The 114,081-nt window shown below is 74.6% G+C and carries 102 protein-coding genes, 2 tRNA genes and 3 pseudogenes (2 of these 107 running past the window's edge); 62 read left to right on the top strand and 45 right to left on the bottom strand.

The window, feature by feature from the left end:
- Both ACFQ8E_RS08405 and ACFQ8E_RS08400 read right to left on the bottom strand, forming a co-directional pair.
- A protein-coding gene (locus tag ACFQ8E_RS08405) for an ABC transporter permease (protein ID WP_430550116.1) crosses the window boundary here: on the bottom strand, window positions 1–815 show its 5' portion. 13 nt of this gene lie to the left of the window's left edge; 815 of the gene's 828 nt are visible here — the first part of the coding sequence; it begins with the start codon at window positions 813–815; its stop codon lies off the left edge, out of view.
- A complete protein-coding gene (locus ACFQ8E_RS08400; RefSeq protein WP_430550115.1) occupies window positions 812–1,783 on the bottom strand; it encodes an ABC transporter ATP-binding protein in 972 nt (323 codons plus the stop codon). The genes ACFQ8E_RS08405 and ACFQ8E_RS08400 overlap by 4 nt, the downstream gene beginning before the upstream one ends.
- A 113-nt stretch (window positions 1,784–1,896) precedes the next feature.
- Here ACFQ8E_RS08400 and ACFQ8E_RS08395 point away from each other — a divergent pair, with 113 nt between their 5' ends.
- The 3 genes from ACFQ8E_RS08395 to ACFQ8E_RS08385 are packed head-to-tail and all read left to right on the top strand — an operon-like array spanning window position 1,897 to window position 3,961.
- Window positions 1,897–3,027, top strand: a complete 1,131-nt coding sequence (locus tag ACFQ8E_RS08395; protein ID WP_430550114.1) for a sensor histidine kinase — start codon at window positions 1,897–1,899, stop codon at window positions 3,025–3,027.
- Window positions 3,024–3,698, top strand: coding sequence for a response regulator (locus ACFQ8E_RS08390; RefSeq protein WP_430550113.1), 675 nt, complete (start codon window positions 3,024–3,026; stop codon window positions 3,696–3,698). The genes ACFQ8E_RS08395 and ACFQ8E_RS08390 overlap by 4 nt, the downstream gene beginning before the upstream one ends.
- A gap of 41 nt (window positions 3,699–3,739) precedes the next feature.
- Window positions 3,740–3,961 carry an SCO4848 family membrane protein gene (locus ACFQ8E_RS08385; protein ID WP_430550112.1) on the top strand — a complete coding sequence of 74 codons (222 nt, stop codon included), beginning with the start codon at window positions 3,740–3,742 and terminating at the stop codon, window positions 3,959–3,961.
- Window positions 3,962–3,986: 25 nt separating this feature from the next.
- On the opposite strand, the gene ACFQ8E_RS08380 is transcribed toward ACFQ8E_RS08385, so the two are convergent.
- Complete coding sequence (locus ACFQ8E_RS08380) at window positions 3,987–4,376, bottom strand: nuclear transport factor 2 family protein (RefSeq protein ID WP_430550111.1); 390 nt, start codon at window positions 4,374–4,376, stop codon at window positions 3,987–3,989.
- 89 nt (window positions 4,377–4,465) lie between these two features.
- On the opposite strand from ACFQ8E_RS08380, the gene ACFQ8E_RS08375 reads away from it, so the two are divergent.
- Window positions 4,466–5,431, top strand: a complete 966-nt coding sequence (locus ACFQ8E_RS08375) for a Ku protein (RefSeq protein WP_430550110.1) — start codon at window positions 4,466–4,468, stop codon at window positions 5,429–5,431.
- Between the two features lie 10 nt (window positions 5,432–5,441).
- Here ACFQ8E_RS08375 and ACFQ8E_RS08370 read toward each other — a convergent pair whose 3' ends face one another.
- The gene (locus ACFQ8E_RS08370; RefSeq protein ID WP_430550109.1) at window positions 5,442–5,999 is read right to left on the bottom strand and encodes a TetR/AcrR family transcriptional regulator; all 558 of its coding nucleotides are present in this window, start codon (window positions 5,997–5,999) and stop codon (window positions 5,442–5,444) included.
- A gap of 108 nt (window positions 6,000–6,107) precedes the next feature.
- On the opposite strand from ACFQ8E_RS08370, the gene ACFQ8E_RS08365 reads away from it, so the two are divergent.
- From ACFQ8E_RS08365 to ACFQ8E_RS08320, 10 genes are all read left to right on the top strand, one after another.
- Window positions 6,108–7,664: an MFS transporter gene (locus ACFQ8E_RS08365; protein ID WP_430550108.1), complete on the top strand. Its 1,557-nt coding sequence runs from the start codon at window positions 6,108–6,110 to the stop codon at window positions 7,662–7,664.
- 99 nt (window positions 7,665–7,763) lie between these two features.
- Window positions 7,764–9,518: a metallophosphoesterase family protein gene (locus ACFQ8E_RS08360; RefSeq protein ID WP_430550107.1), complete on the top strand. Its 1,755-nt coding sequence runs from the start codon at window positions 7,764–7,766 to the stop codon at window positions 9,516–9,518.
- A 27-nt stretch (window positions 9,519–9,545) separates the two neighbouring features.
- The gene (locus ACFQ8E_RS08355; protein ID WP_430550106.1) at window positions 9,546–10,271 is read left to right on the top strand and encodes a metal-dependent transcriptional regulator; all 726 of its coding nucleotides are present in this window, start codon (window positions 9,546–9,548) and stop codon (window positions 10,269–10,271) included.
- Between the two features lie 112 nt (window positions 10,272–10,383).
- Window positions 10,384–11,601 (top strand): MFS transporter, encoded by a 1,218-nt coding sequence (locus ACFQ8E_RS08350; protein WP_430550105.1) that lies wholly within the window; start codon window positions 10,384–10,386, stop codon window positions 11,599–11,601.
- A 79-nt stretch (window positions 11,602–11,680) separates the two neighbouring features.
- Window positions 11,681–12,346, top strand: coding sequence for a vitamin K epoxide reductase family protein (locus ACFQ8E_RS08345; RefSeq protein ID WP_430550104.1), 666 nt, complete (start codon window positions 11,681–11,683; stop codon window positions 12,344–12,346).
- Window positions 12,347–12,389: 43 nt separating this feature from the next.
- Window positions 12,390–15,338 (top strand): leucine--tRNA ligase, encoded by a 2,949-nt coding sequence (gene leuS, locus ACFQ8E_RS08340; RefSeq protein WP_430550103.1) that lies wholly within the window; start codon window positions 12,390–12,392, stop codon window positions 15,336–15,338.
- Between the two features lies 1 nt (window position 15,339).
- Window positions 15,340–16,902, top strand: coding sequence for a DUF3375 domain-containing protein (locus tag ACFQ8E_RS08335; RefSeq protein WP_430550102.1), 1,563 nt, complete (start codon window positions 15,340–15,342; stop codon window positions 16,900–16,902).
- Complete coding sequence (locus ACFQ8E_RS08330) at window positions 16,899–17,636, top strand: DUF4194 domain-containing protein (protein ID WP_430550101.1); 738 nt, start codon at window positions 16,899–16,901, stop codon at window positions 17,634–17,636. Before ACFQ8E_RS08335 ends, ACFQ8E_RS08330 begins: the two co-directional genes overlap by 4 nt.
- Window positions 17,633–21,058 carry an ATP-binding protein gene (locus ACFQ8E_RS08325; RefSeq protein ID WP_430550100.1) on the top strand — a complete coding sequence of 1,142 codons (3,426 nt, stop codon included), beginning with the start codon at window positions 17,633–17,635 and terminating at the stop codon, window positions 21,056–21,058. Before ACFQ8E_RS08330 ends, ACFQ8E_RS08325 begins: the two co-directional genes overlap by 4 nt.
- A gap of 55 nt (window positions 21,059–21,113) precedes the next feature.
- Window positions 21,114–23,585 carry a glycogen/starch/alpha-glucan phosphorylase gene (locus ACFQ8E_RS08320; RefSeq protein WP_430550099.1) on the top strand — a complete coding sequence of 824 codons (2,472 nt, stop codon included), beginning with the start codon at window positions 21,114–21,116 and terminating at the stop codon, window positions 23,583–23,585.
- A gap of 26 nt (window positions 23,586–23,611) precedes the next feature.
- On the opposite strand, the gene ACFQ8E_RS08315 is transcribed toward ACFQ8E_RS08320, so the two are convergent.
- Complete coding sequence (locus ACFQ8E_RS08315; RefSeq protein ID WP_430550098.1) at window positions 23,612–25,417, bottom strand: helicase HerA-like domain-containing protein; 1,806 nt, start codon at window positions 25,415–25,417, stop codon at window positions 23,612–23,614.
- Window positions 25,418–25,567: 150 nt separating this feature from the next.
- Between ACFQ8E_RS08315 and aztD the strand changes: the two genes are divergently transcribed.
- From aztD to holA, 5 genes are all read left to right on the top strand, one after another.
- Entirely contained in the window at window positions 25,568–26,932 is a 1,365-nt protein-coding gene (gene aztD, locus ACFQ8E_RS08310; protein WP_430550097.1) for a zinc metallochaperone AztD, read from the top strand.
- A 50-nt stretch (window positions 26,933–26,982) separates the two neighbouring features.
- Window positions 26,983–27,861 carry a DegV family protein gene (locus ACFQ8E_RS08305; RefSeq protein ID WP_430550096.1) on the top strand — a complete coding sequence of 293 codons (879 nt, stop codon included), beginning with the start codon at window positions 26,983–26,985 and terminating at the stop codon, window positions 27,859–27,861.
- An 82-nt stretch (window positions 27,862–27,943) separates the two neighbouring features.
- On the top strand, window positions 27,944–29,098 hold the full coding sequence (locus tag ACFQ8E_RS08300) for a ComEA family DNA-binding protein (RefSeq protein ID WP_430550095.1): 1,155 nt from the start codon (window positions 27,944–27,946) through the stop codon (window positions 29,096–29,098).
- 122 nt (window positions 29,099–29,220) lie between these two features.
- Window positions 29,221–31,695, top strand: a complete 2,475-nt coding sequence (locus tag ACFQ8E_RS08295) for a ComEC/Rec2 family competence protein (protein ID WP_430550094.1) — start codon at window positions 29,221–29,223, stop codon at window positions 31,693–31,695.
- A gap of 89 nt (window positions 31,696–31,784) precedes the next feature.
- Window positions 31,785–32,813, top strand: coding sequence for a DNA polymerase III subunit delta (gene holA / locus ACFQ8E_RS08290; protein ID WP_430550093.1), 1,029 nt, complete (start codon window positions 31,785–31,787; stop codon window positions 32,811–32,813).
- A 137-nt stretch (window positions 32,814–32,950) separates the two neighbouring features.
- On the opposite strand, the gene rpsT is transcribed toward holA, so the two are convergent.
- From rpsT to ACFQ8E_RS08265, 5 genes are all read right to left on the bottom strand, one after another.
- A complete protein-coding gene (gene rpsT / locus ACFQ8E_RS08285; protein WP_430550092.1) occupies window positions 32,951–33,211 on the bottom strand; it encodes a 30S ribosomal protein S20 in 261 nt (86 codons plus the stop codon).
- A 253-nt stretch (window positions 33,212–33,464) separates the two neighbouring features.
- Window positions 33,465–34,022, bottom strand: coding sequence for a type II toxin-antitoxin system PemK/MazF family toxin (locus ACFQ8E_RS08280; protein WP_430550091.1), 558 nt, complete (start codon window positions 34,020–34,022; stop codon window positions 33,465–33,467).
- 21 nt (window positions 34,023–34,043) lie between these two features.
- Window positions 34,044–34,883, bottom strand: a complete 840-nt coding sequence (locus ACFQ8E_RS08275) for an alpha/beta fold hydrolase (protein ID WP_430550090.1) — start codon at window positions 34,881–34,883, stop codon at window positions 34,044–34,046.
- Window positions 34,884–34,945: 62 nt separating this feature from the next.
- Window positions 34,946–35,782: a maleylpyruvate isomerase N-terminal domain-containing protein gene (locus ACFQ8E_RS08270; protein ID WP_430550089.1), complete on the bottom strand. Its 837-nt coding sequence runs from the start codon at window positions 35,780–35,782 to the stop codon at window positions 34,946–34,948.
- 45 nt (window positions 35,783–35,827) lie between these two features.
- Window positions 35,828–36,391 carry a type 1 glutamine amidotransferase domain-containing protein gene (locus tag ACFQ8E_RS08265; protein WP_430550088.1) on the bottom strand — a complete coding sequence of 188 codons (564 nt, stop codon included), beginning with the start codon at window positions 36,389–36,391 and terminating at the stop codon, window positions 35,828–35,830.
- 174 nt (window positions 36,392–36,565) lie between these two features.
- Here ACFQ8E_RS08265 and lepA point away from each other — a divergent pair, with 174 nt between their 5' ends.
- The gene (gene lepA / locus ACFQ8E_RS08260) at window positions 36,566–38,440 is read left to right on the top strand and encodes a translation elongation factor 4 (protein WP_430550087.1); all 1,875 of its coding nucleotides are present in this window, start codon (window positions 36,566–36,568) and stop codon (window positions 38,438–38,440) included.
- Entirely contained in the window at window positions 38,440–39,714 is a 1,275-nt protein-coding gene (gene hemW, locus ACFQ8E_RS08255) for a radical SAM family heme chaperone HemW (RefSeq protein WP_430550086.1), read from the top strand. The genes lepA and hemW overlap by 1 nt, the downstream gene beginning before the upstream one ends.
- Window positions 39,715–39,796: 82 nt before the next feature.
- On the opposite strand, the gene ACFQ8E_RS08250 is transcribed toward hemW, so the two are convergent.
- Window positions 39,797–40,294 (bottom strand): DUF4870 domain-containing protein, encoded by a 498-nt coding sequence (locus ACFQ8E_RS08250; protein ID WP_430550085.1) that lies wholly within the window; start codon window positions 40,292–40,294, stop codon window positions 39,797–39,799.
- Window positions 40,295–40,414: 120 nt separating this feature from the next.
- Here ACFQ8E_RS08250 and ACFQ8E_RS08245 point away from each other — a divergent pair, with 120 nt between their 5' ends.
- Window positions 40,415–40,990: a DUF4282 domain-containing protein gene (locus ACFQ8E_RS08245; protein ID WP_430550084.1), complete on the top strand. Its 576-nt coding sequence runs from the start codon at window positions 40,415–40,417 to the stop codon at window positions 40,988–40,990.
- Between the two features lie 33 nt (window positions 40,991–41,023).
- Here ACFQ8E_RS08245 and ACFQ8E_RS08240 read toward each other — a convergent pair whose 3' ends face one another.
- The 4 genes from ACFQ8E_RS08240 to ACFQ8E_RS08225 form a co-directional block, all read right to left on the bottom strand.
- Window positions 41,024–41,905: a DUF3097 domain-containing protein gene (locus ACFQ8E_RS08240; RefSeq protein ID WP_430550083.1), complete on the bottom strand. Its 882-nt coding sequence runs from the start codon at window positions 41,903–41,905 to the stop codon at window positions 41,024–41,026.
- A 133-nt stretch (window positions 41,906–42,038) separates the two neighbouring features.
- Window positions 42,039–42,251 (bottom strand): hypothetical protein, encoded by a 213-nt coding sequence (locus ACFQ8E_RS08235; protein ID WP_430550082.1) that lies wholly within the window; start codon window positions 42,249–42,251, stop codon window positions 42,039–42,041.
- Between the two features lie 101 nt (window positions 42,252–42,352).
- On the bottom strand, window positions 42,353–45,202 hold the full coding sequence (locus ACFQ8E_RS08230; protein WP_430550081.1) for an AAA family ATPase: 2,850 nt from the start codon (window positions 45,200–45,202) through the stop codon (window positions 42,353–42,355).
- 68 nt (window positions 45,203–45,270) lie between these two features.
- Window positions 45,271–45,468, bottom strand: a complete 198-nt coding sequence (locus tag ACFQ8E_RS08225) for a hypothetical protein (protein WP_430550080.1) — start codon at window positions 45,466–45,468, stop codon at window positions 45,271–45,273.
- A gap of 319 nt (window positions 45,469–45,787) precedes the next feature.
- Here ACFQ8E_RS08225 and ACFQ8E_RS08220 point away from each other — a divergent pair, with 319 nt between their 5' ends.
- The 15 genes and pseudogenes from ACFQ8E_RS08220 to ACFQ8E_RS08150 all read left to right on the top strand — a co-directional run bounded on the left by ACFQ8E_RS08220 (window position 45,788) and on the right by ACFQ8E_RS08150 (window position 61,640).
- Window positions 45,788–46,885 (top strand): HrcA family transcriptional regulator, encoded by a 1,098-nt coding sequence (locus ACFQ8E_RS08220; protein WP_430550079.1) that lies wholly within the window; start codon window positions 45,788–45,790, stop codon window positions 46,883–46,885.
- Between the two features lie 73 nt (window positions 46,886–46,958).
- Window positions 46,959–48,083 carry a molecular chaperone DnaJ gene (dnaJ, locus tag ACFQ8E_RS08215; RefSeq protein WP_430550078.1) on the top strand — a complete coding sequence of 375 codons (1,125 nt, stop codon included), beginning with the start codon at window positions 46,959–46,961 and terminating at the stop codon, window positions 48,081–48,083.
- 42 nt (window positions 48,084–48,125) lie between these two features.
- Window positions 48,126–48,914: a 16S rRNA (uracil(1498)-N(3))-methyltransferase gene (locus ACFQ8E_RS08210; protein ID WP_430550077.1), complete on the top strand. Its 789-nt coding sequence runs from the start codon at window positions 48,126–48,128 to the stop codon at window positions 48,912–48,914.
- Between the two features lie 45 nt (window positions 48,915–48,959).
- On the top strand, window positions 48,960–49,313 hold the full coding sequence (locus ACFQ8E_RS08205; protein ID WP_430550076.1) for a histidine triad nucleotide-binding protein: 354 nt from the start codon (window positions 48,960–48,962) through the stop codon (window positions 49,311–49,313).
- A gap of 109 nt (window positions 49,314–49,422) precedes the next feature.
- Window positions 49,423–50,145, top strand: a pseudogene (locus tag ACFQ8E_RS08200) (PhoH family protein); the annotation flags it as partial.
- Window positions 50,134–50,949: pseudogene (locus ACFQ8E_RS08195) on the top strand (LAGLIDADG family homing endonuclease); the annotation flags it as partial. The pseudogenes ACFQ8E_RS08200 and ACFQ8E_RS08195, both read left to right, overlap by 12 nt.
- Window positions 50,950–51,216: 267 nt before the next feature.
- Window positions 51,217–51,579: pseudogene (locus tag ACFQ8E_RS08190) on the top strand (PhoH family protein); the annotation flags it as partial.
- On the top strand, window positions 51,576–52,028 hold the full coding sequence (gene ybeY, locus ACFQ8E_RS08185) for an rRNA maturation RNase YbeY (protein ID WP_429732311.1): 453 nt from the start codon (window positions 51,576–51,578) through the stop codon (window positions 52,026–52,028). The pseudogene ACFQ8E_RS08190 and the gene ybeY, both read left to right, overlap by 4 nt.
- A 28-nt stretch (window positions 52,029–52,056) precedes the next feature.
- Window positions 52,057–53,436: a hemolysin family protein gene (locus ACFQ8E_RS08180; RefSeq protein WP_430550075.1), complete on the top strand. Its 1,380-nt coding sequence runs from the start codon at window positions 52,057–52,059 to the stop codon at window positions 53,434–53,436.
- Window positions 53,433–54,422, top strand: a complete 990-nt coding sequence (gene era / locus ACFQ8E_RS08175) for a GTPase Era (RefSeq protein WP_430550074.1) — start codon at window positions 53,433–53,435, stop codon at window positions 54,420–54,422. The genes ACFQ8E_RS08180 and era overlap by 4 nt, the downstream gene beginning before the upstream one ends.
- 101 nt (window positions 54,423–54,523) lie before the next feature.
- Window positions 54,524–56,092 (top strand): alpha/beta hydrolase family protein, encoded by a 1,569-nt coding sequence (locus tag ACFQ8E_RS08170; RefSeq protein WP_430550073.1) that lies wholly within the window; start codon window positions 54,524–54,526, stop codon window positions 56,090–56,092.
- Window positions 56,093–56,288: 196 nt separating this feature from the next.
- Complete coding sequence (locus tag ACFQ8E_RS08165; protein ID WP_430550072.1) at window positions 56,289–57,980, top strand: hypothetical protein; 1,692 nt, start codon at window positions 56,289–56,291, stop codon at window positions 57,978–57,980.
- Window positions 57,981–58,220: 240 nt separating this feature from the next.
- A complete protein-coding gene (leuA, locus tag ACFQ8E_RS08160; protein WP_430550071.1) occupies window positions 58,221–60,002 on the top strand; it encodes a 2-isopropylmalate synthase in 1,782 nt (593 codons plus the stop codon).
- A 95-nt stretch (window positions 60,003–60,097) separates the two neighbouring features.
- A complete protein-coding gene (gene recO / locus ACFQ8E_RS08155) occupies window positions 60,098–60,829 on the top strand; it encodes a DNA repair protein RecO (protein ID WP_430550070.1) in 732 nt (243 codons plus the stop codon).
- Between the two features lie 16 nt (window positions 60,830–60,845).
- Complete coding sequence (locus tag ACFQ8E_RS08150; protein ID WP_430550069.1) at window positions 60,846–61,640, top strand: isoprenyl transferase; 795 nt, start codon at window positions 60,846–60,848, stop codon at window positions 61,638–61,640.
- A gap of 66 nt (window positions 61,641–61,706) precedes the next feature.
- Here ACFQ8E_RS08150 and ACFQ8E_RS08145 read toward each other — a convergent pair whose 3' ends face one another.
- The 9 genes from ACFQ8E_RS08145 to ACFQ8E_RS08105 all read right to left on the bottom strand — a co-directional run bounded on the left by ACFQ8E_RS08145 (window position 61,707) and on the right by ACFQ8E_RS08105 (window position 69,678).
- On the bottom strand, window positions 61,707–62,762 hold the full coding sequence (locus tag ACFQ8E_RS08145; RefSeq protein ID WP_430550068.1) for an iron-siderophore ABC transporter substrate-binding protein: 1,056 nt from the start codon (window positions 62,760–62,762) through the stop codon (window positions 61,707–61,709).
- Window positions 62,763–62,824: 62 nt separating this feature from the next.
- Entirely contained in the window at window positions 62,825–63,715 is an 891-nt protein-coding gene (locus ACFQ8E_RS08140) for an ABC transporter ATP-binding protein (RefSeq protein ID WP_430550067.1), read from the bottom strand.
- Window positions 63,712–64,785 carry a FecCD family ABC transporter permease gene (locus ACFQ8E_RS08135; RefSeq protein ID WP_430550066.1) on the bottom strand — a complete coding sequence of 358 codons (1,074 nt, stop codon included), beginning with the start codon at window positions 64,783–64,785 and terminating at the stop codon, window positions 63,712–63,714. The genes ACFQ8E_RS08140 and ACFQ8E_RS08135 overlap by 4 nt, the downstream gene beginning before the upstream one ends.
- 1 nt (window position 64,786) lies before the next feature.
- Complete coding sequence (locus tag ACFQ8E_RS08130; protein WP_430550065.1) at window positions 64,787–65,833, bottom strand: FecCD family ABC transporter permease; 1,047 nt, start codon at window positions 65,831–65,833, stop codon at window positions 64,787–64,789.
- On the bottom strand, window positions 65,830–66,408 hold the full coding sequence (locus tag ACFQ8E_RS08125) for a DedA family protein (RefSeq protein WP_430550064.1): 579 nt from the start codon (window positions 66,406–66,408) through the stop codon (window positions 65,830–65,832). The genes ACFQ8E_RS08130 and ACFQ8E_RS08125 overlap by 4 nt, the downstream gene beginning before the upstream one ends.
- A 33-nt stretch (window positions 66,409–66,441) precedes the next feature.
- The gene (locus ACFQ8E_RS08120; RefSeq protein WP_430550378.1) at window positions 66,442–66,834 is read right to left on the bottom strand and encodes a Fur family transcriptional regulator; all 393 of its coding nucleotides are present in this window, start codon (window positions 66,832–66,834) and stop codon (window positions 66,442–66,444) included.
- A 44-nt stretch (window positions 66,835–66,878) separates the two neighbouring features.
- Window positions 66,879–67,802: a metal ABC transporter permease gene (locus tag ACFQ8E_RS08115; protein WP_430550377.1), complete on the bottom strand. Its 924-nt coding sequence runs from the start codon at window positions 67,800–67,802 to the stop codon at window positions 66,879–66,881.
- Window positions 67,803–67,816: 14 nt separating this feature from the next.
- Entirely contained in the window at window positions 67,817–68,692 is an 876-nt protein-coding gene (locus ACFQ8E_RS08110; protein WP_430550063.1) for a metal ABC transporter ATP-binding protein, read from the bottom strand.
- Window positions 68,689–69,678: a metal ABC transporter solute-binding protein, Zn/Mn family gene (locus ACFQ8E_RS08105; RefSeq protein WP_430550062.1), complete on the bottom strand. Its 990-nt coding sequence runs from the start codon at window positions 69,676–69,678 to the stop codon at window positions 68,689–68,691. The genes ACFQ8E_RS08110 and ACFQ8E_RS08105 overlap by 4 nt, the downstream gene beginning before the upstream one ends.
- 147 nt (window positions 69,679–69,825) lie before the next feature.
- On the opposite strand from ACFQ8E_RS08105, the gene ACFQ8E_RS08100 reads away from it, so the two are divergent.
- From ACFQ8E_RS08100 to ACFQ8E_RS08090, 3 genes are all read left to right on the top strand, one after another.
- Window positions 69,826–70,779, top strand: a complete 954-nt coding sequence (locus tag ACFQ8E_RS08100) for an alpha/beta hydrolase (RefSeq protein ID WP_430550061.1) — start codon at window positions 69,826–69,828, stop codon at window positions 70,777–70,779.
- 21 nt (window positions 70,780–70,800) lie between these two features.
- On the top strand, window positions 70,801–71,151 hold the full coding sequence (locus ACFQ8E_RS08095) for a YciI family protein (RefSeq protein WP_430550060.1): 351 nt from the start codon (window positions 70,801–70,803) through the stop codon (window positions 71,149–71,151).
- A 154-nt stretch (window positions 71,152–71,305) separates the two neighbouring features.
- On the top strand, window positions 71,306–72,697 hold the full coding sequence (locus ACFQ8E_RS08090) for a glycine--tRNA ligase (protein ID WP_430550059.1): 1,392 nt from the start codon (window positions 71,306–71,308) through the stop codon (window positions 72,695–72,697).
- 85 nt (window positions 72,698–72,782) lie between these two features.
- Here the strand turns inward: ACFQ8E_RS08090 and ACFQ8E_RS08085 are convergent, their stop codons facing one another.
- Entirely contained in the window at window positions 72,783–72,932 is a 150-nt protein-coding gene (locus tag ACFQ8E_RS08085; protein WP_429764160.1) for a hypothetical protein, read from the bottom strand.
- 105 nt (window positions 72,933–73,037) lie between these two features.
- Complete coding sequence (locus tag ACFQ8E_RS08080) at window positions 73,038–73,988, bottom strand: LysR family transcriptional regulator (protein ID WP_430550058.1); 951 nt, start codon at window positions 73,986–73,988, stop codon at window positions 73,038–73,040.
- A gap of 117 nt (window positions 73,989–74,105) precedes the next feature.
- Here ACFQ8E_RS08080 and ACFQ8E_RS08075 point away from each other — a divergent pair, with 117 nt between their 5' ends.
- From ACFQ8E_RS08075 to dusB, 8 genes are all read left to right on the top strand, one after another.
- Entirely contained in the window at window positions 74,106–75,296 is a 1,191-nt protein-coding gene (locus tag ACFQ8E_RS08075) for an NAD(P)/FAD-dependent oxidoreductase (protein WP_430550057.1), read from the top strand.
- Window positions 75,297–75,313: 17 nt separating this feature from the next.
- A complete protein-coding gene (locus ACFQ8E_RS08070) occupies window positions 75,314–76,681 on the top strand; it encodes a 2-oxoadipate dioxygenase/decarboxylase family protein (RefSeq protein ID WP_430550056.1) in 1,368 nt (455 codons plus the stop codon).
- A complete protein-coding gene (locus ACFQ8E_RS08065) occupies window positions 76,678–78,234 on the top strand; it encodes an aldehyde dehydrogenase family protein (RefSeq protein WP_430550055.1) in 1,557 nt (518 codons plus the stop codon). Before ACFQ8E_RS08070 ends, ACFQ8E_RS08065 begins: the two co-directional genes overlap by 4 nt.
- 94 nt (window positions 78,235–78,328) lie before the next feature.
- Complete coding sequence (locus ACFQ8E_RS08060; protein ID WP_430550054.1) at window positions 78,329–79,306, top strand: ABC transporter ATP-binding protein; 978 nt, start codon at window positions 78,329–78,331, stop codon at window positions 79,304–79,306.
- Window positions 79,303–80,112 (top strand): ABC transporter permease, encoded by an 810-nt coding sequence (locus tag ACFQ8E_RS08055; RefSeq protein WP_430550053.1) that lies wholly within the window; start codon window positions 79,303–79,305, stop codon window positions 80,110–80,112. Before ACFQ8E_RS08060 ends, ACFQ8E_RS08055 begins: the two co-directional genes overlap by 4 nt.
- A gap of 56 nt (window positions 80,113–80,168) precedes the next feature.
- Window positions 80,169–81,419 carry a sensor histidine kinase gene (locus ACFQ8E_RS08050; protein WP_430550052.1) on the top strand — a complete coding sequence of 417 codons (1,251 nt, stop codon included), beginning with the start codon at window positions 80,169–80,171 and terminating at the stop codon, window positions 81,417–81,419.
- Window positions 81,416–82,021, top strand: coding sequence for a response regulator transcription factor (locus tag ACFQ8E_RS08045; RefSeq protein WP_430550051.1), 606 nt, complete (start codon window positions 81,416–81,418; stop codon window positions 82,019–82,021). The genes ACFQ8E_RS08050 and ACFQ8E_RS08045 overlap by 4 nt, the downstream gene beginning before the upstream one ends.
- 76 nt (window positions 82,022–82,097) lie before the next feature.
- On the top strand, window positions 82,098–83,336 hold the full coding sequence (dusB, locus tag ACFQ8E_RS08040; RefSeq protein ID WP_430550050.1) for a tRNA dihydrouridine synthase DusB: 1,239 nt from the start codon (window positions 82,098–82,100) through the stop codon (window positions 83,334–83,336).
- A gap of 121 nt (window positions 83,337–83,457) precedes the next feature.
- Here dusB and ACFQ8E_RS08035 read toward each other — a convergent pair whose 3' ends face one another.
- Window positions 83,458–85,272, bottom strand: a complete 1,815-nt coding sequence (locus ACFQ8E_RS08035; RefSeq protein WP_430550049.1) for a glycoside hydrolase family 13 protein — start codon at window positions 85,270–85,272, stop codon at window positions 83,458–83,460.
- A gap of 119 nt (window positions 85,273–85,391) precedes the next feature.
- Window positions 85,392–86,414 (bottom strand): LacI family DNA-binding transcriptional regulator, encoded by a 1,023-nt coding sequence (locus tag ACFQ8E_RS08030; RefSeq protein ID WP_430550048.1) that lies wholly within the window; start codon window positions 86,412–86,414, stop codon window positions 85,392–85,394.
- 222 nt (window positions 86,415–86,636) lie between these two features.
- Here ACFQ8E_RS08030 and ACFQ8E_RS08025 point away from each other — a divergent pair, with 222 nt between their 5' ends.
- From ACFQ8E_RS08025 to ACFQ8E_RS07995, 7 genes are all read left to right on the top strand, one after another.
- A complete protein-coding gene (locus tag ACFQ8E_RS08025) occupies window positions 86,637–87,872 on the top strand; it encodes an extracellular solute-binding protein (protein WP_430550047.1) in 1,236 nt (411 codons plus the stop codon).
- Entirely contained in the window at window positions 87,872–89,449 is a 1,578-nt protein-coding gene (locus ACFQ8E_RS08020; protein WP_430550046.1) for an ABC transporter permease subunit, read from the top strand. The genes ACFQ8E_RS08025 and ACFQ8E_RS08020 overlap by 1 nt, the downstream gene beginning before the upstream one ends.
- On the top strand, window positions 89,449–90,378 hold the full coding sequence (locus ACFQ8E_RS08015; RefSeq protein ID WP_430550045.1) for a sugar ABC transporter permease: 930 nt from the start codon (window positions 89,449–89,451) through the stop codon (window positions 90,376–90,378). Before ACFQ8E_RS08020 ends, ACFQ8E_RS08015 begins: the two co-directional genes overlap by 1 nt.
- A 104-nt stretch (window positions 90,379–90,482) precedes the next feature.
- Window positions 90,483–91,121 (top strand): hypothetical protein, encoded by a 639-nt coding sequence (locus tag ACFQ8E_RS08010; RefSeq protein WP_430550044.1) that lies wholly within the window; start codon window positions 90,483–90,485, stop codon window positions 91,119–91,121.
- A gap of 52 nt (window positions 91,122–91,173) precedes the next feature.
- Entirely contained in the window at window positions 91,174–93,102 is a 1,929-nt protein-coding gene (locus ACFQ8E_RS08005; RefSeq protein ID WP_430550043.1) for a glycoside hydrolase family 13 protein, read from the top strand.
- A 25-nt stretch (window positions 93,103–93,127) separates the two neighbouring features.
- A complete protein-coding gene (locus ACFQ8E_RS08000; protein ID WP_430550042.1) occupies window positions 93,128–93,886 on the top strand; it encodes a metallophosphoesterase family protein in 759 nt (252 codons plus the stop codon).
- Between the two features lie 76 nt (window positions 93,887–93,962).
- Complete coding sequence (locus tag ACFQ8E_RS07995; RefSeq protein ID WP_430550376.1) at window positions 93,963–95,255, top strand: deoxyguanosinetriphosphate triphosphohydrolase; 1,293 nt, start codon at window positions 93,963–93,965, stop codon at window positions 95,253–95,255.
- 18 nt (window positions 95,256–95,273) lie between these two features.
- On the opposite strand, the gene ACFQ8E_RS07990 is transcribed toward ACFQ8E_RS07995, so the two are convergent.
- Window positions 95,274–95,732 carry a VOC family protein gene (locus tag ACFQ8E_RS07990; RefSeq protein ID WP_430550041.1) on the bottom strand — a complete coding sequence of 153 codons (459 nt, stop codon included), beginning with the start codon at window positions 95,730–95,732 and terminating at the stop codon, window positions 95,274–95,276.
- A gap of 92 nt (window positions 95,733–95,824) precedes the next feature.
- Between ACFQ8E_RS07990 and ACFQ8E_RS07985 the strand changes: the two genes are divergently transcribed.
- Window positions 95,825–96,793, top strand: a complete 969-nt coding sequence (locus ACFQ8E_RS07985) for a helix-turn-helix domain-containing protein (RefSeq protein ID WP_430550040.1) — start codon at window positions 95,825–95,827, stop codon at window positions 96,791–96,793.
- 10 nt (window positions 96,794–96,803) lie between these two features.
- The gene (dnaG, locus tag ACFQ8E_RS07980) at window positions 96,804–98,747 is read left to right on the top strand and encodes a DNA primase (protein WP_430550039.1); all 1,944 of its coding nucleotides are present in this window, start codon (window positions 96,804–96,806) and stop codon (window positions 98,745–98,747) included.
- A gap of 16 nt (window positions 98,748–98,763) precedes the next feature.
- Here dnaG and ACFQ8E_RS07975 read toward each other — a convergent pair whose 3' ends face one another.
- From ACFQ8E_RS07975 to ACFQ8E_RS07965, 3 genes are all read right to left on the bottom strand, one after another.
- Window positions 98,764–99,300 carry a GNAT family N-acetyltransferase gene (locus tag ACFQ8E_RS07975; protein WP_430550038.1) on the bottom strand — a complete coding sequence of 179 codons (537 nt, stop codon included), beginning with the start codon at window positions 99,298–99,300 and terminating at the stop codon, window positions 98,764–98,766.
- Window positions 99,301–99,347: 47 nt separating this feature from the next.
- Window positions 99,348–100,115 (bottom strand): alpha/beta hydrolase, encoded by a 768-nt coding sequence (locus ACFQ8E_RS07970; RefSeq protein WP_430550037.1) that lies wholly within the window; start codon window positions 100,113–100,115, stop codon window positions 99,348–99,350.
- A gap of 188 nt (window positions 100,116–100,303) precedes the next feature.
- The gene (locus ACFQ8E_RS07965) at window positions 100,304–100,939 is read right to left on the bottom strand and encodes a TetR/AcrR family transcriptional regulator (protein WP_430550036.1); all 636 of its coding nucleotides are present in this window, start codon (window positions 100,937–100,939) and stop codon (window positions 100,304–100,306) included.
- Between the two features lie 69 nt (window positions 100,940–101,008).
- Here ACFQ8E_RS07965 and ACFQ8E_RS07960 point away from each other — a divergent pair, with 69 nt between their 5' ends.
- Window positions 101,009–102,193: an FAD-dependent monooxygenase gene (locus ACFQ8E_RS07960; protein WP_430550035.1), complete on the top strand. Its 1,185-nt coding sequence runs from the start codon at window positions 101,009–101,011 to the stop codon at window positions 102,191–102,193.
- Between the two features lie 4 nt (window positions 102,194–102,197).
- Here the strand turns inward: ACFQ8E_RS07960 and ACFQ8E_RS07955 are convergent, their stop codons facing one another.
- Window positions 102,198–103,646, bottom strand: coding sequence for an MDR family MFS transporter (locus ACFQ8E_RS07955; RefSeq protein WP_430550034.1), 1,449 nt, complete (start codon window positions 103,644–103,646; stop codon window positions 102,198–102,200).
- A gap of 122 nt (window positions 103,647–103,768) precedes the next feature.
- Between ACFQ8E_RS07955 and ACFQ8E_RS07950 the strand changes: the two genes are divergently transcribed.
- Window positions 103,769–104,725 carry a nucleoside hydrolase gene (locus tag ACFQ8E_RS07950; RefSeq protein WP_430550033.1) on the top strand — a complete coding sequence of 319 codons (957 nt, stop codon included), beginning with the start codon at window positions 103,769–103,771 and terminating at the stop codon, window positions 104,723–104,725.
- Window positions 104,726–104,780: 55 nt separating this feature from the next.
- On the opposite strand, the gene ACFQ8E_RS07945 is transcribed toward ACFQ8E_RS07950, so the two are convergent.
- The 6 genes from ACFQ8E_RS07945 to ACFQ8E_RS07920 form a co-directional block, all read right to left on the bottom strand.
- A tRNA-Asn gene (locus ACFQ8E_RS07945) sits at window positions 104,781–104,853 on the bottom strand.
- A gap of 52 nt (window positions 104,854–104,905) precedes the next feature.
- Window positions 104,906–105,418, bottom strand: coding sequence for a hypothetical protein (locus ACFQ8E_RS07940; protein ID WP_430550032.1), 513 nt, complete (start codon window positions 105,416–105,418; stop codon window positions 104,906–104,908).
- Between the two features lie 61 nt (window positions 105,419–105,479).
- Window positions 105,480–105,893, bottom strand: a complete 414-nt coding sequence (locus ACFQ8E_RS07935) for a PLD nuclease N-terminal domain-containing protein (protein ID WP_430550031.1) — start codon at window positions 105,891–105,893, stop codon at window positions 105,480–105,482.
- A 51-nt stretch (window positions 105,894–105,944) separates the two neighbouring features.
- Window positions 105,945–106,406: an ATP-binding protein gene (locus tag ACFQ8E_RS07930; protein WP_430550030.1), complete on the bottom strand. Its 462-nt coding sequence runs from the start codon at window positions 106,404–106,406 to the stop codon at window positions 105,945–105,947.
- A 63-nt stretch (window positions 106,407–106,469) separates the two neighbouring features.
- The gene (locus ACFQ8E_RS07925; protein WP_430550029.1) at window positions 106,470–106,802 is read right to left on the bottom strand and encodes an STAS domain-containing protein; all 333 of its coding nucleotides are present in this window, start codon (window positions 106,800–106,802) and stop codon (window positions 106,470–106,472) included.
- A gap of 108 nt (window positions 106,803–106,910) precedes the next feature.
- Window positions 106,911–106,984: transfer RNA gene (locus tag ACFQ8E_RS07920), tRNA-Ile, on the bottom strand.
- A 67-nt stretch (window positions 106,985–107,051) separates the two neighbouring features.
- Between ACFQ8E_RS07920 and ACFQ8E_RS07915 the strand changes: the two genes are divergently transcribed.
- On the top strand, window positions 107,052–107,429 hold the full coding sequence (locus tag ACFQ8E_RS07915) for a DUF488 domain-containing protein (RefSeq protein ID WP_430550028.1): 378 nt from the start codon (window positions 107,052–107,054) through the stop codon (window positions 107,427–107,429).
- On the opposite strand, the gene ACFQ8E_RS07910 is transcribed toward ACFQ8E_RS07915, so the two are convergent.
- Window positions 107,393–108,574, bottom strand: coding sequence for an acyltransferase family protein (locus ACFQ8E_RS07910; RefSeq protein ID WP_430550027.1), 1,182 nt, complete (start codon window positions 108,572–108,574; stop codon window positions 107,393–107,395). The two genes, ACFQ8E_RS07915 and ACFQ8E_RS07910, sit on opposite strands and share 37 nt — an antisense overlap.
- 81 nt (window positions 108,575–108,655) lie before the next feature.
- Between ACFQ8E_RS07910 and def the strand changes: the two genes are divergently transcribed.
- Both def and ACFQ8E_RS07900 read left to right on the top strand, forming a co-directional pair.
- The gene (def, locus tag ACFQ8E_RS07905) at window positions 108,656–109,141 is read left to right on the top strand and encodes a peptide deformylase (RefSeq protein ID WP_430550026.1); all 486 of its coding nucleotides are present in this window, start codon (window positions 108,656–108,658) and stop codon (window positions 109,139–109,141) included.
- A 171-nt stretch (window positions 109,142–109,312) separates the two neighbouring features.
- A complete protein-coding gene (locus ACFQ8E_RS07900) occupies window positions 109,313–109,813 on the top strand; it encodes a DUF3145 domain-containing protein (RefSeq protein ID WP_429732474.1) in 501 nt (166 codons plus the stop codon).
- A 103-nt stretch (window positions 109,814–109,916) separates the two neighbouring features.
- Here ACFQ8E_RS07900 and ACFQ8E_RS07895 read toward each other — a convergent pair whose 3' ends face one another.
- The 5 genes from ACFQ8E_RS07895 to ACFQ8E_RS07875 form a co-directional block, all read right to left on the bottom strand.
- Window positions 109,917–111,170 carry a beta-ketoacyl-[acyl-carrier-protein] synthase family protein gene (locus tag ACFQ8E_RS07895; protein ID WP_430550025.1) on the bottom strand — a complete coding sequence of 418 codons (1,254 nt, stop codon included), beginning with the start codon at window positions 111,168–111,170 and terminating at the stop codon, window positions 109,917–109,919.
- 103 nt (window positions 111,171–111,273) lie between these two features.
- A complete protein-coding gene (locus ACFQ8E_RS07890) occupies window positions 111,274–111,525 on the bottom strand; it encodes an acyl carrier protein (protein WP_079574895.1) in 252 nt (83 codons plus the stop codon).
- 151 nt (window positions 111,526–111,676) lie between these two features.
- Complete coding sequence (locus ACFQ8E_RS07885) at window positions 111,677–112,702, bottom strand: beta-ketoacyl-ACP synthase III (protein WP_430550024.1); 1,026 nt, start codon at window positions 112,700–112,702, stop codon at window positions 111,677–111,679.
- Entirely contained in the window at window positions 112,699–113,679 is a 981-nt protein-coding gene (locus ACFQ8E_RS07880; RefSeq protein WP_430550023.1) for an ACP S-malonyltransferase, read from the bottom strand. Before ACFQ8E_RS07880 ends, ACFQ8E_RS07885 begins: the two co-directional genes overlap by 4 nt.
- A gap of 125 nt (window positions 113,680–113,804) precedes the next feature.
- A protein-coding gene (locus ACFQ8E_RS07875) for a PucR family transcriptional regulator (protein ID WP_430550022.1) crosses the window boundary here: on the bottom strand, window positions 113,805–114,081 show its 3' portion. It continues 956 nt past the right edge of the window; the window shows 277 of its 1,233 coding nt (coding positions 957–1,233); the start codon falls outside the window, past its right edge; the stop codon is at window positions 113,805–113,807.

Raw genomic sequence — 114,081 nt, 5'->3', positions numbered from 1 at the left:
AACCACGCGGCCGCCGCGCCGCCCGCGACGACGGTGGTCGCCCCCAACCCGACGAGGGCGGACCCCGGCAACGCGACGCCGGCCCACGCCGCGCCGAGCGCGTCGACGGAGGCGCCGAAGGGGAGCCAGCCGCCCAGCGTGGCGAGCGCGTCGGGCAGGTTCTCCCGCGACCCGAACATCCCGCCGAGCGCCGCGAGGCCGAAGAACGCGACGAGGCCGATCGCCACCGCGGAACCCGGCGTCGGCGCGACGGCGGCCACGAACATCCCGACCGCGTACATCGCGGCGATCGCCAGCGCCAGCACGCCCGCCGCCACCCACGGGTCGGCCGGCGGCGAGGCGCCCAGCCACACGAACGCGACGCCGAGGGCGATGGCGATGCCCAGCAGGATCTGCACCACCCCGACGAAGGCCTGCGCGCCGAGCACCATCGCCGGGGACGCCGGGGTGACGCCGAGGCGCTTGAGGATCCCGGAGCGGCGGTAGTAGGCGAGGAAGCTCGGCATGTTGATCACGCCGACCGTCGCGACCACCATCGTCAGCGTCAGCGGGATCACGTAGACGTCCAGCGGCGTGCGCCCGCCCGTCCCGGGGACGACCTGGTCCAGGCCCGGCGCCAGCCCGTTCATCACGAGGATGAGCAACGGCATCCCGAGCGGGATCACGAGCCCGGCCGTGTCGCGGGCCACCATCCGAGCCTCGGCGACCGTGAGCGCGAGCCACGCCCCCGCACCGGGCCGCACCGGGCGCGGGGGAGCGCCCGGCTCGGGCAGCTCCAGCACGCGGGGGGTGGTGGGATGGCGGGCGGTGGTCATGATGCCTCCAGGGGGCTTCCGGTGAGGGCGAGGAACGCGTCGTCGAGGGTGGGGCGGCGCAGCTGCGTCTCGGTCGCGACGACGCCCGCGGCGGCGAGCGCTGCGCCCACCGCGTGCAGCAGGTCGCCGCGGGACGGGTCGTCCGCCGCCGTCGTCCCCGCCGCCGCGGCGCCCGCGACGACGAGCCGCGGGCCGGTCGCGTCGACGTGCTCGACGACGGGCAGCCGGGTCAGGAGGTCGGCGGCGCCGGGGTCGTCGGTGCGCAGGGTGACGGTGGGCCGCAGGCCGGCCAGGTCGATCAGCTCGGCGGCGGTGCCGCGCGCGACGACACGGCCGGCGTCGAGGATCGTCACGTGGTCGCACAGCCGCTCCACCTCCTCCATGAGGTGGCTGACGAGCAGGACGGTGACGCCGTCGGCCCGCAGGTCCTCGACCAGCGACCACATGCTGCGCCGCGCCTCGGGGTCCAGGCCGGTGGTGAGCTCGTCGAGGATGACGGCCCGCGGCGCCCCCACGAGGGCCAGTGCGACCGAGACCCGCTGCTGCTGCCCGCCCGACAGCTTCTCGAAGCGGACGTCGCGCGAGGCGCCCAGGCCGACGCGCTCGACGAGCAGGTCGGGGTCCAGGCCGCGCGGGTAGAAGGACCGGTACAGGCGCACGAGCTCGAGGACCGTCAGCGCGCCGTGGAGGTACGCGCCCTGGAGCTGGACGCCGAGCACGCCGCGCACCCGGCCGCGGTCCGTGCGCGGGTCGAGCCCGAGCACCCGCACCCGCCCGGAGTCCGGGGACCGGGCGCCGGCCAGGAGCTCCACGGTGGTGGACTTGCCGGCGCCGTTGCGGCCGAGCACGCCGGCCACCTCGCCCGGTCCCACGGAGAGGCTCACGTCGTCGAGGGCGACCACCGGTGGGCGGCCGCGGCCCCGGGTGCGGTAGGTCTTGCGCAGGTGCTGCGCCACGAGTGCGGTCATGGCGGCGACGCTACGGACGCGGCCGGCGCCGTCGCGCGTGCCGCCGGTCACGACCTGCGCCCATGACTTCCGGCACTCCTCGTCGTCCGGGCTCGCCGGATAGCGTGGGTACCGTGCGCCGGCTGGGACCCGAGGAGACGTCCGGGCTGACGATCCTCGTCGTCTGCCTGGCGGTCGTCGTGCCCGTGCCCTTCGTGGCGGAGCCGGACCGGATGCTCGTGCCGCTCGCCGTCTGGGTGCTGCTGGCGCTCGCGTGGCTCGCCGCGACGGTCGTCGTCGTCCTGCGGCCGCCCCGCACCCGCGCCGCCTACGCCGGTCTCGCGGCCCAGGCGCTGCTGACCGCGGCCCTCGTGATCACGGTGCCCGGGATCGGCTGGCTGCCCATCCTGCTGGTCTTCGGCGCCGCGCTGAGCACGTACGTCGGTCCGACGCGCGTGGTCGTCGCCGTGATCGTGGCGAACACGCTGGCCCTGCTCGTCGCCTTCCTGCTCGCCCCGGGGGACGCGCGGCCCTTCGAGATCGTGCTGTCGCTCGGGCTCTACCTCCTGCTGCAGGTGGCCAGCGCGGCGGTGAGCGTGGCGCTGCAGCGCGAGCAACGGATGCGCACCGAGCTGACCGTCGCCCACGCGGAGCTCGCCGCGGCGGCGGTGCTGGGCGAGGAAGCGACCCGCGCGTCCGAGCGCCTGCGCATCTCCCGCGAGCTGCACGACCTCATCGGGCACCAGCTCACGGTGCTGACGCTGGAGCTCGAGTCCGCGGCGCACCTGCCGCCCGAGCGCGCGGCGGATCACGTGGAGCGGGCCCGCACCGTGGCGCGCGAGCTCCTCGGCGACGTCCGCGCCACGGTGGGCGAGCTGCGCCGCCGCGCGCCGGACCTGCGCGAGGCTCTCGCCGCCGTCGCCTCCGCCGTGCCGTCCCCGCGGGTCGAGGTCGACGTCGCCGAGGACGTCGTCGCGGACGAGGAACAGACGGCGGCCCTGGTCCGCGTCACCCAGGAGGTCGTGACCAACGCCGTGCGGCACGCGGAGATGGCGACGGTGCTGCGGATCGAGGTCGCGGCGGACGACGACGGCGCCCTCACCCTCGTCGCCCGCGACGACGGCCTCGGCTCGGAGCCGGTCCGGATCGGGCACGGGCTCGCGGGCATCGTCGAACGGGCCGAGGCCCTGGGCGGGGGCGCGACGTTCGACGCGTCGGCGGGGTTCACGGTGCGGGCACGCCTCGCCGCGCGGGCGGCGTCGTGACGGCGCGCCCCGCGCCCGGGGGGCCGCGCGACCGCGTGCGCCTCGTGCTCGCCGACGACCAGACGCTCGTGCGGCACGGCATCCGCAGCCTGCTGGAGATCGCGGGCGGCATCGACGTGGTCGCGGAGGCCGAGGACGGCGCGACGGCGGTCGACGCGGTCCGGGAGCACGAGCCCGACGTGCTGCTGCTCGACCTGCGGATGCCCGGCCGCGACGGGATCTGGGCGCTGGAGACGCTGCGCGCCGCCGGGCCGGAGGTCGCGGTCCTCGTCCTGACGACGTTCGACGACGACGCTCTCGTGCTGCGTGCGCTGCAGGCGGGGGCGCGGGGCTACCTGCTCAAGGACGTGACGCTGGAGCAGCTCGCGGACGCGGTGCGGACCCTGGCCGCGGGGGACACCCTGGTGCAGCCCGCGGTGACGGCGCGCCTGCTGCGGGCGGTCCGCTCCGGGCCCGCGCCGGCCGACGTCGCGCAGGCGGAGCTCACCGGGCGGGAGCGGGAGGTGCTGCGCCTCATGGCCCAGGGGTGGTCGAACCGCGAGATCGCGGACGCCCTCTACCTCGCGGAAGGCACCGTGAAGAACCACGTGTCCAACGTGCTGCTCAAGCTCGGCGCCAAGGACCGCACCCGGGCGGTGCTCCTGGCGCTGCAGGGCGGCCTGCTCGCCTGAGGGTTTCCTCGCCGGACGGGTCGTGGCCGATACTCGACACCGTGGAGATCCCCGTCGTCTGGTCCGTCGTCCTGCTCGTCGCCGCCCTGTGGAACCTGGCGGTGTGGCCCTCGTTCTGGCGCCGCGTGACCAAGGACCCCCGCGCCCGCGACGACGCCGGTCGCCCCACCCGGTTCTTCACCGTGCACGCCGTGCTGGTGGGCGTCTCGATGCTGCTCGCCCTGCTGGTGGGCGTCGTGGGCGTGCTCGGCCTCGTCGGCTGACGCCGCGGCAGGTCGGACCGGCCCGTCAGCCGGCGTCGTACCGCTCCACCAGGTGCTCGCGCCCGGCCGGCGGCTCGGACGGCTCGGGCCAGATGTCGGTGACGCGCCGGACCAGGCCGTCGTCGGAGACGTCGAGCCAGACGTTCGCGATCATCCGCTCGTCGCCCACGCGCGCGTCGAGCCACAGGGCGGCCCGGGCGCCGTCCGCGACCACGTGCCGCACGGTCAGGTGCCAGTCGCCGGGGTACTCCTGGTTGAAACGGAGGTACGCGTCGCGGCCGCGGATCCGCTCGCGGCTCTGCGGCATCTCGTAGACGACGTCGGGGTCGAGGAGTGCGCCGAAGGCGGCCCAGTCGCGGCGCTCCAGCGTCGCGGCGTAGGCGTGCGCGACCTCGCGCGTCGTGGCGGTGTCCATGGCGAGACCGTAGGCGCGGCGTCCGACATCCGCCCGGCCGGCGCCGGCGCACGCTGGCGGGGTCCGGCGGCTCGCGTGACGATGGTCGCATGAGGGCGATCTGGAAGGGCGCTGTGACCTTCGGCCTGGTCAACGTGCCGGTCAAGCTGTACAGCGCGACCGAGGACCACGACGTGCCGCTGCACCAGGTGCACGACGAGGACGGAGGGCGCATCCGCTACCGGCGGGTGTGCGAGCTGGACGGCGAGGAGGTGCCGTACCAGCACATCGACCGCGCCTACGACGACGGCGAGCGGACCGTGGTGCTCACGAAGGACGACTTCGCGGCGCTGCCGGCGGAGGCGAACCGGGAGATCGAGGTCGTCGAGTTCGTGCCGAGCGACCAGATCGACCCGATCATGCTCGACCGCACCTACTACCTCGAGCCGGACTCCAAGAGCCCGAAGGCGTACGTGCTGCTGCGCCGGACGCTCGAGGAGACGGACCGCACCGCGATCGTGAAGTTCGCGCTGCGCCAGCGCACCCGGCTGGCGGCGATGCGCGTGCGCGACGAGGTGCTGGTGATGCAGACCCTGCTGTGGGCGGACGAGGTGCGCGAGGCCGCGTTCCCCTCGCTCGACGGGTCCGTGACGGTGTCCGACAAGGAGCTGGCGATGTCCGGCCAGCTCGTCGCGAGCTACGAGGCCGACTTCGCGCCCGAGGAGTACGAGGACGAGTACCAGGTGCAGCTGCGCCAGCTCATCGACGCCAAGATCGAGCAGGGCGACGCGCTCGACACCTCCGAGACGTTCGGCGAGCAGCCCGAGAAGGAGGACGCGGACGTCATCGACCTCATGGAGGCGCTGCGCCGGAGCGTCTCGGGTTCGAAGGGCGGGTCGAAGGGCGGGTCGAAGGGCGGGTCGAAGGGCGAGGCGGAGGAGAAGGCCCCCGCGAAGAAGAAGGCCCCGGCGACGAAGCCTGCGGCGAAGAAGGCGCCCGCGAAGAAGGCGCCGGCCAAGAAGGCGCCTGCGAAGAAGACGCCCACGACGAAGACGGCGGAGCGCAAGACGGGCTGAGCCCGCCCCGTCACGCCGGGGCGCCCCCGGCGGGGGCGCGGGCGGCGGCGATCTCGCGCACGAGCGTCAGCAGCTCGTCGATCTCGTGGTCGTCCGGGCCGGTCGCGCCGACGGAGGCGAGGGTGTAGAGGCCCTCGCCCATGAGGGAGACGGCCCGCGCGAGCACGGGGTCGCCCAGCTCGTCCTGGACGGCGGCCGTCCAGGCGGTCTGCGCGTCGTCGAGGACGGCGCGGGCGCGCGGGGAGGCGCCCTGCGCGACCCGGGACGCGGCGAGGTACACGACCTCGAACTCGCCGCCGATGACGGTCGAGGTGCGCAGCAGGTAGTCGGTCGCGCCCTCGGGGGCGGTGCGCATGGCGTCGACGTCGGCGGCGGTGAGGACGGCCAGGTGGTCGAGCAGCCCTTCGACGAGGGCGTCCTTGGAGGGGAAGTGGTAGAGCAGGCCGCCCTTGGACACGCCGGCCCGCTCGGCCACCGCGTCGAGCGTCGCGGCTCGCTCCCCGGACTCGACGAGGAGCTCGGCGAACGCGCGCAGGACCTTGGCTCGGGCGGCGGGGGCGGGAGGCATGTCGACAGCCTAGTGGCGAGGTGTTACTGTACCGGCTGGACGGTGCGGAAGTTCGGCATCACCATGTCGCCCCGGCCGTCCGCAGCGTGTGAAAGGCACCTCAGGTTCATGGCTCAGACCCAGGTGACGACGCACCCCACTCCCTCGGCCACGAGCCGCCTCGCCCCCGCGCGCCCCGCCGGCGCCGGGCGTCGCTGGGCGGCCCTCGCCGTGCTGATGCTGCCGGTGCTGCTCGTCTCGATCGACAACACGGTCCTCAGCTTCGCCCTGCCGCAGATCTCGGAGGCCCTCGCCCCGGGCGGCACGCAGCTGCTGTGGATCGTCGACGTCTACCCGCTCGTGCTCGCCGGCCTCCTCGTGCCGATGGGCTCCGTCGCCGACCGCGTCGGCCGCCGCCGCCTGCTCCTGATCGGGGCCGTCGGCTTCGCCGTCGTGTCCGCCGTCGCGGCCTTCGCGCCGACCGCGGGCGCGCTGATCGCCGGCCGCGCGGGCCTCGGCTTCTTCGGTGCGATGCTCATGCCGTCCACGCTGTCGCTGCTGCGCAACGTGTTCACCGACCGCGACGAGCGTCGCCTCGCCATCGCGATCTGGGCCGCGGGCTTCGCGGCGGGCTCGGCCGTGGGACCGATCGTCGGCGGCCTGCTGCTCGAGCACTTCTGGTGGGGCTCCGTGTTCCTCCTCGCCGTGCCGGTGCTGGCCCTGCTGCTCGTGCTCGCGCCGGTCTTCGTGCCCGAGTCGCGCGACCCGGCGCCGGGCCCGGTCGACCCGGTCTCGATCGTCCTGGTCATGGCGGCGATGACCCCGGTCGTGTTCGGCATCAAGACGCTCGCCAAGGGCGCGCTGCCCTCCCTGGGCCTCGCGTCGATCGCGGTCGGGCTGCTCATGGGCGTGCTCTTCGTGCGCCGGCAGCTGCGCCGCCGGAACCCGATGCTCGACGTGCGCCTCTTCGCGGTGCCCGCCTTCACCGGCAGCGTGCTGGTGAACCTGCTGTCGGTGTTCTCGCTGGTCGGCTTCCTGTTCTTCGTGTCGCAGGACCTGCAGCTCGTCATCGGACTCTCGCCCGTGCAGGCGGGGCTCGTGCTGCTGCCGGGCACCGTGGCGATGGTCGTCGCGGGCCTCGCCGTGGTGAAGGTCGTGCGCCGCGTGCGACCGTCGCACGTCGTCGCGGCCGGGCTGGCGCTGTCCGCCGTCGGCTACCTCGTCACGGCGCTCGTCGCCGGGCGCGGCGAGGCCGGCTGGCTCGGGCTCGCGTTCGTCGTCCTGGCGATCGGCGTGGGGTCGGCCGAGACCGTCTCCAACGACCTCATCGTCTCGACGGTCCCCGCCGCCAGGGCGGGCGCCGCCTCGGCGATCTCCGAGACCGCGTACGAGGTCGGCGCGGTGCTGGGCACCGCCGTCCTCGGCGGGATCCTCACCGGGTCGTACCACGCGAACGTCGTGGTGCCGTCGGGCGTGCCCGCCGCGGACGCGGCGTCGGCCGCCGAGACGCTCGGCGGCGCGACGAGCGTGGCGGCCGACCTGCCGGCCGGCCAGGCGCAGGCCCTGCTGGACTCCGCGCACGCGGCGTTCGGCAGCGGCGTCGTCGTGACGTCCGCGATCGGCTTCGTCGCGGTGCTCGTCGCCGCGGGGATCGCGCTGACGACGCTGCGCGCCGTGCGCTCCTGACGCCCGACGCCGTCCGTGAGGGCGGTGTCACACCCGCGACGGCGGCGCCACCGGCGAGGACGGTGGCGCCGCCGCCCGCGTTCGGCGAGGGTGGACGCGATGAGCGACCAGCACGACGAGCCGACCTCGGCGGACACCTCGGACGAGCCCTCGGTGGACGCCACCACCGCCGCGGCGGTGGCCACGGACGAGACGCCCCCCGGCGGGCGGGCGAGGCGCGCGCGCCGGACGCCGCCGCGCTGGGTGCGCTGGACCCTCGCCGGGGTGACCGCGGCCGTGGCGTGTCTCGTCTTCGGGGTCAGCACCGCCACCACGGAGCTCGGCTTCGGGCCCCACGAGGCCGTCTACTCGGTGACCAACGACAGCCTCGTCGTGGTCGACCTCGGCCCGCTGGGCACGCTCGAGATCGACTCGCCCCTCCCGCTCGGGCTGGGCGTGGACGTGGTGGTCAAGGAGATCCCCGCCGACCTGACCACGGTGGGTGCGGCCAACACCCTCACCGCACTGAGCCAGGACCTCGAGAGCTACCTGCAGTTCTTCTCCAGCCCGGACGTCGCCGTGCGCAGCGTCGCCCTGGCGCTGGTGGAGAACGCCCTGTGGCGCTCGCTGGGCGCCGCCGCGGTGGTGGTCGCGGTGGGGTTCGCCGTGCGCTGGCTGCTGGGGTCCGGGCGACGACGTGAGCTCGCCGACGCGATGGCCCCCCGGACGGGGGAGATCACCGCGGGGGTGGTGGTCGTGGCCCTCGTCGTGACGACGGTGACGTCCGGCGCCGTCGGCAGCACCGCCCAGGGGGAGCCCGCCTCGCCGGTCTTCGCCGGGACGGCGCTGGAGGGCGCGCGGATCACCGGGCGCCTCGCCGGCGTTATCGACACCTACGGCGGGCAGCTCGTCAAGCTGTACGAGGACAACGAGGAGTTCTACGCGAGCGCGGACGACGACCTGTCGGCCGCGTGGGACGCGCGGCTCGCCTCCGAGGCGGCCGCGTCCGCGACCGCGGCCGGCACCCAGTTCGCGTCCCCGGGTCCCGCCGAGCCCACCGCGCCGGCCGCCCCGCCCCGCGCCCTGCCGAGCGGCGGCCCGGAGGACGAGCCGGTCACCTTCGTCGTCATCTCCGACCTGCACTGCAACACGGGGATGACGCCGCTGATCCGCACGACGATCGAACGCTCCGGAGCCGACGTCGTGCTCAACGCGGGCGACACCACCATGAACGGCACGTCGGTGGAGAAGGTCTGCGTCGACTCGTTCGCCTCGGCCGTCCCGCGCGGGGTGCCGATGGTGGTGTCGGACGGCAACCACGACTCGCAGGTCACGTCCGACCAGGAGGCGGCGCACGGCCAGAAGATCCTCGACGGCCAGGTGGTCGACGTCGAGGGGGTCCGCATCCTCGGGGACCGGGACGCGCTCGAGACGCGCGTCGGCGTCGGCACGAACGTCGCGCGCGAGCGGACGCCGGAGCAGCAGGCGGCGGACCTCGCCGCGACCGCGTGCGAGGACCGCGACGGCGTCGACCTGCTGCTGATCCACACGCCGTCCGTGGGCCTCGACGCCCTCGAGACGGGGTGCGTGCCGTTCCAGGTGTCCGGGCACACGCACAGCAGGTCCGGGCCGGAGCAGGTGGGGCAGGGCGTCCGGTACGTCAACGGCTCCACCGCCGGCGCGGCGCCCAACCAGCCGACCGTCGGGCCGCTGCACGGCACGGCCGAGATGACGGTGCTGCGGTTCGACCCCGCGACGCGGCGGATGCTCGACGTGCAGGTCGTGAGCGTCACGCCCGACGGCGCGGCGACGGTGGGCGAGCGCGAGCCGGTGCCCGACGTCGTGCCGCCGGCCGACGAGGCGTCGGGGCCGTAGGGGCGGTCGCCCGGATAGGCTCGGACCGTGCCCGAACCCACCACGCCAGGCCCCACCACGCCGCCGCAGGCCGTCGACCCGGACGAGCTCACCCCCGTCGCCCAGGACTACCTCAAGGCGGTCTGGTCGGCGCAGGAGTGGTCGGACGAGAAGGTCACGACGGGGCTGCTGGCGGACCGGTTGGGCGTGGGCCCGTCCACCGTCTCCGAGACGGTGCGCCGCCTGACGACGCAGGGTCTGCTGGGCCACGAGCCGTACGGCGGGGTCTGGCTCACGGAGCTGGGCCGGCGCTACGCCCTCGTGATGGTGCGGCGGCACCGGCTGCTGGAGACGTGGTTGGTGCGCGACCTCGGGTACGCGTGGGACGAGGTGCACGACGAGGCCGAGGTGCTGGAGCACGCCGTGTCCGACCGGCTCGTCGAGCGGATCTCCGCGCGGCTCGGCCACCCGGAGCGCGACCCGCACGGCGACCCGATCCCGTTCGCCGACGGGCGGGTGGTGCGCCCCGAGGCGGTGCCGCTGGTGGACCTCGAGGCCGGCGCCGGGGGAGTGGTCGCCCGGATCTCCGACGCCGATCCCGAGGCGCTGCGGTACCTGGCCGACCTCGGCATCGACCTGGACCTGCCGGTGCGGCTGACGTCCCGGCGGGAGTTCGCCGGGACCGTCGGCGTGACGTGGGAGGCGGACGGACGCGAGGTCGGCGTGGATCTCGGGCTGCTGGCGGCCTCGCGCATCTGGGTCGTGCGCGCGTAGGCTGACCCGGTTCCCCGACGACGTGAGCGCTTGGACGGCGCACCGCCGTCGACGCCTCGTCTCGAAACGATTCGAGCATCCCGGTGCGCGATCCGATCCCGAGGAGAGGCGAGTGACCTCGACGACCACGCCCGCGAGCGACGCCACGGCCCGCACCGGCCGCACACCCCGCCCCGAGCACGTCGGGGCCGCGCTGTTCGCGCTCGCCGTCGGCGGGTTCACGATCGGCACCACCGAGTTCGCCACGATGGGCCTGCTGCCGCAGATCGGCGCGGACCTGGGCGTCAGCGACCCGGTGGTGGGCCATGCGATCACCGCGTACGCCGTCGGCGTCGTGGTCGGCGCGCCGCTGCTGACCGTCGCGGCCGCGCGGATGTCCCGCAAGCGGCTGCTGCTGTGCCTCATGGGCTTCTACACGGTGGCGAACGTGCTGTCGGCGGCCGCGCCCGGCATCGAGAGCCTGGTCGTCGGGCGGTTCCTCGCCGGCCTGCCGCACGGCGCCTTCTTCGGTGTCGGGGCCGCGGTCGGCGCCGCGGTGGCGGGGCCGGGCCGGCGCGGCCACGCCGTGTCGATGATGATGACCGGCCTGACGGTCGCGAACGTCGTCGGGGTCCCGCTGTCGACGGCGGTGGGGCAGAACCTCGGCTGGCGCGCCGCGTTCGTCGTCATCGGGGTGCTCGGAGCCGTGACCCTCCTCGGCATCTGGCGCTTCGTGCCCGAGCGGGGACCCGTGGACTCCAGCGTCCGGAAGGAGTTGGGCACGCTGCGCAACGGTCCGCTGTGGATCTCGTTCGCCGCGGGTGCGATCGGCTTCGGCGGTCTGTTCGCCGTCTACACGTACGTCGCACCGACCGTCACCAAGGTCGCGGGGATGTCCGAGAGCGCCGTGCCCTGGGTGCTCGCCGTCTTCGGGGTCGGCATGACCGTCGGCACGCTGCTCGGCGGCAGGCTGGTGGACCGGAACGTGCTGCGCACGGTGGTCGGCGGGTTCGTCGCCACGGCCCTGTCGCTGGTCCTGTTCGCGCTGGTCGGGACGTCGCCCGTGCCCGCCGTCGTCGGGCTCTTCCTGCTGGCCGTCACGTCCCAGACCCTCGGCCTGGCGATGCAGACCCGGCTCATGGACCTGTCGCCGCGCGCGCAGTCCCTCGGTGCGGCCCTGTGCCACTCCGCCCTCAACATCGGCAACGCGAGCGGCGCCTTCTTCGGCGGGCTCGTCATCGCCGCGGGCTACGGGTACCTCGCGCCCGCATGGGTCGGCGTCGCGCTCACTCTCGTGGGCCTGGCGATGGTGCTGGCCTTCGGCCGGCAGCGCGTGGCGCACGCGGGCTGACCTGGCGCCGAGGGTCCCGGCGGGGCTTCGCCGACGTCGTCGGGCCGGGCCCCCAGGAACGTGCGGTACGGTCGCGCCCGTGAGCCCGAGCGTGCGCGACGAGACCCACGACATCCCCGACGACGCGGCGGGGGAGGGCATGCCCGCGACACCCGCGCGCGGCCTGACCGCCCGCGCGTACGGCGTGCTGCTGACCGTGCTGGGCGGGATCGGCTTCGGTGCGGCGTCGTGGCTGGCGATCGAGGAGTACCTCAAGCTGCTCGACCCGAACCGGGTGACGAGCTGCAGCTTCAACGTCTTCCTCGACTGCGGCGTCGCGATGATGTCCTGGCAGGGCACGCTGCTCGGCTTCCCGAACCCCTACATCGGGGTCGCGGCGTTCCCCGTGGTGATCACCACGGGCGTGGTGCTGCTCGCGGGGGCGCGGCTGCCGCGGTGGTACCACCGGTCGCTGCTCGCGGTGACGGTGCTCGCCCAGCTGCTGATCTTCTTCCTCATGTGGTCGAGCTTCTACGCGCTGGTGCGGCTGTGCCCGGCCTGCATGGTGGTGTGGACCATCGTGTGGCCGCTGCTGTGGTTCCAGGTGGTGCACGCCGTGCAGGAGGGCCACCTGCCGGCGAGCGACGGGTTGCGCCGCGCCGTCGTGCGCAACCGCGGCCTGGTCCTGATCATCGGGTACGTCGTCGCGGTCGGCTGGCTGCTGCTGGCCGTCGGTGGGCCGCTGGTCGAGTCCTTCGGGGTGTGAATATCCGGCCGGGTCGTGCGGTCCCGGCCGTTAGACTCGCCGGGTGAGCACGCCCGACACCGCACCCGCCCGATCCGAGGCTCCGACCGCGCCTTCCCAGGAGCCCACCCACCGCTACACGCCCGCCCTCGCCCAGCAGATCGAGGAGCGCTGGCAGGACCTGTGGGAGGAGCGCGGCACCTTCTGGGCGGCGAACCCGAACGGTGCGCTCACGGACGGCGACGGCCGGAACGCCGCAGGCCAGCCGTTCTTCATCATGGACATGTTCCCGTACCCCTCCGGGGCGGGGCTGCACGTCGGGCACCCGCTGGGCTACATCGCCACGGACGTCGTGGGCCGGTTCCGCATGATGTGCGGCGACAACGTGCTGCACGCGCTGGGCTACGACGCGTTCGGCCTGCCCGCCGAGCAGTACGCGGTGCAGACGGGACAGCACCCGCGCACCACCACCGAGCAGAACATCGTCACCATGAAGCGTCAGCTGCGCCGCATGGGCCTGGCGCACGACTCGCGTCGCACGTTCGCCACGATCGACCCCGAGTACGTGCGCTGGACGCAGTGGATCTTCCTGCAGATCTTCGACTCCTGGTACGACGCCGAGGCCGACGGCGGCAAGGGCCGTGCGCGACGCATCTCCGAGCTGGAGGCCGAGTACGCCTCGGGCGAGCGCACGCTGGCCGACGGCAGGTCGTGGGACGCGTTGTCCGACGACGAGCGGCGCGACGTGCTGGACGCGCAGCGGCTGGCCTACGTCGACGAGTCGCCCGTGAACTGGGCGCCCGGCCTGGGCACGGTCCTGGCCAACGAGGAGGTCACGTCCGACGGCCGTTCCGAGCGCGGCAACATGCCCGTCTTCCAGAAGTCCCTGCGGCAGTGGAAGATGCGGATCACGGCCTACGCCGACCGCCTGACCGACGACCTGGAGCTCATCGACTGGCCGGAGAAGGTCAAGTCGATGCAGCGCAACTGGATCGGCCGTTCCACGGGCGCCAACGTCCGGTTCGACGTCGTCGGCACCAGCGACTACGACGCGGCCGGCGCGGGCGCGCAGGTCGAGGTGTTCACCACCCGCCCGGACACGCTGTTCGGCGCGACGTTCATGGTCGTGGCGCCCGAGCACCCGCTGCTGGACGAGGTCCCCGCGTCCTGGCCCGACGGCACGCGCGACGTCTGGACCGGCGGGCACGCGACGCCCGTCGAGGCCGTGGCCGCCTACCGCCGCGAGGCCGCCGCGAAGACCGCCGTCGAGCGGCAGGCCGACGCGGGCAAGAAGACCGGCGTCTTCACCGGCCACCTGGCCGTCAACCCCGTCAACGGCGCGACGGTCCCGGTGTTCACCGCCGACTACGTGCTGATGGGCTACGGCACGGGCGCGATCATGGCGGTGCCCGGCGGCGACCAGCGCGACTTCGACTTCGCGGAGGCGTTCGAGCTGCCCGTGATCCGCACGGTCGAGCCCGCCGGCGGCCTGCCCGAGGACTTCGCCGGCGCGTACACGGGCGACGGCGTCGCGGTGAACTCCTCGAACGACGAGATCAGCCTGGACGGGCTCGGCGTGGCCGAGGCCAAGGAGAAGATCACCGCGTGGCTGAGCGCCCGCGGCGTCGGCGAGGGGACGACCACGTACCGCCTGCGCGACTGGCTGTTCAGCCGGCAGCGCTACTGGGGCGAGCCGTTCCCGATCCTGTGGGACTCCAACGACCGCCCGGTCGCGATCCCGGCCGACATGCTGCCCGTCGACCTGCCCGACGTGCCCGACTACGCGCCGCGCACCTTCGAGCCCGACGACGCGGACTCCTCGCCCGAGGCCCCGTTGGGCCGTAACGACGAGTGGGTGCACGTCACCCTGGACCTGGGCGACGGGCCGAAGACCTACCGCCGCGACACCAACACCATGCCCAACTGGGCCGGGTCGTGCTGGTACTACCTGCGCTACCTGGACCCGACCGACTCGACCGACGGCCCCGCCAAGGGCACCGCCGTCGTCGACCCGGAGCTCGAGTCGTACTGGATGGGCCCGCGCCACAACGCGACGTCCGGCCCGGCCGGCGGCGTCGACCTGTACGTCGGCGGCGTCGAGCACGCGGTGCTGCACCTGCTGTACGCGCGGTTCTGGCACAAGGTGCTGCTGGACCTGGGCTACGTGTCGTCGCTGGAGCCGTTCGGCAAGCTGTTCAACCAGGGGTACATCCAGGCCTACGCCTACACCGACTCCCGCGGCGCCTACGTGCCCGCCGGCGAGGTCGAGGGCGACGAGCAGACCGGCTTCACGTACCGGGGCGAGCCCGTGAACCGTGAGTACGGGAAGATGGGCAAGTCCCTGAAGAACGTCGTCACGCCGGACGAGATGTACGAGCAGTACGGCGCCGACACGTTCCGCGTGTACGAGATGTCGATGGGCCCGCTGGACCTGTCGCGCCCGTGGGAGACGCGCGCCGTCGTCGGGTCGCAGCGCTTCCTGCAGCGGCTGTGGCGCAACGTCGTGGACGAGGAGACGGGCGCGCTCGTCGCGACCGACGACGAGCCCGACACCGCCACGCTGCGGGCGATGCACCGTGCGATCGCGGACGTGCGCGTCGAGATGGAGCACATGCGGCCCAACACGGCGATCGCGAAGCTCATCACGTACAACAACCACCTCACGTCCCTGGAGCAGGTGCCGCGCGCGGCGGTCGAGCCGCTGGTGCTCATGGTCGCGCCGATCGCCCCGCACATCGCGGAGGAGCTGTGGCAGCGGCTCGGGCACGACGGCTCGCTGGCGCGCGAGCCGTTCCCGACCGCCGACGAGCAGTACCTGGTCGAGGACACCGTGACGTGCGTCGTGCAGGTCAAGGGCAAGGTGCGCGGGCGTCTCGAGGTGGCGCCGTCCATCTCGGACGCCGACCTGGAGGCCGCCGCCCTGGCGGAGCCGAACGTGGTCCGCGCCATCGACGGTGCGACGGTGCGCAAGGTGATCGTGCGCGCGCCGAAGCTCGTCAACATCGTCGTCTGAGTTGGCGACCGTCCGCCTCGAGGGCGCCCTGGCACGCAGCCAGGGCGCCTTCGGCACACCCTCCCTCGCCCTCCTGCACCGCAAGGAGGGGCCGCTGGTCGTCGCCCTGCTGTCGCTGATCTTCACACCCGGCCGCGCCACCGTGCCGACCGAGCAGATGCACGTGGAGGTCGAGGACCTGCTCGCCGAGGCGCGCGCCGCCGGCCACGACGTGCCCGACGACGCCGCCCGCGCGCTGTGCTCGCGCTGGGTGGCGGGCCGCTGGCTGGTGCGCGCGCTCGACGACGACGGCGTCGAGCAGTACCAGGTGAGCTCGCACGCGGCGGAGGCGCTCGCGTTCGTCGACCGGACGCAGGGGGCGCGCGCCCTGGTCAGCGAGTCGCGCATCCGCACGCTGCTCGTGGCCCTGGACGGGCTCGCGCGCGATGCCCGACCCGACCGGGAGTCGCAGCAGCGGGCGCTGCGGGAGCAGGTCGCCCGCGCGCGCGACGAGATCGCCGTGGCCGAGGCCGAGCTGGCCCGACTCGACGCCGGCGGGCCCGTCGTGCAGGCGCCCACGGACCGGCTGGTCGAGCAGTTCGACAACGTGGCCGCGCTGGTCCGGGAGCTGCCCGCCGACTTCGCCCGCGTGGCCGAGTCGATCGCGGAGCTGCAGCGCAGCATCGTCACGGGCCTGCGCCAGGACGAGCGCCCGACCGGTGAGGTGCTGGGCGCCTACCTGGAGGCCTCCGACTCGCTCATGCAGCGCACGCCCGAGGGGCGCGCCTTCTCCGGGGCGATGGAGCTGCTGCGCGACCCGCAGCTGCTCGGCCAGGTCGACGAGCGGGTCCGGGCGGTGCTGGCGCACCCGTTCGCCGCGGACCTGCCCGCGGACCGCCGGGAGTCCGTGCGGGCCCTGTACTCCCAGCTGCTCGCCGCCGTCGACGGCGTGCTCGACGCGCAGGCGCGCGCGTCGCGGACCATCACGCAGCAGCTCACCGTGCACAACCCGCTGCGCGACCGCGAGCTGGACGCCGCGCTGCGCGAGGCGACCGCGGCGATGGCGGAGTGGTTCCCGACGTCGGGCCGGGCGGCGCGCGTGGAGCCGCTGCGCTGGCTCGAGCGGGCGCGTCTCGGCCGGTTCCGGGCGCAGCTGCACGACCTGCGCCCCGACACCCCGCCCGACGCGCTGGCCGACCTCGACGACCCCGGCCACGACGCCGCGGGTGCGCCGGGGGAGGTGCTGGGAGGCCTGCGCGGCATGGGCGGCCCGCGCTACGAGGAGACCGTCGCCCATGCGGCGCGGGTGCTGCGCGAGCGCGGCGGGGCCACGGCCGACGAGGTGTTCGCGGCCGGCCCGGCCGAGCTGCGTCGGCCCGTGGAGCTGCTGGGCTACCTCGAGCTGGCAGCGCCGGACGCGCTCGACGAGGCGCTCGGCGGCGACGGCGGCATGGGTGACGTGCCCGCGGCACGGCTGCGCCGCGTGACGGCCGTGCGCGCCGACGGCAGCACGCGCGACCTGGTCGTGCCGCTCGTGGGCCTCACGGCTCCCGGCGACGCGCCCGACGACGAGGAGGACGCATGACCGACACGACGACCGAGCGGGCTCCCGAGCCGGCGACCGAGCCGGTGGTGGGCGGGGCCGCGTTCGTCGAGGTGCCCGCGCTGGCCGACGACGACGCGTCGCTGTTCGCGGGCGACACGGGCGTGCTGCCGTACGAGGCGCGCCGCGCGCTCGCGCTGGTGCTGCAGCGGCGCTACCTGTCCGCGGCGGCGCACCCGGCGGAGTGGAAGGCGCTGCTGGCGCACCAGAACGTGCTCGCCTCGCGCTGCCACGACCTGTTCGTGGAGCTCGTCGTCGACCGCGACTACGAGATCGCCTACAAGCGGCAGGTCCGCGAGGCGGGGCTGAGCATCCCCGTGCTCCTCAAGGACGAGCCGTACAAGCGGGTCGAGACGCTGCTCATGCTGTTCGCGCGCAACCGCTTCCGGCAGGAGCAGGGCGCGGGCGAGCGCGCCGCGCACGTGGACGCCGAGGAGCTCGTGGACTACGCGCTCGGGTTCCTCGCCGCGGACGAGACCAACCTGGCCGCGCGCCGGCGCGAGGTCGACAACGCGGTCGCGACGCTCGTGCGCGAGCACGTGCTGGACGAGGTCGCCGAGGGCCGCTACCGCGTGCAGCCCGTCGTGGAGATCCTGCTCCCCGTGGAGCGGCTGCGGGAGCTGACGTCGTGGCTGCGCGACCCGGCGGTCGAGCCCGTCGAGACCACGGAGGACGAGACCGACGCGGTCGACGAGGACGAGGAGGCCCGCGCGTGACGATCACGAGCGACGCGGCGGAGCAGGTCGCCCCACCCCGGATGCAGCAGTCGCTGTTCGGGCTCATCCCGACGGCGTCGGACGGGCGGCAGTGGACGGCGCGCTCCATGCAGCTGGTGAGCTGGGGCGGCTACCACGGGTACCACGAGGTGCGGTTCGCGGGCACGACGACGCTGCTCACGGGCGCGTCCGGGTCCGGCAAGTCGACCCTGCTCGACGCGTACATCGCCCTGATGATGAGCCACACGACGCCGTTCAACGGCGCGTCGAACACGGCCACGAGCGGGCGCGCGCGCGGGCAGGAGCAGCGCAACGTCGTCTCCTACGCGCGCGGCAAGCTCGACGAGGAGCGCACGGCGGGGTCCGCGCGGGCCAAGGACCGCGTGCTGCGCGGCGAGACGTCGGACACCTGGTCGGCGATCGCCATGACGTGGTCCTCGCAGGCGGGCGAGCGGTTCACGGCGCTGCGGGCCTGGTACGTGCCCCGCGGGGCACAGCGCGCCGACGAGACGGTCGCGGTGCGCGCCGTCGTCGACGCGGACTTCAGCCTGCGGGACCTCGAGCCGCTCGCGGCCCAGCGGTTCGGCAAGGCCGGGCTCACCGCGGCCGGGCTGGCGTCGTTCGACACGGACAAGGCGTTCGCCACCCGCCTGCACGCCGCGCTCGGCATCGGCGCCGCGGGCGACGGCGAGAAGGCCATGCAGCTGCTCGGGCGGATCCAGGCCGGCCAGCAGATCACCACCGTGGACTCGCTCTACAAGGCGATGGTGCTGGAGGAGCCCGAGACGATCCGGGTGGCCGAGCGCGCCGTCGAGCACTTCGACGAGCTCAGCGAGGTGCGCGCCGAGATGGACACGGCGCAGCGGCAGGTGGACGTGCTGCGACCGATGCTGGAGCACCGGGTCGCGATCGACGACGCCGCGGCGCGGCGCGGTCTCGTGGACGCGCTCGGGCCCGACGGCGGCGCCGGTGGAACCGGACCCGGCACCGAGTCGGCCCGTCCCACGCCGTTCACCGCCTGGCGCGACCGCACCCAGCTCGACCTGCTGCGGGCCGGCGAGGCGGAGAACCGGGCCCAGCACAAGGCCGCGGCCGAGCGGGTCGCCGTCGCGGAGGAGCGGCTCACCGCCGCCCAGGGCGAGCTGGAGCAGGTGCGCGCCGACCAGCGCCGCAACGGCGGCGACGCCATCGAGGCCGCGGAGCGCGACGTGCGCACCGCCGAGCAGCGGCTGGCCGAGGCCCGGCGCGCCCGCGCCGAGCTCGAGGGCCACCTGGCACCGCTGGAGCGGGACGCGGGGACGCGGCGCGAGCTCGAGGCCCTGCACGCCGACGCCCGCCGGTACCTGGACGAGCGCGACACCCACACCGACGCGCTGTCCGAGTCCGTCGTCGAGGCCGCCGCGCGCGAGAAGGAGGCGATGCGGTCCCTGGCCGAGCTGGAACGGGAGGAGGCGTCGCTCAAGGCGCGGCGCGGCAACGTGCCGCGCGAGCTGCACGAGGCGCGCGAGGCGCTGGCGCGGGCCGCGGGCCTGCGCCCCGACGACCTGCCGTTCGTGGGCGAGCTGCTCGAGGTGCGCGGCGAGTACGAGCCCTGGCGCGACGCGATCGGGCTCGCCCTCGGGGGCTTCGCCGTCACCGTGCTGGTCGACGAGGCGCGCCTCGACGCGTTCCGGTCCGCGATCGACGCCGTCCGCTCGCCCGTCCGCGTGCGCTTCGAGGGCGTCCCCACCGGGCTCGCGCTGTACGAGGAGGCCGACCGGGCGCTGCTCCCGGGGCGGCTCGAGGTCAAGGCCGGGCCCTTCGGCGGCTGGCTCGCCGGCCGCCTGGCGGAGCGGTTCGCCTACGTCTGCGTGGACGACCCGAGCGAGCTGGCCCGGCACGACCTGGCGCTCTCGCGGTCGGGCCAGACGTCGGAGGGCCGGCGAGGTGCGCACGGCGGACAGGGCCGGGCGTCGGCGCTGGGCTTCAGCAACCACCGGCGGCTCGAGCAGCTCGCCGAGCAGATCGCGGCCGCGCACCAGGACCTGCGGCAGGCCTCCGAGGCGCTCGCGGGCGCCCGGCTGCGGCAGAAGGGCGAGGCCGACCACTTCGTCGCGTACAGCCACGCGCTGCGGGCCACCTGGGACGACGTGGACGTGCGCGGCGCCGAGGAGCGGCTCGCCGAGCGGCGGGACCGGCTCGAGGCGCTCGTCGCCGGCTCGGACGTGCTGCGCGCGCTCAAGGCGGACGAGGACGCCCTGCGCGCCCGCGTCGACGAGCTCTACCGGGAGCGGGCCGCCGCGCAGCAGCGTGTCACCGAGCTCGGCGCCGCGTGGGAGCAGCTCAGCGACCAGGTGGACCAGGTCGCGGACGCGGTCGACCTTGCCGACGAGGAGGGGGTCGAGCTCACCGGCGAGCAGGAGCTCTGGCTTGCCGAGCTCATGGCGCAGGTCGGCTGGTCCGGCGTGGCGGGCGCGTCGGGCAGCGGCCTCGCGGACCTCACCACGGCCGTGGCCGCCGTCGTGCGCGAGCTGCACCACGCGCGGGACGCCGCCGAGGAGGCGGAGCGCGCGGCGCGTGCGGCCCTCGCGGCCCTGTTCGAGCGGTTCAACGACACCTGGCCCGACCCGAACCGCAGCGCCGACCCCGACGGCGCGTACGCCGACTTCCTGCGGATCTACGAGGACCTGGAGTACCAGCAGCTGTACCGGCTGCGCGACCGGTGGTCGGCGCACCTGCGGCAGATGTCGGGCGACCAGCTCACCCGGCTGAACAACGGCATCGCGCAGGCCGTCGCGGAGATCCGCGACCGCATGGAGCCGGTCAACGCGATCCTCGCGACGCTGCCGTTCCGCGACGACGCCCACCGGCTGCGCATCACCGCCACCCCGGTCGAGGCCTCGGACGTCGTCTCGTTCCGGCGCCGGCTGCGCGAGCTCGCCACCACGCCGGCGGGCGACGTCCCGCTCGCCGAGCACGAGCGCCGGTACGAGAGGATGCGCCGGCTGATCGACCGCATCCGTCCGGACAGCCCCGAGCGGCGGCGCCTCGTGGACGTGCGCGACCACGTGCGGGTCAGCGCCGAGTGCGTGGACCTCGAGGGCAACCACGTGAGCGTCTACGACCACATCGCCGGCAAGTCCGGCGGCGAGTCGCAGGAGCTCGTGGCGTTCATCGTCGGCGCGGCCCTGCGCTACCAGCTCGGCGACGCCGGGGCGGAGCGCCCCCGGTACGCACCCGTCTTCCTCGACGAGGCCTTCATCAAGGCCGACGCCCGGTTCGCCGGCCGCGCCGTCGGCGCGTGGCGCGGGCTGGGATTCCAGCTCGTCGTCGGCGCGCCGCTCGACAAGGTCAGCGCGCTGGAGCCGCACGCCGACGTCGTGCTGCAGGCCATCAAGGACGCGACCGGCAGGTCGCGGCTGGTGACGCTCGTGGGGGAATGACCGGCGTTCCGCGCCGGGCCGCGCCGGGGGAGCGACGCGTGTGTACTGTCGTGACGTGACCGAGACCACGCCTCTGATCACCAGCCCGGAACCGACCGTCGAGGGGTTCGTCCGCGAGTACCTGCACGAGCTGAACTTCAGCCAGGGCACGATCCTGGAGCGGGCGACGGACAACGACCGTTACCTCGCGCTCGCGCGCACGGTGCGGCACTACCTGATGTCCCGGTGGATGCAGACCACGGTGAGCCAGTACCGCACGCAGGCGAAGGCGGTGGCCTACCTGTCGGCGGAGTACCTCCTGGGCCGGCAGCTCGACAACGCGCTCATCGCGACGGGGCTGGAGGAGGTCGCCGCGGAGGCGCTCGCCAGCCTGGGGCTCGACCTCGACGAGCTGCGCGAGGTCGAGGTCGAACCGGGGCTCGGCAACGGCGGGCTCGGCCGGCTGGCGGCCTGCTTCGTCGACTCCCTGGCGACGATGAGCGTGCCCGCGATCGGGTACGGCATCCGGTACGAATACGGCATCTTCCGGCAGACGTTCTCGGACGGCCGCCAGGTCGAGGAGCCGGACACCTGGCTCGACAACGGCGACCCGTGGGAGTTCGCGCACCCCGAGCACGAGGTCACCGTCGGCTTCGGCGGGCACACGGAGAAGTTCACGGACGACGACGGCCGCGAGCGCTCACGCTGGGTGCCGGGCTGGCAGGTGCTCGGCGTGCCCTACAACTCGATGGTGCCGGGCTACCGGAACGGGCGGGTCAACACGCTCCGGCTGTGGAGCGCGCGGGCGACGCACGCGTTCGACCTCAAGATCTTCAACTACGGCGACTACGCCGAGGCCGTGCGGTCCCAGACGTTCGCCGAGAACATCTCGAAGGTGCTGTACCCCGAGGACTCCACGCCGCAGGGCAAGGAGCTGCGGCTGCAGCAGCAGTACTTCTTCGTCGCCTGCTCGATCCGCGACTTCCTCGACCAGCTCCTGCCGCCGGGCTTCGACCTGCACGACCTGCCCGACCGCATCGTCTTCCAGCTCAACGACACGCACCCCGTCATCGCGATCCCGGAGCTGATGCGGATCCTCGTGGACGAGCGCGGCTTCGAGTGGGACGACGCGTGGCAGGTGACGCAGCGCTGCTTCGCCTACACGTGCCACACGTTGCTGCCGGAGGCGCTGGAGGTCTGGCCGGTCGAGCTGGTGGGGCGGCTGCTGCCCCGGCACCTGGAGATCATCTACCGCATCAACGACGAGTTCCTCGCCCAGGTGCGCGAGCGCTCGGGCGGGAACGAGCTGCTGGTGCGGCGCATGTCGATCATCGCGGAGCACCCCGAACGGTCGGTGCGGATGGCGTTCCTCGCGACGGTCGGCGGTTCCCGGGTGAACGGCGTCGCGGAGCTGCACTCGCAGCTGCTGCGCGACAAGGTGCTCGCCGACTTCGCCGACTTCTGGCCGGAGAAGTTCACCAACGTCACCAACGGCGTGACCCCGCGCCGGTTCGTGAAGCTGGCGAACCCGGGCCTGTCGGGCCTGATCACGGAGGCGATCGGCGACGGCTGGGTCACCGACCTCGACCGGCTGCGCGAGCTCGAGCCGTACGCCGACGACGCCGAGTTCCGCCGCCGGTTCCGCGAGGTAAAGGCCGCGAACAAGGACCGGCTGGTCTCCTTCCTGGCCGCGCGCGACGGCATCGCGATCGACCCGGCCACGATGCTCGACGTCATGGTCAAGCGCCTGCACGAGTACAAGCGCCAGCTGCTCAAGCTGCTGCACGTCGTGACGCTCTACGACCGCATCACGTCCGGGGAGCTCGCGACCGCCGACGTCACGCCGCGCACCGTCGTCTTCGGCGCGAAGGCCGCCCCCGGGTACGTGATGGCGAAGGAGATCATCGCGCTGATCAACCACGTGGGCGCCGTGGTCGCCGCGCACCCCGACGTGTCCCGGGTGCTGCGGATCGCGTTCCCGGCGAACTACAACGTCACGGTCGCGGAGACGCTGATCCCGGCCGCCGACCTGTCGGAGCAGATCTCCCTGGCGGGCAAGGAGGCGTCCGGCACGGGCAACATGAAGTTCGCGCTCAACGGCGCGCTCACCATCGGCACCGACGACGGCGCGAACGTCGAGATCCGTCGGCTCGTGGGCGACGAGAACTTCTTCCTGTTCGGGCTCACGGAGCCCGAGGCGAGCGCCGTCGCCGAGGCGGGCTACCGGCCCTCGACGTACTACGAGGAGAACCCGTCGCTGCGCCGGGCGCTGGATCTCGTGGCGCGCGGCACGTTCTCCGGCGGTGACGCGTCGGTCTTCGAACCGATCGTGTCCAACCTGCTCACCGAGGACCGCTTCATGGTGCTCGCGGACTACCAGGCGTACCTCGACGCGCAGGATCGGGTGGAGCGCGCCTATGCGGACCCGGACGCCTGGAGCCGGTCGGCCGTGCTCAACGTGGCGCGCTCGGGCTTCTTCTCCTCGGACCGGTCCGTGCGCGACTACCTCGACCGCATCTGGCACGCCGCGCCGCTGACGGCCGACTGACCGGCCTACTGACGTCGCCGCCGCGCTCAGCGGCGGCGACGCGTGCCGAAGACGGTGCGGGTGATCTCCCGGGCCAGGGTCGTGCCGACGGTGGCGAGGATGGCGTCCATCGGGCTGCGGGCTCGCGACGTCGAGCCCGACCGCGAGGCCTTCTGCGCCTTCCGGGCGTCGGCGTCCGCCTCCTTGCGCGCCTGCGCCGCCTCCTTCTCCAGCTCGGCGGCGCGCTCGGTCGCCTCGCGGGTGGCGGCGTCCTGCGCGGCGCGGGCCTGCAGCAGCTCGTACGCGGACTCGCGGTCGACGGCGGCCCCGTAGCGCGCCTGGCCGGGTGATGCCGCGACGGCGGCGTCGAGCACCTGCTGCGGCGCCGGGTCCATGGACGCCTGCGGCGCGCGCACCCGGGTCCAGGCGACCGGGGTGGGCGCGCCCTTCTCATCGAGGAGCGTGACGACGGCCTCGCCGGTGCCGAGCGACTGCAGCAGCCGCTCGAGGTCGTACGGCGAGGTGGGGAAGGTGCGGGCCGCCGCGCGCAGGGCCTTCGCGTCGTCGGGCGTGAAGGCGCGCAGCGCGTGCTGGACGCGGTTGCCGAGCTGGGCGAGGACGTCGGCCGGCACGTCCTTGGGCGACTGGGTGACGAAGAAGACGCCCACGCCCTTGCTGCGGATGAGCCGCACCGTCTGGACGACCTGCTGGAGGAAGTCCTTGGAGGCGCCCGTGAACAGCAGGTGCGCCTCGTCGAAGAAGAACACGAGCCGCGGCTTGTCGGGGTCGCCCACCTCGGGCAGCTCCTGGAACAGCTCCGCGAGCAGCCACATGAGGAACGTCGAGAACAGGGCGGGCCGGTCCTGCACGCCGGGCAGCTCGAGGGCGGAGATCAGACCGCGCCCGTCCGGGGACGTACGCAGCAGGTCGGCGGTCTCGAACGCCGGCTCGCCGAAGAAGACGTCGCCACCCTGCGCCTGCAGGCCCACGATCTCGCGCAGGATGACGCCGGCGGTCGCGGCCGAGACGCCGCCGATGCTCTTGAGCTCCTGCTTGCCCTCGTCGGAGGTGAGGTACGCGATGGTGGCCTGCAGGTCCTTGAGGTCGAGCAGCGCGAGCTGCTGCGTGTCGGCCCAGTGGAAGATCAGCTCCAGGCTGGAGGACTGCGTCGCGTTGAGGCCGAGCACCTTGCTCAGCAGCAGCGGGCCGAAGTCGGTGACGGTCGTGCGGATCGGCACGCCGGTGCCCAGGCCGCCGAGCGAGTAGAACTCGACGGGGTACGACGTCGGCGTCCACTCCTGCCCGATGCTCGCCGCGCGCTCGGCGACCTTCGGGTTGTCCGGGCCCTCGACGGCCAGGCCGGACAGGTCGCCCTTGATGTCGGCGAGGAACACCGGGACGCCCTGGGCCGACAGGCCCTCCGCCATGCCCTGGAGGGTCTTCGTCTTGCCGGTGCCCGTGGCGCCCGCGACGAGCCCGTGGCGGTTCAGCGTCGCGAGCGGGAAGCCGACCTGCACGGTGGCGTCGGGCTCCGGGTCGCCGCCGAGCGGGCCGGACAGCAGAGCTCCGAGCGGCAGCGTCGGGGCGTCGGAGGCGTAGCCCGCGCGCACCTCGTCGGCGTACGACGGCGGTGCGGCCCCGGTGTCCTCCGGCGGCGAGGTCCCGTCGGCAGCGGGCACGACGTCGGGCGGTCCGGCGGCCTGTGGCTCGTCCCTGCTCGCGGCCTCCGCCGCCTCGAGCGCCGCCTGGGCGGCCGCCGCCTTGGCCTCCGCCGCCTCGGCGGCGGCCTGCGCGGCGGCGGCTCGCAGTGCGGCGAGGTCGGCGTCGTCGGTGGGCGGTGTCCCCTCGGCCATGGCCCGCACGCTAGCGCGGTGCGGGGCCGGGTGCGCGACGAGCAGGCGGACGAGGGTTGAGAACCGTTCTCACATCTGTTTCACTACTCGGGCACATGGGAATCGTTCTCATGTGGCTCCTTCGCGATGCCCCGACCTGGAGAGAGACCCATGCCTGCCCTCACCCGCACCACCCGCGCCGGCCGGCGCCGACAGTCCGCCGCGGGCCTCCTCGCCCTCGCGGTACCCCTCGCCCTGGCGGGCTGCGCGTCCGCGGACCCCGCCGACGGCGCCGCGTCGGCGGAGCCCGCCGCCGAGCCCTCCAGCGCGGAGACCGCGCAGGCCACCGAGGCCGCCGCCGCGACCGCCCGCGTCGCGCTCACCTACGACGGCGGCGTCGTCGTCCTCGACGCGCAGACGCTGGAGCAGGTCGCCGACCTGCCGCTCGAGGGCTTCACCCGCCTCAACCCGGCCGGCGACGGCCGCCACCTGCTCGCCTCCACGACCGGCGGGTTCCGCGCCCTGGACCTCGGCGCGTGGGCGGAGGCGCACGGCGACCACCACCACTACTGGACGTCCGAGCCGCGCCTCACGGACGTCACCTACGCGGCCGAGGAGCCCGGCCACGTCGTCGTGCACGGCGGCCGCACCGTGCTGTTCGACGACGGGACGGGCCAGGTCCGCGTGCTCGACTCCGCCCACGTCGCCGAGGGCGAGGCCCCCGCCCGGGAGCTCACGACGCCGTCGGCGCACCACGGCGTCGCGGTCGAGCTCGGGGACGACTCGCTCCTCGTCACCGAGGGCACCGAGGAGTCGCGCTCCGGCGTGCGCGTCCTGGACGCCGACGACAAGGAGATCGCGGCGAGCGACGACTGCCCGGGCGTGCACGGCGAGGCGGTCGCGGCCGACGAGGCCGTCGTCGTGGGCTGCGAGGACGGCGTCCTCGTCTACGCGGACGGCGAGCTGACCAAGGTGCAGGCACCTGACGCCTACGGCCGCATCGGCAACCAGGCCGGCTCCGAGGAGTCGCCCGTCGTGCTCGGCGACTACAAGACGGACCCCGACGCGGAGCTGGAGCGGCCCACGCGCGTCTCGCTCGTCGACACGCGTAGCGGGGACCTGTCGCTGGTCGACCTGCCCTCGAGCTACACGTTCCGTTCCCTGGCCCGCGGCGACGACGGCGAGGCGCTCGTGCTGGGCACCGACGGCTCGCTGCACGTCATCGACCCGGAGAGCGGGAAGCTCATGACCTCGATCCCGGTGATCGACGCCTGGGAGGAGCCTGCCGAGTGGCAGGAGCCGCGCCCCGCGGTGCTCGCCCTCGACGGGTCCGTGTACGTCACCGACCCGGCGACGAAGTCCGTGCACGCGGTGGACGTGGAGTCCGGCGAGGTCTGGAAGTCCGCCCGGCTGGACGTCGCGCCGAACGAGATCTCCGGGGTCTCGGGCGACGCGGAGGCGAGCGCCACCGACGAGCACGACCACGAGGCGCACGACGGTGAGGCGCACGACGGTGAGGCGCACGACCACGAGTGACGACCGATGCCGCCCGGGCGGTCCGGGCGGCGTCGGTAGACTCCCCGCCGATGCCCATGGAATCCCCGGCCGTCCGCGTCGTCACCGACTCGACCGCCTGCCTGCCCGCCGTCGCCGACGGTGCCGTCGCGCCCGTCGTGGTCCCGCTCCGTGTCGTGGCGGGGGAGGAGTCGTGGCGGGAGGGCGTCGACATCACGCCCGAGGAGGTGGCCGCGCGCATCGCGGCGGGCGAACGGCTGAGCACGTCGCAGCCCGCACCGGCCGAGTTCGGCGCCGTCTACCGCGACCTCGCCGCGGCCGGTGCGCGGGCCGTCGTCGGCGTGCACCTGTCGGGGGCTCTGTCCGGCACCGTCGAGGTCGCCGCGAGCGCGGGGCACCGCGCCATGATCCCCGTGCGGGCGGTCGACTCCCGGACCGTCGCGATGGCCCTCGGGTTCGCGGCGCTGGAGGCGGCGCGGTGCGCCGCCGCCGGGGGGGACGCCGCGGCCGTCGCGGCCCGCGCGCGGCAGGTCGCTGAGTCGAGCACGACCGTGTTCCTCGTGGACTCGCTCGACCACCTGCGCCGCGGTGGGCGGCTGTCCGCCCCGGCTGCCGCGCTCGGCACGGCCCTCGGCGTGCGGCCCATCCTCGGCATGCGCGACGGAGCGATCGAGATGACGCAGCGCGTCCGGACGCGTCGGGCGGCGACCGACCGGCTGGTCGAGGTCGCGGTGCGACGTGCCGAGACGTGCGAGCGGCCGGGCGTGGCCGTGCACCACCTCGGCGTGCCCGAGCGGGCCGGCGAGCTCGCGGCCCGGCTCGCCGCGGAGACCGGGGCCGAGCCGTTCGTGACGCCCGTGAGCGCGGTGCTCGGCGCACACGTCGGCCCGGGCGCTCTCGCCGTCGTCGTGGCCGAGCTGGGCGGACGTTCCCGCGACGCCGTGCGCTGAGGAGCCTGCCCCCAGGAGCGCGCCGTCCACAGGTCGCCTCGGGCGGCACCCGTCGAGGGGGCGGCGACCCTAGCGTCGCGGCGTGACCACCACGCTGCCTCCCGACCACGGCGGAGCGGACGCCCCGCCACCGGCCACCTTCCCGCCGTCGGACTCCGGCGTGCCGCCTCGGCCCCGCACGCCGGCGGAGGGCGACGACCGGCCGCGCAGCTTCGGACCGGAGCCGGACCGGGCCCTCGGCGAGGCCGCCGCTCGGTTGCGGGCCTGGCACGCCCTGCGCGAGGACGCAGGTGGCCCGCCGGGTCGTGACCCCGGTCGTGATCCCGGTCGTGACCACCAGGAGCGTCCCGACGGCGGACCCCCGGTCGGCCCGCCGCCGTGGGCCGCGCCGGTCGAGGAGGACGAGCTCGCCGACCGCCTGCGTGCCCGCCGGTCGGCGCAACACGTCGCCGCTGCGTACACGGCGGCGCACGGGCACCCCGTCGACGGGCACGACGACGGCGGCGGCGCGCGACGCTGGTCGATCGGGCTGCGGGCGGCGGTCGTGGCCTCCGTCGCCATCCTGCTCGTGGCCGTCGTCGTCGCGGTGGTCGCGTCCGCACGGCCCGACGACGTCATCACCCTCGCCGACGCGAGCGCGTCGTCCGGGGTCCCCACCGGTCCGTCGTCGCCGTCCGCCGGCCCGTCCACGGCCGCGGACGCGGCAGTCTCGGCCGACAGCGGCGCGGGAGACTCTCCCGCCGGGACGCCCGGGACGCCCGGGGCGACGCCGGCGCCGGGCACCGTGGTGGTGCACGTCGTGGGCGAGGTGCGCGAGCCCGGGCTGGTCACGGTCCCGTCGGGCGCCCGCGTGGCGGACGCCGTGGCCGCGGCCGGCGGCACGACCCGGCGCGCCGACGCCGCGGCCCTCAACCTGGCGCGGGCGGTCGTCGACGGCGAGCAGATCCGTGTGCCGAGGCCGGGGGAGCAGCTCCCGGCGTCCGCCGGTGCGGCGGACGAGAGCGGCGGGGACGGGACGGGAGGCGGGTCGGACGCCGCGGCGGGCGGCGCCGTGAACCTCAACTCCGCGGGAGCGGCGGAGCTCGAGGCGCTGCCCGGCATCGGCCCCGCCCTGGCCGGGCGGATCGTCGCGTGGCGCGACGAGAACGGGCCGTTCACCAGCGTCGACGAGCTCGACGAGGTGTCCGGGATCGGCCCGTCGGTCCTCGGGCAGGTCCGTGACCTGGTCACGCTGTGACGGGCCCGTCCAGGCACCACGGTCCCGATGCCGGCCCGTGGGGGCGGGCGCGATCGGTCGTCGACCCGGGGGACCGACGGACGGTCGCCACGCCGCCGGTCCGGCGCACGGACCTGCGCCTGGTGCCCGCCGGCCTGGTGGCCTGGGTGGCGGCCTGGGCACTCACCGGTCCGGTCCAGGGCTGGGCCGGCGTGGTGGCCGTCGGCGCGGTGCTCGCCTGCGTCGGCGCGGGGACGGCGGCCCTCCTGGTGTCGCAGTGGTCGCGCCGCTCCCGCCCGCGACGCCGCCCGCGGCCGGAGCTGCCGGAGACGGTCCGGGTGGGCGCGGCACGGCCCACGGCCAGGCACGTCGTCGTGGCGCTGGCGTGCCTGGCGGCCGTGGCGCTCGGGGTGCACGCCCAGGCGGCACGGCAGGCGCCCTTGCGGTCGCTGGCCGGACAGGGTGCGCAGGCCGAGCTGGTCGGTCGCGTCGTGTCGGAGCCGCGGCCGGCCGTCTTCGGCGACGGCGAGCGTTGGCAGGTGGCCGCGCGGCAGGTGACGGCGCGCGGTGTCGCGTCGTCCACCGCCGGGCTCGTCGAGGTCACGGCGGCCGGTGCGGCGCCGCGCTACGGGGCGACGGTCTCCGTCTCCGGGGTGCTGCGCCCGGTCGACGCGGGCGACGGCCCGCTGGCCAGGCTGACGGCGGCGGGGCCGGTGGCCGAGCGCGCGCCGCCGACGGCCCTGCTGCGCGCGACGCACACGATGCGGTCGGCGCTGCTCGAGGTCACCGAGCCCCTGGACGCTCAGGCACGCGGGCTGGTGCCGGGCGTCGCCGTCGGCGACACGAGCCGCGTGCCCGAGGCCGTCGACGAAGCGATGCGGGTCACGAGCCTCACCCATGTCACCGCGGTGTCCGGGGGCCACTTCGCGATCGTGGTGGCCGCGCTCACCGCCCTGTGCGCGCTGGCGCGGGCTCCCCGCGCGCTGCGCGTCGGCGTGGTCGCGATCGCCGCGACGGGCTTCGTCCTGCTCGTCCGGCCCGAGCCCAGCGTGCTCCGGGCCGCGTGGACGTGCGCCGCCGCGCTGCTCGCGCTGGCGCTGGGTCGGCCGTCTGCGGGCGCCCCGGCCCTCGCCGCGGCGGCGACCGTGCTGCTCGTCGTCGACCCGTGGCTCGCGCGGTCCTACGGCTTCGTCCTGTCGTGCGCGGCGACCGCGGGCCTCGTGCTCCTGGCGGGCCCGATCGCCCGCCGGCTCGCGCCGTGGACCGGGCGTCCGCTCGCGTTCGCGCTCGCGGTCCCGTGGGCCGCGCAGGCCGCCTGCGGGCCGGCGCTGCTCCTGCTCGACCCGCACGTGCCGCTGATGTCGGTGCCGGCGAACCTGCTCGCGACCCCCGCCCTGGTGCCGGCCACCGTGCTCGGGCTCGTGGCCACGCTGCTCGCCCCGTGGGCGCCGGGAGCGGCCCTGCCCGTCGCGTGGCTGGCGGGTCTCGCGACGGGGTGGATCGCCTCTGTGGCCCAGACCTTCGCCAGCGTGCCGGGCGCCCGCCTGCCCTGGCCCGCCGGGCCGCTCGGGGTGCTGGCGCTGATGTTGCTCACGGTCGCGGTCCTCGCCCTCGTCCTGCGCCGGCCGCCCGGCGAGGGCTGGCGACGGGAGTGGCGCGAAGCCGCACCACGCGCCGTGCGCCGGGTGCGGCGACAGGTCCGGCGGACGACGCTGCGGCACGGCCGCGTGCGGACGGCCACGGTGGCGGGTCTGGCCGGCGTCCTGCTGCTGGCGGTCCTCGTGGTGGCCGTGCCCCGGCTCGCCGGGGCGGGCCACGCGGTCCCGGACGACTGGCAGGTGGCCGCCTGCGACGTCGGGCAGGGCGACTCGCTCGCGGTGCGCACGGGTCCGTCGTCCGCGGTCGTGGTGGACGTCGGCCCCGACGGCGCGGCGGCCGGCCGCTGCCTCGACCGGCTGGGCGTCACGACCGTGGACCTGCTCGTCCTCAGCCACTTCCACGCCGACCACGTGGGCGGGCTCGCCGCCGTGCTGCGGGGGCGCTCGGTCACGGCCGCGCTGGTCTCGCCGCTCGACGAACCGGCGGGCCAGGCGGCGGCCGTGCGGTCCGCGCTCGCGGCGGCGGGGGTGCCCGTCCGTGCGGCGGCCGTCGGGGACGGGGGCACGGCGGGCTCGGCGACCTGGCAGGTGCTGGCGGCCGCGGGCGGGGCGCGCTCCGCCGGGTCGGGCGGCGGGGACGAGGGCGACGGTGCGAACGACGCCAGCGTGGCCCTCGAGCTGCGCACCGCCGCCGGGCTCGACGTCGTCGCGCTCGGCGACCTCGAGGAGCCGGGCCAGGAAGCCCTCGCCGCCGACCTCGCCGCCACAGGGCGGGCGGCCGACGTCGACGTCGTGAAGATGGCCCACCACGGGTCGCGGTCCCAGTCCGCGGCGCTCGCCCGGCACCTCTCGCCCCGCGTCACGCTCGTGAGCGTCGGCGCCGACAACACCTACGGGCACCCGACCGACGACGCGCTCGCCCTCTACGCGTCCGAGGGGTCCGCGCTGGTCCGGACCGACGAGTGCGGCACCGCGGCGCTCGTCGGCCGGGACGACGGGATCGGCCTCGCGTGCGGCTAGCGTGCCCGCCGCGACGGCCCGGTCCGCTCGGGCGCGGGGAGGGAGCACGGGTGGGCGGGAACGTCGGCGGCTCGTGGCAGGCTGGGGGCGTGCCCGCCGCCTCCACGTCCCGACAGCCCCGCCCCGCCCGCAAGGGGAGGTCCTCGGCGAACAGCCGGCCGTGGGACGACCCCACGCTGGCCCCGGTGCTCCTCGTGCGCGGACCGGAGGGGCTGCTCGCCGAGCGGGCCGTGGACGGCATCGTCGGGCTGGCGCGCGAGCGCGACGCCACCACCGAGAAGGCCGAGCTCGACGGCGGCACCTACGCCGCCGGTCAGCTCGTCGTCGCCGCCAGCCCGTCGTTGTTCGGCGAGCCGAGCGTCGTCGTCGTGCGGGGCGCCGAGGCGGCCACGGAGGACCTGGTCGCGGACGTGGTCGCGTACGTCGCGGCGCCCGACCCGGAGACGGTCGTCGTGGTGGTGCACGGCGGTGGGCAGCGGGGCAAGAAGATGCTCGACGCGATCGTCGCCAGCGGTGCCCCCGTGCTCGAGTGCGAGCCGATCTCCAAGGACGCCGACAAGGTGCAGTTCGTGACGGCCGAGTTCCGCGCCGCGCGGCGCCGGGCGGACGCGGCGGCGGTCCGGGCGCTCGTCGACGCCCTGGGTACGGACCTGCGCGAGCTCGCGTCCGCCTGCTCCCAGCTCGTCGCCGACACGACCGGCACCATCAGCGAGACCGTGGTCGACCGGTACTACGGCGGCCGCGTCGAGGCGACGGGGTTCAAGGTCGCGGACGCCGCGGTCGCGGGGGACACGGGGGGTGCGGTCGCGCTCCTGCGCCACGCCCTGGCGACGGGCGCCGACCCGGTGCCGATCGTCGCCGCCCTCGCACTGCGTCTGCGCACCCTCGCGCGGGTCGCGGCGATCCGCGGCGGAGCGGCCACCGCGCGGCAGCTGGGGCTGCAGGACTGGCAGGTCCGCAACGCTCAGCGGGACCTCTCCCGCTGGACCCCGGAGGGCCTCGCGACCGCCATCGGCGCCGTCGCGCAGGCCGACGCCGACGTCAAGGGCGGCGGCCGCGACCCCGTCTACGCCGTCGAGAAGGCCGTGCTGACGATCGCCCGCTCCCGCCGCGGCTGACCCTCACAGCGCCTGCCCTGGCCGGAGACGCGCGAAGGGCGCCGCACCCGGTGGGTGCGGCGCCCTTGCGGAGTCTTGGCCGGTCCGGCCCGACGTGAGAGGCGTCAGGCGGACGGAGCGCGACGACTACAGGCGACTCAGAGCGCCTCGACCTGCTTCGCGATGGCCGACTTGCGGTTCGCGGCCTGGTTGGCGTGGATGACGCCCTTCGAGACGGCCTTGTCGAGCTTGCGGGAAGCGGCCTGCAGCGCGGTGGCAGCGGCCTCCTTGTCGCCCGCGGCGACGGCCTCGCGCACCTTGCGCACGTAGGTCTTCAGCTCAGACTTGACGGCCTTGTTGCGCAGGCGCGCCTTCTCGTTCGTCTTGATGCGCTTGATCTGGGACTTGATGTTTGCCACGTGTGGACTTCCTGGTGTGTTCGCCTGCCGGCGAGCGGATAGGTCGTAGAGGGCGGCCACAGCTCCGGGACTGGGGTGGGGAACCCGTGGAGAGGAACTGCGGCTGTGCCCGCCGACCTGGGCGGACACGCAAACATCAACGATAGCAGAGGGGGCCAACCGGCAGAACCGCGTGCGCGGGGCCGTCCTGTGAGATGCGCCCCGGCGTTCCTGCCCTCGGGTCAGTTCCCGGGTCGCTTCCCGATCCTGATCCTCAGGCCCTCGCCCGACCCATCGCCTCGACCACGGCGTCGAACGTCTTCCGGTCGAGCACCGCGCCCTCGCGCCGGACCTTCCCCGGGTCGACGCGGAGGATCCGGTTGAGGCGCACCTCGCTCGGGCGCTTCCGCGGGTCCCACGCCCCGGCGCCGACGTCCATCCACAACCGGCCGTACCGCGCCTCCTGCGCGGCGTCGCGGTCGTGGTCCTTGCTGGTGAGCTGCAGGGCCAGCAGCCACGGGCCGTCGCGGCCCACGAGCAGCACCGGCCGGTCCTTGCCCTGGCTGTGGTCCTCCTCGTACGGCACCCACGTCCACACGACCTCGCCCGGGTCGGGCTCGCCGTCCAGGCTCGGGGAGTACACCGGGCGCACCGTGCCGGTGTAGTCGCCGGGGTAGCCGGCGTCCCGGGCGGGGGTCGTCGTCCCGCGCCGGTTCGAGGGCCTGGCCGTCGGGGGGCGGGTGGTCGAGGTGGGTCGCGCGGAGCCGCGCGACGACGGGCGGGTCGCCGAGCGCAGCACGTCCACCAGCAGGTTCAGCCATCGGTTCGCCACGGCGGACAGCCTACGTGCGGCTCACTCGAGCACGAACCGCGCCAGCCGGTCGCCCATCGCCTCCGGGTCCCACGAGTGGTCGGCGCCCGCGACGGTCTCGACGGTGCCGTCGGGCACCGCGGACGCGAGGTCCGCCGCGGCCTCCGGCATGCCGGGGAAGGTCCGCGTCCCCGTCATGGCGAGCAGGGGTACCTGGATACGGGAGAGCTCGCCGTCGCGCAACGCCCGCGTCGCCCAGGTCAGCGCCTGGGCGTCGGCCCGCTGCGAGACGACGGACGCTGTGATCGCGGGCCATTCCGGCGACGCCTTGGCCCCGGCGAGCCACTCGGGCGGCATGTCCTTCATGAAGTGCTCGGTGGCGCCCTCGAGGTCGCCGGCGTCGATCCGCCGCTCGATCTCGGCCGCCCAGGCGGCCGTCTCGCTGGCCCCGGACTCCAGCGGGGCCTCCCACAGCGCGAGCCCGAGGACGGGGAGGCCCCGGTCTGCCGCCCGCAGCGAGATCGCGCAGCCCGACGAGTGCCCGCAGAGCACGGCGGGTCCGCCCGCGACGTCGAGCACCGCCGCCACGGCGTCCAGCTCGCGGTCCAGGTCGAGGCGACCGGCGGCGGGGGAGTCGCCCCGGCCGAGCCGGTCGTAGACCACGGTCGTGACGCCTGCCGCCGCCAGGATCTCGGCCGTGCGGGTCGTCACCGGGTCGACGGCGCGGAACGGCCCGGCGCCCGCGACGAAGACGACCGCGGGGCCCGTGCCCCGCAGGTCGTAGGTCACGCGGTCGCCGCGCGCGGTGGTGACGGTCGCGGTGGCGCACGCGGTGGCCGCCGCGCTCGGGGGGCCTGCGGTGCGTGCGGTGTCGTCGCTCATGCCGGGTGGGACCGGGCGACCCGCCGCGACTCATCGGTTCCCCCGGGGCGACCGCCCGGGCCTCAGGGCACGAGCGGCCCGGCGAGCACGCGCCGCGCGGCGTCGAGGTCGCCCTCGACGACGGCGCCGGCCTCCGCGGGCGTGAGCCGCCCCCACAGCAGCAGTTCGAGCCGCTGCGCCGTCGCGGTGAGCGTCGCGTCGGCGTCGGCATCGAGATCGGCATCGTCGGCCGTCGGGGCGCCGAGCGTCCACGACCAGCCGACGTCGGAGGCGACCACCCGGAGCCGGTCGGTGAGCGGCGCCGCCCGGCCGAGCCGCACCTGCCGCGGCTGGAACATCGTCACGACCTCGTCGACGCCGTCGGCCCAGACCTCGGGGGCGAGGGTGACCGTGTCCAGCGCGCTCGGGCCGGATCCCAGCCGCGCGGCGCGCAGGTCGTGCAGGTGCACGAGCGTCTCGTGGGACTGGCGGCGCCACCAGAACGACGCCGGCCCGTCGCCGAGCAGCGTCCGCGCGGCGCCGTCCGGCCCTGCGGCGTCGAGCGTCGCGCGCAGGTCGGCGGCGTGCCGGCGGTAGAGCGCGGCGAGGGCCGCGATCCCGCCGTCGGGACCCGTGGGGTCGGGGGCCGGCAGGTCCTCGTCGCGCGAGGGGTCGCCCAGGGCCATCCCCGCCGCCCAGTGGTGCACGCCCGCGAGGTGCAGCACCAGCTCGGCCGCGCGCCAGTCGCCGCAGGCCGGGACGGGCGCGTCCGGTGCGACGTCGGGCACCGTGGCGGCGAACTCGTCCTGGAGGTGCGCGAGGAGTGCGAGCCGGTCGGGCTCCGGACCGGCGTCGGTGCGCCGCCCCGTGCGCGGGTCGACGACGGGGCGGGGCTGCGGGGCGGCGGGCGACGGCGGCATGACGCCGAGGCTAGCGCCCGGCACGGCCCCGGCCGAGGGCGTTCCTCAGGAGCCGAGCAGGGCGTCGACCTCGCGGAGGAAGTCGTCCAGGTCGTCGGGGGTCCGGGACGTCACGAGGGGGAAGCCCGCGCCGTCGTCGCGCACCACCGACCGGTCCACCCAGCGCCCGCCCGCGTTGCGCACGTCGGTGGCCAGGGACGGGTATGACGTCAAGGTCGCGCCGCCGACGCACCCCGCCTCGACCACCGCCCACGGACCGTGACAGATGGCGGCGACCGGCCTGCCCGAGTGCGCGAACGTCGTGACGAGCCCGATCGCGGCCTCCTGCAGGCGCAGGGTGTCGGCGTTGATCGTGCCGCCCGGCACCAGCAGCAGGTCGACGCCCTCGGGATCGACGGCGTCGTAGGTCGTGTCGGCGGGAACGGGCCGCCCGGGGTCCTTGTCGCCGACGAGCGTGCGCACGTCGCCCGGCTCGTTCGAGGCGACGACCACCTCGGCGCCGGCGGATCGCAGGTGGTCGAGCGGTACCACCAGCTCGTCCTGCTCGACGCCGTAGCTCGTCACGATCGCCAGCACGCGCTTCCCGGTCAGGTCTGCGGTGTCGGTCATGTCGGGGGCTCCTCCCGTCACGTCGGTCGGTGGACCTCGACCGTACGCAGCGGTGCACGACGCACGCACGTGGGACAGGCCCGCGGGACCCCGGGGGACAACCTCATGGGACAATGGCCGGGCCTCGTCACCACCGACGACACTCATCCAGCGACCCTGACGGAGCGAATCGCGTTGCCCATCCCCGGACCCGCGCTGCGTGCGCGCATCGAGCCGAACGCCACGGCGCCCGAGCTCATCCGCAACTTCTGCATCATCGCGCACATCGACCACGGCAAGTCGACGCTCGCCGACCGCATGCTGCAGCTCACCGGCGTCGTCGAGCCGCGGGCCATGCGGGCGCAGTACCTCGACCGGATGGACATCGAGCGCGAGCGCGGCATCACCATCAAGTCGCAGGCCGTGCGCATGCCCTGGCAGGTGGGCGAGGAGGCCCACGCGCTCAACATGATCGACACCCCGGGGCACGTCGACTTCACGTACGAGGTCTCCCGTTCGCTCGCGGCCTGCGAGGGCGCCGTCCTGCTGGTCGACGCGGCGCAGGGCATCGAGGCGCAGACGCTCGCCAACCTGTACCTGGCGATGGAGAACGACCTCGAGATCATCCCGGTCCTCAACAAGATCGACCTGCCGGCCGCGCAGCCGGAGAAGTACGCCGAGGAGATCGCGGGACTGGTCGGAGGCGACCCCGAGGACGTCCTCAAGGTCTCCGGCAAGACCGGCGAGGGCGTCGAGGCGCTCCTGGACCGGATCGTCGAGCGCATCCCGGCCCCCGTCGGCGACGCGGACGCCCCCGCCCGCGCGATGATCTTCGACTCGGTCTACGACACCTACCGCGGCGTGGTCACGTACGTGCGGGTCGTGGACGGCAACCTCAACCCGCGCGAGCGCATCGCGATGATGTCGACGCGCGCCACGCACGAGCTGCTCGAGATCGGCGTCATCTCGCCGGAGCCGATCGTCACGAAGGGGCTCGGCGTCGGCGAGGTCGGCTACCTCATCACGGGCGTGAAGGACGTGCGCCAGTCGAAGGTCGGCGACACCGTCACCAACATGGCCAAGCCCGCCTCGGAGGCGCTCGGCGGGTACAGCGACCCGAAGCCGATGGTGTTCTCCGGCCTCTACCCGGTGGACGGCACCGACTACCCGGCGCTGCGCGACGCCCTCGACAAGCTCAAGCTCAACGACGCCGCGCTCAACTACGAGCCCGAGACGTCGGTGGCGCTCGGCTTCGGCTTCCGCGTCGGCTTCCTCGGCCTGCTGCACCTGGAGATCGTGCGCGAGCGGCTCGAGCGCGAGTTCGACCTCGACCTCATCTCCACCGCCCCGAACGTCGTCTACGACGTCACGCTCGACGACGGCACCGAGGTGAAGGTGACGAACCCGTCGGAGTTCCCGGGCGGCAAGATCAAGGAGGTCCGCGAGCCCGTGGTGCGCGCGACCATCCTCGCGCCGAGCGAGTTCGTGGGCACGGTCATGGGCCTGTGCAACGACCGACGCGGCCAGATGCTCGGCATGGACTACCTGTCGGAGGACCGCGTCGAGCTGCGGTTCACGCTGCCGCTCGCCGAGATCGTGTTCGACTTCTTCGACCACCTCAAGTCCCGCACCCGCGGCTACGCGTCGCTGGACTACGAGCCCTCGGGCGACCAGGCGGCCGACCTCGTGAAGGTCGACATCCTGCTGCAGGGCGAGCAGGTGGACGCGTTCAGCGCCATCGTGCACAAGGACAAGGCGTACGACTACGGCGTCATGATGACGGCGAAGCTCAAGGAGATCATCCCGCGCCAGCAGTTCGAGGTGCCGATCCAGGCCGCCGTCGGCGCCCGCGTCATCGCCCGCGAGACGGTGCGCGCCATGCGCAAGGACGTGCTCGCCAAGTGCTACGGCGGCGACATCAGCCGAAAGCGCAAGCTGCTGGAGAAGCAGAAGGAGGGCAAGAAGCGCATGAAGAACATCGGGTCCGTCGAGGTCCCGAAGGACGCCTTCATCGCCGCGCTCTCCTCGGACGGCGGCGGCGGCAAGGACGCCAAGGACAAGAAGAAGTAGTGCCCGCGCTGCCTGACGGCACGCCCGTGCCCGACGACGGCGCGCTGCCGCAGTGGGTGCGGCCCTCTCTGTCCGCTCCGGACGGCGACGGCCGACCGTTCGGGGTGTACGTGCACGTGCCGTTCTGCTCGGTGCGCTGCGGCTACTGCGACTTCAACACGTACACGGCGTCCGAGCTGGGTGGCGGTGCCAACCAGGCGGCGTACGCGACGACGGCGCTGCGCGAGGTGGACCTCGCCGCGCGGGTGCTCGACGACGCGGGCCTGGGGGCGCGCCCGGTGTCCACGGTCTTCTTCGGCGGCGGCACGCCCACGATGCTGCCCGCCGCGGACCTGGCGCGGATCCTGCGCGGGGTCGACGACGCCTGGGGGCTGGCGGACGGTGCCGAGGTCACCACCGAGGCCAACCCGGACTCGGTGACGCCCGACTCGCTGAGACTGCTCGCGGACGCCGGGTTCACCCGGGTCTCGTTCGGCATGCAGTCGGCGGTGCCGCACGTGCTGGCCACGCTGGAGCGCACCCACGACCCGCGCCGCGTCCCCGACGTCGTCGCCTGGGCCCGCGACGCGGGCCTCGACGTCTCGCTCGACCTCATCTACGGCACGCCGGGGGAGTCGCTGGACGACTGGCGTGCGTCCCTCGACGCCGTGCTGGCCGCCGGCGTGGACCACGTGTCGGCGTACGCGCTCGTCGTCGAGCCGGGCACCAAGATGTACGCCCAGGTGCGCCGCGGGGAGATCGCGCTGCCCGACGAGGACGACCAGGCCGCCAAGTACGAGCTGGCCGACGACCTGCTCACCGAGGCGGGCCTCGGCTGGTACGAGGTGAGCAACTGGGCACGCGGGCCGGAGCACGCCTGCCGGCACAACCTCGCCTACTGGCGCGGCGACGACTGGTGGGGGATCGGTCCCGGCGCGCACTCGTACGTCGCGGCTCCGTCGGCCGAGCCGCGCGAGGGGGAGCACGCCGGCGTGCGCTGGTGGAACGTCAAGCACCCGCGGCGCTACGCCGCGCTCCTGGAGGACGGCGCGTCGCCGGGCGCCGGGCGCGAGCTGCTCACGCCCGCCGAGGCCCAGCTCGAGCGCGTGCTGCTGGGGGTGCGCATGCGCGAGGGGCTGGAGGTCGCGGCGCTCGACCCGTCCCGCCGTGCGGCGGTCGCCGGGCTGGTGGCCCGCGGTCTGCTCGACGGGGTCGCCGCCGTCCGGGGGCGCGTCGTCCTCACCCGGCGGGGCCGCCTCCTCGCGGACTCCGTCGTCCGCGAGCTCACCCCCTGAACCGCGTCGAGCGTGCTGACCTGCTCCTCGAACGGCTCGTTCGAGCAGGTCAGCACGCTCGATTCCCGCGCGGCGGGGTCGGTCAGGAGATCAGGCGGATGTTCAGCGGGTAGCGGTACGCCTCGTGGCGGTTCACGGCGACCGCGGCGAGGATGCCGAAGACGATCGACAGGACCCAGACCGCGAGCAGGATCACGAACCCGACGAGCAGGAACACCGTGATCCAGCCGACGACGTAGCCGATGAGCAGCGTGATCTGGAAGTTCAGCGACTCCTTGGCCTGGTCCCCCACGTACGCGCTGCGGTCGCGCAGGAACAGCCAGATCAGCAGCGGCGTGAGGAACCCGAGAAGCCCGAGACTCAGCAGGGAGAGCACCGGCGGACCCAGGTGGGCGACCAGCGCCCAGGTGCGCTCGTCCGACGGCGAGAGCGGCTGCGGCCCGTAGCCGTACGGAGGCTGACCTGGAGGCTGTCCGCCATAGGGCGGCTGGCCCGGTGGTGGGCCGCCGTAGGGCGGCTGTCCGGGGGGCGGACCCGCCGGCGGCTGCTGCGGCGGCGGTCCGTACGGCGGGGTGCTCATGGGGCCATCCTCGCGCATCTGCGGTGGTCACGTGCGGTGGCGGAGCCGATCGGGTGCGGCCAGAGTGGGCGGAGGCGCCGACCCCGCCGGGTGCGTCGCCCGGACCACTCAGGAGGAACGATGAGCGAGAACACGCCGCAGCAGCCCGGCGACCCGCAGCAGCCGCCGCAGCAGCCGGGACACCAGCCCCCGCCGGGCCAGCCGGCACCGCACGCGCCGTACGGGCAGCAGCCGCCCGCCGGCCCGCCGCCGCACGGCGGCCAGCCGCCCTACGGCGACCAGCCCTACGCCCAGCCGCAGCAGCCGTACGAGGGGCAGATGCCCGACCCGGGCCTGTACCCCGGCTCCGAGTACCCGCCGGACCGGTCGGCGGGGCCGATCACGCCGCACGGCGAGGGCAGCGGCTTCCTCAGCGCGCTGTTCGACTACTCCTTCAGCCGCTACATCACGCCCAGCGTGGTGAAGGTCGTCTACATCATCGTCACGGTGCTGGTCGCGCTGGCGTGGCTCTCCGGCCTCGTCGCCACGTTCTCCCAGTCGATCTGGGGCGGGATCCTGTACCTCGTGTTCGGGTGGATCATCGCGCTCGTGTACCTGGCGCTCGCCCGCATCACCCTGGAGTTCTTCATGGCCGTCATCTCCGTCTCGGAGAAGGTCAACGCCTACGCGCAGCGGGACGGCATCACCACGCGCTGACCCTCCCGGGAGCCGCCGGCGCGGGAGGCGCGGTCAGGCCGTCACGAAGTCGATGAGCTCCTCGACCCGGCCCAGCAGGGCCGGGTCGAGGTCGCGGTAGTCCCGCACGGTCGCGAGGATCCGCTGCCACGCGCGGCCGACGTCCTCGGTGGTCGACGCCGGCCAGCCCAGCTCCCGCAGGATGCCGCGCTTCCACTCCGTGCCCCGCTCGATGGTGGGCCACGACGCCAGCCCGAGCCGTTCCGCCTTCACGGCCTGCCACACGTCGACGTACGGGTGGCCGAGCACGACGACGGTGCCGCGCGGCACCCGCTTCAGGGCGTCGTCGGCGAGGCGCCGCTCCTTCGAGCCGGGCACCAGGTGGTCGACCAGGACGCCGACCCGCCGCTCCGGCGTCGGGGCGAACTCGTCGAGGGCGTCCGCGAGGTTGTCCACGCCGTCGAGCAGCTCGACCACGACGCCCTCGACGCGCAGGTCGTCGCCCCACACCTTCTCGACCAGCTCGGCGTCGTGCTTGCCCTCCACCCAGATGCGCGACCCGCGGGCCACCCGGGCGCGCTGGTCGTGCACCGCCACGGAGCCCGATGCCGTCCGGGTGGGTCGCTCCGGGGCGCGGGTGGTCACCGGGGCCGTCAGCTCCACCGGCTGCCCGTCCACCCAGAAGCCCGGGCCCAGGGGGAACGACCGGGTGCGACCGCGCCGATCCTCCAGCACCACGAGGTGGACGCCGCCCGACTTCTCCACGCGCACGACGGCGCCCACCCAGCCCGTCGTGACCTCCTCGACCACGAGGCCGTGGTCGGCCGCGCGGGGCCGGGACACGGGCCGGCGGCGGTGATGGGCGGAGCCGTCCGGGGCGCCCGGGGCGCGGGAGCCGGAGGAGGACAGGACGTCGGAGCCGTAGCGGTCGTGCACGGCGGTGAGCCTACGGTCGCGACCGCGACGGAAGGGCTCCCGACACGCGCCGCGCGCCGTCCGGTCGGAACCGGACGGCGCGCGGACGGTCGTGCCTGGTGAGCTGCCTGGTGTGATGTCGTGCGCGCTCCGCTCACGCGTGCCGCGGCCGGTGCAGCGGGGCCACCGCGGGGCGGCGCCGGGCCTGCGGCGGTTCGGCCCGCCCCGACGGCTCCAGGCCCGCGACAGCGCCCCGGAGCGCGCGGCGCGAGGCGTGGAGCTCGTGCGCCAGGCGGCGCAGCGCGACCTCGCGCTCGAGCTCCTCCTGACGGCGCTCGAAGAGCATGTCGTACACGTGCGGATCCATGATGTCCTCCAGCCGGGGTGTGGTGTCACGCCTAGGGAGGACGCCAGGGGGCCGTCCGTACACGACTGCTCAGGGCATGTGTACAGGTGCGTCGGGCGACGTCAGGCCGGATCGTCGCGCGCCAGGACCGCCGCCTCCGTGCGGCTGGACACGCCGAGCTTGCGCAGGATGGCGGAGACGTGCACCGACGCCGTCTTGCGGCTGATGAACAGCCGCTCCGCGATCTGCCCGTTCGTCAGACCCTCGGCGACGAGCTCCAGCACCTGACGCTCGCGGTCGGTGAGCGCGCGGTCGGGATGCTGTGCGCGGGTGGTGGCCCGGGCGAGGCCCGCGCCGGTGAGCAGCGCGCGCGCCTGGTCGCGCACGAGGCCGCAGCCGATCGCGTCCGCCGCCTCGACGGCGGCGTCCAGCCGCTCGCGCGCGGTGGCGCGGTCGCCGGCCTCCAGGAGCGACGCCCCGTCGCGGTACAGGGCGTAGGGCCGCAGGTGCGCGGGCCCGTCGGCCGCGACGACCGCCTCCCACGACCCGTCTCCGAGCTCGGCGGCGAACACCGCCGCCCAGGTCGGGTAGGTCGGCCACACGGTGCACGTCGCCAGCGCCGCACGGTACGGCGCGACGTCGACCTGCCGCCCCGCCCGCCGGGCGCGGTCGAGCACGCGCGCGGCGACGGCGAGCGTCGTGAGCCGGTAGAACGGGCCCAGCGCCTCGGGCTCGACGGCGATCCGGACGAGGTCGAGCGCGTCGTCCAGGTCGTCGCGCAGGAGGGCGAGCTCTGCCAGGGTTCCCGACACCCGCGCCCGGATCTGTTCCTCCACCCGGCCGAAGCGCTGCCAGGTCGTGCGGTGCACCCGCGCCCGCGCCTGGGCGGCGTCGACGTCACCGCGCCACATCGTGAGCCACGTCCATCGTTCGCCCAGGTACACGGCGTAGTCGCTGGGGTCGACGAGCGGGACGGAGCGCGCGTACCACGCCTCGGCGTCGGACCACCGGCCGGACCCGATCCACGCCTCCGCCACGTTCCCCTCGAGCATCGCTCGGGTGGCCCAGCCGGCACCGAGCGCGCGCGCGAACTGCGCGCCCGACTCGGCGAGGTGCTCCGCCTCGGCGAACTGGCCGAGCTTGAGGCGGGTGTCGGACGCGTTGGTGTAGTAGTGGCACTGGGCGCGCCAGTCGTCGCCCGCCATCTCGTGGGACCGCTCGAGCTCGTCCAGGGCGTCGAGGTCCCCGCGGTCCAGGCGGCTCATCGCCCGGAGGTTGAGGGCGAGCGAGGCGTTCTGGCGGTCGCCGACCGACGTCGCGGCGGCGAGCGCCTCGCCGGCGGCCGCGATCGCCTCGCCGTGGCGGTGGTCCATCATCGCGTTCCGCGCCTTGAGCCGGAGCAGCGGGGCCCGGCCGGCGGGGTCGTCCGGTGGCAGGAGGGCGAGCGCCTCGTCGAGCATCTGGTCCGAGCCCGGGTCGCCGGCCTTGCCGAGGATGTGGGCGAGGGTCGACAGCGCCTGCGCCCGCCCCGCGGGGTCGTCCGCGGGCCACTCCGCCACCGCCTCTCGGGCCAGCGCCGCCCCCCGGTCGATCTGCGCGGAGTCCTGCAGGGCGACGGACACGTGGCGCAGCAGGGCGGCACGGTGCAGCCCGGCGACCTTCTCGGCGTCGGGCACCAGCTCCCAGAGCTCGAGCGCGCGCTCGCCCGCGGCGGCGACCACGGCGGAGGACGCCTGCCCGTAGGTCTCGGGCACCGCGACGACCTCGACCGCCGAGGCGAGCGCCCGGTCCGGCAGGCGGGCGCGCCACCAGTGGTCGGCCGCGGCCGCGATCCGCGCGAGCGTGCGCTCACCGTCCTCGAGCGCGCTCGCGCACGCCGCGTGCAGCCGGCGCGACTCGCCGGGCAGGAGCTCGGCGTCGACCGACTCCTGGATGAGCGCGTGCCGGAAGCGGTAGCCGTCGGTGTCCGCCACGAGCACGTGCGCGTCGACCGCCTCCCGGGCGGCGGCCTCCGCGTCGTCGAGGCCTCCCGCGCCGAGCATGGCGACGAGCAGCTCGTGCGGGGCCCGCTGACCCGCCGCGGCGACGGTGCGGCAGAAGCGCTGGGCGGCGTCGCTGAGGGACGAGTAGCGCAGGAGCAGCAGCTCGCGCAGCGAGTCGGGCAGCGCGTCACCGGCGAAGTCCGCCAGTTCCTCGGCGTAGAACGGCACACCCTCGCTGCGCTCGACGAGCTCGCCGAGCACCGTGCCGGGCAGGTCGGGGGCGTCGGGGCGCCTCGAGACGAGGGACCAGAAGAGCCGCGTCGCCTCGGCGGCGTCGAGGCGAGGCACGTCGACGCGGGTCGCGAGCCGCGCCCGCTCCAGCTCGGCCAGGGTGGTGCGCAAGGGGTGGCGCCGCCCGACGTCGTCGCTGCGGTAGGTGGCGACGACGAGCAGGGTGGTGGCGGGCGCGGTACGCGCCAGGCGGGCGAGCACGGTGCGGGTGACGTCGTCGGACCAGTGCAGGTCCTCGAGGACGAGGACGACCGGGCGCTCGCCGGCGAGCGCGGTCATGAGGTCGGCGAGCACCTCGGGCAGGCGCCCGGTGTCGACGTCGCGCCGCACGTCGACCAGGCGCGGCGCGAGGAGCCCGAGCGCGTCCGCGGCCGGCCCGGCCGCGGCGAGCGTCGCCTCCGGCCCGATCGTGTCGACGACGTCGGACAGGACCCCGGTGAGCGCGGCGTAGGGGAGGGGGCCCGACCCGGAGTCGGCGCACTGCCCGTGCAGGACGAGCGGCGCGGCGTCGCCGGCCCCGATCTCCGTGCCGACCTCTGCGAGGAACTCCGTCACGAGGCGCGTCTTGCCGATGCCCGCCTCGCCGCCGACGACGACCACGCCGCCGGAGCCGTCGCGGGCGTTCGTGAACGCCTCGCGCAGGGAGGTCAGCTCGGCGGCGCGGCCGACGAGCGGCGAGGGGGCGGCTGGGGTGGGCACGTCGTCATCGTGCCAGGCCGGACGGGGCCCCGCCGCGTCCGTGGGCGCCGCCGCGCCCGAGGTGGCGGTCACTGCGGCCAGGGCCGGACCAGGCCCGCGGGCAGCTCCCAGGAGCGGCGGGTCGCGCGGCGGCGGCGGGCGGTCGCCCGACGGCGGGCGTGACGGGCCTGCCGTGCGGCGCTCCGTGCCGCCGCCTCCTGGCGCACCGCCTGCTCCAGGTCGACCTGGCGGGCGCGGAACTCGTCGTAGTACAGGTACTCGTTCATCACCGGTCTCCTTCTCCGCTCGGCGTCGTCCGGTCCGGACGGCCGCCGGTGGTTCCACCCTCCGTTCCTGAGGTACCGGCGCGGATCGGTCAGGTGCCGGATCTTCGCGGGCCGGGGTACCTCAGACGGTCGCGGGGTACCTCAGCCCGGCGCGCGGGTGCGGGTCGGCGCGGGTTCCGGCCGGGGCCCGGCGTGTCGGGCGCGGGTCCCGCGGACCTCCGGCGAGCCCGCGTAGGATGGCACTCGGGACATGAGAGTGCTAAGGGTGGGCGCTCAGGGCAGGAGGGCCCGCATCACCCCGTCGGACCCGAGGAGGACCGTGAGCGAGGAACGTCGCCTGGCCGTGCTCCGCGCGATCGTGGAGGACTACGTCCACACGCGCGAGCCCGTGGGGTCGCGCGTGCTCACGGAGCGGCACGGTCTCGGGGTCTCGCCCGCCACGATCCGCAACGACATGGCGGCGCTGGAGGAGGCCGGGTACATCGCCCAGCCGCACACGTCCGCCGGCCGGATCCCGACCGACAAGGGGTACCGCCTCTTCGTCGACCGGCTCGCGGAGGTGCGGCCGCTCACCAGCCCGCAGCGACGGGCGATCGAGACGTTCCTGTCCGAGGCGATCGACATGGACGACGTGCTCGGCCGTGCCGGGCGGCTCATCGCCCAGCTCACCGGCCAGGTCGCGGTGGTCCAGTACCCGTCGCTGCGGCTCGCGGGGCTCCGGCACCTCGAGCTCGTCCCCGTCGGCGGCGCGCGGTTGCTGGTCGTGGTGATCAGCGACGCCGGCCGCGTGGAGCAGCGGTTCCTCGACGTCGGCGTCGGGCCGGGGGCGGAGCCCGCGGTCGTCGCCGTGGACGCCCCTGCCGGCCCGGAGCCCGACCCCGGTGCCCTCGACGAGGGCACGCTGAGCGAGCTGCGCGCGCGGCTCAACTCCGCCGCGGCGGGCAAGGGGCTCGCCGACCTGCCCGAGGCCTTCGCGCGCGTCGTGGCCGGGGTGGACGCCACCCTCGCCCCCTTGGCCCGCGGCATCGCCGACCTCGTGGTCGACACGCTCGGCGCGCAGCGCGAGGACCGCATCGTGCTGGCGGGCACCGCCAACCTGGCCCGGGCCGACATGCGGTTCGAGCAGGGCCTGAGCCCCGTGCTCGAGGCGCTCGAGGAGCAGGTCGTGCTGCTCGGGCTCCTCACCGAGCTGGCGGCCGAGCCCGTCGGCCGGGGCGGCGGGGTGGGCGTCCGCATCGGGCACGAGAACCGCCTCGACGGCCTCGCCGAGACCTCCGTCGTCGCCTCCGGCTACGGCGGCGACGGCGACACCGTGGCGATCCTGGGGTCCATCGGCCCCACCCGGATGGACTATCCGGGCACGATCGCCTCCGTGCGGGCCGTCGCCCGCTACCTGTCCCGGGTGCTGCCCGGCTGACCGGGCCGCGGCGGCACCCCCAACCAGCCGACCTGACCGTGCACGTCACCGACACGTCACCGAAGAGAGACCTGTGACCGACTACTACGAGATCCTGGGCGTCCCCCGCGACGCCTCGGCCGAGCAGATCAAGAAGTCGTACCGCAAGCTCGCGCGCGAGCTGCACCCCGACGTCGCCGGCGAGGCCGGCGAGGAACGCTTCAAGGACGTCGCCCGCGCCTACGAGGTGCTGTCCAACCCGGACAAGCGCCAGCAGTACGACATGGGCGTGGACCCGAGCTCGCCGTCCGGCGGCGCGGGCGCCGGCTTCGGCAACGGCTTCGGCTTCCAGGACATCTTCGAGACCTTCTTCGGCGGCGGCGGCCAGCCCGCCGGGCCCGTGCCGCGCGCCCGTCGCGGCCAGGACGCCCTCGTGCGGATGGACATCGACCTGGCGGAGGCGGCGTTCGGCGCCAAGCGCGAGCTCCAGGTCGACACCGCCGTCGTGTGCGGCACCTGCGGCGGCAACGGCTGCCGGCCGGGCACCGACCTCAAGACCTGCGACGTCTGCCACGGCCGCGGCAACGTGCAGCGCGTGGCCCGCTCCTTCCTCGGACAGGTCATGACGACCGCGCCGTGCGCAGCCTGCCAGGGCTTCGGCACGGTCATCCCCGAGCCGTGCGCCGACTGCTCGGGCGAGGGGCGCGTCCGCTCGCGCCGCACGCTGACGGTCAACGTGCCCGCCGGCGTGGACACCGGCACGCGCATCAAGCTCACCTCGCAGGGCGAGGTCGGCCCCGGCGGCGGCCCCGCCGGCGACCTGTACGTCGAGATCCGCGAGAAGCCGCACGACACGTTCGTGCGGCGCGGCGACGACCTGCACTGCACCCTCCAGGTGCCGATGACGGCGGCCGCCCTCGGCACCGTGCTCGACCTGGAGACGCTGGACGGCGAGCAGGAGATCGACCTGCGGCCGGGCACCCAGCCGGGGCAGGTCGTGACGCTCAAGGGCCTGGGCGTCGGGCACCTGCACGCCGGCGGCCGCGGCGACCTCAACGTGCACGTCGAGGTCCAGGTGCCGACAGGCCTGGACGACGAGCAGACCGAGCTGCTGCGCTCGCTGGCCACGCTGCGTGGCGAGGAGCGGCCCGAGCCCCGCCTCTCCGCCGCGCACCCGGGCGTGTTCTCGCGGCTGCGGGACAAGCTGAGCGGTCGCTGACGTGGGCGCGGCACCCGGGGCCTCGCGGGCGGGGCGCACGACGTGAGCGCGCCGGTGTTCCTCGCCGACGGCGGGGCGCTCGGTGCGCTCGGCCCGGGTGACGTCTACGTGCTCGACGGCGCCGAGGGGCGGCACGCGGGCGTCGTGCAGCGCCGGGGCCCGGGCGAGCGGCTGGACGTGGTCGACGGCGCGGGCACGCGGCTGCGGTGCGTGGTCGACGCCGTCGAGGACGGAGAGGTGCGGCTGCGCGTCGACGAGGTGGTGGTCGAGCCGCCCCCCGGCGTCGTGCTGACCCTGGTGCAGGCGCTCGCGAAGGGGGACCGCGACGAGCTGGCCGTCGAGGCCGCCGTCGAGGTGGGCGTCGACGCGGTGGTGCCGTGGCAGGCCGACCGGTCCGTCGTCGTGTGGCGCGGGCAGCGGGCGGCGAAGTCGCGCGCCAAGTGGGTGGCGACCGTGCGCTCGGCCGTGAAGCAGGCGCGGCGCGCCTGCCTCCCGCCCGTGGCGGAACCCGTCACCTCGCGGCAGCTCGCCGTCCGCGTCCGCGACGTCGTCGCCGACGGCGGGGCCGTCGTCGTGCTGCACGAGGACGCCACGACGGCGCTCGCGGACGTCACGCTCCCCGCGCCGTCGTCGGCAGCGCCGGCCACTTCGGCCACGCCGGCGCTGCTCGTCGTCGTCGGGCCGGAGGGCGGGATCTCCGACGCGGAGGTCGCCGCGCTCGAGGAGGCGGGCGCCGTGACCGCGCGGCTCGGGCCGCACGTGCTGCGGACGTCCACGGCCGGGCCGGTCGCCGTCGCGCTGCTCAGCGAGCGCCTCGGGCGCTGGGCCTGAGCGGACCGACGGCACGCCGTCGCGGCGCGCGGTAACGTCCGGGTCATGACGAGCGCGCCCAGCACCGACTGCCTGTTCTGCAAGATCGTCGCCGGCGACCTGCCGGCGGACGTGGTCGCCAGCACCGACCGCGTGATCGCGTTCCGCGACATCGACCCGAAGGCGCCCGTGCACGTGCTGGTGGTGCCGAGGGAGCACCACGGCGACGTCGCGACGCTCGCCAAGGCGGACCCGGCCCTGCTCGCCGAGGTGGTGGCGATGGCCGACCGGGTGGCCGGCGACCTCGCCGACGGCCAGTACCGGTTCGTCTTCAACTCCGGGCCCCGCGCGGGGCAGAGCGTGTTCCACGTGCACGGCCACGTGCTCGCAGGCGCCCAGCTGGGCTGGACGCCGGCCTGAATTCGGCTGTCCTGCCTGCCGCCGCTCGATAGACTCGGTTCCTCAGCACGTCCCTAGCATCGTCTCTCGCACCGTCTCGCTGAAGGAGGGCCCCGGCGGCAGCCGGCCCATGACATCGACACCCCACACCGCCCCCGGCACGCCCGGCGCGCACGCCGAACGGTCCACCGAGCACCGCATCGTGGTGCCGCCGCACGTGCCGATGGTGGCGCTGCTGGGCAGCAGGGACTCCGTGCTGCGGGCCGTGGAGGACGGCTTCCCCGGCGTCGACGTGCACGCGCGCGGCAACGAGATCGTCGTGAGCGGGCCGGCCGGGGACGTCGCCCTGGTCTCCCGCCTCCTCGACGAGCTGGTCGAGGTGGTCGAGTCCGGCACGCCGCTGACCCCCGAGGTGGTGGCGCGGTCGGTGCAGATGCTCACCGCCGCGTCCGTGCAGCGTCCGGCCGAGGTCCTGACCTTCAACATCCTGTCCAGCCGCGGGCGCACGATCCGGCCGAAGACGGTGGGCCAGAAGCACTACGTCGAGGCGATCGACGCGAACACGATCACGTTCGGCATCGGCCCCGCCGGCACGGGCAAGACGTACCTCGCGATGGCCAAGGCCGTGCAGGCCCTGCAGGCCAAGCGGGTCAACCGGATCGTGCTCACGCGCCCGGCCGTGGAGGCGGGGGAGAAGCTCGGCTTCCTGCCTGGTTCCCTGTCGGACAAGATCGACCCGTACCTGCGGCCGCTGTACGACGCGCTGCACGACATGATGGACCCCGACGCCATCCCGCGGCTCATCGAGGCCGGGACCATCGAGGTGGCGCCCCTGGCCTACATGCGGGGCCGTGCGCAGCCCTACGACGCGAAGATCCTCACGCCGACCGGCTTCCGCGAGATGGGCAGCCTCCGGGTGGGCGACCTGGTGGTCGGGTCGGACGGGCGTCCCACGCCGGTGATCGGGATCTACCCGCAAGGCGTCAAGCAGGTGTACCGAGTGACCGCGTCCGACGGGTCGTCGACGGTGTGCTGCAGTGAGCACCTGTGGACCGTGCGGACCGCCTCCGACAAGCGGCGCGGTAGGTCCCGGACCCTCGAGACCCGCGAGATGCTCGGCCAGGAGTGGAACGGCCATACCCGGCGGTTCGAGCTCCCGATGGTCGCCCCGGTGGAGCAAGAACCCCAAGATGTGCCGATGGACCCCTATGCACTCGGCCTCATGCTGGGCGACGGGAGCAGCACCTCGTACGCGACCCCTTCCTTCACGACGGCGGACCCCGAGCTCGCCGAGGCGCTCGAGGCTGCGCTGCCCAGGATCGTGCTGGTCGACAAGGGCGGGTACAACTACGTGCTCCGGCACGTCGACGGCCATCGCGGCGGGGTGATCGTCGCGAACCCGGTCAAGGTCGCGCTGCGTGAGCTCGGTCTGGACGGCAAGAAGTCGCGCACGAAGTTCGTGCCCGAGGTCTACCTGAACAACAGCAGGGCCGTGCGGCTCGCCGTCCTCCAGGGACTCCTGGACACCGATGGTGGTCCCGTGACACAGGCCGGGCGCACCTGCCGGGTGCAGTACGTGACAACGTCCCCTCGGCTGCACAAGGACGTTGTGCGGCTCGTCCAGTCGTTGGGCGGTACCGCGACGACGCGCCTGCGGGAGGCCGAGGGGCGCAAGCCCGGTCTCGCGAACGGCCGGCCCGTCCCGTACCGGTCGGACGCCTTCGTCGTCGAGATCCGGCTGCCCGAGGGCGTGGCGCCGTTCCGCCTCACGCGCAAGGCGCAGAAGTACGCCGAGCTCGGCGGCGGCCGGCCGATGCGGTTCATCGACTCGATCCTCCCCGCCGGGGAGAAGGAGACGATGTGCATCCAGGTCGCGGCGGCGGACTCGCTGTACGTCACGGACGACTTCCTGGTCACGCACAACACGGTTAACGACTCCTTCCTCATCCTCGACGAGGCGCAGAACACGTCCGCCGAGCAGATGAAGATGTTCCTCACGCGCCTGGGCTTCGGCTCCACGATGGTCATCACGGGCGACGCCACGCAGGTGGACCTGCCGGGCGGCACGACGTCGGGCCTGCGGGTGGTCGAGGACATCCTCACCGGGGTCGACGACGTGGAGTTCTGCCGGCTGACCTCGGCGGACGTGGTGCGGCACAAGCTGGTCAGCGACATCATCGACGCCTACGCGCGCTGGGACGTGGCGACGGCACGCCCGGACCAGGGCAGGCAGGGACAGGGACGGCAGGGCCGCGGCCCGCACGAGCGAGGGGCACGCAGGTCATGAGCATCGAGGTCGCGAACGAGTCCGGTGTCGAGGTGGACGAGGCGGAGTTCGCCGCGCTCGGCCGGTTCGTGCTGGACACCCTGCACGTGCACCCGCGCAGCGAGCTGTCGATCATGTTCGTCGACACGGCCGTGATGACCGAGCTGCACGTGCAGTGGATGGACGAGCCGGGCCCCACCGACGTGCTCTCCTTCCCGATGGACGAGCTGCGCCCCGGGCGCGAGGGCGAGGAGACGCCGCCCGGCACGCTGGGCGACGTCGTGCTCTGCCCGGAGGTGGCGGCGCAGCAGGCGAAGGTCGCGGGGCACTCCACGGCCGAGGAGCTGCTGCTGCTCACCACGCACGGCATCCTGCACCTGCTCGGCTACGACCACGCCGAGCCCGAGGAGGAGAAGGAGATGTTCGCGCTGCAGCGCCGGCTCCTGCTCACCTTCCTCGCCGGCCGGTGAGCGCGACGTCGGACCGGATGGTGGCCTGATGGACGGACCGGAGCTGCTGCTGGCGCTCGTGGCCGTGGTCGCGCTCGCCCTGGCGGGGATGCTGTCGGCCGGCGAGGCCGCGGTGCTGCGGATCACCCGCACCTCGGTCTCGGACGCGGTGATCGAGGCGGAGACCGCGGAGGACCTCACGGCCACGGCCCGTCGCACCCGCCTCACCCGGCTGCGCGCGGTGCAGGGTCTCGTCGTCGACCCGCCCGCCGCCGTCGCGGCGTTCGCGCTGGTGCGGGTGTTCGCCGAGACCGTCGCGCTCGCGGCGGCCACGCTGATGATCGCGGACTGGTTCGACACGTGGTGGCAGGTGCTGCTCGTGGCCGGCGTCGTGGGCCTCGTGGCCGGCGTCGTCTTCGTGCGCCTCAGCCCGCGCGCGCTCGGCCTGCGCCGGCCGCTGCCCGTGCTCGTCGCGCTCGCCGGGCCGCTGTCCGCGGTGCACCGCGCCGCGGCCTGGCTCACCGACCGCACCACCGAACGCGGCGCGGGGCGCGCCCCCGAGCGCGACGGCGAGCACGACCCGGGCGAGGACGCGCTGCGCGAGGTCGCCGAGCGGGTGCGCGACAACGAGGCGATCGAGGACGCCGAGCGGGAGCTCATCCGCTCGGTCGTCCAGCTGGGCGGCACGCTGACCCGCGAGGTCATGGTGCCGCGGACCGACATGGTGACGGTCACGGCGACGACCCCGCTGCGCAAGGCGATGCGCCTCTTCCTCCGCTCGGGGTACTCGCGCGTGCCCGTCGTCGGCGAGGAGGTGGACGACCTCGTGGGCGTCGCCTACCTCAAGGACGTCGCCCGCGTGCTGGAGAACGAGCCCTCGGCCGCGGACCGGCCCGTGGTCGAGGTCGCCCGGGACGCCGTCTTCGTGCCGGAGTCGAAGCCCGCGGACGAGCTGCTCCGCGAGATGCAGGCCTCCCGCTCCCACATCGCGGTCGTCGTCGACGAGTACGGCGGCATCGCCGGGCTCGTCACCGTCGAGGACGTCATCGAGGAGCTCGTCGGCGAGCTGACCGACGAGCACGACACCGCCCCGGAGCTCGAGCCCGAGGACCTGGGCGACGGCACGTTCCTCGTCTCCGCGCGGATGCCCGTGGACGAGCTCGGCGAGCTGTTCGACCTGCGGCTCGACGACGACGACGTGGACACCGCGGGCGGCCTGATCGCCAAGGCCCTCGGCAAGGTGCCGCTCACGGGGGCGACGGCCGACGTCGGTGGGCTGCACCTCGTGGCCGACCGCGTCGAGGGCCGCCGCAAGCAGCTCGCCACCCTCCGGGTGCGCCGCACGACCTCTCCCTCGCACGACGAGGACGACCCAGCAGCGGGTGGCCAGCACGCCACGCCGCCAGACCAGAAGGAAGCACACGCATGACCACCGAGCGCCACCATCCCTCCGTCGTCGCCCCGCACGACGAGGGCGACGCCCACCGCTCCGGCTTCGCCTGCCTCGTCGGGCGGCCCAACGTCGGCAAGTCGACGCTCACCAACGCGCTGGTGGGGGAGAAGGTCGCGATCATGTCCGCGCGGCCCCAGACCACGCGGCACACGATCCGCGGCATCGTGCACCGCGACGACGCCCAGCTGGTGCTCGTCGACACGCCGGGCCTGCACCGCCCGCGCACCCTGCTCGGCGAGCGGCTGAACGCGCTGGTGCAGGACACGCTCGGCGAGGTCGACGTCATCGCGTTCTGCCTGCCCGCCGACCAGAAGATCGGCCCCGGCGACCGGTACATCGCCTCGCAGCTCGCCCCCCTGATGGAGGGCCGGCGTGCGGTGCCCGTCGTCGCCGTCGTGACGAAGACCGACCTCGTGGACCGCGGGCGCCTCGCGGAGCACCTCCTGGCCGTCGACGAGCTCGCCCGCTCCGTCGACCGCGACTGGTCGGCGATCGTGCCGGTGTCCGCCCGCGACGGCTACCAGGTGGACGAGCTGACCGACGTGCTCGTCGCCCACCTGCCCGCCGGGCCGGCGCTCTACCCGGGCGGCGAGCTCACCGACGAGCCCGAGCAGGTCATGGTCGCCGAGCTGGTGCGCGAGGCCGCGCTCGAGGGCGTCCGCGACGAGCTGCCGCACTCGTTGGCCGTCGTGGTCGAGGAGATCCTCGAGCGCGAGGGCAGCGGCGACCCGGACAGGGGGAAGCCGCCGCTGCTGGACGTCCGCGTCAACCTGTTCGTGGAGCGCGACAGCCAGAAGGCGATCATCATCGGCAAGGGCGGGTCGCGGCTGCGGGAGGTCGGCACCAACGCCCGCAAGGGCATCGAGAAGCTGCTCGGCACGCGCGTGTACCTCGACCTGCACGTCAAGGTGGCCAAGGACTGGCAGCGGGACCCCAAGCAGCTGCAGCGCCTCGGCTTCTGACGTCGCGCGGGCGGGAGCCAGCCGGCTCCCAGGGGACGTCCTCCGAGGTCGTGGGGGAAATCCCTGCCGTCTCCCGGCACGGTGCCGAGTAGCATCGCTGCGTGGTGTTCCGGACTATTGCGACGACGGCGGCGATCCTGGTGGGCCTGGCACTGACCGGGGCGGTGGCCGGCCCGCAGTGGGACCCGGTGCCCGTGACGGACCACCTCGTCCCGGCCACCGACGACACGGCCATCGGCGGGGTCGCACCCGGCGCGGACGTCGGCGAGGTCGGCGAGTTCGAGGTCCGCGAGACGCCCGTGACGATCCCGCTCGACGGCGCCGTCGTCGGCGGGCTGCTCCGCCAGCCGCTGACCGAGGACGGCGACCTGCTGGCCGACCGGCCGGGCGTCGTGTACGTGCACGGCGCGGGCACGGGCAAGTCCACGGAGGCCTTCACCGAGTCGGCCACCGCGCTCGCGAGCGCGGGCGTCGTGACGCTCGTGCCCGACAAGCGGCTGGACACCTACACCACCCGGGACCGGGACTACGTGGCCATGGCCGCGGACTACCAGCACTCGGTCGACCTGCTGCGCACGATCGACGGCGTCGACGCCGCGCAGGTCGGCGTCTACGGGGAGTCGGAGGGCACCTGGATCGTGCCCGTCATGCAGGCGCAGGACCCGACCATCGCGTACACGGTCCTCGTCTCGGCGCCGGTGGTGCCGCCCCGCCAGCAGGCAGCGTTCGCGGTGGACAGCTACCTGCGCAACACCGGGGTGCCCCAGCAGGTGTTCCGCGCGATCCCGCGGGCGGTCGGGATGCAGCTGCCCGGCGGCGGCTTCGAGTACGCCGACTTCGACGTGCGCCCGTGGCTCGAGCGGCAGACCGCACCCGTCCTCGTGGCCTACGGCACGGCCGACCCGTCGATGCCGGTCGAGCAGGGCGCGCGACAGGTCATCGCCGACACCGCCGTGAACGGGGACGACGCCCCCGTGACGGTGCGCTACTACGCCGGGGCCAACCACGGGATCAACGTGCCGCTGGACGGCGGGATGCACCTGCACCCCGACTTCGCGCGCGACGTCGCCACCTGGATCCAGGGCATGCCCGGCACGGCCGACGCGCCGCCCCGGGTCGCCGGGGAGACTCCCAACCAGCTCTACGTCGCGTCGGCCGTCCCGCAGCCGCGGTGGTGGGGCAACGGGGACATCGTCGTGGGCGCGGTGATCGCGGGCGCCGCGCTGCTCGTGGTCGGCCCCCTCGTGTGGGGCGTGCACGCGCTGGTGCGGCGCGCCTTCCTGCGCCGGTCGTCGGTCGCCGCGCCGCGCCTCGCCCGCGGGCTCCGGTCGTCGCTGCTGGGTCTCGGCCTGGGCTCGGTGGCGACGATGGTCGCGCTCGTGGTGTACCTCCTGGCGGTGGCGCGCCTCGCCCTCGACTACCAGCGCGACGACCTCGTCGTGCAGGGCGGCTGGATCGTGGTGCGCCTCCTCGGGGTCGCGACGGCCGTCGCCGCCGCGCTGGTGATCCGCCGGGTGGCCGACGCCAGGGCGGAGCGCCGTGCGGGGGACGACGTCGTGGTGGTCGCGCGCGGCTGGCCCGCCGTGCTGACGTTCTGGTGCACCCTGGCCGGGTCGCTCGCGCTCCTGGGCACCCTCGCGTACTGGGGCGTGTACCAGCTCGGCATCTGACCCGCGTCCGTACCGGCAGCGAGCCGGCACCGTGCCGGGATCTGCGGGCGGAGGGTGAGCGCGGCGTGCGGGAGCGGCGACGGTGTGACCGACCCGTCCGCGCGGGAGACGACGCGAAGGGCCGGCGTCGGGTAGAAACGGGTGCGGGGGCACGATGGCCCGGTCCCCTTCGGATCCCAGCCCTGGAGACGCACGCATGACCGATCCCGACACCCTCGACGCCCCCGAGCAGGAGCGCTCGCCGTTCGGCGGTGTGGCGGTCCGCGAGCTCGTGCGCGACGTGGTGGCCGCGTTCGCGCTGCTCGTCGCCCTCCCGCTGCCGTGGGACCACGCCCACCGTGGCAGCGACCGGCTGGAGATCGTGCTCGCGACCGTCCTCGCGCTCCTGGCGATCGCCGCCCCGTACCTGCGGCGCGGCGGCGTCGGCCCGTCGTCGTGGGACGTCCTGACCTCACGGCGCACGGTGGCGCTCGCCTGCGTCCCCTACGCGGTCGTCGCGGTCGTGTACCTGGTGCTGGACGCCCTCGCCCCGGCGGACGCCGCGGGCGGCGTCGGAGCCGGGCTCGCGGTCGGCCTCGCGGGTGCCGCGCTCGCGGCCGCGCCCCGGTGGGCGCACGCCCCGGCGGTCGTCGCCGGGGTGGTCGCGCTCGGCACGCTCGCGACCCCGGTCGCGGCGCTCGTGCAGGGTGCTCCCTGGGCCGTGTCCGTGGTCGGACTCCTCAACGCCCTCGTGGTGCTGGGCGTGCTGTGGTTCACCGTCGGGACGTACCTGCGCTCGGGCGACCTCGCCTCCGGCTACGTGCTGCTGGCCCTGGGTGGCGCCGTCACGCTGGAGCTCGTGCTCTTCGCCGGGGGCAACGCGGACCCCTGGTTCGAGAGCGTGCACGGGCAGCGCCTCGGCCTCCTGCTCCTCCCGGTGGTCGCGGCGGTCACGGCGCGATGCATCGTCGACGACGCCGCGGCGACGGCGGGAGAGCCCGACGACGTGCGGGCCTCCCGCTGGGTGGCCGTCGCGCTGCGGGCGCTGGCCATCGTGGCGCTGGTCGCGGCGTTCGTCGCCCTCGTCGCGCTGGTGCTGATCGTGGCGGACGGCGTCCGCGTGGGCCGCGTGCTGCGGCTCGTCGTCGGCGTGCTGATGGTCGGGGTCGCGATCGCCGCGCGGCGGTCCCTCGCCCGCGACCCGCGCACCGGGCACGCCGCCGCCGTGGGCGCCGCGTGCGTGATCGTGGTGCTCGGCCTGGTGATCGTCGTCGCCCGCGCCGGTCTCGGCACGCAGTCCAACGTGGAGGAGCTGCTGGTGGCGTTCGGTCTGCCGGCCATCGCGCTCGCCGTCCTGCTCGTGCCGCCGTCGGTCCGTGCGCTCGTCGCGTCCGCGCCCGAGACGCCCGATCCCGAGCCGACGCACCCGGCGTCCTCCGACCTCCCGGCCTCCGGCCCTGCGGCGCCCGAGCCCGCGCCGACCGGACCGGCGACGCCCGAGCCCGCGCCGACCGAGCCCGCACCGACCGAGCCGGCACCGACCGAGGCGGAGACGACGGAGCCTGCGACGGGCACGTCGCCGACCCCGGTGGCCGCGGCCGCGTCCCGCCCGGCGCCCCGCCCCGTCGACGCGACCCAGCAGATGGAGCCCGTCCGCGCCGCCCTCGCGCCCGACTCCACGCAGGTGCTCCCGCCCGTGCAGGCGCCGCCCGCCCAGGCGCCGGGGTGGTCGGTGGCCCAGGCGATGGACCCGTCGACGCCGCTCGCGGACCTCGCGCGGATCTCGGCGGAGGCACCCCACCTGCGCTCGTACGTGGCCGCGAACCCTTCGACCTATCCGGCGCTGCTGGACTGGCTCGGCGCCCTCGGAGACCCCGCCGTCGACGCCGCGCTGCGCTCCCGGCGCTAGGTCAATACGCTGCGGCAAGGCGGGCGTCCGGTCGGATCCTGGACGCCTCAGGCGACGCCCTGACGAAGGTGTACGGTGGCAGCGTGCAGCGCACGGTGAGCCTTCTCCTTCGGTGCCGCGGCGGGGCCCTCTAAGGCCGGACCCCCGTCGCGGAGGTTGTGGCGCGCCGGCCGACTGGTCATGACCGACGACCCCACCCGGATCGGCGGTCACCGAGCCCCCACCGAAGGACGCGACACCATGCAGAACCATCACCCTCAGGGCATCGCCGGCGCCAACCCCCAGCGCCCCTCCGGGATGCCGTACACGCGATACCTCCCGTTCCACGAGCAGATCGCCGTCGACCTGCCGGACCGGACGTGGCCCGACAAGCGCATCACCAAGGCCCCCCGCTGGTGCGCCGTCGACCTGCGCGACGGCAACCAGGCCCTGATCGAGCCGATGGACGCCGAGCGCAAGCTGCGCATGTTCGACCTGCTCGTGCAGATGGGCTACAAGGAGATCGAGGTCGGCTTCCCGTCCGCGTCGCAGACGGACTTCGACTTCGTGCGCCAGCTCATCGACACCGGCCGCATCCCCGACGACGTGGTCATCCAGGTGCTCACGCAGTGCCGCGACCACCTCATCGAGCGCACCTACGACGCCATCCGCGGCGCCAAGCAGGCGATCGTGCACATCTACAACTCGACGTCGATCCTGCAGCGCGAGGTCGTGTTCCGCAGCGACATGGACGGCATCGTCGACATCGCCCTGCAGGCCGCGCGCCTGTGTCGCAAGCTCGAGGAGACCGTCCCCGAGACGACGGTGTACTACGAGTACTCGCCCGAGTCGTACACCGGCACGGAGCTCGAGTTCGCCGCCCGCATCTGCAACGAGGTGCTGGAGGTGCTGGAGCCGACGGCCGAGCGCCCGGTGATCGTCAACCTGCCGGCGACGGTCGAGATGGCCACCCCGAACGTCTACGCCGACTCGATCGAGTGGATGAACCGGAACCTGGCGTTCCGCGAGCACGTCGTGCTGTCGCTGCACCCGCACAACGACCGGGGCACCGCCGTCGCCGCCGCCGAGCTCGGCTACCAGGCCGGCGCCGACCGCATCGAGGGGTGCCTGTTCGGCAACGGCGAGCGGACCGGCAACGTCGACCTGGTGACGCTCGGCATGAACCTGTTCAGCCAGGGCGTCGACCCGCAGATCGACTTCACCGTCGGCGGCGGCATCGACGGGATCCGCCGCACGGTCGAGCACTGCAACCAGATCCCCGTGCACGAGCGGCACCCGTACGTGGGCGACCTCGTCTTCACCGCGTTCTCCGGCTCCCACCAGGACGCGATCAAGAAGGGCTTCGAGCACATGGCGGCCCGCGCGGAGGCGGAGGGCAAGCCGGTCGACGAGCTCACCTGGGGCGTGCCGTACCTGCCCATCGACCCGAAGGACGTGGGTCGGTCGTACGAGGCCGTCATCCGCGTGAACTCGCAGTCCGGCAAGGGCGGCATCGCGTACCTGCTGTCCACCGAGCACTCGCTGGACCTGCCGCGTCGCCTGCAGATCGAGTTCTCCGGCGTCGTGCAGCACTACACGGACACCGACGGCAGCGAGGTCACCGGATCCGACATCTGGCGGATCTTCAGCGACGAGTACCTGCCCGTCGAGGTGGGCGACCCGCGGGGGCTGGAGCCGTGGGGCCGCCTGCGGCTGCGCGAGACCCGGACGACGTCGGCCGAGGGCGGCGTCACCGCGCTCGCCGTCGACGTCCTGGACCAGGGCGTGGAGCACACGCTGGAGGGCACCGGCAACGGGCCGCTCGCCGCGTTCGTCGACGCGATCTCGAAGGTCGGCGTGGACGTGCGGGTGCTCGACTACGCGGAGCACGCCCTGTCCGAGGGCGGCGACGCCACCGCCGCGGCCTACGTCGAGTGCCAGGTGGGCGACGACGTGCTGTGGGGCGTCGGCATCGACCCGTCCATCACGACGGCGTCGCTCAAGGCGATCGTGTCGGCCGTGAACCGCGCCGCCCGCGCCTGACCCGTCCCGCGAGCCATCAGGGCCAGGGCCAGGGCCACGTCCGCGTGGCCCTGGCGCTGACCTGTTTCGTGGGCGGGGGCTGAGAGAATGGGCCCGTGCCCCTGTACCGAGACGACGCGATCGTGCTGCGCACCCACAAGCTGGGCGAGGCCGACCGGATCGTCACGTTCCTCACCCGCGAGCACGGCAAGGTGCGCGGGGTCGGCCGCGGGGTGCGGCGCACGTCGTCGCGCTTCGGGGCGCGGCTGGAGCCGTTCATGGTCGTGGACGTGCAGCTGCACACCGGGCGCAACCTCGACACCGTGACGCAGGTGGAGACGGTGGGGGCCTACGCCCGCGCCATCTGCGAGGACTACGCGCTGTACACGTCCGGCGCGGCGATGCTCGAGGCCGCCGACCGCCTGGTCGCCGCGGAGCACGAGCCCGCCGTGCAGCAGTACTGGCTGCTCGCCGGGGCCCTGCGGGCGCTGGCCGAGCGCGCGCACGCGCCGGGCCTGGTGCTCGACTCGTACCTGCTGCGCGGGCTCGCCGTCGCCGGCTGGGCGCCGTCGTTCACCGACTGCGCCCGCTGCGGCGAGCCCGGCCCGCACCACGCGTTCTCGGTCGGACAGGGCGGCGCGGTGTGCTCCCGCTGCCGGCCGCCGGGCTCCACCGCACCCGCTCCGGAGACCTTCGCGCTGCTCGGCGCCCTGCTCGGCGGGGACTGGGAGACGGCGGACGCCTCCGAGACGCGCCACCGCACCGAGGCCTCGGGGCTGGTCGCCGCCTACTCCCAGTACTACCTGGAGCGCACGCTGCGCTCGCTGCGCATGATCGAGCGCACATGATCGAGAGAGAGGCCTGATGCCCCGTTCGTCCGTCGAGTACGCCGAGCCCTACCCGCACCCCTCGGGCGCGACGCCGCCGAACATCCCCGCGCAGTTCGTGCCGAACCACGTGGCGATCGTCATGGACGGCAACGGCCGGTGGGCCAACGCGCGCGGGCTGCCGCGGGTGGAGGGGCACAAGCAGGGGGAGAAGTCCCTGCTCGACGTCGTGGCCGGCGCCGTGCAGATCGGCGTCCGGCACGTCTCCGCGTACGCGTTCAGCACGGAGAACTGGAAGCGGTCGCCGGACGAGGTGAAGTTCCTCATGAACTTCAACCGCGACGTCATCCGCCGGCGACGCGACGAGATGTCGTCGTGGGGCGTGCGCATCCGTTGGGCCGGCCGCCGGCCGAAGCTGTGGGGCTCGGTGATCAAGGAGCTGCAGGTCGCCGAGGAGATGACCCGGGAGAACGACCGCTGCACGCTGACGATGTGCGTCAACTACGGCGGGCGGGCGGAGATCGCCGACGCCGCGGCCGCCATCGCGCGCGAGGCTGCGGCGGGGAGGCTGAACCCGGCGCGGGTCTCGGAGAAGACCGTCCAGAAGTACCTCGACGAGCCCGACCTGCCGGACGTCGACCTGTTCCTGCGCTCGTCGGGGGAGCAGCGCACCTCGAACTTCATGATCTGGCAGGCGGCGTACGCCGAGATGGTGTTCCTGCCCGAGCCGTGGCCCGACGTCGACCGTCGGCACCTGTGGCGGGCCGTGGAGGAGTTCGCGCGCCGCGACCGCCGTTACGGCGGGGCCGTCGACACCCCCGACGCCGGCTGAACGAGCAGGAACCCCCGCCCGGTCGTGGCGACCGGGCGGGGGTTCCTGCGTGATCGGGCGGCGGGATCAGTCGCCGAGCACCGTCGCCATGGAGTCGACGAGGGCGGGCAGACCCTTCTCCCAGTACACCGACAGGGCGGTGGGCGGCGACACGGCGGACACCTCCGCCGTCCCGACGACCTTCACGACCTTCCCGGCCTTGACCGCGGGGATCGCCTGGAGGTCCTTGTTGTCGTCGAAGGCCTGGGCGGCCTCGTCGCTGGCCGAGTAGGAGATGACGAAGTCCGAGTCGAGCTTGTCCAGCTCCTCGTAGGACAGGTCGTAGTAGAAGCTGCCGTTCGACGTGTCGAGCTCCGTGACCGAGGGCGCGTTCTTCACGCCCAGGCCCTCGAGGAACACGGTCCGCGGGTCCAGCGGCGTGTAGACGGAGACGATGCCCTTCGTCGGGTCGTCGTAGATCGCCGCGAACGTCTTGCCGGCGAACTCCGGGTGCTCGGCGGCCTGCTGGGCGACGAAGTCGTCGATGTCGCCGAGCACCTGGTCGCCCACGTCCGAGCGGCCGAGGGCCTCGGCCGTGAGCGTGATCGTGTCCTGCCACGTGGTGGTCCACGGGGCGTCGGGGTAGGCGACGACGGGGGCGATGTCGCTCAGGACGTCGTACTGCTCCTGGGTGAGCCCGGAGTAGGGCGCCACGATGAGGTCGGGCTTCGCCTCGACGAACTCCTCGTAGGGCACCGTCGAGCCGCCCTCGGGGTCGGACAGGATGGCGGGCTTGTCCACGCCCTCCTCGTCGTAGGCGTCCTCGACCCACGGCAGCAGCGCGTCCTCGCCGACGGTGTAGATCTGCTCGGCGACCGCGACCGGGTAGACGCCGGCGGCGATGGCGGCCTCGGTGGAGCCCCAGCCCCACGTGGCGACGCGCTGCGGCGCCTTCTCGATCACCGTCTCGCCGAGCGCGTGCTCGATCGTGATCGGGAACTCGTCGGTGGGCTCGGAGCGGACGTTGCCCGAGGCGGCCGACTGGCCGCTCTCCGGGGCGTCGTCGGAGGCGCAGCCGGCGAGGGTCAGGGCGGCCGTCGCCGCGAGGGCGGCGGCAGCGGTGAGAGGACGGCGAAGACGCACGAGTTCTCCTCGGTTGCTCGCGCCGGCGGCGCGAGAGGAACAATAGGTGAGGCGAGCCTAACCTATCTCGGGCCGTCGCCGTGCGTCCGGCCGAGGGGGACGACGAGTGGCGTTCCCGACACCGGGTCCGGCACGACCTGCGCCCGCAGGCCGAACGCCGCATGCACCGAGGCGGCGGTGAGCACGTCACCGGGGCGGCCCTCGGCCACCACCTGCCCGGCGCTCATCACCACCAGGTGGTCGGCGTACCGGGCGGCCAGGTTGAGCTCGTGCAGCACCATCACCACGGTGGTGCCCCGGGTGCGGTTCAGCTCGGTCAGCAGGTCGAGCAGGTCGACCTGGTGGGCGAGGTCGAGGTACGTGGTGGGCTCGTCGAGCAGCACGACGTCGGTCTCCTGCGCCAGCACCATCGCGATCCACACCCGCTGGCGCTGGCCGCCCGACAGCTCGGCGACGGGGCGGTCGGCGAGGTCGGCGACCCCGGTGGCCTCCAGGGCGCGCAGCACCGCGCCGTCGTCGGTGGAGCTGTGCCGGCCGAACCACCCCTGGTGGGGATACCGGCCGCGGCCCACGAGCTCCGCGACGCGGACGCCGTCGGGCGCGATCGACGACTGCGGCAGCACGCCGACCCGCCTCGCCAGCTCCTTGCGCGACAGGCCGCCCACGTCCTCGCCGCCCAGCGTCACGCGGCCGCCGTCGAGCGGGTGCAGGCGCGCCAGGCCCCGCAGGAGGGTCGACTTGCCGCAGGCGTTGGGGCCGACGATCGCCGTCACGCGGCCGGCGGGGAGCTCCAGGTCGAGCCCGTCGATCACGCGGTGCCCGTCGTACCCGAGGCTCACGCCGTGCGCGCGCAGCGTGACGTCCGGCGCCGCCTCCCGGCGCGTGCCGGACGTCGTGCCCGGCGTCGCGTCAGGACGCGCGGGCGGCGCGGAGGGCCGGTGCACGTCGGTCATGCGAGCCTCTTCCTTCGGTCGGTGGCCAGGAGCCACAGCAGGTACGGGGCGCCGATCAGCCCGGTCACGATGCCCGTGGGTGCCTCGAGGCCGAACAGCAGGTGCTGACCCACGACGTCCGCGGCGAGCACGAGGACGGCGCCGGTGAGCACTGAGACGGCGAGGGCGGCGCCGCCGTCGGACAGCAGGCGGCGCGCGATCGCGGGGGCCACGAGGGCCACGAACGCGAGCGGGCCGACGAACGACGTCGCGACCCCCACCAGGCCGACGGCCAGCAGCAGGGACGTCACGCGGGCGGCGTCGACGGGGACGCCGAGGGCGCGCGCGTTGTCGTCGCCGAGCGCGAGCGGGCCCTGCCACCGTGAGACGGCGGCGATCCCGGCGCCGAGGACCAGGGCGGCCGCGGCGAAGGCCACGAGGTCCGCGCCGCGCACGTCGGCCACGCTCCCGACCGTCCACACGAGGGCGGACTGGGCGGCGCGGATCTCGACGCTCGCCAGCAGCCAGGCCAGCAGCGACGAGCACAGGTAGGCGAAGCCGACGCCGACCAGGACGAAGCGGATCGAGTGCAGGCCCTGGCGCCACGCGAACAGCCAGATGGCGATCGCGACGACGAGCGCGCCCACGAACGCCGCCCCGGACACGGCCAGGCCGGTGAGTCCCAGCACGAGCATCGCGGTGACCGCGCCGAGGCTCGCGCCGCTGGCGATGCCGAGGATGTCCGGGCTGGCGAGCGGGTTGCGCAGGGTGGTCTGGAACATGGCGCCCGCGAGCCCGAAGGACGCGCCCGCGAGGACGGCCGTCTCGATGCGGGGCAGCCGCAGCCGGTGCACGACGAACATGTCGGCGTCCGACCCGACGCCGAACAGCGCCGCCAGGGCGCGGCCGGGCGCGAGCGACGCCTCTCCGAGCGTGAGGGCGAGGGTCGCGAACGCCACGAGGAGGACGACGAGCGACGCGACCACGAGGGTGAGCCGCCGCCGCCGGCGGCGGCGCAGGGAGGCGACGGGGTCCGCGGCGGCGACGGGGGAGTCGGGGCCCGCCGGGCGGGCGGCGAGGTCGGCGGTCATCTCACACCCCCGCCACGGTCCGGCCGCGGGCCACGGCCACGAGGACGGGGGCGCCGATCGCGGCGGCGACGACGCCGGCCTCGAGCTCGGAGTGCGGCAGCACCAGGCGTCCGACGACGTCGGCCCCCAGCAGCATCACGGGGCCCAGGACGGCGGTCAGCGGGACGATCCAGCGGTAGTCCGTGCCGACCAGGCGCCGGGCGGCGTGCGGCACGGCGAGCCCGACGAGGGCGATGGGGCCGGCCAGCGCCGTCGCCGTCCCGGCGAGCAGGATGACGGCGACGGCCGTGAGCCCCCGCGTCACCCCGACGCGCTGGCCGAGCGCGGAGGCGACGTCGTCACCGAGCGCGAGCATGGACAGCCGGTGGGCGAGCGCCCCGGCCAGCACGACGCCGACGACGACGAACGGCCACAGCACCGCGAGCGTCTCCGTGCCCCGCCCGGTGAGGGAGCCCACCGCCCAGAACCGGTACATGTTGAAGGCCTCGGGGTCGCGCAGCAGCACCAGGGTGATCAGGGGCGTGATGAGCGCGGTGACGGTCGCGCCGACGAGGGCGAGCTTGACCGGTTGCCCGGCGCCGATGGAGAAGACCAGCAGCGCGGCGGCGGCGGTGCCCGCGAACGCGAACCAGACGAACCCGAGCGGCGAGGCCACGCCGAGCATCGACACGGCGATCACGACGGCGAGCGACGCGCCCGAGTTGAGGCCGAGCAGGCCGGGGTCGGCGATGGGGTTGCGGGTGACGCCCTGCACGAGGGTGCCCGCGATGCCGAGCGCCGCGCCGGCGGCGAGGCCGATCAGCGTGCGCGGCACCCGCTGGTCCCGCACGACGTCGTGGTCGACGTTCCCCGCGACCGGGTGGGTGAGGGCCTGCCAGACGGTCGCGACGTCGATGTCGCGCACGCCCAGCGCGAGGCTCGCCAGCACGACGAGGGTGAGCACCACGAGGGCGGCCAGGACCACCAGGAGGCGGCCGCGGGCGCGCCGGGCGACGAGGGCGGACGCGGGCCGGGCTGCGGGGGCGACGGCGGCGGTGGTCGTGCTCACGACGCGTCCTCGGCCGCGGGGGCGACCGTCGGGTCGGCGGGGCGTCCGGCGGGGTGTTCCGCGGGCGTCCGACGGGTCAGCCGGTAGGCCACCCAGGAGACCAGGGCCACCGCCCCGAGGCCGACCGCGACGAGGGTGACGGGATGGCGCAGGCCGACGGCGATCGCCGCGTTGACGGCGGCGGTGCCGACCGTCGTCCAGATGCCGGCCCACACGGCGCAGCCGGCGAGCAGCGCCGCGAGGTAGCGGCCGAAGGGCATCCGCAGGTAGCCCGCGGCGAGGTTGACGAGGGTCTGCACCCCGACGGTGAAGAACGACAGGGTCACCGCGGGCGGGCCCCAGCGGTTCACGCGCTCGATCACGGCCGCCGCGCCCGGGCGGGCCAGGGTGTCGGCGACCCGGCCGCGGGACGTGCCTCGGGCCACGCCGCGCCCCGCCCAGTAGGTGGCCTGCGCGCGCACCAGCACGATCCCGAACGCGGCCGCGTAGACGACCCAGAACGGCACACCGGCGATCGTGAAGACGCCGGTGGGTTCCTCGGCGGCCGCGGCGAGCGCGGGCGTGGTCAGGTGCACGGGAACATTGTGCCCGACTGAGGTATGCCTGCCCTAATTCGACCGGTCGTCCGCCGACCGGCACGCGGCGCAGGTGCCCCACAGCTCCACGGTGTGCTCGATGTCGGCGAAGCCGTGCGCGGCACCGACCGACGCGGACCACTGCTCGACCGTCGGGCCGTCGATCTCGACCGTGCTCCCGCAGGTCCGGCACACCAGGTGGTGATGGTGCTCTCGCCGGGCGCAGCGGCGGTAGAGGCTCTCGCCGTCCTCGCTGCGGAGCACGTCGACGTCGCCGCCGTCGGCCAGCGCCTGCAGCGTCCGGTACACGGTGGCGAGGCCGACCGCGTCCCCGCGGGAGCGCAGCAGCTCGTGCAGCTGCTGGGCGCTGCGGAACTCGTCGGTGTCGCCGAGGGCGTCCGCCACGGCCGCCCGTTGCCGCGTCATTCGCGGCGGTGCGGCGGTCCGGGCGGTGCGGGACGTGGTGTCGTTCACGGCGTGCACTCCTCCTGAGGTGCGCCCCGGCCGGCGCCGACCGGGGAGACGGCGACGTCGTCGGGGATGTCGGGATGCGGGTCGCGGGGCGCGCGCCGGCGGGCGAGCAGCGGGTGCAGCGCGGCGACCACGGCGTAGACGGCGATCGCGAGGACCACGATGAGCGCGCCGGGCGAGACGTTGTGCCAGTAGGTGATGGACAGTCCCGTGACGCACACGGTGACGCCCACGACCGACGCGACGAGCATCGTGCGCCGGAACGACCGGGTGACGAGCTGGCCGATCGCCACCGGCACGATCATGAGCGCCGAGACGAGGAGCAGCCCGACGACACGCATCGCGACGGTCACCGTCAGCGCGGCGAGCACCGCCACGGCCATGTTCAGCGCCCAGACGGGCAGCCCCGAGGAGACGGCGAACTCCTCGTCGTGGCTCACGGAGAACAGCGCGGCGCGCAGCCCCAGGCCGATGAGCAGGATGAGGCCGCACAGGGCCACGGTGACCCAGACGTCGGAGAGCGTCACCGAGGAGATGGAGCCGAACAGGTAGGCCATGAGGCTGCCGGACGAGCCGCCGGCCAGCCCGATGAGCAGCACGCCGCCCGCGATGCCGCCGTAGAACAGGATGGCGAGCGCCAGGTCGCCCGACGTGCGGCCGCGGCGGCGCACGACCTCGATGAGGACCGAGCCGGCGACGGCGGCGACCACCGCGCCGGGGACGGCGAGGACGTCGTCGGGCACGAGGCCCATCGCCGCGCCCACGAGCCAGCCGAGCGCGACGCCGGTGAGCGCGACGTGCCCGATGCCGTCGCCCAGCAGGGCGAGGCGCTTCTGCACCAGGTACGTGCCGACGACGGGCGCGCTCAGGCCGACCAGCAGGGCGGCGACGAGCGCTCGCTGCATGAACGGGTCGGTGACCATCTCCCACAGGCCGCTCACGGTGCCACCTCGTCCTCGGTGTCGTCGGGTCGCTCGAACGGGCCCTCGGCGAGGCGCACGTCCTCGGGGCGCTGCACGGTGCGGGCGTGCGCGTGCGGGTGCACGTGCTCGTGGGCGTCGCCGCCGTGGCCCGGCTGCGGGGTGGGCGGGGCGCCGTCGTGCACCACGCGCCCGTGCCGCAGCACGACGCAGCGCTGCACCAGGGGCGCGAGCTCGCCGAGCTCGTGCAGCACGACCAGCACGGTCATGCCCTCGGCCACGAGCCGCGTCATGGTGGCGGCGAAGGCCTCCTGGCTGGGCCGGTCGACGCCGGCGACGGGCTCGTCCAGCACGAGCAGCTCGGGCCTGCGGACCAGGGCGCGGGCGATGAGCACGCGCTGCTGCTGGCCGCCGGAGAGCTGGTGCGTGGCGTAGCGGGCGCGGTCGGCGAGGCCGACCAGGTCGAGCGCCTCGCGCACGCGGGCGCGCCAGCCGCGCGGCAGCCGCAGGCGCCGGCCGTGCAGCAGGCCCGAGGCCACGACCTCGGCCGCCGTGGACGGGACGCCGGCGGCGGCGCTGACGCGCTGCGGGACGTAACCGACGCGGGACCAGGGGACGGCGTTGCCGAGCGCGTGCCCGAACAGGTGCACGCTGCCCTCGGCAGCCGGCAGCACGCCCACGAGCGTGCGCACCAGGGTGGACTTGCCGGAGCCGTTGGCGCCCAGCAGCGCGACGACCTCGCCGCGGCGGACCGTGAGGTCCACCCCGCGCAGCACGGGGCTGGCGCCGAGGCGGACGTGCACGTCACGGGCCTCGATCGCCGGGACGGCGTCGTCCCGCGGCGGCGGGGGAGTCTCGGCCCCGCTCGGGGAGTCGGTGGCGAGCGTGGTCATGAGCACTGGAGCCCTTCGGTGAGCGCGGCCAGGTTGTCCTGCATGACCGAGACGTAGTCGTCCCCTGCCGCGGCCGCGTCCTTCGACAGGCCCTCGAGCGGGTCGAGGACGGCCGTCGTGACGCCGATGTCGTTCGCGAGGGTCTCGGCCACCTTCGGGCTGGTGAGCGTCTCGGTGAAGATGGTGCTGACGTCGTTCTCCTCGACGATCGCACCCACCTCGCGCAGCCGCGCGGGGGACGGCTCGGCCTCCGGGTCCAGGCCGACGATGCCCACCTGCTCCAGGTCGTAGCGCTCGGCGAGGTAGCCGAACGCCTCGTGCGACGTGACGAGCGTGCGCGACGCGCACTCCTCCAGGCCGGCGGAGAACTCGCCGTCCAGGTCCGTCAGCGCCTTCTCCAGGGCGCGGGCGTTCTCGGCGTACGTGGCCGCGTGCTCCGGGTCCGCCTCCCCGAGGGACGCGGCGACGGCGTGCCCGACGTCGATCACGCGCGTCGGGTCGAGCCAGAAGTGCGGGTCCTTCGCGCCCTCGGCGTGGTCGTGGCCGTCGTCGGCGCCCTCGTCGGCGTGCTCGCCCGTGTCCTCGAGCGCGTCCGCCGTCGCGTCCTCGCCCGTCGGCGTGCCCGGGTGGTTCTCGAGGGTCACCACATCGCTGGTGTCGACGACGTGCTCCGGCGACTGCGTCGCGACGGCCTCGTCGACGGCGGACTGGAAGCCGGAGGAGTACACGACGAGGTCCGCCGTGCCGATCTCGCGCACCTGCGCGGGGGAGAGTTCGAGGTCGTGCGGCTCCGCGGCCGGCGGCGTGAGGTTGGAGACGGTGACGAGGTCGCCGCCCACCTGCTCGGCGACGTACTGCAGCGGGTAGAAGGACGCGAGCACCTCGAGCGTGCCGTCGGCGGAGCCGTCGTCGGTGGAGCAGCCCGCGAGCACGGCGGGCAGGGCGAGGACGGGCAGGGCGGCGAGGACCGCGCGTCGGCGAAGCATGAGAACGATTCTCAGATAATTGAGAACGGTTGTCAACACGGCCGTGCGCCCGCCGGCCCGGAGCCGATCTCACCCTCTCCGGCGCGTCACCGGCCACCGGGCGGGACGTCCCATCATCGGAGGGTGCGGCGCGGGAAGGAGGGCGCCATGGCGCTGCAGTGGCGGGTGCGCCTGCTCGGGGCGGCGATCAACCGGGCGGTGGTCCCGTACGCCCGGATGTCGGACGCCACGCGGCACAGGCTGAACTCCCGGTCCGGACCCCGCTGGGTCGGCGAGGTCCTCAGCGGCCGCCCCGACCCCGCGGCGGGCGTGGGAGAGCTCGTCGTCCCGGGGCCGGCCGGCGGGATCCCCGCGCTGACCTACCGGCCCGCGGGGGTCGAGGGAAGCCTCCCACTGCTCGTCGTGCTGCACGGCGGCGGGTTCGTCTTCGGGCACCGGTCCATGACGGCCTGGCTGTCCAGCCACCTCGCGACGCGCGTCGGCGCCGTCGTCGTCGCGCCCGGGTACCGCCTGGCCCCGGAGTTCCCCGTCCCGGCGCCGGGCGAGGACTGCTACGCCGTCGCGGCCTGGGCGGCGGCGCACGCCGCCGAGCTCGGCGGGGACGGGGGCCGGCTCGCCGTCGTGGGGGAGAGCGCCGGGGCGACCCTCGCCGCGGTGGTGACGCTGCTGGCGCGCGAGCGGGGCGGCCCGCACCTCCGCGCCCAGGCCCTGGCGCAGGGCGCCTTCGACCTGCGCCCGGGGGCGCCGATGATGATCCCGCAGGCGGCCTGGCCCTTCGGGCGCACCGCCGACGCGCCGGACGCGGTCGCCGCCTACCTGGGCTCGGCGGGCGACCCGGGCGACCCGCTCGTGTCGCCGCAGCTCGCCGAGCACGCGGGGCTGCCTCCGGCGTTCGTGCTCACCGCCGACCATGACTACCTGCGCGAGGACGGGGAGCGCTACGGCGCGGCGCTGCGCGCGGCGGGCGTGCGCGTGGAGCACCTGCACCTCGTCGACAGCCCGCACGGCGTCTTCTCGTTCCCGGGCTGGTGCGCCGCCGCCGTGCCGGCGCTCGACCGCCTGGCGGCGTTCCTGCGGCGCGAGCTCGCGGTGCTCCCGTAGCCCGGTCGTGAGGAGGGCCCGATGCGGTTCGACGAGCTGGTGCTGGTCCGGCTGCTGCGCCCCGAGGGCTGGGCGCCGCTGCCCGAGGACGACGCGGTGGCGGTCCAGGACGCGCACCTGGCGGCCGTCGCCGACCTGCACGAGCGCGGCCTGCTGCTCGCGGCGGGCCCGGCGGAGGGGCCCGGCGAGCAGGTCCGGGGATTCGCCGTCATGACGTGCGGTCTCGAGGAGGCCCAGGAGCTGTGGGCCCAGGACCCCGCGGTGCTCGCGGGCCGGTTCGTGGCCGAGTGCACGGCGTGGCTCACGCCGGCCGGGATGGTCGTCCCCGGACCGGGCACCCCGCCGCGCTCGGTGGCCGAGGCCGAGGGGTGACGGGCCGGGTCGGGCCCGCCCGGGCCGGTGGACGGGCCCCGGTAGGCTGGGGGCACCGCAGCCGGTCGACGTCGGGCCCCGACGTGCCGACCGGGCGGCGTTCCCCGCACCGGCCCCACGAGCCACGTGGCGGCCCGACATCCAGGAGTGATCCGTGGCAGCACCGTCCCCGTCCGCCAAGCTCGACGCCGTCGTCTCCCTCGCCAAGCGGCGAGGTTTCGTGTTCCAGTCCGGCGAGATCTACGGCGGTACGCGCTCCGCGTGGGACTACGGGCCCCTCGGCGTGGAGCTGAAGGAGAACATCAAGCAGCAGTGGTGGCGCGCGATGACGCGTCGCGACGACGTCGTGGGTCTCGACTCCGCCGTCATCCTGCCCACGCCCGTGTGGCACGCGTCCGGCCACCTCGGCGCGTTCAACGACCCGCTGACCGAGTGCCTCTCGTGCCACAAGCGGTTCCGCGAGGACCACATGATCGAGGAGTTCGAGGAGAAGAAGGGCCGCGCCCCCGAGGGCGGCCTCGCCGAGATCGCCTGCCCCAACTGCGGCACCCGCGGGCAGTGGACCGAGCCCCGCGACTTCAACATGATGCTCAAGACGTACCTCGGCCCCGTCGAGGACGAGTCCGGCGTGCACTACCTGCGCCCCGAGACGGCGCAGGGCATCTTCGTGAACTTCTCCAACGTGGCCGCCGCGTCGCGCAAGAAGCCGCCGTTCGGCATCGCGCAGATCGGCAAGTCGTTCCGCAACGAGATCACGCCGGGCAACTTCATCTTCCGCACGCGGGAGTTCGAGCAGATGGAGATGGAGTTCTTCGTCGCGCCGGGCACGGACGCCGAGTGGCACCAGTACTGGATCGACACCCGGATGTCCTGGTACACGGACCTCGGCATCGACCCCGAGAACCTGCGCCTGTACGAGCACCCGGCCGAGAAGCTCTCGCACTACTCCACCCGCACGGTGGACATCGAGTACCGCTTCGGCTTCACCGGCAGCGAGTGGGGCGAGCTCGAGGGCATCGCGAACCGCACCGACTTCGACCTCAAGACCCACTCGGAGCACTCCGGCAAGGACCTGTCGTACTTCGACCAGACGACGAACGAGCGCTGGCTGCCGTACGTCATCGAGCCGGCCGCGGGCCTGACCCGCTCGCTCATGGCGTTCCTCGTCGAGGCGTACGCCGAGGACGAGGCGCCCAACACCAAGGGCGGCGTCGACAAGCGCACGGTGCTGCGCCTCGACCCGCGCCTCGCGCCGGTCAAGGCCGCCGTCCTCCCGCTGTCGCGCAACGAGGCCCTGTCGCCCAAGGCGCGCGACCTCGCCGCGGAGCTGCGTCGGAGCTGGAACGTCGACTTCGACGACGCCGGCGCCATCGGTCGCCGCTACCGCCGTCAGGACGAGATCGGCACGCCGTTCTGCGTCACGGTCGACTTCGACACCCTGGACGACGACGCCGTGACCATTCGCCACCGCGACACCATGGCGCAGGAGCGCGTGGCGCTCCCCAAGGTCACCGCCTACCTCGCGGAGCACCTCGCCGCCTTCTGACCGGAGCCCGCCTTCAAGGCGGAAGGGGCTCGGATCCGCCGCAGCGGACCCGAGCCCCTTCGTGCGTCCCCCTGACGCTGCTCGCTCAGGTGCGGCTTCGCCGGACCAGTCCGAGCACGAGGCTCGCGACCAGGACGATGACGCCGAGCCAGATCAGGAACTGGCCGATGCTCGTCGCGACCCCGAGGATCACGAGGACGACGCCGACCAGAACGAGGATGAGCCATGCGGGCATGGGGACCTCCAGTCTCTTCGCGCCGCCCGTGCGGCGACGCGATCGCGACGATGTTGGCACGCATTCCCGATACACGCGCGTTGTCGGCTTCGCCCGTGATGCCCCTCACAACCCGGTCGTGAACCGCCCCGTCCCGTGCACCACGGCCTCGATGGTGCGGGCCACCTCCTCGACCGCGGGACGGCGGGGCGCCGTCGACGGCTCGAGCAGCACGATCTCACGCTCCACGAGGTCGAACAGGGTGGTGGTGCGCAGGTCGTGCGCGGGGCGCAGCGTGAGCATGATCGGCGTGGCCAGCGTCACGCCGAGCCCCTGCGCCACCAGGGCGAGCGTCGTGGAGGTGTCGTTCACCTCGTGCGCGGCGCGGGGCTCGAAGCCCGCGGCACGGCAGGCGCCCCGCACCGCCGCGCCGTAGTGCGTCGGCAACGGGGGCAGGATCCAGGGCATCTCGGCGAGGTCGGCGAGGTGGAGGCGTGCGGGCAGGTCCGAGGTGGGCGTGGAGACCAGCTCGAACCGCTCGGTCCGCAGGGGTCGGAGGGCCGTGCCGGGGAGCCGGGGGATGGGCGCGCCCGGATAGTCGAGGCCGAGCCCGAGGTCGACGTCGCCGCGTCGGACCGCGCCCGCCACGTCGTCGACCGTGAGCTCGATCCCGACCAGGGTGATGCGCGGGTGCGACGTCGCCAGGCGCGCGACGAGCTGGGGCAGCAGGCTGGCGGCGACCGTCGCGAAGGCGCCGACGCGCACCGTGCCCGACGCGTCGCCGCTCGCCGCGCGGGCCGAGTCGAGCGCGTCGCGCTGGGCCGCGAGGAGCGGCTCGGCCCGTTCCGCGAGCGCGAGACCGGCCTCGGTGAGCGCGACCCCCCGTCCGTGCGGCCGGACCACCTCGGTGCCCACCGCCCGGGCGAGCGCCGCGAGCTGGTGCGAGACGGCGCCCGTCGTGTAGCCCAGGGCCGCGGCGGCGGCGGTCATCGTGCGGTGGTCGGCGAGCGCGCGCAGGGCGCGCAGCCCCGACCAGGGCAGGTCGCGTCCCGGCGGTTCGGCCGCACCGGTGTCCATCTCGCCAGGCTACAACCGTGCAGAGTCCCTGCACGGTTACGGCGACGAACCTTCGATGGTGCTGGACGCTCGTCCCGGTCCACGATGGGCGCACGAGCAGGTCGACGAGGAGGTCGGGTGGAGCGGTCCCAGGCGGTGCCGTCGCGGGCGGACGTGGTCGTCGTCGGCGGCGGGGTGATGGGGGCGTCCGTGGCCTTCCACCTCGCGGAGGCGGGGGCGGCCGTGGTGCTGCTCGAGGCCGGCGAGCTCGGCCGCGGGAGCTCCGGCAAGCCGATCGGGGGCGTGCGCGCGCAGTTCTCCGACCCGGCGAACGTCGCGCTCGGCCACCGCAGCCTCGAGCTGTTCGAGGACTTCCGGTCCCGCCCTGGTGCCGACGTCGGGCTGCGCCAGACCGGCTACCTCTTCGCGCTGCCCACCGACGACGACGTCGCCCTGTTCGGACGGTCCGTCGCGATGCAGCGCGACCTCGGCGTCGACAGCCGCCTGCTCACCGTCGCCGAGGCCCGCCGCCTCAACCCGTACCTGTCCGCGACGGCCTACGCGGGCGCGGCCTATGCACCCCGGGACGGCTGGGCGCACCCGGCGGCGGTCGTGGCGGGGTACGCGGACGGCGCGCGCCGGCACGGCGCGAGCGTCGTGACGGGCGCGCCGGTGACCGCCGTCGACACCGAGGCGGACGGCCGGCTCACCGTGGTGACGCCGCGCGGGGCCGTCACCGCGCCCGCCGTCGTCGTGTGCGCCGGGGCCTGGTCCCGCGACGTCGGCGCGATCGTCGACGTCGACCTGCCCGTGGACCCGGTGCGGCGCCAGATCGTGTTCACGGGACCGCTCGACCCCGCGCCGCCGACCCTGCCGTTCACCATCGACTTCGGCACCACGTTCTACCTGCACAACGCGGACGCCCGCGGCACCCTGCTGCTGGGCGCCTCGGAGCCGGACACCCCGGTCGGCTTCGACACCGCCTACGACCCGGGGTGGGAGCCGTGGCTGCGCGAGCTGGTCGCGCGAGCCACCCCGGCGCTCGCCGACGCCCCGCTGACGGGGGGCTGGGCCGGGCTCTACGAGCTCACGCCGGACCACGACGCGCTGATCGGCGAGGCGCCGGCCGGCCCCGGCGGGGCGCGCGTGCTGTACGCCTGCGGTTTCTCCGGGCACGGCTTCCTGCAGGCGCCCGCCGTGGGGGAGGCCCTGACCGACCTGTACCTCGGGCGGGCGGGGACGCCTGCGGCACGCGGTGTCGACGTGTCCGCGTTCGACGCCGGGCGGTTCGGGGCGCGACGGTCGCGCACCGAGGCGAACATCATCTGAGAGAGGACGCACGCACCGTGACGACCGACTTCTTCGCACCGTGGCAGCTCCGGGCCGCGTTCGCGCGCTCGCTGTCCGACATGTACGGGCGGGAGGTGCCCGCCTACACGACGCTGCTCGAGGTGTCCCACGACGTCAACGCCGACGTCGTGCGCGCCCGTGGCGCCGACGCGGAGCGGCTGGGCTCCATCGACCGGGTCACGGCCGAGCGCCACGGGGCGATCCGCGTGGGCACGCCGGCGGAGCTGCAGCAGGTCGCGCGGATCTTCGGCGCGATGGGGATGCACCCCGTGGGCTTCTACGACCTGCGCGACGCGTCGTCGTCCTCCGTGCCCGTCATCTCGACGGCCTTCCGCCCGACCGACCGCGCCGAGCTGGCGCGCAACCCGTTCCGCGTCTTCACGTCCATGCTCGTGCCGTCCGACCGGCGGTTCTTCAGCGCCGACCTGCAGGAGCGCCTCGAGACGTTCCTGACGAGGCGGACGCTGTTCGGGCCCGAGCTGCTGGCGCTCGCGGACCGCGCGGAGGCGGACGGCGGCCTGGGCGCCGGCGACGCCGCGGAGTTCCTGCGCCGCGCGACCGCCGCGTTCGAGCTGGGGCGCGAGCCCGTCGACCAGGCCTGGTACCGGGAGCTGGAGGCCGTCTCGGCGGTGGCGGCCGACATCGGCGGCGTGCCGTCCACGCACATCAACCACCTCACCCCGCGCGTGCTCGACATCGACGACCTGTACGCCCGCATGGAGGCGCGCGGCATCACGATGATCGACGCCATCCAGGGCCCGCCGCTGTGGGAGGGGCCGGACGTGCTGCTGCGGCAGACGTCGTTCCGCGCGCTCGCGGAGCCGCGCTCGTTCCGCACGCCGGACGGCGAGGTCGTGCAGGACTCCCTGCGCGTGCGGTTCGGCGAGGTCGAGGCGCGCGGGATCGCGCTGACCCGCGAGGGGCGCGCGCGGTACGACGCCGCCGTCGTCGAGGGCGCGACGCCCGAGGTGTGGCGCCGCACCTTCCCCGACAGCGAGGCCGGGCTGGTCGAGCAAGGCCTCGGCTGGTTCACCTACGAGGTGTCCGACGACGGCGCCGGGCCCGCCGGGGTGCGTCGCGAGCCGATCGTCTACGAGGACTTCCTGCCCCGCTCCGCCGCCGGCATCTTCCAGTCGAACCTCACGGAGGAAGGCTCCAAGGACGCCAGCCAGGCGGGCGAGGAGCGCGACGCCGACTGGATGGCCGGCGCCGTCGGGCGCGAGCTGTTCGACCCCTTCGACCTCTACGCGGCGCAGGTGGCGGCCTCGCTCACCTCCGCCGCGCAGCGCCTCGGCGTCGCGCCGGAGACCCTGGCCGCGACGCCCGCCGTCCCCACCACCACGAGCACGGGAGCCGACGCATGACCACCATCGACACCACCACCCCCGCCACGGGCACCCTGGGCGCCGAGCTGCGCGACGCCGCGCTGGCGGCCCTGGCCCGGATCGGGGCCGACGTCCCCGCCGCCCCCGCGGAGGGCGGGCTGGCCGTCGTCTCGCCGCTGGCGGGCCAGGCCCTGCTCACGCTCCCCGAGGCGGGCGCGGCCGACGTCGACGCCGCCGTCACCGCCGCGACGGAGGCCTTCCGCACCTGGCGCTCGGTGCCCGGGCCGGTGCGCGGGGGCGTCGTGCGCCGCCTCGGCGAGCTGCTCACCGAGCACAAGGCCGACCTGGCCGAGCTGGTGACCATCGAGGCGGGCAAGATCACCTCCGAGGCGCTCGGCGAGGTGCAGGAGATGATCGACGTCTGCGACTACGCGGTCGGCCTGTCGCGGTCGCTCGGCGGCCGCACGATGCCGTCGGAGCGCCCCGGGCACCGGCTCATGGAGCAGTGGCACCCCCTCGGCGTCGTCGGCGTGGTGAGCGCGTTCAACTTCCCCGTGGCGGTGTGGTCCTGGAACACCGCCGTCGCGCTGGTCTGCGGCGACACGGTCGTGTGGAAGCCGAGCGAGAAGACGCCCCTGAGCGCGCTCGCGTCGAACGCGCTGCTGCGGCGGGCGCTCGCGGAGGCGGGGTTCCCCGAGGCCGTGAGCCAGGTCGTGCTCGGCGCCCGCGAGGCGGGGGAGGCGCTCGTCGCGGACCGCCGGGTCGCGCTGCTGTCGGCCACCGGCTCGGAGCGCATGGGCCAGCAGGTGGCGCCCGTCGTCGCCGGCCGCGGCGGCCGGTACCTGCTGGAGCTCGGCGGCAACAACGCGGCCGTCGTCGCGCCGTCCGCCGACCTCGACCTCGCCGTGCGCGGCATCGTCTTCGCCGCCGCGGGCACGGCGGGCCAGCGGTGCACCAGCCTGCGCCGCCTCGTCGTGCACTCGTCCGTGGTGGACGATCTCGTCGGGCGCCTCGAGACCGTCTACGCCGGGCTCCCGGTCGGCGACCCGCGTGCCGACGGCACGCTCGTCGGGCCCCTCACCGACGCCGGGGCGCGCGAGCGGATGCTCGCCGCGCTCGACGAGGCGCGCGCCGACGGCGGCACGGTCGTCGTGGGCGGCGAGGCGGTGGACGTCGACGGCGCGCCCGGCGCCGCCTACGTCTCGCCCGCCCTGGTGCGGATGCCGGGGCAGACGGACGTCGTGCGCCGGGAGACGTTCGCGCCGATCCTCTACGTGCTCACCTACGACACGCTCGACGAGGCCATCGCGCTGCACAACGACGTCCCGCAGGGGCTGAGCAGCGCCATCTTCACGCTCGACGTGCGGGAGGCCGAGACGTTCCTGTCGGAGGTGGGCTCCGACTGCGGCATCGTCAACGTCAACATCGGCACGTCCGGGGCGGAGATCGGGGGCGCGTTCGGCGGCGAGAAGTCCACCGGCGGCGGCCGCGAGTCCGGCTCCGACTCGTGGAAGCAGTACATGCGCCGCGTCACCAACACCGTGAACTACTCGACCGAGCTCCCCCTCGCGCAGGGCGTGAACTTCGGCTGACGGCTCCCGTCGCGGCGTGGCCATGACAGATGTCATGGCCACGTCGTGACAGGCGACCCTGCAGGTCAGCGCGCAGGGCGACGACGATCGAGGCATGACCTCGACGAGCACCACCACATCGCCCGCACCGCCGGCGCTGAGCCTGCGCGGGCTGCGCAAGGAGTTCGCGTCGCCGTCCGGACCCGTCCGCGCGGTCGACGGCATCGACCTGGAGGTCGCCCCCGGCGAGGTGGTGGCCTTCCTCGGCCCCAACGGCGCCGGCAAGACCAGCACGATCGACATGGTGCTCGGCCTGAGCGCCCCCAGCGCCGGCACCGTGCAGGTGTTCGGCGCCGACCCCGCGGACGCGATCGCCGCCGGCCGCGTGGCCGCCGTCATGCAGACGGGCGGCCTGCTGCGCGACATCACGGTGGCAGAGACGGTCGCGCTCACCGCGGCGCTCTTCGGCCGCACCGGCTCCCCGGCGCCCTACCTGGAGCGGGCCGGCATCGCCGACCTCGCCGACCGCCTGGTGGGCAAGTGCTCCGGCGGCCAGCAGCAGCGCCTGCGCTTCGCGATGGCGCTGGTCAGCGAGCCGGACCTGCTCCTCCTCGACGAGCCCACCACCGGCATGGACGTCGAGGGCCGCCGCGAGTTCTGGGCCGCGATCCGCGCCGCCGCCGCCGCCGGGCGCACCGTCGTCTTCGCCACGCACTACCTGGAGGAGGCCGACACGTACGCCGACCGCGTCGTGCTGGTCAGCCGCGGACGGGTCGTCGCCGACGGTTCGACCGCCGAGGTGAGGAGCCTCGCGTCCGGCCGCACGGTGAGCGCCCGCATCGACGACGACGGCGAGCGCGCCGCCGTCGCCGCCCGGCTGCGCGACCTGCCCGTCGTCGACGCCATCGACCACCGCGGGACGCGGCTCGTCGTGCGCACCCCCGACTCCGACGTCGTCGCCCGCCTCCTGCTCACGCAGACCGCGGCGCGCGACCTCGAGGTCGCCTCCGAGAACCTCGAGGACGCGTTCGTCGCCCTCACCACCACCGCGGCCCCCGGCGCCGCCCCGAGCACGGACGGAGCCACCCGATGAGCGCCACGACCGTCACCCCCGGCACGACGACGCCGCCCCCGGCCGCCCGCACGGCCCGGCCCGCCGTCCGGCCCCTCACGGCCGCGCGCGCCTACCTCGCCGTCGAGCTGCGCCGCGCGCTGCGCAACCGGCGCACCCTGATCTTCTCGATGGTGATGCCGCCGGCCCTCTTCCTCATCTTCGGCCTGCAGGGCGACGACGTGAGCCAGAGCACGGGCCACGGGAACGTCGCCGGGTGGATCGCCGTCTCGATGGCGCTGTACGGGGCGATGGTCACCGCCACCGCGGGCGGCGCCGGCGTGTCCGTGGAGCGTGCCCAGGGGTGGACGCGGCAGCTGCGCCTCACGCCGTTGCGCCCCGCCGTCTACGTGGGGGTGAAGCTCGCCGGCGCCATGGTCCTCGGCGCGGGCTCCGTCGTGGTCACCCTCGCGGTGGCGGCGGTCGCCGGGGCCCAGATGTCGGCAGGGGCCTGGGTGCTGTGCGCCCTGCTGGCCTGGGTGGGCTCCCTCGTCTTCGCCGCGTTCGGCCTGTTCATGGGCTACCTGCTGCCGGCGGAGAACGTCATGCAGATCCTCGGGCCCGTGCTGGCGCTGCTGTCCTTCGCCGGCGGGCTGTTCATGCCGCTCGGCGACGGCTGGTGGGCCACGGTGGCGCAGCTCTTCCCGACGTACGGCCTGGCCGAGCTCGTGCACGCCCCGCTCGGCGGCGACCTCGGCGTCGCCGCGGTCGTGAACGTGCTGGCCTGGGCCGCCGTCTTCGCGGCGGGCGCCGCCTGGCGGTTCCGCAAGGACACGGCGCGGGTGTGAGCGGTCCTGCCGACCCTATGGCCCGCCACCTGCGCGGGCGTGGCACGGTGGGGGGCGTGACCTCGACGTCCCCCGCCGCGCCGTCCGCCGAGCCCGCGGGCGGCGCCGCGTTCGACCTCGCCCAGGGCGGCGCTCCCGGCGGGCCGCCCTGGGCGCGGCGGCGCGTCGGGCTGCTCGTCTCGGTCGTCTGGGTCGTCTTTCTCGCGGAGCCGTTCAGGGCGGCGCTCGACGCCGACACCGTCGCGCTGCGTGTCGCGGGCGTGCTCGGCGTGGTCGGCGTGGGCGCCATCTTCGCCGGGACGGTGCTGACCCTGCAGCGCCGGGGTCGCGTGCCGCGCCGGGCCGCCGTCGTGCTGATCGTGGTGCAGGCCGGGTGCGTCGCCCTGTCGTGCCTCGCCGCGCAGGAGCACGGCCTGGTGGGTCTCGTCTTCGTGTGCGTCACGGCGATCTACTCCCTCGGCGGCCGTGCCGCGCTGTGGGTCGTCGTGACGAGCATCGTCGTGATGCTCGTGCTGCCCCGCGTGCTGCCGGGCTGGGCGACGGAGGACGGCAACGCGCTGGCGGTCGTCCTGGCCAGCGCCGCCGTCTACGGGTTCATGCAGGTGATCGACCGCAACCGGCGCCTGATCGCCGCACGGCAGGAGCTCGCCGACCTCGCCGTCGCCCGCGAGCGGGAGCGGATCGCCCGCGACATGCACGACGTGCTCGGCCACTCGCTCACCGTCATCTCCGTCAAGGCGGAGCTCGCCGCGAAGCTGCTGCGTGCCGGCGCGCCCGACCGGCCCGACGCCGCGCCCGAGGCCCGTGCCGCGCACGAGGTCGCGGACATCCAGGACCTGGCGCGCGGCGCGCTCGCCGACGTGCGCGGCATGGTCGCCGGGTCACGACGCGTGACCCTCGCCGGCGAGCTGGCCGCCACCCGGTCCGCGCTCGACGCGGCCGGCGTCGCGGCGGACCTCCCCGGCGCCGCCGACGTCGTCCCCGCCGACCGGCGTGAGCTGTTCGCGTGGGTGCTGCGGGAGGGCACCACCAACGTGCTGCGGCACGCAGGCGCGTCGCGCGTGGTCGTGACCGTCACCGCCGACTCGCTCGTGGTGGAGGACGACGGCCGCGGCCGGCCGGCGACACGGGAGGGGACACGGGACGGGACACCCTACGAGGGCGGCGGGCACGGGCTGACCGGACTGGCCGCGCGCGCCCGGCAGGCCGGCGCGGTGCTGGAGACGGGCCCGGGCCCGCTCGGTGGCTTCCGCCTCGCCGTGACGGTACGCGACGGCGCCCCGGCGGGTGCCAGGATCGACCCGTGATCCGACTGCTGCTCGCCGACGACCAGGCCCTCGTCCGCGGCGCGCTCGCCGCCCTCCTCGACCTCGAGCCCGACCTCGAGGTCGTGGCCCAGGTGGGGCGCGGCGACGAGGTGCTCGACGCGGCCCGTGAGCACGCCGTCGACGTCGCCCTGCTCGACGTCGAGATGCCCGGGCTCGACGGCATCGCGGCCGCCGCCGTGCTGCGCCGCGAGCTGCCGTCGTGCCGCTCGCTCGTCGTGACCACGTTCGGCCGTCCCGGCTACCTCCGCCGCGCGCTCGACGCCGGGGCGAGCGGGTTCGTCGTCAAGGACACGCCCGCCGAGCAGCTCGCCGACGCCGTCCGCCGCGTCCACGCCGGGCTGCGCGCCGTCGACCCGGACCTCGCCGTCGCGTCCCTGGCCGTCGGGGCGAGCCCCCTCACCGAGCGCGAGCGGCACGTGCTGGCGCTCGCGGCCGACGGCGGCACGGTCGCGCAGGTGGCGGCGGAGGCGTTCCTCTCCGAGGGCACCGTGCGCAACTACCTGTCGGCGGCCATCGGCAAGACGGGCGCCCGGACGCGTGCCGAGGCCGTGCGGATCGCGCAGGACAACGGCTGGCTCTGAGCCGCCGCCGCGACCGGGACGGGCGGCGTGACGAACCTGACCACGCCGGCACGGCGGGGTTTGCGACAATGGGAACGTGACTTCCACCCTCGATCCCGTCAGCACGCCTGCGTCCGGAGAGCTCGGCGCGGCCGTGCCCGCCGCCGAGCGCGTCCTGCCGCCGCTGCAGATCGGGCCGATCACCGTGGACACCCCGGTGGTGCTGGCGCCGATGGCCGGCGTCACCAACCGGGCCTTCCGCACGCTGTGCCGGGAGGCCGGCGCGTCGCAGGGCTACGACCCCGGGCTGTACGTGGCGGAGATGGTGACCAGCCGCGCGCTGGTGGAGCGCAACGTCGAGTCGCTGCGGATCGTCACGTTCGGCGACGACGAGACGCCCCGCTCCGCCCAGGTGTACGGCGTGGACCCCGCCACGGTCGGTGCCGCGGTGAAGATCATCGCGGGCGAGGACCGGGCCGACCACGTCGACCTCAACTTCGGCTGCCCCGTGCCCAAGGTGACGCGCAAGGGCGGCGGCTCCGCGCTCCCGTGGAAGCGGCAGCTCTTCACCGACATCGTGCGGGCGGCCGTCGAGGCGGCCGAGCCGCACGGCGTCCCCGTCACCGTGAAGATGCGCAAGGGCATCGACGACGACCACCTCACCTACCTCGAGGCCGGCCGCATCGCCGAGTCGCTCGGCGTCGCCGCGGTGGCGCTGCACGCGCGCACCGCCGCCGAGTACTACTCGGGCACCGCCGACTGGACCGCGATCGCGCGGCTCAAGGAGGAGGTGCGCAGCGTCCCCGTGCTCGGCAACGGCGACATCTGGTCCGCCGAGGACGCGCTGCGGATGGTGCGCGAGACGGGGGCGGACGGCGTCGTCGTCGGGCGCGGGTGCCAGGGCCGCCCGTGGCTCTTCGCCGACCTCGCTGCCGCGTTCCACGGCACGACGACGCGCGTGCGACCCGGCCTGCGCGAGGTCGCCGACGCGATCTTCCGCCACGGCGAGCTGATGATCGCCTACTTCGACGGCGACGAGGGCAAGGGCATGCGCGACCTGCGCAAGCACATGGCCTGGTACCTCAAGGGCTACGTCGTCGGGGGAGAGGCGCGGCACGAGCTCGCGATGGTCTCCACGCTGGCGGAGCTGCGCGAGCGGCTCGACGCCCTCGACCTGGAGCAGGGCTACCCGGGCGAGGACGCCGAGGGTCCGCGCGGCCGCGCCGGCTCACCGAAGCAGCCGCACCTGCCGTACGGCTGGCTCGACTCCCGCGACCTCGACGCGGAGTTCGAGGCGAAGCTGCGCGAGGCCGAGCTCAGCGTCAGCGGCGGCTGACCGCTCCGGTCGCGAGGTAGCACGAGAACTGCCGAGGTAGTTCGAGTTCTCGCGAGGTAGTGCACTACCTCGCGGAGTCACGAACTACCTCGGCAGTTCTCGTGCTACCTCGGCGGGGCCGTCAGGCGCGGAGCCAGACCGTGGTGTCGGCGGGGACGCGCGTCTGCGGGTCCGCGGAACGATCGGTCATGACCGGCCCGGAGGCGAGCAGCACCTTCGCGCCGCGGGGCAGCAGCACCGGCTCGGTGCCCAGGTTCGCCACCACGACGACGTCCTGGTTGCGCAGCGCGACGACGTGCGGCGAGTCGGACCAGGCGTCCAGCCACGCGAGGGCGCCCTGGCCCAGGCCCTCGGCCTTGCGCAGCGCGAGGGCGCCACGGTAGGTCTCGAAGGTCGAGCCCGGGACGCCGTACTGCGCGTCGGCGGCGTAGCGCGCGAACGACGCGGGCTGCGGCAGCCACGGCTCGCCGGCCGGCCCGAAGCCGAACCCGGGGGCGTCGGCCGCCCAGGGCAGCGGCACGCGGCAGCCGTCGCGGCCGGCCTCGGCGCCGCCGGTGCGGAAGTGACCCGGGTCCTGGCGGACCTCGTTCGGCAGGGAGGTGTGCTCGGGCAGCCCGAGCTCCTCGCCCTGGAAGAGGTAGGCCGACCCGGGAAGGCCGAGCATGAGCAGGCTGGCGGCGCGGGCGCGGCGCAGGCCGAGCTCCTCGTCGGGCTGGGGGTCGGTCGCGAAGACGCCGTTGACCTTGAGCGACGGGTCGGCGGAACCGAGGCGCGACGGGTGGCGCACGACGTCGTGGTTGGACAGCACCCAGGTGGTGGGCGCGCCGACCTCGTCGTTCGCGCGGTACGACGCCTCGACGACGGTGCGCAGCGCGGCGGCGTCCCAGCCGGTGGTGAGGAACGAGAAGTTGAACGCCTGGTGCATCTCGTCGGGGCGCACGTAGCGGGCGAGGCGGCTCAGCGGCTCCACCCACGCCTCGGCGACGAGGCAGCGGTCGCCGTCGTACTCGGCGAGCACCCGGTGCCAGGCGCGGTAGATCTCGTGCACGCCGTCCTGGTCGAACATGGGGCCCTGGTTGCCGGCGCCCGTGGAGCCGTCCTCGGGGGCGCCGGGGTCGGTGACGGGGGCGTCGTCGGCATCGTCCGCGCTGCCGGCGACCATCTCGACGTGCCCGTCCCAGTCGGGCAGGCCGTCGGCCTTGATCATGCCGTGCGCGACGTCGACACGGAACCCGTCGACACCCCGGTCGAGCCAGAACCGCAGCACGTCCTCGAACTCGGAGCGCACCTGCGGGTTGGTCCAGTCGAGGTCGGGCTGCGTCGAGTCGAACAGGTGCAGGTACCACTGTCCGGCGGTGCCGTCCGCCTCGGTGACGCGCGTCCAGGCGGGGCCGCCGAAGATCGACTGCCAGTTGTTGGGCTCCTGCGAGCCGTCGGCGCCGCGGCCGTCGCGGAACATGTACCGCGCCCGCTCGGGGGAACCGGGGGCGGCGGCGAGCGCCTGCTGGAACCAGGCGTGCTGGTCGGAGGTGTGGTTCGGCACGAGGTCGACGATGACGCGGATCCCGCGGGCGTGGGCGCCGGCGAGCAGGTCGTCGAAGTCGGCGAGGGTGCCGAACAGCGGGTCGACGTCGCGGTAGTCGGCGACGTCGTAGCCCGCGTCGTTCTGCGGGGAGCGGTAGAACGGGGACAGCCAGACGGCGTCGACGCCGAGCGTCTCGAGGTGGTCCAGCCGGGCGGTCACACCGGGGATGTCGCCGATGCCGTCGCCGTTCGCGTCGGCGAACGAGCGCGGGTAGACCTGGTAGATCACGGCGTCGCGCCACCACTGCCGCGCGACGCCGCTCCCGGCGTGCACGACGGCGCCGGTGCGGAGCAGGTCGTCGGCCGCGCCGTCGACCGTGGCCGCGGCGGGGATGGGCTGGGTGGAGGTCATCGCTGGCTTCCTCACCTGATCGGGGTCCGGGGGTCGGCACGGTCGGTCGATCCGTGTCAGACCGTCGAGTGTAAGCGTTGCTGCAAGGGTTGCAGCACCACCCCCCGAAATGACCCCTGTCAGCCCCTCGGCGCGGCCCCCGTCGAGCCGCGCACGACCAGCTCCGGCGCGAACAGCAGCTCCGTGCGCGTCGCCTGCTCGCCCTGGATCTCCGTGAGGAGGGCGCTCACGGTGGCCCGGGCCATGGCCTCGACCGGCTGCCGCACGGTCGTCAGGGGAGGTTCGGTGAACGCGATGAGCGGGGCGTCGTCGTACCCGACGACCGACACGTCGTCGGGCACGGACAGCCCCTTCGAGCGGGCGGCGCGGACCGCGCCGAGGGCCATGAGGTCCGACGCGCAGACGATCGCGGTGTGGCCCGCGTCGACGAGCTCGGCGGCCGCGGCCCGCCCGCCCTCGAGCGTGTACAGGCTGGAGCGCACGTGCTCCCGGGCCGTCGCCTCGTCGTCGGCCAGACCGTGACGCACGAGCGCGGCGAGGAAGGCGGCGAGCTTGCGGCGCGACGGGACGTAGCGCTCGGGGCCGATCGCGAGGCCGATGCGGCGGTGCCCGAGGGTGACCAGGTGCTGCACCGCGACGTCCACGCTGGCGGCGTCGTCGGGAGACACGAACGGGGCGTCGATCCCCGGGGCGTAGCCGTTGACCAGCACGATCGGTACGCCCTGGCTGCGCAGCATCGAGTACCGGGTGTGGTCCGCGCGGGTGTCCGCGTGCAGGCCGGAGACGAAGACGATGCCGTCGACCGAGTGGTCCACCAGCGTGCTGACGTACTCGTCCTCGGTGGTGCCGCCCGGCGCCTGCGTGCACAGCAACGGGGTGTAGCCGCGCTGGGCGAGGATCGACTCGATCGCCTGCGCGAACGCGGGGAAGACCGGGTTGGTCAGCTCGGGGACGATGAGGCCGACCAGTCCCGCGGAGCGGCCGCGCAGCACGGACGGGCGCTCGTACCCGAGGACGTCGAGCGCCGCGAGCACGGCCTGCCGGGTGGAGCTGGCCACGCCGGGCTTGCCGTTGAGCACGCGGGAGACGGTGGCCGTCGACACGCCTGCCTGCTCCGCCAGGTCGCTCAGTCGGGTTCGCACCCGAGGAATCGTAGGGGACACGGGACCTCCTCGTCCTGGGGTGGGACGCCGGCGGTCGGCCGCCGGTCGCCTGCGCGATGCCTCCTCGTTGCCGCGCGTTGCTGAAAAGTTATCGCAAGATCTTGCATACCGCTGCAACGGTCCGTACGTTGTGGGCATCAAGGGCCCCGCGACGAGAGCGCCGCGTGGGCCGTCCACCGATGACAGCTGGGAGTAACCACGATGCGAAGGAGCATCCTTCTCGCCTCGGCCCTGGCCACCACACTGGCCCTGACGGCGTGCGGCAGCGGCGAGCCGAGCGGCGACTCGAGCGCCGACGAGGACGCGAGCGCCAAGCCCTCGGCCTCGGGCTCGCTGACGGTCTGGGTCGACGAGACCCGCGAGGCCGCGGTGACGACGGCCGCCGAGGCGTACGAGGCGGAGTCCGGCGTCGACGTCGAGATCGTCCAGAAGAACTTCGAGGACATCCGCGCCGACTTCCTCGCCCAGGTCCCCACGGGCGAGGGCCCCGACATCACCGTCGGCGCCCACGACTGGCTCGGCGAGTTCACCGCCAACGGTGTGGTGGCGCCGATCGAGCTCGGCGACAAGGCGGGCGACTTCATCCCGGTCTCGGTGCAGGCGTTCACCCAGGACGGCCAGGTCTACGGCCTGCCGTACGCCATCGAGAACATCGCGCTCATCCGCAACACGGAGCTCGCGCCCGAGGCCCCGACGACCTACGACGACATGGTCGCCGCGGGGAAGAAGGCCGACACCAAGTTCCCGTTCCTCATCCAGTCGGACGGCGACAAGGGCGACCCGTACACGTACTACCCGTTCCAGACGTCGTTCGGCGCGCCGGTCTTCGAGCAGAACGACGACGGCTCGTACCGTCCGGAGCTCGCCCTCGGCGGCGAGAACGGCGAGGCGTTCGCCACGTGGCTCGGTGAGCAGGGCGAGGAGGGCAACCTCAGCATCGACATCTCCTACGACATCGCGGTCGAGGCGTTCGCCAAGGGCCAGTCGCCGTTCGTGATCGGCGGCCCGTGGATGCTCGAGCAGTTCAAGGACCTCGACCTCGCCGTCGACCCGATCCCGGCGCCGGGCGACCAGCCCGCGCAGCCGTTCGTGGGCGTCCAGGGCTTCTACGTGAGCGCGCAGAGCAAGAACGCCCTGCTCGCGAACGACTTCCTCGTCAACTACATGTCGACGCCCGAGGCGCAGACGGCGCTGTTCGAGGCCGGCGGCCGCCCGCCGGCGCTGGTCGAGGCCGCGGACGCCGCGTCCGAGGACCCGCTGGTCGCGGGCTTCCGCGAGGTCGGCGCCTCCGCCGTGCCGATGCCGTCCATCCCGGAGATGGGTTCGGTCTGGTCCTTCTGGGGCGTCACCGAGGCGAGCATCATCTCGGGCAAGGCCGACGACCCGGTCAAGGCCTGGAACAAGATGGTCTCCGACATCGAGGGTGCGCTCGGCTGATGTCGCGTGCCCGCTACAAGGGCGCCGAGGCCGGCTCCGGGACCTTCTCCGGAGCCGGCTTCGCCGTCAAGCTCGTGCTCATCGCGCTCGTGGACGCGCTCGGCGTCTTCGGCGTGCTCGCCGCGTGGCGTGCCGGGTCGTGGGGGATCCTCGCGGCCATGGTGGCGCTGCTCGTCGCCGCGAACTGGGTGTACTTCACCAAGCGCGCCCTGCCGCTGAAGTACATCCTGCCGGGGCTGGCGTTCCTGCTCGTCTACCAGGTGTACGTCGTCGGCTACACCGGCTACGTGGCCTTCACCAACTACGGCGACGGCCACAACTCCACCCAGGAGCAGGCGGTCGACGCACTGCTGGCGCAGAACGAGCGCCGCGTCGAGGGGTCGCCGGCGCTGCCGCTGACGGTCGTGGAGAACGGGGACGGCGAGCTCGGTTTCGCCGTCGTCGAGGACGGTGCCACGGAGGTCGGCACCGCCGAGGAGCCGCTCGCGCCGGCGCCCGGCGCGACGCTCGAGGGCGGCGCGGTGGCGGAGGTGCCGGGCTGGACGGTGCTCGACCGCGCGACCGTGCTGCAGCGCCAGGACGAGGTCACCACGCTGCGGGTGCCCGTGTCCGACGACGCCGCCGACGGCTCGGTGCGCACCCAGGACGCCCGCACGGGCTACGTCTTCCAGCCGGTGCTGGAGTACGACGAGGCCGCCGACACGATGACCGACACGTCGACCGGCGTCGTCTACACGCCGAACGACGACGGGCAGTTCGAGTCTGCCGACGGCGAGACCCTGCCCGTCGGCTGGCGGGTCACGGTGGGCTTCGAGAACTTCGCGACGGCGTTCGGCGACGAGCGCTACGCGGGCCCCTTCGTCAAGATCCTGCTGTGGACGTTCGCGTTCGCGGTGCTGTCCGTGGTGACGACGTTCGCGCTGGGCATGTTCCTGGCGATGGTCTTCAACGACCCGCGGCTGAAGGGGCGCAAGGTCTACCGGACCCTGATGATCCTGCCGTACGCGATGCCGGGGTTCCTCGCGGCCCTGCTGTGGTCCGGCATGCTCAACAAGAGCTTCGGCGTCATCAACCAGGTGCTGCTGGGCGGGGCGGCGATCCCGTGGCTCACCGACCCCTGGCTCGCCAAGCTGTCCGTGCTCGGGGTGAACCTGTGGCTCGGCTTCCCGTACATGTTCCTCATCTGCACGGGTGCGCTGCAGTCGCTGCCGGGCGACGTGTACGAGGCCGCGCGGATCGACGGCGCCGGCAAGTGGCGTACGTGGCGCTCGATCACGATGCCGCTGCTGCTCGTGGCCACCGCGCCGCTGCTCATCTCGAGCTTCGCCTTCAACTTCAACAACTTCACCCTGATCAAGATGCTGACGGGCGGCGGGCCACGGTTCGACGACGCGTCGGTGCCGCTGGGGCACACGGACATCCTCATCTCGATGGTCTACAACGTGTCCGGGCTCGACGGGTCGGCGCCGCGCGACTACGGCCTCGCGAGCGCGCTGTCCATCGTGATCTTCGTGGTGGTCGGGGTCATCTCCGCCATCGCGTTCCGCCAGACCCGCAAGCTCGAGGAGCTGAGCTGATGACGACGTCGACCGACCGCGCGAGCTCGCGCCGACGGCCCGCGGCGACGGGCGCGGGGGAGCAGGTGCTGCGGCACCGGATGAAGCCGGCCCGCTGGGCCCGGGAGCTGGGCTGGCGGCACGTCGTCGGCGTGCTGGCGGTGCTGTACGCCGTCTTCCCGATCGTCTACGTCGTGTCGGCCTCGCTGTCGCCCTCCGGCACCCTCACCGGGTCGAACCAGCTGTTCGCGCAGGTGAGCGGCGTGAACTACGCCGAGCTGGGCGACACGAAGTTCTGGACGTGGATGGGCAACACGCTCGTCATCGGCGTCGCGACGGCCGTGGGCACCGTGCTCATGGGGGCCGCGGCGGCGTACGCCTTCTCGCGGTTCCGGTTCGCCGGCCGCCGCCTGGGCCTGACGTCGCTGCTGATCATCCAGATGTTCCCGCAGATGCTCGCGTTCGTCGCGATCTTCCTGCTGCTCATCTCCCTCGGGGAGGTCGTCCCGGCGCTGGGCCTGAACTCCAAGCTCGCGCTGATCTGCGTCTACCTCGGCGGCGCCCTGGGCGTGAACACGTTCCTCATGTACGGGTTCTTCAACACCGTGCCGCGGGAGCTCGACGAGGCGGCCAAGATCGACGGCGCCTCGCACGCCCAGGTGTACTGGACGATCATCCTGCGCCTGGTGACGCCCATCCTCGCCGTGGTGGCGCTTTTGAGCTTCATCAGCACGTTCGGCGAGTTCATCATCGCCCGCGTGGTGCTCCAGTCGGAGTCGAACTGGACGCTGGCCGTGGGGCTGTACGGCTGGGTGTCGTCGCTGCTCGAGGCCAACTGGGGCCTCTTCGCGGCGGGCGCCGTGCTGTCGGCGATCCCCGTGCTCGCGCTGTTCCTCTTCCTGCAGAAGTACATCGTGGGCGGCCTGACGGCGGGCTCCGTCAAGGGCTGAGGCTTCCACCGGCCGACGGCCGCCACGAGGTTCGCGCGGATCGACCTGCGATCCACCCGCGATCCTTGTGGCGGCCGCCACAGCGCGGTCCTAGCCTGGGCGTCATGACCGACGACTCGCGCTCCTACTCCCCGGACCTCGCGCGTCTCACCGACGCCGCCGACGACTCGTTCTCCGTGCGCCGCGCGTACGGCGAGCCCTACCAGCACGAAGGTCAGCTCGTCATCCCCGTCGCCAAGGTGTGGGGCGGGATCGGCACCGGTTCCGGCGGGGGCGCCGGCAACGGCTCGGGGCACGGTGCGGGCACGGGCTCCGGCAGCGGGTCCGGGCGGGGGACCGGATCGAGCTCCGGCGAGGGCTCGTCGCCGGGCTGGCGCCGCTCGTTCAGCGTCGGCTCGGGCGGTGCCGACGCGGCCGCGCCCACGGACGACGCGGGCGCGACGTCCGCGGGCGAGGACCCCCGCGGCGGTGGTTCCGCGCACGGCGAGGGCTCGGGCGAGGCCCAGGGCGACGCCAAGGGCGAGCTGCAGGGCGAGGCCCACGGCGAGGGGCACGGCGAGGGCGGTGGCGGCGGCGGGGGCTACGGCCTGCGCGTGAAGCCGCTGGGCGTCTTCGTGGTCTCCGCCGAGGGCACCCGCTACCACCCCGTGCTGGACCTCAACAAGGTGATCCTCGGCGGTCAGCTCGTCGGGATCGCGATCGCGCTCGCCGCCGGGTGGGCGATCGGGCGCCGCCGCCGCTGAACCGTCCTCGCGCCGGTCGGCGGCCCGCCCGCCGAACCGACGAGAGGACGACATGACCACCACCACGACCGCGTCGACCACCGGGCCCGCAGCGCGGCCCGCCCGCACGCTGCTCGACGCCCCGCACCACGACGGCTCCGCCCTGTTCGCCCCGACCACGACGCCGGCGCTGGGCGACGAGGTCACCGTGCGCGTGCGCGTGCCGAAGGGCGCGGCCGTGCGCGACGTCCGCGTCCGGACCGTGCGCGACGGCGAGCCCCGCCTGCTGCCCGCCCGCCGCGACGGCGGCGACGCGCACGAGGACTGGTACGCGGCCGACGTCGTCGCGCACCACCCGGTGACGTCCTACCGCTTCTTCCTCGACGTGCCGGGCGGCTACCGCTGGCTCGACGGCCGCGGCGTGCACGACCGCGAGGTGCCCGACGCCGCGAGCTTCCGGCTCAGCACCCACGCACCGGCGCCGGCGTGGCTGCGCGACGGGCTCGCCTACCAGGTGTTCCCCGACCGGTTCGCGCGCTCCGCCGCGGCGGACGGCCGGCCGACGCCGGAGTGGGCCGTCCCCGCCGCGTGGGACGACGAGCCCGCCGGCTCCGGCCCGCTGGCCGGCACGCAGCTCTTCGGCGGCGACCTCGACGGCGTCGTCGGGCATCTCGACCACCTCCAGGCGCTCGGCGTGCGCACGCTGTACCTGACACCCGTCTTCCCGGGCCGGTCGAACCACCGGTACGACGCGGCCACCTTCGACCAGGTCGACCCGCTGCTCGGCGGCGACGCGGCGTACGCGCGGCTCGCCCGCGCCGTGCACGCGCGCGGGATGCGTCTCATGGGCGACGTGACGACCAACCACACCGGCGAGGGGCACGAGTGGTTCGCCCGCGCGCTCGCGGACCCGGCGTCGCCCGAGCGCGACCTGTACCTGTGGGACGACGGCGGGCCGGACGTCGTGCGGCCCGACCGGTCCGGGGGCGGCGGCGACCCGTACGTCGGCTGGCTCGGGCACGGCTCGCTGCCGAAGCTCGACTGGGCGGCCGACGAGACGTGGCGGCGCATGGTCACGGGGGACGACGCCGTGATCGCGCGGTACCTGCGCGAACCCTTCGCCCTCGACGGCTGGCGGGTGGACGTGGCCAACATGACCGGGCGGCGGGGGAGCGCGGACCGCACGCACGCCGTCGCGCGGGCGCTGCGCGCGCGCATCCTCGCGGAGCGGCCCGACGGCGCGCTGGTCGCGGAGCACTTCCACGACGCCGCCGGGGACCTGGCCGGCGACGGCTGGCACGCGAACATGAACTACGCGGGCTTCACCCGCCCCGCCTGGTCGTGGCTGGTCCCCGCCGGGTCCGACGTGCCGTTCCTCGACCTGCCCGTGCCGGTGCCCCGCCGCCCGGCCGCCGCGATGGTGGAGACGATGCGCGAGGTCGCGGCCCTGGTGCCCTGGGGCGTGACGGCCACGCAGTGGAACATGCTGGGCTCGCACGACACCCCGCGGCTGCGCTCGATCGTCGGCTCGCGGGAGCTGGTCGAGGTGGCGGCGACGCTGCTGTTCACCTACCCGGGGGCGCCCGTCGTGTTCGCAGGCGACGAGGTCGGCGCCACCGGCACCAACGGTGAGCACGCCCGCACGACGATGGCGTGGGACCAGGCCGCGCGGGGCGGCGGCCCGCGGTGGGACACGGCCACGTTGGACGTCTACCAGCGCTTGTCCGCGCTGCGCTCGGCGTCGGCGGCCCTGCGCGACGGCGGCCTGCGCTGGGCGGTGGTGCACGACGACGCCGTGGCCTACCTGCGCGAGACGCCGGACGAGCGCGTGCTCGTGGTGCTGGCCCGCGCGCCCTGGCCCGGCGTGCGCCTGCCGGGCCACCTGCTCGCGCCGGGCGCGGAGCCGGAGGTGCTGTACGGCGGCGTCGCCGTCCGCGCGACCGCGGACGGCCTCGACGTCGCCGGCGACGGCCCGGGCGTCGCCGTCGTCCGGCTCGCCTGACCGCTGGTCTGGCAGCATCGCCCTCGTGCCCCGTGATCTGGACCGCATCGCCGTCCTCTCCGACGTCCACGGCAACCTCGGCGCGCTCGAGGCGGTGCTCGCCGACGTCGCCGCGCGGGGGATCACGCGCGTGATCAACCTCGGCGACGACGCGGGCAAGGGGCCGCGGGGGAGCGCCGTCGTCGATCGCCTGCGCGAGGTGTGCGAGGCGGACGTCCGCGGCAACTGGGACGACTTCCTGCCGCGGCTCGACGGCGCCGCGCCGCCGGAGATGGTGTGGTGGCGCGACGAGCTGCGCCCCGACCAGCTCGCGTGGCTCGGCGCCAAGCCGCTGAGCCACGACCTGCTGCTGTCGGGCCGGCGGGTGCGGCTGTTCCACGCGTCGGCCACGAGCGTGCACACGCGCGTGCACTTCCACCACACGCCGGAGGAGTTCACGGGGATGTTCGCCGCGACGGACCTCACCGGGCCGGGGCCCGAGCCCACGGTCGTGGGGTACGGCGACGTGCACGACGCCTACCTCGAGACCTACCGCGGCCGTGCGCTGTTCAACACCGGAAGCGTGGGCAACCCCCTGGACGACCCGACCCCGGTGTACGCGATCCTCGAGGGCGTGGCGGGCTCCCCGGAGCCGGGGCCGTTCGGCCTCCAGCACGTGCGCGTGCCCTACGACGTCGAGGCCGAGCTCGCCGTGGCGCGCGAGCTCGGCATGCCCCGGTACGCGGAGTGGGAGCAGGAGCTGCGGACGGCTGTCTACCGCGGCCGGGCGGTCACGTCGTCCTGAGGTCGGGCGCGTCGGCGGCGATCGCTAGGCTGCCAGCGTGCAGACGTTCGAGCAGGGCGCGTTCGACGCCGAGGTGATGGGCCCCGCGGCGCACCCCGGTGTGCCGGAGGAGTGGCTCGGGTCGTACACCGACGCGGACACCGAGCGCTGGTACCCGGAGCCGCCCAAGTCGAAGCACCGCACGGCGTTCGAGCGCGACCGTGCCCGCGTGGTGCACTCCTCGGGCCTGCGCCGTCTCGGCGCGAAGACGCAGGTGCTGGGGCCCGGCAGCGACGACTTCGTGCGCACGCGGCTGACGCACTCCCTCGAGGTCGCCCAGGTGGGCCGGGAGATGGGGCGCGCGCTCGGCTGCGACCCGGACCTCGTGGACACGGCGTGCCTCACGCACGACCTCGGCCACCCGCCGTTCGGGCACAACGGGGAGCGCGCGCTCGCGGAGGTGGCGGAGGGCATCGGCGGCTTCGAGGGCAACGCCCAGACGCTGCGGCTGCTCACGCGGCTGGAGCCCAAGATCTTCGCCGGCGACGGCTCGCCCCGCGGCCTCAACCTCACCCGCGCGAGCCTCGACGCCAGCGTGAAGTACCCGTGGGCGTTCGGCGCCGGCCCGGCGCGCCCCGACGGCGCGGCCACGCCGAAGTTCGGCGTCTACCCCGACGACCGGCCGGTCTTCGAGTGGCTGCGCCGCGGCGCGCCGCGCGGGCGGGCGCGGTGCATGGAGGCGCAGGTCATGGACCTCGCCGACGACATCAGCTACTCCGTGCACGACGTCGAGGACGCGGTCGTGGGCGGCCGGCTCGACCTGCGGGTGCTGGACGACGCGGGCGAGCGGGCGCGCGTCGCCGCGCACGTGCGCGCCTGGTACGGGAGCTGGCACGAGCCGGACGCCATCGACGCGGCGCTGTGCCGGCTGCGCGACACCGGGTACCTGGTGACCGACTTCGACGGCTCGCGGCGGGCGCTCGCCCGCCTCAAGGACGCGACCAGCCAGCTCATCGGCCGGTTCAGCGGGGCGGCGCAGGACGCGACGCGCGAGGTGTTCGGCGACGGCCCTCTCACCCGCTACGTGGCCCGGCTCGTGGTGCCGCAGGAGACGGCCGACGAGATCCTCGCCCTCAAGGGCGTCGCGGTCGCGTACGTGATGGCGCCGCGCGAGTCCGAGCCGGTGTACGGCGCCCAGCGCGAGATCATCGCGGAGCTCGTCGACGTCCTGACGGAGCGCGCCCCCGACGCCCTGGAGGCGCCGTTCGCCGCCGACTGGCGGAGCGCGGCCGACGACGCCGCGCGGCTGCGCGTCGTCGTCGACCAGGTGGCGTCGCTCACCGACGTCTCGGCCCTGCAGTGGCACGACCGGCTGGTCCGCCGGGCCTGACGCGCTGCCCGACGAGCCTCAGCCCTGCTGCTGGGCCATCCAGGCGTCGCTGGCACGCTGCACGTCGGCGGCGGTGACGTCGTCGGCCACCTGGGCGAAGAACCACCGGTGCCCGGCCGGGCAGCGCACGGCGGCCTGCCGGAACCCCGGGAACCAGTCGCCGGGCTCCTGCGTGCTCGTCGCACCCGCGGCGACCGCGCGGGCGTGCGCCGCGTCGGCGTCGTCCACGTTCAGCGTGAACGAGCCGGTGGTCCCGCCGTCGGCCTCGGGCGCCACCGCGCCGTCGGACGGGAACGCGGCGGCCACGGTGAAGGTCGACGACCCGGCGGCGGTGGAGATCCGCAGGTCGGAGTGGATGATCGCGTCCCCGGCGGTGATGGTGTCGATCACCTCGGCGCCGAGGCCGGCGACGTAGAAGTCGATCGCGGCGCGCGGGTCGGCGACCGTGAGGTTCGGGTGCAGCGGTGACAGGTCCATGGTTCTCCCTCCAGCGTGCGTCCGGGCGGTCCCGGCGTGCGTTCCCCATGCTGGTGTCGGTGGGTGGGGGCAGTCTTGGAGGAATGCGACAGGTGTTCGAACCGGATGTGCTCGGGGCCGGTCCGCGGGGACCGACGGCGTCCACCCGAGGGCTGGTCGATCCCGCCGCGGCGCGCGGCGGGTTCGCGCTCGTGCGCCTGGACCCGGCGCCCGACCTGGCCGACCTCGTGGAGCGCCACTGGGTGGTCCGCTGGGACCTGCCGCCCGGGGCGGAGTTCACGCAGGCGGTGATCCCGCACCCGAACGCCAACGTGGTGGCCGAGGCCGAAGGGTTCGCCGTGCACGGGATCCCGGGCGGTCTGTTCTCGCGGACCCTGCGGGGGTCGGGCGCCGTGCTGGGCACCAAGCTGCGCCCCGGTGCGCTGCGGGTGCTGGTCGGCGGCGCCGGCGCGCTGCGACCCGGGCTCGTGGTGCCGGCCGGGGTCGCGCTCCCCGGCCCGCGGGGTCCGTCCGCCGCCGACGTCGAGGACGCCGGCCGCCGGGCGGTGGCCGCCGCCCGCGCGGGGGACGACACGGCAGCGGTCGCGGCCGTCACCCCGGTGCTGCGGGCCGTGGCGGCCGAGAGGCGCACGCCCCGGGCCGCCGTCGCCCTCGACCGGGTCGCCCGCGTGCTCGGCGCGGTGGTCGCGGGGGAGCTGGGCCCGGACGCCGGCGTCGCGGACCTCGCCGACCTGGTGGGCACGACGCCGCGCTCGCTGCAGCGGCTGTTCGCCGACTGGGTCGGGGTCAGCCCCAAGTGGGTGCTGCAGCGCCACCGGGTGCACCTGGCCGCCGACCTGCTGGCGGCGGACCCTGGGCGCCCCCTCGCCGACCTCGCCGCCGCGGTCGGCTACTACGACCAGGCGCACCTGAGCGCGGACTTCGCGCGCGCCCTCGGGACGCCGCCGGCCACCTACGGTCGCCGGTGCGCCGCGTCGCGGGCGGCTCTCGAGCGCGCCCTGTCGCCCGCCGCCGACGGTCCGGCGGGGACGGCCGACCTGGTCGCCGCCGGGCGCGCATAGACTCGGGCCCGTGGCGGGACTGATCAAGCGCGAGGACGTCGAGGCGGTACGGGAACGCGCACGGATCGAGGAGATCGTCTCCGCCCACGTCACCCTCAAGCCCGCCGGTGTCGGCTCCCTCAAGGGGCTGTGCCCCTTCCACGACGAGCGCACGCCGTCGTTCCACGTGCGGCCGGGCGTCGGGCGCTGGCACTGCTTCGGCTGCGGCGAGGGCGGCGACGTCATCTCGTTCGTCCAGAAGATCGACGGGATGGGGTTCACGGACGCGGTCGAGTTCCTCGCCGACCGGGCGGGCGTGCAGCTGCGCTACGAGGACTCCCGCACCGGCGCGGCCGCCGACCGCGGCCCGCGCGAGGAGCCGGGCAGGCGGCAGCGCCTGATCGAGGCGCACAAGGTGGCCGCCGAGTTCTACTCCGAGCAGCTCTTCGGGCCGGGGGCGCAGGCCGGGCGGGCGTTCCTCGCCGAGCGCAGCTTCGACCGGGCCGACGCCGAGCACTTCGGCGTGGGCTACGCCCCGACGGGCTGGGACGCGCTGCTGCGCCACCTGCAGGGGCGGGGCTTCACGCAGGCGGAGCTCGTCGCGTCGGGGCTGGTCAGCCAGGGGCAGCGCGGTATCTACGACCGGTTCCGCGGACGCCTCGTGTGGCCGATCCGTGACGTCACGGGCGCGGTGATCGGCTTCGGCGCGCGCCGGCTGTACGACGAGGACCAGGGGCCCAAGTACCTCAACACCCCCGAGACGTCGCTCTACAAGAAGTCCCAGGTCCTGTACGGGATCGACCTGGCCAAGAAGTCCATCGCGCAGGGCAAGCGCGTGGTGATCGTCGAGGGCTACACCGACGTCATGGCCGCCCACCTGTCCGGGGTGGAGTCGGCGGTGGCGACCTGCGGCACCGCGTTCGGCGGCGACCACGCCAAGGTGGTGCGCCGCCTGCTCGGCGACACCACGGCGGGCGGCGGGCTGCAGCTCGCGTCGGGGGCCTCCCTGGGCGGCGAGGTGATCTTCACCTTCGACGGCGACGCCGCCGGGCAGAAGGCCGCCGTGCGCGCGTTCGGAGAGGACCAGCGCTTCCACGCCCAGACCTTCGTCGCCGTCGAGCCCGGCGGGATGGACCCCTGCGAGCTGCGCATGTCCCGCGGCCCCGAGGGGGTGCGGGCGCTGGTCGACGGGCGGCAGCCGCTGTTCGAGTTCGTCATCCGCACCACCCTCGACACGTTCGACCTCGACACCGTCGAGGGGCGCGTCGGAGCCCTGCGCGCGGCCGCGCCGCTGGTCGCGGGGATCCGTGACCGGTCGATGCAGCTCGGGTACTCCCGCTCGCTCGCGCGCTGGATCGGCATCGACACGGAGGACGTCCGCCGCGAGGTCGCGCGGGCCGCGTCGTCGCCGTCGCGCGGCGCCCGTCAGGACCAGCGCCGGGACGCGCGCCCGGAACCCGAGGCCGCCCCGGCGACGCCCGTGCTCGCCGCGCCCGACCCGCGCGACCCCGTGGCCCGGCTGGAGCGCCAGGCCCTGATCGTCGTCCTGCAGTACCCGCAGCACGTGCCGGCGTCGTTCGACGAGCTCGGCGACGACGCGTTCGGCGTCCCCGCCTGGCGTGCGGTGCACGACGCCGTGCGCGCCGCGGGCGGCGTCGCGGCCGGCCGCGAGGTGGGCGGGGGCCGGTGGGTGGAGACCGTGACCGAGCAGGCGCCCGAGACGGTGGTGCCGCTGGTCACGGAGCTCGCGGTCGCGCCCGTGCCGGAGGACCGCGAGTCGGTCATCGGGGCGTACGTGGCCGACGTCGTGCGTGCCCTCGTGGACCTCGGCCTCACGCGCCGGATCGCGGACGCGAAGAGCCGCCTGCAGCGCCTCGACCAGGAGAAGGACCCGGAGGCCTACCAGCAGGCGTTCACCGACCTGCTCGCCATCGAGCAGCAGCGCCGCACGCTGCGGGAGCGCGGCGAGTCCTGACGTCCTGCCTGGACGGTCACAGACTCCGCGTCAGGAACAGCGTGTCGCCGTGGACGTCGTCCGGCTCCACGCGGCCGGACGCCACGAAGCCCACCTTGGCCAGCACCCGCAGGGACGCGACGTTCCAGTCGCGGACGGTCGACCACAGGCGTCGATGACCCGACTCCCGCGCCCAGCCGACGACGGCCTCCGCCGCCTCCGTCGCGTACCCGGCGCCCCAGGTTCGCCGGAGCAGCTCGTAGGCCACCTCCGGCTCGTGGGGCCCGACGGCTCCGTCGATCAACCCGCAGTACCCGATCACGTCGCCCTCGCCCCGGCGTTCCACGGCCAGCAGGCCGAGCCCGGGCGCGCGGGAGCCGTCGCGGATCCACGCCTCCATCTCGTCGAGCGTGGGGCGGTCCGCCTCGTCGAGGCGGCGGTGCGGCGGGACGCGGGGGTCGCGCTCGGCCCACAGCTCGCGCTGGACGGCGGCCTCCGGGACGCGCCAGGGTCGCAGCCGCAGCCGTGCGGTCTCGAGCGCGAGCTCCGGCCCCCGTGCCGACAGGACTCCCATCCGCCGACCCTAGCGGCCGGCGGACGGGAGCCGGGTGTCGCGTCGGGTCACCTCAGGTGCCGGGCGAAGAAGCGTGCCGCGTCGTCGCCGGCGAACCCCGGGACGCCGGTGTGGCCGCCCAGGTTGGCCTGCAGCGTCTTCTCCGCCGAGCCGAGGGCGTCGAACAGGTCCAGGGCCGCCTGGCGGTCGTTGCCCTCGTCGTCCCACTGCAGCAGCACGTGCACGGGGATCGTGACACGTCGGGCCTCCTCGAACGTGGCCCGGGGGACGTAGCTCCCGGCGAAGAGCCCTGCGGCCACGAGGCGCGGCTCGACCACCGCCAGGCGGACGCCCAGGGCGATCAGCCCGCCCGAGTACCCCACGGGCCCGTCGACCTCGGGCAGGTCGAGGAGGGCGTCCAGGGCGGACTGCCACTCCGGGGCCGCCTGGTCGACCAGCGGGAGCACCAGGCGGTCGATGAGGTCGTCGGTGACCGGCTCGCCGGCCGTCAGCGCCCTCCGCAGGTCCGCGCGGGCCTGGTCGGCGCCCAGGAGCGGTGTCCGGTCGCCGTTGCCGGGGCCCTCCAGGGCGACGGTCGCGATGCCGTCGGAGGCGGCGTGCAGCGCGCGTCCCGCGAGCCGCGGGTACATCCGGTCCAGGGCGAGCCCGCCGGGCTGGCCGAGCAGGATCAGGGGAGCGGGGTCCGCCGGCGTGGCGGACGCCGGCGTCCACAGCACGCCGGGGACGGCGTCGAGGGTGAAGCGGCGCTCGAGGACGCCGTCGTCGAGCTGCTGCTCGGCGGTGAAGGTCAGGGACGAGCTGGGTGTGGCGTTCATGGTCGTGCCTCTCGGGAGTGCTGGCGAACGGCGCTCCCGGGCGACCTATCGCCCGACCATGACTCCGCGGAGGAGCACCTGTGTCGATCCGTTCACGGGTACCACCTCCTTGCTCTGTCTCGCACGGCCTCCGCGAAGCTATCAGCGGGCGCGGCGCGAGCTCAACGAGTTTTCGGTCACGGGCACGGTCATGCCTGACCTGAAGGTGCGAGGCTGCCGTGCACCATGGCGCGGGCGAGGCGGCGGGTGGTGGCGGCGTCGACCGGGACGGCGCCGGTGACCAGCGTCAGCAGCGCCCCGCCGTAGAGCAGGACCAGCGTGGGCACGGCCGCCGGGTCGACATCGAGGCCGGTGTCCGCGTGCATCGCCGCGGTGAGGTCGGACGACTGGGTCGCCAGCCCGGCGAGGGCCTCGGCGAGCGCCGGCCGGCGACGGGCCTCGAGCTGGAGCTCGGCGATCGCGAGGTAGCGGTCGCGGTGCCGGGTCGCGGCGTCGAGCAGCGAGGCGGCGAGGAGGTCGGTCATCCGCTCGAGCGTCTCGGCGCGGCCGTCCTCGCCGGCGAGCCGGCCGCCACCGAGCGGCTCGGCCGTCACGGACGCCTCCGTCGCGGCCCGGGCGTCGGCGAGGTGCAGCTCCACGATTCGCTGGGCCGTGGCGACCAGCAGCTCCTCGCGGCCGCGGAAGTAGTTCGCGGCGGTGCCGGCGGGAAGGCCGGCGGCGCGCTCGACCGACCGGTGGCTGAGGCCGTGGACGCCCGCGCCGACGAGCAGCCCGACGGCGGCGTCGGTCAGCGCGCGGCGTCGTTCGGGGTTGCTCCGGGGCACGGGCGCCAGTATGGCAAGATCTATACCACCACGCACGTAGTGGTATAGAGGCGGAAGATCGAGGACGGTATGACAGGGACGGCGATCGTGGTCGGCGGCGGGATCGGTGGGCTCGCCTCCGCCGTCGCGCTGGCGGAGGCGGGCTGGGGCGCGACGGTGCTCGAACGGGCGCACCGGCTGGGCGAAGTGGGTGCGGGGGTGGCGCTCACCCCCAACGCCGTGGCCGCCCTCGGCGGGCTGGGGCTGGACGGCGACGCCGTCGCGGCGATGGGCCCCCGCACCTGGGCCGCGGGCACGTGGGACGCGCACGGTCGGTCGATCCTGCGCCTGCCCGACGACCCGGCCGCGGACGCCGACACCGCGCTGCGCGGCGTGCACCGCGCGCGGCTGCACGGCGCCCTGCTGGAGCGGGCTCGCGCGCTCGGTGTCGACGTCGTGACGGACGCCCGCGTCACGTCCGTCGATGCCGGCGGCCCCGCCGCGCCGGCCCGCGTGCAGCACGCCGACCGCGCGGGGTCGGAGGTCGAGCGCGAGGCCGACCTCGTCGTGGGGGCCGACGGCGTACGCAGCGCGGTCCGTGCGGCGCTGTTCCCCGACCATCTCCCCGCGTACTCGGGGTTCTCGAGCTGGCGGGCCGTCGTCCCCGGGCTGTCCGCCGAGCCGAGCCTGCGGCAGTACTGGGGTGCGCGCGCGGAGTTCGGCTCGATGCCCGTCAGCGACGGCGCCACCTACTGGTACGGGTACGTGGCGATGCCGGAGGGCACGCGCCTCGACGACGAGCACGCGGCCGCCGTCGAGCGGTTCGCGGGCTGGGCGCCGGAGGTGCAGCACGTGATCGCAGCGACACCGCCGGGCGCGGTGATCCGCCACGACGTGCATCATCTGCCCGGCGGGCTGCCGCGCTACGTGCGCGGGCGCGTGGTCATGGTCGGCGACGCCGCGCACGCGACCCTGCCCACGATGGGCCAGGGAGCGGCCACCGCCCTGGAGGACGGCGTCTGCGTGGGGCGCATCGTGGCTGCAAACGTGGCGTCCGGGCAGTCGCTCGGCGCTGCGCTCGCCGCGTACGACGCCGCCCGCCGCCCGCGCTGCCGGGCGCTCGCGCGGGCCTCGGTCGTGAGCGGCAGGTTCGGGTCGCACCTGGGGCCGCGCTGGCAGGGGGTGCGCAACGCCCTGATGCGCCGTACCCCGGCGTCGGCGGTCACCCGCGGCACCCGCGCCGTCATGGGCTGGACGCCGCCTGCCCTGCCGTGAGCGGTCAGGCGGCGGCCTCGGCGCGGGCGCGGCGCTCGCGGGCCTCCTGCAGGTCGGCGGGCATGAGCGCGGCGAGCACGACCAGCACCGCGGCCACGGCCACCAGGAGCACGAAGACGAGGTGGATCGCGGACATCAGGCCCGGGCCCACCGGCGTGCCGTCGGGGCCGAGGGTCGTGCGCGCGTTGACGATCGCGCCGCAGACGGCCACGCCCACCGCGGACCCGAGGGAGCGCGCGAACATGTTGGTGCCCGTCACGGCGCCCCGCTCGGTGAACGACGCCTGCGACTGCGCGGCGATGAGCGTCGGCACGGCCGTCAGGCCCATGCCCGCGCCGATGACGAAGCAGGCGCCCGCGACGGCGAGCACCGACGTCCCGGAGGCGAGCAGCAGCGTGAGCGACGTGCCGACCACGACGAGCGACGTGCCGATCACCGCGGTGTACCGGAAGCCGATCCGCAGGTAGAGGCGGCCGGCGTTGGACGCCGACAGGGGCCAGCCCACGGTCATCGCGGCCAGCGCGAAGCCGGCGACGAGCGGGCCGGTGCCCAGCACCGCCTGGGCGTAGATCGGTACGTAGGTGGACAGGGCGAGCACGACCACGCCCACGAGCAGCGAGACCGTGGTGGACACGCCCACCACCCGGCGGCGCAGGATGGCGAGGTCCACGATCGGGTGCCGGGTGCGGCGCGCCTGCACGGCGAACGCGGCGAGCAGCAGCACCGCGACGGCGAAGATCACGACCGACGGCAGCGAGCCCCAGCCCCAGCGCGTGCCGCCCTCGAGCAGGCCGAGCAGCAGCATCGTGCTGCCGCCCGCGAGGAGCGCGGCGCCGAGGTAGTCGATCGGCTCCCGCTCGCCGGTGCGTGGCGCCTCGTGGTAGCGGCGCGCCAGCATCCAGGCGGCGAGCGCGCACAGCGGGATGTTCACCCAGAAGATCCAGCGCCAGCTCGTGAACTGGGAGAACACGCCGCCGAGCGTCGGGCCGACGACGGCGGAGATCGCCCACACGGACGCGAGGTAGCCCTGCGTCTTCGCCCGCTCCTCCAGGGTGTAGATGTCGGCGGCGATCGTCATCGACACCGGCATCACGGCGCCCGCGCCGAGCCCCTGCACCACGCGCCCGGCGATCAGCACGCCCATCGTCGGCGCCGCGCCGGCGAGCACCGACCCGGCGAAGAACAGCGCCACGCCGGCGAGCATCAGCCGCTTGCGGCCGAGCACGTCGGCCAGCCGCCCGAACACCGGCGTGCTCACGGCCTGGGCGAGCAGGTAGGTGGAGAACAGCCAGGGCAGCTGGTCGAAGCCGCCCAGCTCGCGCGCGATGGTCGCCGACGCGGTGGCGATGATCGTCGCGTCGAGCGCGACGAGCGCCGTCGAGAGCATCAGGGACAGCAGGATGGGGCCGCGCTCGGAGCGCAGGCCGACAGAGGCATGACCGGTCGTGGGCACGTGAGGCACAAGCCGGGCGCCTGCGGCATGTATTCCCGAGGCGGCCGTCGACCTGGTCCGCCAGGGCTTCCGCAGGTCATGGGCCACACTGGGACCTCTCCCACGACCTGGAAGGACGCACCGTGACCACGCCCGCACCGCTGTACCTCGACTGCGACACGGGAGTCGACGACTCTCTCGCCCTCGCCTACCTCCTCGCGTCGCCCGAGATCCGGCTGGTCGGCGTGGGGACCGTCAGCGGCAACGTCGACGCCCGGCGTGCCGCCACCAACACGCTGGACCTCCTGGCGCTGGGGCGCCGTGACGACGTGCCCGTCGCCGTCGGCGCGCACGACCCGCTGCGGGGCGTCTACGGGGGAGGGGCGCCGGGCGTCCACGGCCGCAACGGCGTGGGCGACGTCGTCCTCCCGTCCTCCGGCGGAGCGCCCGAGGCGGGGTCCGCGGCGGAGCTGCTCCTGCGCCTGTCGCACGAGCACGCCGGGCACCTGCGCGTCGTCGCCGTCGGCCCGCTGACCAACCTCGCCCTCGCGCTGCGGGCCGACCCGACGCTCCCGGAGCGGGTCCTCGACGTGACGGTCATGGGCGGAGCGGCCCTGCACCCGGGCAACGTGTCGCCGGTCGGCGAGGCGAACATCGCGTGCGACCCCGAGGCGGCCGCCGAGGTGCTCGCCGCCGACTGGGACGTCACCCTGGTGCCGCTCGACGTCACGATGGCCAACCTGCTCGAGGAGACCGACCGCAAGGCGCTGCTCGAGGCGGGCACCGCGCTGGCCCCGCGGCTGGGCGAGGTGCTGGACCTGTACTTCGGCTTCCACGTGCCCACGTTCGGCCGCCGCTGCTCGGCGCTGCACGACCCGCTGGCCGCGGCAGTCGCGGTGGGCGGCGTGACCCCGACCGTGGCGCCGCGCGTGCCCGTGGTCGTCGACGCCACCGACGGCCCGGGCCGCGGCCAGACGGTGTGCGACCTGCGCGGCCGGTACGCCGGGTACCCCGACGTGCCCGGCGCGCGCACCCGTGTCGTCCTCGCCACCGACGCGCCGCTCGCCCCGCACCTGATGGAGCGCCTGCTCACCCTCTGACCGGGCACGACGAAGGCCCCTGTCCTGCGTCGCAGGTCAGGGGCCTTTCTCGCTGCTCCCGCGGTTGGACTTGAACCAACGACCGTCCGATTAACAGTCGGATGCTCTGCCAGCTGAGCTACGCGGGATCGCTCGGTCGTCCGGCACGTGGCCTTCGAACCGGGAAGAACATTACCAGGCTCACACGGGTAGTCCGGACGCTCCCCGGACCCTGGACTCCGTGGCGTCCACCACTCGGGCGACCCTCGGGTCGTCGAGGTCGACTCCCTGCCCGGCGACCGCCTGCGAGAAGAGCCGGCCGTCCGCGGTCCGCCGGACGGCGACCTTCACGTCGCCGCCGGGCACCGCGACAGTCTCGGCCAGCACCACGGACCACTGGACCCGCTCGCGCAGGGCCTGGGGGAACGAGGTGCGCTCGGCGTCCACGAGCCGCAGCACGGTGTCCGGGGCGGCGTCCACCCACTCGATCGCCAGCTCGGACCGCTCGGGGTCGAACACCCCGCGGTCGACGTCGCACCACGGGCGCCGTGCCACGGGGTCGCCCGTGCCCGGGCCGACGACGACCAGGTCGGCCGTCGTCGCCACGGCCCAGCGGTCGTCGGCGAGCTGCGCGGACGCGAGGACCCGCTCCCCGGGGGCCAGGGGGAGGGCTCGGCGGAGGTCGTCGGGGAGGGCGGAGCGGCGGAACCACATGGCGCCACCGTAGCGACCCCGCCAAGGACGTGCGGACCTGCTCGTCCGGGAGCCCAGCGGGTCAGCTCGCGGCGCTCTGCTCGTCGTCGCTCACCGGCCGGGCCGGCTCCTGCGCGGCCTGCTCGCGCTCGCGCTTGAGGCGTGCCTGCTCCACGAGCCACCGCATCTCGGGGTCGTCGTCGGGGTCGGCCGAGGCGGTCTCGTCGACCTCCCAGGTGCGCCGCCGCCCCGGGTACTGCGCGGGCGGCACCGGCCCGGCGGGGTACCCGGTCCGCGGTGCGGGGCGGCGGTCGGCCCGGGCACGCCGGCTCACGACGATCCACGCGACCGACCCGGCGAACGGGAGCAGCAGGATGATGAGGATCCAGAAACCCTTCTGGATGCCGCCGCCGTCCTCCTCGTCGGACTGGACGACGTCCACGAGGGCGTACACGACGAGCGCGAGGTAGGCCAGCATCGGCAGCACACGGAGCATGGCCCGGGAGAATAGCGGTTCGCGTGCTCCCCGTCACCGCCTCTTCGCAGGTCAGCCCCGCTGGTCGCGGGGGAAGGTCGCCCACACGTGCTTCGCGGGGCCGGACGTGTACCACCCCACGTGGGCCGAGAGCCGTTCCGCGATGAGGAGGCCGAGCCCGCCGTGACCCGGGGGGCGGCCGCCGTCGACCCTCGGCACCCCGGCGGCGTCGTGGTCGACGACGTCGAGGAGCCAGGTGTGCTCGTCACGCAGCAGGCGGACGACGGTCGGCGGAAGGCCGTGCAGGAGGGCGTTCGTCGCCAGCTCGGAGGCGATCAGGACGATCTTCTCGGCGGTGTCGTGCATCGCGGTGGCTCCGTCGCCCGAGGACCCGACGATGCGGGCCAGGGCGGAGCGCAGCCTGCTGAGCTCGACGGAGTCGGCGAGGACCCATTCCGCGACGGGGGCGTACCCGGTCGGCGGCGGTGCCATCGGCACGCCGGACACGACGGACGGGTTGACGGTGTCGTCCAAGGACTCTCCTCCAGGAACCAGCGCGAGTTCGGGCGGCCGCCGGAGGACCGGCGGCGGGGTGGGTCAGGCGTCGTCGTTCCCGGAGTTCGGCGAGCGCTCGGTCTCGGCGAACCGGACGGTGTGCTCGAGCCCGGTGAGGGTGATGACGTCGCGGACGGCGGCCGGCGCGCCGACGAGCAGCGGCCCTTCCTCGGCGGTGCCCCCGAGGAGCAGCAGCCGCAGGCCGGAGGAGTCGAGAAAGGTGACCCGGCGGAGGTCGATCGTCTTGGGGTGTCCGTCCAGGGACGCCTTGAGCATGTCGCCGACGTCCTGTGCGACGGCGACGTCGACCTCTCCCCAGACGATCCAGGTGCCGTCCTCGTCGTCGACGGTCGCACCGCCCGAACTGATACTCACGCATCCACCTCTGTCGATCTGTCATCGGCGTCGTCGTCTCGCGGTCGATCTCGCCCGTGCAGGGCCGATCCGGCCCCGCCGCCGCGGATGCGGTCCCGAGCGCGCGGGTGCCCCGTGCCGGACTTGAACCGGCGACCGATCGATTATGAGTCGACTGCTCTGACCAGCTGAGCTAACGGGGCGCGCGGCGAGCATACCGGCGCCGGGTCGCGGGGTGCGGCGCCGGGCCCGCCGCGGTGTCATGGGGGAGTGACCATCACCGTCAAGCGCGTGTACGACGACCCCGCCCCGGACGACGGCGCGCGGGTGCTCGTGGACCGGCTCTGGCCGCGCGGGATCTCCAAGGATCACGCCCACCTCGACCGCTGGAGCAAGGAGGTCGCGCCCTCGACGGACCTGCGGACCTGGTTCCACCACGACCCCGGAAGGTTCGAGGAGTTCGAGCGCCGCTACCGCGCAGAGCTCGCGGACAACCCGGAGGTTCCGGAGCTCGCGGCGCTGGGGGCCGGGGACCGGCGCCTGACGCTGCTCTACTCGGCGCGCGACACGGAGCACAACCAGGCGCTGGTGCTGCGCGACGTGCTCGAGGCCTACCTGGAGGACGCGGCGTCCGGCTCGGGGGCCTGAGCCCTGCGTGCCCCCCGCGCGCGGTGCCCGAGCGCGTGGCCGGCCCGCTCGAGGTCGCGTGCGACGGCGCGGCGCAGCCGCGGCCCGAGGGGCCGCTCGACGAACCGGTGCACGAGGTAGGCGACGCCGAGCATGACGACGGTGACGATCGCGAACGTGACCCCGGCGGGCAGGTGAGGGCTGGTCTTGGCGATCATCCACTGCCCCCAGGACGAGTGCAGCAGGTACAGCGGGTAGGTCAGGGCGCCCACGACGGTGAGCCACCGCCACGACAGCCGGTCGAGGCGCGTGAGGGCGACGGCGGCGACGAGCGCGAAGCAGACGACGATCGCGACCCAGTACGTCTGCGGCCCGACCGTGACGTCGGTGCTGGTGGCGATCCGCAGGGACTGGCTGCGGCCGGACATCACGCCGGCGAGGGCGACGTTGAGGCCCAGGACCGACCACAGCACCAGCGAACGGCGTTCCTTGGTGAGCAGGAACAGCGCCATGCCGCCGGCGAACAGGGGCGCGTCGGTGCCGACCAGCACGGTGGACCACAGCGTGCTGCCGGACTGGACGGCGACGGCGGCGGCGACGGGCCACACCGCCGCGAACGCGACGAGGCGGTTGCGCGTCATCCCGAACGCGAGGAGCACCCCGACCAGCACGTAGAACCGCAGCTCGGCCCACAGGGTCCAGTAGACGGACTCGATGTCCTGGACGCCGAACGCCCGCTGGACCATCGTGAGGTTGGCGGCCGTCTCCGGGATCCCCACGTCCTTGTGCCCGGGGGCGACGACGACGAGCAGCAGCACGACGGCGGCCACGGAGAGCCAGTACGCGGGGAAGAGACGCCCGACGCGGGACGCGGCGAAGGACCGCACGTCCCGGCCCCAGGCCGACATGAGGATGACGAAGCCGCTGACCACGAAGAACAGCTGGACCCCGAACGACCCGAACACGGCCAGCGGCTGGAGGTTCGGGAACGAGTCCTCGGTGCGGGCACCCCAGGCGGAGTGGTTCACGGCCACGTAGTGGTAGGCGAGCACCGCCATCGCGGCCAGGAAGCGCAGCCCGTCGAGCGCGGCCAGGCGTGGACGGCCCGTCGCGGGTGCGGCGGCGCGGCCCGGGTCGAGGGCGGGCGTCGTGGTTGACTCGGTCATCGGTCGTAGCATCGCTCGGCACGTTATCAAACCGTGATAATCGGCGCTCCCACCCGCCCACGACGTGGGAGAATGCGGGCCATGGCGATGCGAGAGATCCGGGTGCTGCCCGACCCCGTGCTGCGCACACCCTGCGACGAGATCACCACCGTGGACGACCGGGTCCGGTCGCTCGTGGAGGACCTCGTCGAGACCGTCGATGCCGACGGCCGGGCGGGCCTCGCGGCCAACCAGATCGGCGTGAGCCTGCGGGCGTTCTCCTGGAACGTCGACGACGAGATCGGCTACGTGCTCAACCCACGGATCGTGGACCTCTCGGACGAGACCCAGGACGGCGACGAGGGCTGCCTGTCCGTGCCGGGGCTCTGGTACCCCACCACCCGCGCGTGGTACGCCCGCGTGGTGGGCACGGACCTCGACGGCAACGAGCTCGTCGTCGAGGGCACCGGCCTCATGGCGCGCTGCCTCCAGCACGAGTGCGACCACCTGGACGGCAAGCTCTACCTGGACCGTCTCGAGCGCACCGTGCGCAAGAAGGCCATGCGGGAGCTGCGCGAACGACTCTGAGTTCCTCAAGGGGTGCTCAAGAGGACGCATGAAGTCTGCGTTTCCTCTCGCACCCCGGCCCGCCATCGGGCAGGATGTGTCAAGACGACACACCGTCGGAGCTCGCCGACCAGCAGGCCGACCGGTTCGAGGACGTAGGGGAAGACGGACCTCGGAACCAGGGAGGACAACATGGCTGGTGCGATTACCCGCGGTGTGCTGTTCGTGCACTCGGCACCCCGTGCGCTCTGCCCTCACCTCGAGTGGGCGGCGGGCAACGTGCTCGGGGGACGCGTGTCGCTGGACTGGACTGCCCAGCCGGCGGGGCGCGGTCTCTACCGTGCCGAGTACTCGTGGCAGGGCGCCCAGGGAACGGGTGCCCGGTTGGCCTCTGCCCTGCGGGGCTGGGACCACCTGCGCTACGAGGTGACGGAGGAGGCGAGCCACGGTGCCGACGGCGCACGGTGGTCGCACACCCCTGACCTCGGCATCTTCCACGCCATGACGGACGTGCACGGCAACGTCGTCGTCCCGGAGGACCGTGTCCGGGCCGCGATGGAGTCGGCGCACGACGGCCGCGGCGTGCGCGAGGCGCTCGATCTCGCCCTCGGCACCGCCTGGGACGACGAGCTCGAGCCGTTCCGCTACGCCGGCGCCGGCGCCCCGGTGCGCTGGCTGCACCGCGTGGGCTGAGCCCGGCGGGGGGAACCCTGCGCCGCACGACGGACGCGTACGACGACGCCCCGCCACCTCCTGCGAGGTGGCGGGGCGTCGTCGTGCCTGGACCAGGCTGCGGTCAGGCGCTCGTCACCGTGAGGGCGACGTTGTGGCCGCCGAAACCGAACGAGTTGTTGAGCGCCACGATGTCGCCGTCGGGCAGCTTCTCCGGGGTGGCCCGCACCAGCGGCACCTGGAGCTCGGGGTCCGGGTTCGCCACGTTGATCGTGGGCGGGGCGAGGCGCTCGTGCACCGCCTTGACGGTGAAGAGCGTCTCGAGCGCGCCGGCGCCGCCCAGCAGGTGGCCGGTCATGGACTTGGTGGCCGAGAGCCGCACGTGGTCGGCCTCGCCGCCCATGAGGGTGCGGATCGACGCGGTCTCGGTGAGGTCGCCGACCTTGGTGGAGGTGGCGTGCGCGTTGACGTGCACGACGTCACGCGACGTCACGCCGGCGTCCTCGAGCGACCGGCGCATCGCGGAGACCTGTCCGGTGCCCTCGGGGTCGGGAGAGGTGATGTGGAAGGCGTCGGCGGAGAGGCCGACGCCGGCGATCTTCGCGTAGACGCGGGCACCGCGGGCGGCGGCGTGCTCCGCGCTCTCCAGCACCACGATCGCGGCGCCCTCGCCGATGACGAAGCCGTCGCGGTCGACGTCGTACGGTCGTGAGGCGCCCTGCGGGTCGTCGTTGCGCAGCGAGAGCGTGCGCGACGCGGCGAAGGCCGCGATGGGCATCGGGTGGATCGTCGCCTCGGTGCCGCCGCACACGACGACGTCGGCCCGGCCGGCGCGGATCATGTCCACGCCGTAGCCGATCGCCTCGGCGCCCGACGCGCAGGCGGACACGAGCGCGTGGGCCCCGGCCTTGGCGCCGAACTCGAGCGACACGTAGGCCGCGGGGGAGTTCGGCATGAGCATCGGGACGGTCATGGGAAGCATCCGGCGGGCGCCGCGCTCCTTGAGCGTGTCCCAGCCGTCGAGCGTGGTCCAGATGCCGCCGATGCCGGAGGAGACCACGGCGCCCAGCCGCTCGCCGTCGACCTCGGGGGCGCCGGCGTCCTGCCAGGCCTCGCGGGCGGCGACCATCGCGTACTGCGTGGACGGGTCCATGCGCTTGGTCTCGGGCCGCGAGAGGACCTGGTCGGGCGTGACCTTGATGGTGGCGGCGAACGTGACGGGGATCCCGTACTTCTCCGACCAGTCGTTGTCCAGGGTGCGCGCGCCCGACTCACCCGCGAGGGCGGCAGCCCAGGTGCTGGGAGCGTCGCCACCGAGCGGGGTGGTGGCGCCGAGGCCGGTGACGACGACGTCGCGCGAGGCGGGTGCGGCAGTCATGGGTGGGTCACTCCTGAGGTGAGAGCGGGTACGAGTCGTTCAGGTTGCCGGGCGGGCCGGGGTCACCGGCCCGCCCGCGCGGCGGGGCGAGCGCCCCGCGGCGTCACGCGGCCTGCGCACCCTCGATGTACGAGACGGCGTCGCCGACCGTGGTGAGGTTCTTGACCTCGTCGTCGGGGATGCGGACGCCGAACTTGTCCTCGGCGTGGGTCACGATCGTCATCATCGACAGCGAGTCGATGTCGAGGTCGTCCGTGAACGACTTCTCCGACACGACCGCGTCCGTGGGCAGACCGGTCTCCTCGGCGACGATCTCGGCGAGGCCCTCGAGGATCTCCTGGGAGGTGTAAGCCATGGGGTGCGTCTCTCCTTGAAACGGGGTACCGGCCGTCCGGCACCGTGGGGTGTTGCGGTGCGATTGTCCCGCACCACGGGGGTCGGTCACGACCCCGGGCGACCGATCGCGCGACCTGTCGCGCGACCGAGTGCCAGGGTCGCACCAGAGGTTAGGGCAGCACCACGACCTGGGCCGCGTAGACGAGGCCGGCGCCGAAGCCGATCTGCAGGGCCAGGTCGCCGGAGCGGGCCTGCCCCTCGGAGATCAGCCGCTCCGTGGCGAGCGGGATCGACGCGGCGGACGTGTTGCCGGTGTCGGCGATGTCACGTGCCACGACGACGCTCTCGGGCAGCCGCAGCTGCTTGACGAGCTGGTCGATGATGCGCATGTTCGCCTGGTGCGGCACGAAGACCTGGACGTCCTCGGGCTCGACGCCCGCCTCCGCCATGGCCTTCGCCGCGATCGGGGCCATCTGGAAGCTGGCCCACTTGAAGACGGTCGGGCCGTCTTGGCGCAGCGTCGGCCAGCCGGCCGTCGGCTCCGCGCGCAGGTCCGACCAGCCGCGTGTCTGCGAGATGGCCTGCGACTTCGCGCCGTCCGACCCCCACACCGTCGGGCCGATGCCCGGGATGTCCGAGGGGCCGACGACGGCCGCGCCCGCGCCGTCGCCCAGCAGGAACGAGATGGAGCGGTCCGTGGGGTCGACGAAGTCGGACATCTTCTCCGCGCCGATCACCAGCACGTGCCGGGCGGCGCCGGAGCGGACGAGGGCGTCCGCCTGGCCGATCCCGTAGGCGTAGCCCGCGCAGGCGGCCGAGACGTCGTACGCCGCGGCCGGGGTGGCGCCGAGGCGCTCCGCGAGGACGGCCGCGCCCGCCGGCGTCTGGTGGAAGTACGTCACCGTGGACAGGATCACCACGTCCACGTCCGCGCCGGTGAGGCCGGCGGCGTCGAGCGCCCTGCGGGCCGCCGCCTCGGCCAGGTCGAGCACGTCGACGTCCGCGGCGGCGTACCGGCGCGTGACGATGCCCGTGCGCTGGCGGATCCACTCGTCGGAGGAGTCGATCGGGCCGGCGACGTCGTCGTTCGTCACGACGCGCTCGCCGCGCTCGCCCGCGATCGCGAGGATCCGCGAGAAGCGGACGGGCTCGGCCTGACGGAGCGTGCGGCGCGGCCCGGGGAGCGACTGGCTCACGCGGCGGTCCCGGCGCCCGCGGCGACCGAGTGGCGGGAGATGAGGTCGCGCGCGGCCTCGACGTCGTCGGGGGACTTCACGGCGACCGACTCGACGCCCTTGAGCGCGCGCTTGGCCAGGCCGGTGAGGACCCCGCCCGGGGCGAGCTCGAGGATGCCGGTGACGCCGCGCTCGGCGAGCGTCGCCTGGCACAGGTCCCAGCGCACCGGCGCGGTGACCTGCGCGACGAGGCGCGCGAGGACGTCCGTGGCGGTGCCGTGACCGTGGGCGCCGGTCCCGAGCGTGTCGTAGGACGCGCCGTCGGCGTTCGACAGCAGCGGCAGCCGCGGGTCGGTGGCGAGCCAGCCGGTCGCGACCTGGTCGAACGCGGCCCTGGCCGACTCCATGAACGGCGTGTGGAACGCGCCCGCGACCTGCAGCGGGATCACGCGGGCGCGGGTCGGCGGGTCGGCGGCCAGCGCGGCGAGGCGCTCCAGGTCGCCGGCGGCGACGACCTGGCCGCCGCCGTTGACGTTCGCGGGGAACAGACCGGCGGCCTCGATCGAGGCCAGGACCTCGTCGGGGTCGCCGCCGACGACGGCGCTCATGCCGGACGGCGCGGCCGCAGCGGCCTCCGCCATCGCGCGCGCCCGGTGCGAGACCAGGCCGACGGCGCCGGCGTCGTCGAGCGCGCCCGCGACGGCCGCGGCGCTGAGCTCGCCGACCGAGTGGCCGGCCGTGACGTCCACGACCTCGGTCGTGGGGCGCCCGTCGAGGACGGCGTGCAGGGCGAGGAGCGACGACGAGACGATCAGCGGCTGGGCCACGGCGGTGTCGCGGATCGTGTCCGCGTCCGACGTCGTCCCGTGCTGGGCGAGGTCGGTCCCGGCCGCGGCCGAGAAGGTGTCGAGCAGGTCGGCGGTGCCGGGCAGCTCCAGCCAGGGGCTGAGCATCCCGGGGGTCTGAGAGCCCTGTCCAGGGCAGACGACGGCGAGCACGTGCCCACGGTGTCACCCCGCGGCGGGGGTGCGTCGTCGCGACGCGCACGAACCTGGTGGAAAGCGATTGTGGGAAACCTCCAAGGACGCGCGCGTCGCACGGGCCGAGACCGTGCCCGGCGCGCTCAGCCGGCGCCCGGGTCCCCCTCCAGCTGCCCGAGAGCCAGGGCGATCTGGAGGACGAACGACTCGCGGGCGTCGAGCGGGTCCCAGCCGGTGATCTCGGAGACCTTGCGCAGCCGGTAGCGCACGGTGTTCGGGTGCACGTACAGGCGGCGTGCGGCGGCCTCGAGCGACCGGCCCGTGCCCAGGTAGGCGGACAGCGTCTCGAGCACGGAGCCGGACGCCTCCTGCAGGGGGCGGTACGCCTGGGCCACGAGGGTGCGGCGCGCGGTGACGTCG

It is taken from the genome of Isoptericola sp. NPDC056573 (genome assembly GCF_042793335.1).
GTDB lineage: Bacteria > Actinomycetota > Actinomycetes > Actinomycetales > Cellulomonadaceae > Isoptericola.
This window is presented reverse-complemented; position numbering and strand designations above follow the sequence as displayed.

Coding starts and splice junctions, on each gene's coding strand:
- ACFQ8E_RS08400 (WP_430550115.1), bottom strand. CDS start 1,783: ATGACCGCACTCGTGGCGCAGCACCTGCGCAAGACCTACCGCACCCGG.
- ACFQ8E_RS08380 (WP_430550111.1), bottom strand. CDS start 4,376: ATGGACACCGCCACGACGCGCGAGGTCGCGCACGCCTACGCCGCGACG.
- ACFQ8E_RS08375 (WP_430550110.1), top strand. CDS start 4,466: ATGAGGGCGATCTGGAAGGGCGCTGTGACCTTCGGCCTGGTCAACGTG.
- ACFQ8E_RS08370 (WP_430550109.1), bottom strand. CDS start 5,999: ATGCCTCCCGCCCCCGCCGCCCGAGCCAAGGTCCTGCGCGCGTTCGCC.
- ACFQ8E_RS08365 (WP_430550108.1), top strand. CDS start 6,108: ATGGCTCAGACCCAGGTGACGACGCACCCCACTCCCTCGGCCACGAGC.
- ACFQ8E_RS08360 (WP_430550107.1), top strand. CDS start 7,764: ATGAGCGACCAGCACGACGAGCCGACCTCGGCGGACACCTCGGACGAG.
- ACFQ8E_RS08330 (WP_430550101.1), top strand. CDS start 16,899: ATGACCGACACGACGACCGAGCGGGCTCCCGAGCCGGCGACCGAGCCG.
- ACFQ8E_RS08315 (WP_430550098.1), bottom strand. CDS start 25,417: ATGGCCGAGGGGACACCGCCCACCGACGACGCCGACCTCGCCGCACTG.
- aztD (WP_430550097.1), top strand. CDS start 25,568: ATGCCTGCCCTCACCCGCACCACCCGCGCCGGCCGGCGCCGACAGTCC.
- ACFQ8E_RS08305 (WP_430550096.1), top strand. CDS start 26,983: ATGCCCATGGAATCCCCGGCCGTCCGCGTCGTCACCGACTCGACCGCC.
- ACFQ8E_RS08275 (WP_430550090.1), bottom strand. CDS start 34,883: ATGAGCGACGACACCGCACGCACCGCAGGCCCCCCGAGCGCGGCGGCC.
- ACFQ8E_RS08270 (WP_430550089.1), bottom strand. CDS start 35,782: ATGCCGCCGTCGCCCGCCGCCCCGCAGCCCCGCCCCGTCGTCGACCCG.
- ACFQ8E_RS08265 (WP_430550088.1), bottom strand. CDS start 36,391: ATGACCGACACCGCAGACCTGACCGGGAAGCGCGTGCTGGCGATCGTG.
- ACFQ8E_RS08250 (WP_430550085.1), bottom strand. CDS start 40,294: ATGAGCACCCCGCCGTACGGACCGCCGCCGCAGCAGCCGCCGGCGGGT.
- ACFQ8E_RS08245 (WP_430550084.1), top strand. CDS start 40,415: ATGAGCGAGAACACGCCGCAGCAGCCCGGCGACCCGCAGCAGCCGCCG.
- ACFQ8E_RS08235 (WP_430550082.1), bottom strand. CDS start 42,251: ATGGATCCGCACGTGTACGACATGCTCTTCGAGCGCCGTCAGGAGGAG.
- ACFQ8E_RS08225 (WP_430550080.1), bottom strand. CDS start 45,468: ATGAACGAGTACCTGTACTACGACGAGTTCCGCGCCCGCCAGGTCGAC.
- ACFQ8E_RS08205 (WP_430550076.1), top strand. CDS start 48,960: ATGACGAGCGCGCCCAGCACCGACTGCCTGTTCTGCAAGATCGTCGCC.
- ybeY (WP_429732311.1), top strand. CDS start 51,576: ATGAGCATCGAGGTCGCGAACGAGTCCGGTGTCGAGGTGGACGAGGCG.
- ACFQ8E_RS08180 (WP_430550075.1), top strand. CDS start 52,057: ATGGACGGACCGGAGCTGCTGCTGGCGCTCGTGGCCGTGGTCGCGCTC.
- era (WP_430550074.1), top strand. CDS start 53,433: ATGACCACCGAGCGCCACCATCCCTCCGTCGTCGCCCCGCACGACGAG.
- ACFQ8E_RS08165 (WP_430550072.1), top strand. CDS start 56,289: ATGACCGATCCCGACACCCTCGACGCCCCCGAGCAGGAGCGCTCGCCG.
- leuA (WP_430550071.1), top strand. CDS start 58,221: ATGCAGAACCATCACCCTCAGGGCATCGCCGGCGCCAACCCCCAGCGC.
- ACFQ8E_RS08150 (WP_430550069.1), top strand. CDS start 60,846: ATGCCCCGTTCGTCCGTCGAGTACGCCGAGCCCTACCCGCACCCCTCG.
- ACFQ8E_RS08140 (WP_430550067.1), bottom strand. CDS start 63,715: ATGACCGACGTGCACCGGCCCTCCGCGCCGCCCGCGCGTCCTGACGCG.
- ACFQ8E_RS08135 (WP_430550066.1), bottom strand. CDS start 64,785: ATGACCGCCGACCTCGCCGCCCGCCCGGCGGGCCCCGACTCCCCCGTC.
- ACFQ8E_RS08120 (WP_430550378.1), bottom strand. CDS start 66,834: ATGACGCGGCAACGGGCGGCCGTGGCGGACGCCCTCGGCGACACCGAC.
- ACFQ8E_RS08115 (WP_430550377.1), bottom strand. CDS start 67,802: ATGGTCACCGACCCGTTCATGCAGCGAGCGCTCGTCGCCGCCCTGCTG.
- ACFQ8E_RS08110 (WP_430550063.1), bottom strand. CDS start 68,692: ATGACCACGCTCGCCACCGACTCCCCGAGCGGGGCCGAGACTCCCCCG.
- ACFQ8E_RS08105 (WP_430550062.1), bottom strand. CDS start 69,678: ATGCTTCGCCGACGCGCGGTCCTCGCCGCCCTGCCCGTCCTCGCCCTG.
- ACFQ8E_RS08100 (WP_430550061.1), top strand. CDS start 69,826: ATGGCGCTGCAGTGGCGGGTGCGCCTGCTCGGGGCGGCGATCAACCGG.
- ACFQ8E_RS08095 (WP_430550060.1), top strand. CDS start 70,801: ATGCGGTTCGACGAGCTGGTGCTGGTCCGGCTGCTGCGCCCCGAGGGC.
- ACFQ8E_RS08085 (WP_429764160.1), bottom strand. CDS start 72,932: ATGCCCGCATGGCTCATCCTCGTTCTGGTCGGCGTCGTCCTCGTGATC.
- ACFQ8E_RS08080 (WP_430550058.1), bottom strand. CDS start 73,988: ATGGACACCGGTGCGGCCGAACCGCCGGGACGCGACCTGCCCTGGTCG.
- ACFQ8E_RS08065 (WP_430550055.1), top strand. CDS start 76,678: ATGACCACCATCGACACCACCACCCCCGCCACGGGCACCCTGGGCGCC.
- ACFQ8E_RS08060 (WP_430550054.1), top strand. CDS start 78,329: ATGACCTCGACGAGCACCACCACATCGCCCGCACCGCCGGCGCTGAGC.
- ACFQ8E_RS08055 (WP_430550053.1), top strand. CDS start 79,303: ATGAGCGCCACGACCGTCACCCCCGGCACGACGACGCCGCCCCCGGCC.
- ACFQ8E_RS08035 (WP_430550049.1), bottom strand. CDS start 85,272: ATGACCTCCACCCAGCCCATCCCCGCCGCGGCCACGGTCGACGGCGCG.
- ACFQ8E_RS08025 (WP_430550047.1), top strand. CDS start 86,637: ATGCGAAGGAGCATCCTTCTCGCCTCGGCCCTGGCCACCACACTGGCC.
- ACFQ8E_RS08020 (WP_430550046.1), top strand. CDS start 87,872: ATGTCGCGTGCCCGCTACAAGGGCGCCGAGGCCGGCTCCGGGACCTTC.
- ACFQ8E_RS08015 (WP_430550045.1), top strand. CDS start 89,449: ATGACGACGTCGACCGACCGCGCGAGCTCGCGCCGACGGCCCGCGGCG.
- ACFQ8E_RS08010 (WP_430550044.1), top strand. CDS start 90,483: ATGACCGACGACTCGCGCTCCTACTCCCCGGACCTCGCGCGTCTCACC.
- ACFQ8E_RS08005 (WP_430550043.1), top strand. CDS start 91,174: ATGACCACCACCACGACCGCGTCGACCACCGGGCCCGCAGCGCGGCCC.
- ACFQ8E_RS07995 (WP_430550376.1), top strand. CDS start 93,963: ATGGGCCCCGCGGCGCACCCCGGTGTGCCGGAGGAGTGGCTCGGGTCG.
- ACFQ8E_RS07990 (WP_430550041.1), bottom strand. CDS start 95,732: ATGGACCTGTCACCGCTGCACCCGAACCTCACGGTCGCCGACCCGCGC.
- ACFQ8E_RS07975 (WP_430550038.1), bottom strand. CDS start 99,300: ATGGGAGTCCTGTCGGCACGGGGGCCGGAGCTCGCGCTCGAGACCGCA.
- ACFQ8E_RS07970 (WP_430550037.1), bottom strand. CDS start 100,115: ATGAACGCCACACCCAGCTCGTCCCTGACCTTCACCGCCGAGCAGCAG.
- ACFQ8E_RS07960 (WP_430550035.1), top strand. CDS start 101,009: ATGACAGGGACGGCGATCGTGGTCGGCGGCGGGATCGGTGGGCTCGCC.
- ACFQ8E_RS07940 (WP_430550032.1), bottom strand. CDS start 105,418: ATGTGGTTCCGCCGCTCCGCCCTCCCCGACGACCTCCGCCGAGCCCTC.
- ACFQ8E_RS07935 (WP_430550031.1), bottom strand. CDS start 105,893: ATGCTCCGTGTGCTGCCGATGCTGGCCTACCTCGCGCTCGTCGTGTAC.
- ACFQ8E_RS07910 (WP_430550027.1), bottom strand. CDS start 108,574: ATGACCGAGTCAACCACGACGCCCGCCCTCGACCCGGGCCGCGCCGCC.
- def (WP_430550026.1), top strand. CDS start 108,656: ATGGCGATGCGAGAGATCCGGGTGCTGCCCGACCCCGTGCTGCGCACA.
- ACFQ8E_RS07900 (WP_429732474.1), top strand. CDS start 109,313: ATGGCTGGTGCGATTACCCGCGGTGTGCTGTTCGTGCACTCGGCACCC.
- ACFQ8E_RS07895 (WP_430550025.1), bottom strand. CDS start 111,170: ATGACTGCCGCACCCGCCTCGCGCGACGTCGTCGTCACCGGCCTCGGC.
- ACFQ8E_RS07890 (WP_079574895.1), bottom strand. CDS start 111,525: ATGGCTTACACCTCCCAGGAGATCCTCGAGGGCCTCGCCGAGATCGTC.